The organism is Halopseudomonas sp. (assembly GCF_036960865.1).
Classification (GTDB): domain Bacteria; phylum Pseudomonadota; class Gammaproteobacteria; order Pseudomonadales; family Pseudomonadaceae; genus Halopseudomonas.
Genome location: NZ_JBALWE010000006.1, coordinates 227,778 through 309,463, shown reverse-complemented (window position 1 = coordinate 309,463; position 81,686 = coordinate 227,778). Strand labels below are relative to the sequence as shown.

Here is an 81,686-nt window from a genome sequence, read left to right as displayed (position 1 = left end):
CAAACGCTGGGCTGGAAATTCCCTGTCGAGGTGCTGGTTGAATACCTCCAGCTGCAGGCCACTAACCAGTTAAATTCAATTCACTGATGTTGCACTTGGAACTTGAGGCGGCCGACATCAATATTGCGCAAACCGTTCTGATGGAAGAGCGATTGCATCAGTCCAATCAGCTGCTTGAGCGGGCGCTCACGCTTGATGAGCAGCCAGTGGAGGCACTGACCGTGCTTGCGCAGAATCACTTTCTTCTGGGTACCCGTGTTGATGAAGGCTTTGAGTGGGCGCAACTGCTCAACGTATTCGACAGCAAAAATGTGGCGTCGTCTGAATCTCGGCCGCACTCACGCACCACTGGTTTGGCTAGCACCTATATTGAGCAGGCATTAGCGGTTTATCCGCGCTACTTGCCAGCACATCGGACCTGGGCCAATTTTCTGCAGCCTAGGTGGGGTGGGACGGAGGCTCTGGTGCTGAGCGCCATAGACCAGGCGCAGCGCGCAGGTATAGAAGAGCCGGATTTGCTCGATATGCGAGATGACTTCGTTATCTACCCTGCTACGTTTTCGACACCCGGTGCCACACAAGCCTACTGGGAAAAGGCAATCGCTCAACAGCCTACTCGCAAACGTCTGGAAGGGCTGCTGCATGACCAGGTTGGCCGGAAAAACTGGAAAGCCACAGTGCCCGCAGCCGAAGCGCTGATTGCTCGTTACCCGGATGACGGCGGCGCCTATTATTGGTTGGCGGAAGCCAAGAAAATGATGGGCCAGACCGATGAGGCGCGGGCCGCTCATCTCTATGCGGCTGCGTTGGGCAATGATGCCGCCGCCCAAGAGTTGATCATGGCCTTTATTCGCGGCGGCCTGGGCATCGACGAAAACTATGCCGGCCCGAGTCTTCCCCAGCTATGCCATTACAGCGCTGCTCTGGGCTCACCCATCGGTGCCAACTGCCTGGGCGCTGGGTACTTCGAGGGAGGCCAACCCGGTGTGCCCTTTGCGCGTGACCCCGCGCAGGGTTACGCCTGGCATTTACTGGCCTCCCGAGCGGGCCACTACAACTCACAGTTTGATCTTGGCTGGATGCTTTATAGCGGCAGGGTACAGGGTGTTGATAGTGAACAGGCTCAGGAGCTGGGGATATTCTGGTTGCGTCGTGCCGAGGAGAAGGGCCATACCTTTGCTGCCCGCAGGCTCGATGAACTGGGTGTTGACCGCTCCTCATCGCCTATCAGTCGCGATAACCTATTTGTGCTGACCAAGTCGTTCAAGACCGGTCTTGTCTGGGTACGTCAGCAGCTGCAAGGTTTATGGGCATAGGTAAACTCAGATTCGATGACCGGCGCTTATGCTGTTGCCTGGGCTGATACGTGCAGGCTGAATCGGCTTTCACCGCGGGATGTTTGGCTGGCACGGGAGCAATTGAATGTGCAAGGTGAGTTTGCTGCTGGGCTGCGTTCTGGCTGTCGCTGCCTGGCAGCCGTCGGCGATCGCCGGAGAGTCGCTGTCTGCGGCAGGGCAGACTGAAGATCATTGGTATCGCCCGGCTGTGGGGGTGACCTGGCAGTGGCAGTTGCTGGTCAATGACGAGCATCCGTTGAACACGGCTTACGAGGCGGAACTATATAACCTGGATCTGTTCACCACGCCTGCGACCACCATCAGCCGATTGCAGGCTGCTGGCCGCCGCGTGGTCTGCTACTTCTCGGCTGGCACCTATGAGAGCTACGTCGCAGACCGCAGTCAGTTTGCCGCCCGGGATCTGGGCCAGGCTCTCGCGGACTGGCCCGATGAGCGATGGCTGGATATTCGCTCACCCGCAGTACAGCGCATCATGATCGCGCGTCTGGATCTGGCGGCGGCAAAGGGCTGCGACGGGGTCGAACCCGATAACGTGCAGGGTTATCTGGAGGACACCGGCTTTGCCCTCAGCGCCGAAGATCAGCTTGCCTACAATCGCTTTATCGCCCTTGAGGCGCATCGACGAGGGCTGGCGGTTGGGCTGAAGAACGCGCTGGAACAGGTCGCGGAGCTGGTTGAATACTTTGATTTTTCGATTAACGAGCAATGCTTTCAGTACAACGAATGCGAGCCGTTGATGGCATTTATCAAGGCCGGCAAGCCTGTGCTGAATGTCGAGTATCCAGACCCGCAGTCTGCCCTGAATCCCCGTTGGCTAGCCAAGCTGTGCGAGGCCGCCAATGCACGCCAGTTCAGCACCTTGATACTGCCGGTGGCATTGGATGACAGCTTCCGCGTTGCCTGTCAGGGCGATGCATCCAGATAACCCTGCTGGTTTCGTTGCAAGGCCGTGCTACCCAATGTCAGTGGTTGAGCTGTGCTTTACCCGGCACCGTCATTAGCGATACCGTCGGTCAAGGCTCGCAGCGCCGTTGCTGCGGTTAAAGCTAACAGGGACGATATGAACAACCATCCTCGCGCCACTGCAGTTCAGGACTTTTCCAACGGCACGGATGTGCCGGTCGCCGTGCTGGTCGATTGCGACAATGTACCGCCCGAGATTCTGCCCTATGCTTTGCGCATGGCGGCGCAGTTTGGCCGCGTGGCGCTGCGCCGGGGTTACGGCAATCACGCTACCCTGGCCAATCGCTGGCAAGAGGCGCTGGTGCGGCTGGCCTTTACCCCGCACCTGCAATACCAGTACGCCTCAGGCAAAAATACGGCGGATATCGCGTTGGCGCTGGACGCGCTGGAGGCGATGTTTGACCACCGCGCAGAGACCTTCTGCCTGGTCACCAGCGACTCGGATTTTGCCTATCTGTGCCGCAAGTTGCGCGAGCGCGGCGCGCGGGTGTGCATTGTCGGTGAGAGCAAAACGCCGGAGGCGTTGCGCAACGCCAGTGACCAGTTCTTTGAGTGGTCCGCTGCTGAACCCGACCCGGAAGCCAACGGTGATTCGGCGGAAAAGGCGCCGGCAAAAAAGGAGCCGGCCAAGCGCAAGTCAGGCAAGGCAGACACCGGCAAGGAGCCTTTGAAAGAGGCCAACAAGGACGCCGCCAAAGAAAGCAGCAAAGCCTCGAAGCAGCGCCCGCGTTTTGTTGCCGAGGCCGTGTCGCTGTTGGCCAGCGAGTCCTCAGAGGGCAGGGTGGGCCTGGGCCCGCTCGGTCAGTATCTCAAACGTACGGATCCGGCATTCTCCCCCAAAACCTACGGCCACTCCGGCCTGCTGGATATGGTCAAGACCTACGATCTGCTGGAGCTGTATCAGGAGGCCGGCGGTAACTGGTCGGTGGGCCTGGCGGATGCCAGGGGCAGCTAGCGCTCGTCAGACAGCTCGGCAAAGGTGTGCTGTCGGCCACCGTTGCGCTTGGCGCGGTACATGGCGTCATCGGCCAGGTGGATCAGTTGCAGGTCGTTCTGTCCGTGCTCGGGGTACACGGCGATACCCACGCTGGGCGAGCTGTGCAGTAACTTGCCGTCGATAAGGTAGTTAGCACTCAGCGCGTCGACTATCTTGTTGGCCACCATGGCGGCATCGTCGGGCCGGCTGATGTTATCCAGCACTATCGCAAACTCGTCGCCACCCAATCGGCCGACTGTATCCGATTCGCGCACGCACTTGCGCAGGCGCTGCGCCACTTCGCGCAATAGCTGATCGCCGATGCCGTGGCCAAAGGTATCGTTGATCTGTTTGAAGTTGTCCATGTCCAGATAAAGTACCGCCAGGCGCAGGGCGTCGCGTTGCGCGCGATGCAGCGCTTGCTGTAGACGGTCGAGAAAGAGTGCACGGTTGGCCAGGAGCGTCAGTTGGTCGTGTCGGGCGAGAAACTCCAGGTGGGCGTGGGTGCGTCTGCGCTCAACGGCGGCGGCCAATTGTCCGGCTACAAACTGCAGCAGCTCTTGGTCCTGCTGCGTGTAGCGCGCCGTGCCGCTGTAGCTTTGCAGGACCAGCGCCCCAAGGGTTCCGTGCTCGGTGGTGAGCGGTACACCGAGCCAGTCGAGTGCAGGTTGGCCGCTGGCTGTCGCCGTTTGGGCAAGGCTGTGCTCGGCGAGGTCTTGCATGAGCAGTAGGGCTTCACCGTTGCGGATAACTCGGCTTAGCCGAGCGCAGGTCGCCAGGCGGGTAGGCGCCGGCACCGGTTCGCGCTGGTCTACATGGTAGGGAAAGCTGAGCTGGTCGGTGGCGGCGTCGTACAGCGCCACAAAAAAGTTGTCGGCGGGCAACAGTTGCCCGATCAACTCATGCACGCGCAAGTACAACGCCTGCAGATCACCTGCAGCATGGGCGGTTTCCGAGATGGCATACACCGCCGCCTGCATGGCCTCGGCACGTTTGCGTGCGGTGATGTCGCGGGCTACGCCCACACGCACCTGTTCCACCTCAAGCAGCTGGGCAGACCACATGATGTGCACGATGTGGCCTGCCTTGTGCACATAACGGTTCTCGTGATCGGAAGAGGCCTGACCGGCGTTGATTCGGGCTACCAGCGCCAGATTGCTTTCGCGGTCATCCGGGTGCATGAAGTCGAAGACCGAGCGGCCGATCATTTCTTCCGGGCGATAGCCAAACACCCGCTCGCTCGCGGCACTGACGGAAACAAACCGTCCCGTCATATCCACCACGCAGACAACGTCCAGCAGCAGATCAAGCAGCTTGCTCTGGGGCAGGTGGGGAGAAGGTGTCGTCGGGTGGGTCATAGGGTAGCGCCTGTAGCGGCCGTGCCGGCCCAATCGGATTATCTACCGCTGAGCCGATAAGGCATCGGCCGCGCGGCCTGAGGCGCAATGTTACCGCGCCATTATGCGTTTCACATGACCGGAAGGAAATAGCACAACTACCGTGCCGTCTCGGCTTGGGGTTAATTGAAGCGGCGTGCGCAGCCAACGGGGCCGAAACAAGCTATGCACTTTCCTCACAGGTCGATGTCGGTATAGAACCCGCCGGTTTTGTATTCTCGCCGAACCCGGCCCCTCACAGGAGAATTACATGGATCTTCGCTCCGGGCATTGTTTCTGGCCGATCAACTCAGGTTTGATTCAATCCTATCCCAGCCTGGCTGGCGATCTGGACTGCGATGTACTGGTTATAGGTGCGGGCATTACCGGCGCGTTGATCGCCGACTACCTGACACAAAAGAAGGTCAAGGTCGTGGTACTGGATCGCAGAGATGTCGCCAGCGGCAGCACCAGCGCCTCAACAGCCATGCTGCAATATGAAATCGACACCCATCTGCAAGACCTGATTATCCGTATCGGCAAGGAACCCGCCGAGCGTGCCTATCTGCTGTGTTCCGACGCCATCGACAAGCTGGCAGACATGACCAAGGACTTGCCGGACTGCGGCTTCAAGCGTTACAGCAGCTTTTACTTTGCCTCCAGCGAGGATGACGTGGCTGCCCTGGAAGCCGAATATCAGGCGCGCAAGGAGGCCGGCTTTGACCTGGAACTGTGGCGTCAGGAGGACATCAGTTCGCGTTTCAACTTCAGCGCTCCCTGCGGCCTTTATTCACGGCAGGGCGCGCAGGTAGACCCCTTTCGGCTTGCCCACGCCTTGCTTGGCCGGGCCAGCAAGGCGGGCGCGCAGATATTTGATCGCAGCGAGGTCAGCGAGATAGATCAGGCGCAGGACGGCGTGGTTGCTCGCACCGCCGAGGGCCACCAGGTGCGCGCACAGAAAGTGGTTTTTGCCTGCGGCTATGAAGCGCAAAGCTGGTTGCAGCAGAAGGTTGTTGATCTCAACAGCACCTTTGCCCTGATCACCGAGCCGGTCAGTGACTTCAGCGGTTGGCACGAGCAATGTCTGCTCTGGGAGTCGGCCCGCCCCTACACTTACATGCGCACGACAACCGACAACCGGATTCTGATTGGCGGGGAAGATGAGCCCTACAAGAACAGTAAATTGCGCGATAAAGCCTTGCCAAAAAAATGCGAGGCGCTGAGCAAGAAACTGGCTGAGCTGATGCCGGCCATTGAATTCCAGGTGGCGTATTCCTGGGCCGGCACCTTTGGCGAGACCAAGGATGGCCTGGCGTATATCGGGGAAACTCAGGAGTTTCCCAATGCCTACTTTGCGCTTGGCTATGGTGGGAATGGCATAACCTACAGCGTTACCGCAGCGCAGATCATTGCAGATTTGTATCTGGGCAAAACCAACGCCGATGCAGACCTCTTCCGCTTTGGCCGGTAGCGTTCAGGGCGCTACGATTTTTTCCATCTGATTGGGGAATCTGGCCACAAAGGAGGTGCCGGATTCCTCCGTGGAGGACACGCTCAGTGTGCCGTCGTGGCTCTTTGCAATCTGCGAGGCGATATACAAGCCTAGTCCCAAGCCTTCGCCACGCCCGCCGGCTTCAGACCGGGTGAAGGGATGAAAGAGCAGCGGCATCAACTCTTGTGCAATAGTGTTGCCCTGATTGGTAACCGACAGAATCACATGGTTGTCTTCAACGGTGGCGGCAATCTTGATGGGCGAGCCAGGTTCGCCGTGGCTCACTGCGTTCACCAGCAGATTCGACAGCAGTTGCCCCATTCGCCCCGCGTCACAAAAGCTCTGCTCCGGCAGCACCAGTTCGCGGTGCATGGTGCTGGCCTGGTGAGTAGACGCCACTTCGTCGATCACTGCGTTGAGCGCGTAAGCCAGTTGATCGGTCATGACGCGGCGTACGGGGATGCCGCCGCCGAGGCGGCCACGGGAAAAATCCAGGACATCCTCAATCAGCGAGCTCATGCGCCCCGAGCTTTGCTTTATCGAGGTGGCCAGCTCGCGATCACGGCCGACTGTCAGCTTGGTCTGTAGCAGTTCGGCGCTCATGCTGATGGCCGTCAGTGGCGAGCGCAGATCGTGGCCCAGCACCGCAATGAACTGCTCGCGCAGTCGGCCGGTTTCCGTCTCTCTGGCCAGAGCTGCCTCAATCTGAGCCTGCGCTTCCTGCATGTCCAGCTGGACTGCAATCAGCTGCGCAAACAGTTCGAGTGTCTTGCGCGTTGCATTTTCATCAAACTCGGCGGGTTGGCTGTCGATGGCGCAGAGGGTTCCGAAGAACTCGCCGTTGGCGCGCACAATCGGGATGGAAACGTAGCTTTCCAGCTGGTACATGCGCGGGGTGTGGTGAGTCGAGTAAACAGGATCATCTTTTACGTTGCGAAAAATCACCGGTTGGCGGTGGTCGCGGATTTCATTGCAGATGGTGGTATCAAGTACCAGTTCACCACCGGGTTGCAGACCAAAGTCGATGGAATCGTCTACCGCGCAGGCCACCCATTTCTCGGTGGTCACCCTGGCTATTGCAGCAAAGCGCATGCCGGTGCTTTGTTTCACCATACTGAGTATCAGTGGGACGGCATCAATCCTGGAGATGCGTTGGACGTCACCATCAAGGTTGGAGTAATCAGACATCGGGTGGCGCCAAATAAAGGAATTTTCAGGAGTTTATGCGTTATTGCCCGGTTTGCCTATGCAGCGCCTCGGCTGTTCCGGACATTGGGCGGGCGAGATAAAGGGGCTCGGCAACACATGACTTCCCGCGCAAAAGCAGGATAATGGCGGCCAATTCGTCCCGCTCGCAACTCTGGTGCCCCCCATGGAAATCAAGGTCAACTTTCTCGACAATCTGCGGCTTGAAGCCAAGTTCGATGACTTCACGGTGGTGTCGGATCAGCCCATTCGCTACAAAGGCGATGGTTCGGCGCCGGGGCCCTTCGATTACTTTCTGGCCTCGTCTGCGTTGTGTGCGGCTTACTTTGTGAAGCTCTACTGCAACACGCGCAACATCCCCACCGACAATATTCGCCTCTCGCAGAACAACATCGTTGACCCCGAGAATCGCTATAAGCAGACCTTTAAGATTCAGGTCGAATTGCCGGCCGACATCTCCGACAAGGATCGTCAGGGGATTCTGCGCTCCATCGACCGCTGCACCGTCAAGAAGGCGGTACAGACTGGCCCTGACTTTATCATTGAAGAAGTCGAGAATCTGGACGCCGACGCCCAAGCCCTGCTGATGCCCTTGAATGCTGCGGGTGAGGGCACTCGCATTCTGGGCAAGGATCTGCCGCTGGAGCAGACCATCGCCAATATGTCTGGCCTCCTCGCCGACCTGGGGATGAAGATCGAGATCGCCTCTTGGCGTAACATCGTACCCAACGTTTGGTCGCTGCATATCCGTGATGCGCAATCGCCGCTGTGCTTTACCAATGGCAAAGGCGCGACCAAAGAGGCGGCACTCGCCTCGTCACTGGGCGAGTTTATCGAGCGGCTGAACTGCAACTTCTTTTACAACGATCAGTTCTGGGGCGAAGACATTGCCAATGCCGACTTTGTGCATTACCCGAACGAGCGCTGGTTCAAACCCGGCCGCAAGGACGCGCTGCCAGATGGCTTGTTGGATGACTACTGTCTGGACATCTACAACCCCGAGGGCGAGCTGCGCGCCTCGCATCTGATCGACACCAACTCCGGCAATGTAGCGCGCGGTATCTGCGCGCTGCCCTACGTGCGCCAGTCCGATGGCGAGACCGTCTACTTTCCATCCAACCTGATCGAGAACCTGTTTCTCAGCAACGGCATGAGCGCGGGCAACACCCTGGCCGAAGCCCAGGTGCAGTGCCTGTCGGAAATCTTCGAGCGGGCGGTCAAACGCGAGATTCTGGAAGGTGAACTGGCGCTACCCGATGTACCGGAAGCCGTGATCGCCAAATACCCCGCGATTCTCGCTGGCATTCAGGGGCTGGAAGAGCAGGGCTTCCCGGTGCTGGTGAAGGACGCCTCGCTCGGTGGTGAGTTTCCGGTCATGTGCGTGACCCTGATGAATCCGCGCACCGGCGGCGTCTTTGCCTCCTTTGGCGCGCACCCCAGTTTTGAAGTGGCGCTGGAGCGCAGCCTGACCGAGCTGCTGCAGGGCCGCAGCTTTGAAGGCTTGAACGATCTGCCGCAGCCGACCTTTGAAAGCCAGGCAGTGACCGAGCCGAACAACTTTGTCGAGCACTTTATCGATTCCAGCGGCGTGGTCTCCTGGCGCTTTTTCAGCGCCAACGCCGACTATGACTTTGTCGAGTGGGACTTCTCGGGGCAGGGCGAAGACTCCAATGTGCAGGAGGCGCAAACCCTGTTCGGCATCCTCGAAGGCCTGGGCAAGGAAGCCTACATGGCGGTCTACGACGATCTGGGTGCCACTGCCTGCCGCATTCTGGTGCCGGGCTACTCCGAGGTGTACCCGGTGGATGACCTGATCTGGGACAACACCAACAAGGCGCTGTATTTCCGCGACGATATTCTCAACCTGCATAGCCTGGATGAGGCACAACTGCAGGACCTGGTGGAGCGTCTGGAAGAAAGCGAGCTGGATGATTACACCGATATCAAGACCCTGATCGGCATCGAGTTTGATGACAACACCGTTTGGGGGCAGCTGACGATTCTGGAGCTCAAGGCGCTGATCTATCTGGCGCTGCAGCAGTTTGAAGAGGCCAAGGAGCTGGTCGAGACTTTCCTGCAGTTCAACGACAACACGGTCGAGCGCGGGCTGTTCTATCAGGCGGTCAATGTGGTGCTGGAAGTCCTGCTGGACGACGAGCTGGAGTTGGCCGACTTTGCGCCCAACTTCCAGCGCATGTTTGGCGCGGAGCGTCTGGCCGCTGCGATCGGCTCGACCGATGGCAGCGTGCGTTTCTATGGCCTGACAGCCACCAACACGCAGCTGGAAGGCCTGGATCGTCATCTGCGCCTGATCGAGAGTTACAGAAAACTGCATGCAGCGCGGGCCAGGGCCGCTGGATTGTCGAGCTAAGCGCTCCGGCTGTTGTTGATGTTGGCATTGCGCTGATCAGCAGCAAGACACTCTGTTTGCAGATCAGCTATCGCGCCAGCGATCCCAAGGCGCAACGGGCGTGACAGCGTCGCTGAGGTAATCCACGAACGCCTTCACCTTGGGCGCGGTAATCTGCCGCTCGCGGGTGAGCAGGTAGAGTTCACGGCGGCCGGGCGTGACCTCACACCGCCAGCTTTCCAGCACGCTGACCAGCGTGCCGCTGGCAAGGGCTTCTGCCACCAGCCAGGTGGGAAACAGCACCAGACCCTGCCCCAGCAGCGCTGCCCGTAGCAGGCTGCCGGCATCGTTGCTGGCCAGGCTGCCATGCACCTCGAACGCCTTCTCCGGCGCCGTATCATTTTTCTGAAAATACCAGCGCTGGCGGCCCATTTCGCCCTGATAAACCAGGCAGTCGTGCTGGGCGAGGGCGTCCGGGGTGGTGGGCGTCCCGTGCCTTGCCAGGTAATCAGGCGCCGCGGCTACCACGTAGTTCATCGGTGCCAGGCGCCGTGCGACCAGCGAGGAATCAGCCAGATTGCCGACCCGGAAGGTAACGTCATGCCGTTCGCGCACGGGATCAACCACCCGATCATTCAGCAGCAGTTCGACCTTGATGGCCGGAAACTCCTGCTGGAAGCGGTGCAGCAACGGCACCAGCTGGTATTGGCCAAAGGCACTGGGTGCGTTGATCCGCAACACACCACCGGGTTTGGACTGGGATTCACGCAGGGCTTCATTGGCCGTGGCCAGGCGCTCGAGTATGTCGCGCACCTCTTCATAGTACTGCCGGCCGGCTTCGGTCAGGGTGACCGCGCGCGTGTGCCGGTAGAGCAGTGGCTGGCCCACTGCGTGCTCCAAGGCTTGAATCTGGCGCGATACCGACGACACGGCCCGATGGAAATGGCGTGCGGCGGCGGTAAAACTGCCGGTAGCCGCGACTCGCTCGAAGATGAGTAAAGCGTTAAGGTCCATGTGCTGGTTCAAGTTGCGCCCTGTGCAATAAAGATTTGCGATAACGCTGATTGTAGCAATGATCCGCTGCCACCAGACTCTGTTTATCTGCTCGGCGTAACGCCGCGCTTCCGAATTCTCAGCAGGAGATATGAACATGCGTAAAGGTACAGCGTTGGTGGTGGGCGCCACCGGTATTACCGGCGGTAATCTGGCGAGCTATCTGGTCGCCAGCGGTTGGTCGGTATATGGGCTGTCACGGGGTGCGACAGCGCAGGAGGGTGTGATCCCTGTCACGGTTGATCTGCTGGACGCGCAAGCGGCCCGTCAAGCACTCGCTGGCTTGCCCATTACCCATGTTTTCTACTGCACCTGGGTGCGCCGCGACAACGAGCAGGCCAATGTGCAAGCCAACAGCGCGATGATGCGCAATCTGTTTGCCGCGCTGGATAGCGAGCGCCTGCAGCACGCGTCTCTGGTCACCGGCACCAAGCAGTATCTGGGCTCCTTCGAGGCCTATGGCAGCGGACGTATCGAGACGCCATTCCGTGAGTCCGAGCCACGTGTGCCGGGTGACAACTTCTACTATGCGTTGGAAGACGTACTCTTCGAGGCCGCCGAGCGCGACGGTTTCAGCTGGAACGTGCATCGCCCGCACACGGTCATCGGTTACGCCCGCGGTAACGCGATGAACATGGGCACGACGCTGGCGGTTTATGCCTCGATCTGCAAGGCGACCGACCAGCCTTTTGTCTTTCCCGGCTCGCAAACCCAGTGGAATGCGCTGACCGACATGACCGATGCGCTGGTGCTGGCGCGGCAGATGGAGTGGGCTGCTACCACGCCGGGTGCGGCCAACCAGGCCTTCAATACGGTCAACGGCGACGTATTTCGCTGGCGCCGCATGTGGCGTGAGATTGGTGAGTACTTCGGCCTGGAGGTGGCGGATTGCCCCGAAACGCCGCAGCCGCTGGATAGCCGCATGGCCGATGCAAAACAAGTCTGGGCTGAACTGGTGCAGCAACATAACCTGGCTGAGCCGGATCTCGACCAGCTGGTGTCCTGGTGGCACACCGATGCGGATCTGGGACGCGAGCAGGAATGCGTGAACGATCTTACCAAGTCACGTGACTTCGGCTTTGATCATTTCCGCGAGACGCGCAGCGCCTTCTTTGACCTGTTTGATCGCCTGCGGGCAGAAAGGATTATTCCCTGAGGGCGCGATGCTGCAGAGCGGATCAAGGCGGTAGATTAGTGCAAGAGCCAGTGGCGGCGAGATGATCTGGACCGTTACTTGCGTTTGCTCAAGCGCTACCAGAAACTGCCGTGCCCAGCGCATGCGGAGGGCAGCAAGTTTGAACCGTTAGCGGGCACTCGCAGCGATGGGATTGCTATCGGATCTTTTATCCCCAGGAGGCAGTATGCCCATTGATACAACGCCTGCAGCAGGGCGCCGCGCGATGGTGATCGGTGCGTCCCGCGGCATCGGCCTTGGCCTGGTTCGTTCGTTGCTGGGGTGGGGCTGGCAGGTAACTGCAACGGTGCGCGATCTCGAACGGGTACCTGCTGCGCTGAGCGAACTGCAGTCACAGCATCCGCAGCAGCTTGGCATTGCGGCATTCGATATGGCACAGGCGGCACCGGCCAGTACCCTGGTTACGCCTGCGCGGCCGCTGCAACTACTGGTGGTGTCTGCCGGCGTTTTGGGGCCGGAGCACCAACGAGCTGACCAGGTAACCCGGGATGAGCTAGCCGACTTGTTCAATATCAACGCCATGGCACCCCTGCGTGTTGCAAGGGCGCTGCTGCCGGCCCTAAGCGCCGGTGGGGTAGTCGCGTTTATCAGTTCGCGTATGGGCAGTGTGGCCTTGAACGATGGCGAAGGCCTGGAGCTTTACCGGGCCAGCAAGGCGGCGCTCAATAGCCTCACCCGTGGTTTTGCCATCAAGGAGGCAATCCCGGCGGGGCTTGGCGTGCTCAACCTTCATCCCGGCTGGGTGCAGTCCGATATGGGCGGCAGTAATGCACCGGTTACGGTTGAGCAAAGTACCAGGGGCATGGTCACAGTGATGGAAGAGGCGTTGGGACAGAGTGAACACCGCTTTCTGGATTTTGAAGGTAATACGCTGGACTGGTAACACAGCGCGTCACCTGCCTAGCAATGGCCCAGACAGAACCGCCACTGGAACAGGAGTGTGAGTCATGCAAGAGCACCTAATCACCGAGGGGCCTGGCGTCTCGCCGGATCAGCTCATTGATGTGTATTGCGCCGGAGCGGTTGATACCACCCCGTGGCGCGTTATAACCGACGAGGTTATGGGCGGCGTTTCCACCGCAGCGCTGCAGCAGGGCGAACGCCTTGGTTCACCCTGCACTTGCCTGCGTGGCCGCACCCGGTTGGAGAACGACGGCGGCTTTGTACAGATGAAGCACCCGATAACGCCCGATGCGGCACTGGCCGATTACGCTGGGCTGTTCATTGAGCTATGCGGTCCCGCGCATGAGTATGAGATTCGGGTAAAGACCAGCCAGTTGGACAAGCCCTGGCAATCCTTCCGCCACACTCTGGCGGTAACGCCGAACTGGACGCGCTTTATCGTGCCTTATGCGCAGTTGCATGCGCACCGCACTGAGGTGACGTTGGAGCCGGAAAGTATCCTGAGCGTAGCGGTCATTGCCATAGGTACGGCCTTTGATGTGGAGGTGTGCGTACGCCGCTTCGGCTTCTATCGCTGAGTGCTGAGCGTGCTGCCTGTGCGCCCTCCGTTGTGCGTCGGCAGCACGACCACACCACCCCAAGCCAAGGCATCCGGCAATCAGGCTGACTGCAGCGCCTGCCCTGGCTGTAACTCTTGCTGCAGGTCTGCCACCAGCGAATCAATCTGCTGGTTTGCCTGAGCAATCGACCCTGCCAGCACCGCCCCGCCTACTTCCTGACCCTCGATCGCGATCTGGTGTACCCGGGTAATGCCGATAAACCCCAGCGCGGTAATCAGCGCCGGTTCCATGTGATTCATCGCGGCCATCTCTGCGCCGGGGCCGAAGCCGACACCGCCCCTGGCGGCCAGAATAACCGCGTGTCTTGGCCGATCGGCCAGCTTGGGCACATAGGGATCAAGCGGGTTACTGTCATCCATCTCAATGGTTCTACCGGGGCGTACGATCTGGTCTATCCAGGCTTTCAGCGCGGCGGGCATGCCGAAGTTATACAGCGGCGCGGCAATCACCAGCACATCGGCTGCAATCAGTTCGGCGACCAGTTGTTCGCTTTCTGCCAGGGTGTCCAGCATCCAGGGTTCACGCTTGTCATCCGGGGTGAACGAGGCGGCGATCCAGTCATGGCTGATGAAGGAGGGCGGCTGCTGGCCGATATCGCGGTAGCAGAGGGTGTCATGTTCGCGCCGCGCCAACCACTGACTGACGAAGCGCTGGCTGAGATAGCGGCTGTGCGAACCATGCACGTCTGTGCCGGCAAGGCCAGGGCGGGCGCTGGCGTCGAGCTGCAGAATATGCGTCATGGTGAGTCTCCTTTGTGCAATTAAATTCATCTGTTATTCGTCGAAGATTCAGCCTAGAGTTAGGCTGTTCAGGCGACAAACGATCAATTTTTTCTGATACGAATGAAAGGAGTTCATCTATGGGGCGGCGCTGGTTACCTTCGCTCTCAGCACTGCGCGGCTTTGAAGCGGCTGCGCGACATGAAAGCGCCAAGCGGGCGGCAGAGGAACTGTCGGTGACCGCGACCGCCATCAGCCATCAGATACGCGCACTGGAAGAATCGCTCGGCGTCAGCCTGTTTGTGCGCAAGCCACGTCAGTTGGAGCTGACGCCGCAAGGGCGTGAATTGCAGCAGGTGCTGGAAACCGCCTTCGATAACATCAGCAACACGCTCGAGCGCATCAGCGGCTCGCCGTGCCGGCAGGCGATTACCTTGAGCACCACGCCGGCGGTGGCGGTGCGTTGGCTGTTGTCGTGGGTGTGCATGCTGCGCGATGCGCATCCGAATATTGACCTGCGTATTCACGCCTCCCACGAGCCGGTCGCGCTGGATGGCGTGACCGCTGATATCGCCATTCGCTATGGCGACGGCCGCTGGCCGGGACTGGTGGCAGAAAAGCTGCTCGATAACACGTTCATCCCCGCGTGCAGCCCGCATCTGGCATTGAATGATCCTGCGCAGCTACCGCAACACTCCCTGATCCACTTTCGCAACCAGGCAGCGGCGTCAGCGCCGATTGACTGGGCGGCCTGGCAGAAGCAAGCCAAAGTACCCGGCCTGGACGTGAGCGCGGGGCTGGTATTCTCGGATGAGACCCACGCCGTCTCAGCTGCCGTGGGAGCGCAAGGTGTGGCCCTGATGAGCCGCCAGTTGATCGAGGACGAGCTGCGCGAGGGGCGATTGGTGCAGCCCTTTGGCCCCGAACTGGAAGGTAAGCCGTTCTTCCTGGTCTACCCGGAAAGCCGGAAAAACGACCCGACCATGCGGGCTGTTCGGGATTGGGTGATGGCGGTGCCGGGTGGGCTTTGCAGCTTGTAGGTTTGCTGGCTTGTTGCCGTCGTTTTGGCCTATGTCCTGGATATTCTGCGTACAGGGCTGGAGTCAGTCTGACGCGCAGTGACTGTTGTCTGGCGGCGACTCGTCCGACAAAGCATGCATGAGTGCGAGTGGTTTGGCATCCGACGCAGGCGCTGTTGCAATAGGGAGCGGGGAGAGCAGCAAGCCGCGCTCGAACAGTAGCCCGGTTTTCAATCCGGCGACTGTTCGTAGCGCCTGGCGCCGGCTGTAGGGCAGGGCGTTGGCTGCACAGAAGAGGTTGTCCCGCAAGAGGCCATAGCCGCGATCAGACTGAAACAGGGGTGTCAGCGCGCGGCTCGCCAGTTGGTAAAAGCGAAGGTGCGCCCGACGGTGTTTCGAGTAGTACGCGAACGCTTCTGATATCTCATTTCTTGCCAGCACTGCCGCGGCCAGTTCCCAACCATCAACCAGTGCAAGGTTGGCGCCTTGCCCCAGCTGCGGGCTCATGCCGTGCGCCGCATCTCCGATGACGACTACGCGGCCGTGGTTCCAGCGTTGCAGACGCACATCGGCATACACGGCCAGCTGCAACTGGTCATGCTGTTGCAGGGCGGCAACCAGCGGCTCCGTCTGCGGCCAGTGTGTGCATACCTGCTCTTTCCATGCCGCCAGCGGCTGCGCTTGCCACGCGGCGTGGTCTTTCACCTTGAGGCTCCAGAAGAAGCTTTGGCAGGGCTTTTCGGTGCCGGGCAGCAGGCCGCTCGGCATCAAACCAATCATTACCTTGGCGTTGTTGTAATGCTGCCGCAACGCGCTGCTAGCCAGTCCGGGCACACTACTGATGTGCCAGAGCGCGCCCCAGGGGTACGGCGTCATCGACTGCTTGATCGGCAGCTGGTTGCGTAAGTGTGAGTGGGTACCGTTGGCAATCACCAGCGCATCAAAGCCGGCGTGCCTGGTTCCGTCGGTCAGGGTGAGGCTCACCTGAGGGCCACAAGGGTCACTGAACTCGGAGATGTCCGAGTTGTGCATGATCTCGACACCTACCGACAGCGCTGTTTGATACAGCACGTGCAGCAGGTTGGCTCTGTGTACGCCGAGTGCGTGAGCGCCGGGTACCAGATCGTCGTAGCGGACATCCATTACCAGCCGGTCATGTTGGTTGCGGCCATCAAGGCGGTCCACGCGGGACGCCCGTGCGCTCACCTCATCGCGCAGGCCTAGCGCGTCAAGCACTTGCAGGCCGCTTGGCTGCAGGAGAATGCCGGCACCGACGGCGCGCGGCTCTTCAGCGCGTTCAAACAGACTGACGCGATGCCCCAATCTTGCGAGTGTGATGGCGGCGGTCAGCCCTGCGGTCCCGCAGCCGGCGATGGCAAAGCGCTGTGTGGGCATTCCGTATCGCTCTTTGTAGGATGCCCGGAGGATACTGAGGTTTACTGTGGCTTCCAACTGGCAGAGTCAATGGACATCGCGTATGTACCGCTGCACAACCTGCTCATAACTGCCATCATCGACCAGCGCGCGAAGGGCGTCGGCGTATTGCTGCACAAAGTCGGGCGTAGTGGTGCGCTTGCTCAACGCGACTTCGGCAGCACCGCTGGAAACAACGACGCTGGTAGGTTTGATCAGATCCTCTAGCCCCAGCTGCTGGATTTCATATTCGCCGGTATGCTCATCGGCGATGGCGCCGTCGATGCGCCCCATGGCTATCATGCTCCAGAGGTTGGACCTGGTAGCCACCATGGCTACATCGTTGGCGTAGGCTTCGTCACGCATCAATTGCTCATAGTCAGGGCCGTAGTGCACATCGATCTGGGCGCCGAGGCGAAAGGGTAGCTGCCGCAGTTCAAGCAGCCGGCTGACCGGCCAGCGGGCAAAGGAGTCGGTGTGCGCAAACAGCAGATTGCGTGAGGGCGGCAGGACCTCGCCCGAGAAATACGCATATTCCTCGCGCTCGGGGCGTCTGAATGCGCCAGGGAGTATATCCAGTCGGCCCAGCTGCAGCTCTTTTAATGCCCGTCCCCAAGGCAATTTGCGCAGCTTGACCTGGCAGCCCAGGCTTTCCAGCGCAGCACGGTTGATATCGACGTAGATACCGCCAATCGATCCATCAGGCAATTGCATACTGAGCGGCGGATCGTCATCCCAGCGCAGGGTTTTTTCACAGGCCGCCAGCGCGGTGGTGAGCAGGCAGGTGCAGAGCAAGGTCAAACACGCCAGACAGTGGCGCAATAAAAGCTGAACGCGGTATGAGGCTGCAGACAAGTTTGTCACTCATGCAAAGCGGTATTGGCGTAGTTTGAGTCTAGCAGCGGGTCGGCTTTGTGCGTAAACCCGTTTGCTCTGAAGAATGGCGCGCTCATCGACTTACAACCGACGGGCTGGCCCGCGACCGACGTGATGTGCTGTTTGCAGAGAAGGGCGCTGAAGCAGATTTTTGGGTGCAATTCAGCGCGCCGATATATGATGCGCCACCGCCACTTCTGCATCAGACCGTCATGCCCCACAACGCTCTCTATACAGACCTCTCCGGTTACTACGACCTGATGTGCGCGGACATTGATTACCCGGCGCAAAGCCAATGCGTGCAGCGCCTGCAGCAACTCTTTGGCAACGGTGGGCTGCGCCACCTCGATCTGGCATGCGGTACCGGCCCCCATGTACGGCATTTTCTTGATGCCGGCTTCCACAGTAGCGGGCTGGATATCAACCAGCCCATGCTGGATCAAGCGCTGCTGCGTTGTCCGGAGGCGCAATTTTCGCTGCAGGATATGTGCAACTTTACGGTCAGCCAATCGCTCGACCTCATTACCTGCTTCCTCTATTCCATTCACTACAGTGCCAGCATCGAGCGCCTGCAGGCCTGTATTGTCAGCGTGCACGCTGCCCTGGCAGACGGCGGCCTATTCTGTTTTAACGCGGTGGATAAACTGCAGATCGATAACGGCGCCTGGGTTTCCCATAATGCCGGGCACGCGGACGGCCTGCTCAGCTTCAGCTCGGGCTGGCATTACTCCGGACAGGGGCCGCAACAGCTGTTAAAGCTGCGCGTCGAGCGCAACGGCGCGGATGGCAGGCAGGTATGGAACGACGAGCACGCCATGGTGGCCGTGAGTTTCAGTGAATTGAGCGAACTGTTGGAGCCGTACTTCGAGGTGCAGATGCTGGAACATGATTACGACAAGATCCTGCCGTGGGACAGGGCCTCTGGTAATGCGCTCTTTGCCTGCGTAAAGCGCTGAGGCGCGCAACGCGAGAAGACCAGGGCAGAAAAAGGGGGCACGTGATAGGCGCGCCCCCAGAACATCACTTGCCCGTTGTCATGCGGCCACCACCGAGACCGGAATACCGTTGAGCACGGCATTGCCGGACAGCACATCAACGACCTTATCATCGGTTAGGTCGTTGATGTTGATGCCGGGGTTGCTCTGCGCCACGCGCAGGCTGACGCCTTCGCGATCATGGCCCCAGCCGTGCGGCAGACATACTACGCCGGGCATGATGTCGTCGCTGACGTCCACGGTGACCAACAGCTCGCCGGTACGCGACATGATGCGCGCCTGCTTGCCGCTGCTCAGTCCTAGACGCTCTGCATCGGTGGGGTGGACCAGCAGGGCGCAACGGTCCTTGCCTTTGACCAGGCGCTTGCTGTTGTGCATCCAGGAGTTGTTGGTGCGCAGATCGCGGCGGCTAATCAGCATCAGCTCGCCCTGATCGGCGCCCCGCAGCTCGGCCAGCGCACGGTCCAGGTCCGCGACCAGTTCGGCCGGGGTGAGATGCAGCTTCTTGTCGGCAGTAAACAGGTAGCCAGGGAAGGATTCGCGCATCGGCCCCAGGTCCAGACCGTGCGGGTAGCGCTTGAGCACCTCCAGGCTGAGCGGCTCGTCGTGCTTCACCGGTTCGCCGCTGTTGTACTCGTAGAAGCCCTCGGCGTAGGGGCCGGTTTGCAGGCCGTGGTCGAGAATCTGTTCCGGCGACGGTGCCTTGCGTGCCGGCGGCGCGTCAGGATTTTTCAGCGCCATGATGCGCGCGGTCAGCCCCTGCACGATGTCCCAGTCGCAACGGGTGCCTTCCGGTGCTTCGAACACCGGATCGCTGAAGCGCGCCAGATTGCGCACCGCCAGCATGTTGAACACGATGTCGTACTGCTCGTGCTCCAGCGGCCCTGTTGGCGGCAGGATGATGTCGGCGTGGCGTGAGGTTTCGTTCAGGTAAAAGTCGATCGAGACCATGAACTCCAGCTGCTCTAGCGCCTCGTCCATCTGCCGCCCGTTGGGCGTCGACAGCACCGGGTTGCCCGCCACGCAGACAAAGCCGTGTACCTGGCCTTCGCCGGGGGTGAGCATCTCTTCGGCGAGGGTGACCGCCGGGAAGTAGCTATCAAACTCCGGCAACCCGCGCGCACGGCTCTGATAGGTGTTGAAGCTGCCCATCGGTCGGCTCTGCGCCTTGTTGAACGCCGGTGTGGTGAACATCATGCCGCCGGGGCTATCCAGGTTGCCGGTGAGAATATTGAGCACCAGCATTAGCCAGTGGTTGAGCGCGCCGTAGCTCTGGGTAGAGACGCCCATGCGGCCGTAGCACACGGCGCATTCGGCGTTGGCAAAGTCTTCGGCGATCCGCTTGATATCAGCTACGGCAATACCGCAGCGCTCACTGACCTGGTCCAATGATATAGCGTTGAACAGCGGCTCCAGCGCAGCCCAGTCGTCTGCCAATTCACGCAAGCGGCCAGGTTTGGTCAGACCCTTGTCGAGTACGTGACGGATCAAACCGAGCAGGAAGAAGGCGTCAGTGGCCGGACGGATAAACAGGTGCTGGTCTACATAGCGCGCGGACTCGGTGCGGCGCGGATCAACCAGCACCACCTTGCCGCCACGCTCGCGAATACGCTCCAGGCGCTTGAGAATATCGCCGGCGGTCATCAGGCTGCCATTGGACGCTGCCGGGTTGGCACCCAGCATCAGCATGTACTGCGTGCGGTCGATGTCGGGAATGGTAAACAGCTGGCTGTGCCCGAACATCAGGTACGACACCAACTGGTGTGGCATCTGGTCGAGTGAGGCGGCGGAGGAAATGTTGCGGGTGGCAATGGCCTTGCGCAGCGTTCCCGATGCCATCATCAGGCCCAGGTTGTGCGATGAGGGGTTGCCCCAGTAACCGGCAATCGAGTCGTCACCGTGGCGGCGCTGGATATCAACGATCTTGGCCGCCACCTTGTCGAGCGCGCTGTCCCAGTCAATCGGCAGCCATTCGCCGTTGACCTTTTCCAGCGGGGTGCGCAGGCGGTCCGGGTCGTTGTGCAAGTCTTGCAGGGCGTAGCCTTTGGGGCAGATATGGCCTTCGCTGTGCGGGTCGTCCTTGTCGCCCTTGATCGACAGAATCTGCTCGCCTTGGGTTTCGATCACCACGCCGCACATGGCTTCACACAGGGTACAGGCGCGATGATGGGTTTTCACCGGCAGGCGGGTTTGTTCTTCCTCGCGGGCGCGGGCATCGCGGATAACGGCCAGCATCTCGGCAATGTTTACTACCTTGCTTCTGACGCGCCCCTCGATACGGCCACGAGCCTGCTCATGCTGATCGAGCAACAGCCAGTCGGCCATGCTCACGCTCTGCACCTTGCGCGCGGCCAGCAGCTCGGTGATATCGCCGCTGCGGCTTGGCAGGCTGCTACCCAGATCGTCGATCAGTCGCTGCACGCTTTCGGTCGCGCACTGGCGGTTGCTGCCAATCACGCCGCTGGCGCCACGCTTGATCCAGCCGGCAACGTAATCGCGGTGCTCGGCATCGCCCTGAATGCGGCCCTGCTCGTGCTGCATGACGCCACGACCGAGATCAAAGGGCAGCTCGTCAATCGCCGAGCCTTGATAACCAATAGCGTGTACCACCAGGCCTGCGGTAATCCGCGAGGTCTGTTCGGCAGGGCGCGCCACCAGCGCCCCCTGATCATCGCGTATCAGCTCATTGCGTTGTACCTGCACGGCGCTCACGCGGCCGTCGGCTGCGTCGAATTGCGCAGGGCTGGTATAGAACAGGAAGCGAATGCGCTTGCCTTCGCCCTGCGGACGCGCGGCAATCTCGCGCAACAGGGCGAGGTTCTGGCGTGCTTCGGCGTAGTCCGGTTGCGCCAGCTGGCGCGCGGTGGCGTCGTCCAGCTCCAGGTCAGCGGCATCAACCTGTAGCTGCAGGCCGGGTATCGCCATCAGCTGTTCCAGCTCCTTGGGCGTGAATGCTGCCTGAGCAGGGCCACGGCGGGCCAGCAGGCAGACTTCGTCAATGCCGCTGACGGCCAGCGCCTTGAGCGCATGGTCGGCAATATCGGTCTTGGCCAGCTGCTCAGTGGGCAGTACCAGCAGGCGGGCGATATCCAGTGCCACGTTGCCGATACCGATGATCACGGCGGTGTTGCCGGACAGGTCAGGGTTCAAGTCTGCCTGGTCCGGGTGGCCGTTGTACCAGCCGACAAAATTGGAGGAGCCGAAGATGTTGGCGCTGTCGGCGCCGGGCAGCGTGAGCGGGCGGCTTTGCGAGCCGCCGGTGGCGTAGATCACACCGTGGTAATGCTGGCGCAACTCGGCGCTGCTCAGGTCGCGGCCGATCTGCACATTACCGAAGAAACGGAAGCGCTCGCTCTCGGCAATGCGCTCAAAACTGCTGGTGACGGACTTGATGCGCGGGTGATCCGGTGCCACGCCGTAGCGCACCAGGCCGAAGGGCGTGGGCAAGCGCTCGAACATATCTACCTGGGCGCTCGGCATTTGCTTTATCAGCGCTTCGGCGGCGTAAAAGCCGCTCGGCCCGGAGCCGATAATGGCAAAGCGGCTGGGCAGGTTGGCGACCGGGCTGCTGGCCTGCTGGCCACTTTGCAGGCTCTCGCGGATCACCGGATGAGTCTTGGCGCCCTCGGCGTTGAGGGTAATGAAGCTCTGCTGGTCCTCCGGCACCATGCTGCGCGGGAAGATGGCGCCTTCGGGGCAGGCCGCTACGCAGGCGTTGCAATCAATGCACACGTCCGGATCAATAAACAGCATCTCCGGCGCTTCCCGGAAGGCTTCCACGGGACACACATCAACGCAGCTGGTGTGCTTGTTGCCGATACAGTTTTGGGTGACTACGTAGGCCATTCTCTACTCCGCACAGAGATTGCAAAACCCTTATGGTATGTCCGGGCTTGTGAGGGCGTATTGGCAGTAACTGCTGGATTGACATTTTGTGCCAGCCCCACGATAGTGCCTCCATGAGTAAAAGTGCTCCCATGAGCAAAACTGACTTCCTACCCTCCGGCTTTTTGCTCGCGTTGCAGGACTACGTGCGCGAATATTCGTCGCCGTCTGCTGCGCTGTTGGATGAGATAAGCCCTTGCCTGGCCGCGCCCAGCGTCTCGGCACAGCGTTTCTGCGAGTTACTGGATGCTGCATGGGAGCAAGCACCGACCAGTGCGCTGGGTATCCGACTGGGCTTGGCGACTCAGCCCGGTCACTTTGGCGTGGTGGGTTACATGGTGTCTTACTGCGGCACCCTGGGGCAGGCGCTGGCGCGTTACTACCGCTACCAGCGGCTACTGCAACAGAGCCTGGTTTCGCGTGCCGAGCTGAAAGACGGCGTGCTGCACATGCGCTGGAATCAGGCCGTGGCGAAAACGCCGCTGGCGACGGAGTTCAGCCTCGCGGCCTTTGTCAATTTGTGCCAAGCCCTGATTGGCCGCACGGTAACCCCGGTACGCGCCGGTTTGCCTTTTGCAAGGCCGCCGGATGCTGGTGTATATCAAGTGTTGCTCGGCTGCCCTGTGGAGTTCGACTGCGAGGCCATCGAGCTGGCCATCCCCGAGCACCTGCTGGCCCTGCCTATCTCCAGCAAAGACCCGTATCTATTGCGCCTGCTGGAGCAGCAGGCGCAGGGGTTACTGCAACAACTGCCAGAGGGGGAAGAAAATCGCGCAGGGTCTGCCTTTCAGCGTGTGCAGGAACAAATACTCGAGTCGATGAAAAACGGCGACGTGAGTGCCGTGGCCGTCGCCTCGGCGCTGGATTACTCGCTGCGCACCTTTTACCGCGAATTACGCGCCGCCGGCTACAGCTACCGCGGCCTGCTGGCGCACACCCGGCACACTCTCGCCAGGCAATACCTGGCCGACCCGGCGCTGGCGCAAACCGATGTCGCGCTGCTGCTAGGCTACTCCGAGCAAAGCTCCTTTATCCGTGCCTTTCGCAGCTGGACGGGCATGACGCCGGGGGAGTATCGGAGTCATTTGGAGTGGAAGGCGGGAGGTGGCGCGAGGTCATGATTGTTCCCAAGCTCTGCGTGGGAACGATCATGGTGCCGCAGTTACAAGGTGATTAGCTCCTTCTCAAGTGCCTGCCACACACTGGCATATGCTACACGGAGATAGGTACAGAGAATTTTGTCCTTCATCGCCACAAAATTACTGTCGTTGCGACGTTGAAGTCGCTTTTCTATTTCTGCTTCAAGCCAGTCGGGGTCGAACATCGTCCAAACCGGGGGCGCCGGCGTAGCAAGGTTTGGGTAGCAAACCGGTGCCACTTCATCAAAGAACATTTGCTTCAGAGTCTGTTGATCCTCGAAGCGAAGTTGCGTAGCGATTGCTTGGTAATCAACTGCGGTATCAACAAAGAGCTTTGACAGCGCGAACCGAATCTCTGCCGCGGATTGATTTGTTACAGGATCTCCCATCTGGAGAATTCCTCCAATTCTTCGTCAAAGCTGTTGGCCGCAGCGCTCCCCGCCAAGCCACCCGCAGCGCTCCCCGCCAGAACCAATGCTATCGCACATACTGGTGCGCCCGGCCCACATATCAGAGAAACTCCTAGGCCAGCCAGGAAACCACCTGCGACGCCTCCGCCAATGATCATCCCCTGCCGAGCTGTCTCCTTAACTTTGTTATCTGCATTGAGTATTTCGTAGGTGGCGAAGGCTGCTGTAATTAGAACTCCCACCTTTCCAATTATTTGAAGCCGCTGATTTCCGCGCGTGATCCTGGCGTTATCTCTTCCTGCAGCCTCAATCACCGTATAGTGAATCCGTCGTTTTTGTTCAGCAGTGAGGCTTTCGTACGATTTTCCAAATTGATCCTTCGCGTAGCGCTCAAAAAGCTGAGGAATGGTGGGTGGCGTTTTCTTCATTCGTTCAGCTTGAGCCAGACCTTGCACGCTTGTGAACTTTCGGTGTTCGGCCATGATTTTGTTGCGCATCTCATGGCAATATCGCGCCCCCTCAAGGGCGCTGATTCGGCCCGCAGCCACTTCCTGCCGGATTGCCACAGAGACTCTTCGGATATTAGCCGAGTAGCTAGAACGAACATTGGCATCGCTAATCGCATCGAGCGAGAAGCGTGCAGCAGCCCCCTCCAGTCCTGCTATGGCTTCGTCTAGGGGAGTTCTTTCGATTCTGTGCTCAATGTCGGTAGAAAAGGAGTTCTCAATCGCTAATGTGCTCACGTGAACTGTACTCCAGCGATTTGCGAGAGCAGTTGCTCGGTAACGGAAGTTGCTGGCACAGCTTCCGGCACCTCCAATTCCAAGCGCTCACACATAACTCCGCTGAGACCCGAAAACCTTACCCTGTTGTCGGCACCAAACCTGCCAGTAAGCACCTTTCCGTCGGCGAAGTATGCCTTGCAATCCAAACCTGAATAGCTTTCGAGGGCCTCAATCCTAAAACCAATCCAGCTGTGCTGATCGTGGGATTCAGATAGAGAGTTGGAGAGGCCGCTAACGTGATCACCAAAGATGACATCCCCTGAGCCACTTACTATCACATCCCCATGGCTACCCAAACCGCCAAGAATCATCGCCGGTTTGCCGTTTATCATGATGGTCGATGAGGCGTTGCCTATTAGTGCGCTCCCACAGCTTGTAGTATCGCCCAGCCGAGCAGCGGGCAAGCCGTTGATGAACACGTCTGGGGAGCCTGAAACGATAGTAGCGGGGCTATGCCCGCTCTGTGAGCATGCGGTCCTGTCGCCTAGCCTTGCTGCGGGCTTGCCTGCCATATCACTGTCCTTTTAGCTGCATCCGGATTTGATGGTTTGCATCATAGGAAAGGCCCATGAGTGACGCATTCTCCTTTTGCTCACCTTGGCGAGTAGTTCACGGTCGTGAGGGATTTGATCATTCCCACGCTCTGCGTGGGAATGCAGCCCCGGACGCTCCGCGTCCACTCACGCCCAGCGATCAATCTCAATCAGGCCCGCCTGCCCCGCATAGTTCCGCGCACTGGAATAGCGCCAATGTTCAGGCAAATCCACTTAACCACGCTTCACCGGGTTCAGATGGATGTACTCCAGCTTCTGCAGCATTACCTCCGTGCTGTACACCAGCTCTGCATGGCTGCCATCCTCCCAGAACTGGTATTCCCTGTCCTCCTTGTGTGCCCGCTTGGCGAAGCGCAATCGCTCCAGCGCAGAGTGGGCACCGCACCGCACTGCGCCAGATGGTCGAGCATCCGGCGCGCCGTGTAGGATTTGAAGGTGCTGACGCATCTGACCAGATCCGGCGCCTGAGCCACATAGTGCAGATGATTTTCCAGCACCACATAGCCATACAACTTGAGCCCCTGATTGGTCTGCTGGTAACGCCAGCAGTCGAGCAGAATCTCGACCAGGGCAGGGCGGGTGAAAAGCGGTAGCCACTCCACCACGGTGCAGGTGAGGAAATGCGGCTTGTCCGTTTCGGTGATGATGTAACGGCTGCGGCCCATGGGATTCATCCGTGAATCGGTTGGCGGTTCTTTGCGGCTGCTGGCATAGCCGGATTGTTGCGCTATGGATTGGAGTCTAGCCAGAGATGCTTGGTCTTGCCACGCTGTGGTGCGGAATGGACGCAGAGCGTCCAGGGCTGCATTCCCACGCGGAGCGTGGGAACGATCAATTGTTGAGCAGCCAGAGCCGGCCACTAACTCAGCCCCGGAACGGGGCCGGTGTCAGGTGAATACTTGATCTGTACATCTTATATGAGAACGCGTTTGATCAAAAAGGTATGTCGTCATCAAATGCGTCTGACGCTCCGAGTGGTGAGAGTTGAATCAAACTTTTGTCCCAAGTGTCAGGCGTGTATACCCGTAACTTAAGGTTTTCGTCAAATAACTCGTTACTTATCTTTAGTAGCATTTTGGGTGTTGCTTTTACCTTTAACCACTCTCTGATTTCTTGATTATCCCAGTCCTCCTCGTCAACGTCGTCGTACTGCCGAGCTTTCAGAAGCTCGTTTAGCTCATCAAGATTATTGAAGAAAACACGATAAGGTATCTTTAGAAGTTCCCGGATTTGATTAAATGCGGGATGGTTGGCTAGTAGGATTTCCTTGAAAGCTTGGTCACCATTTTTTCTCTCCTCAATTAGATAGCCAACCAGTTGGTTCAAGGTTTTTGCTGTGCTTTTTATTTCGTTTATTGCGATTAGTTCTTTTTGCTTTGAGTTTTCGGATAATAAGCGTTGAAATAGTCCAGCCCATTGCTCTTTTAGATACTCTGTGATTTCCGAACTCGTTTCAAAACTTGCTATGGTGTTGTTTATAGGTAAGGATTGGATGTCCTCTATAAAGCTGAATATTCTGGTATCATCGACGGAAGCATAGGTAATTCCATCGATATCCTTGTTTCGCTCGTAGGTTTTATACTCATTGTGGACTGCGTGATCAATGAATATGTACACTTGCTTTCCGTGCTCTAATGCGGATTTTAACTCAGCGTTGGAAATCGACTGATTTTCGGTTTTTGATTGGCTGCCGTAGCGGCCGCCAATGATGGAGATGAGTATGTCGCTGGTCTGTATCTCTTTGTAGCAGTACTCTTCGAGTTTTTCTTTGTTTCCATACGCTATATGACCACGTTCATTGAGTATAGGGTCATATCCTTGTGATTTTATGAAGCGCTCAAGGTCTGCTCTAATGTTCTTCAGGTCAAAATAGGTGGAACTAATAAAAACTCTCGGTTTTGCCACAATACACGCCTCTTATCACAGCCCCCTTGCGGAGGCTATTTTGATAAACACATCAATCCCAGCTCAACGCCCCGCCAGTCTGATACTCGATAACCCGCGTCTCAAAGAAGTTCTTCTCTTTCTTCAAGTCCATGATTTCACTCATCCACGGGAAGGGATTGCTGGTACCGGGGTACTCTTCCTTCAGGCCGATTTGGGTGAGGCGGCGGTTGGCGATGAACTTGAGGTAATCCTCCATCATCGAGGCGTTCATGCCCAGTACGCCGCGGGGCATGGTGTCGCGGGCGTATTCGATTTCCAGCTGGGTGCCTTGCAGGATCATCTGCGTGGCTTCGTCCTTCATGGCGGCATCCCACAGGTGCGGGTTTTCGATCTTGATCTGGTTGATCACGTCGATACCGAAGTTCAGGTGCATGGACTCGTCACGCAGGATGTACTGGAACTGCTCGGCCACGCCGGTCATTTTGTTGCGGCGGCCCATGGAGAGAATCTGGGTGAAGCCGCAGTAGAAGAACACACCTTCCAATACGCAGTAGTAGGCGATCAAGTTGCGCAGCAGCTCTTTGTCGGTCTCGACGGTGCCGGTGTTGAAGGTCGGGTCGGAGATGGAGCGGGTGTACTTGAGGCCCCAGGCGGCTTTTTTCGCGACGCTGGGGATCTCGTGGTACATGTTGAAGATCTCGCCTTCATCCATGCCCAGTGACTCGATGCAGTACTGGTAGGCGTGGGTGTGGATGGCTTCTTCAAACGCCTGGCGCAGAATGTACTGGCGGCACTCGGGGTTGGTGATCAGGCGGTAGACGGCCAGCACCAGGTTGTTGGCAACCAGGGAGTCGGCGGTGGAGAAGAAGCCGAGGTTGCGCTTGACGATGCGGCGCTCGTCTTCGGTGAGGCCGTCGTTGCTTTTCCACAGGGCGATGTCGGCGGTCATGTTGACCTCTTGCGGCATCCAGTGGTTGGAGCAGCCGTCGAGGTACTTCTGCCAAGCCCATTCGTACTTGAAAGGCACCAGCTGATTGAGGTCGGCGCGGCAGTTGATCATCTGCTTGGCGTCGACGTTGACGCGCGCGGCGGAGCCTTCCAGGTCTTCCAGACCTTCTTCAATATCCAGATTATCCAGCGCGGCCTTGGCGCGGGCGATGGCGGCAGAGTCGCTGCCGTCTACATTGCGGGCTTGCTCGGCCTTGGTGGCGGCCTGTTGATCGAGTGCGCTGTTGTCTTGCGCCGGTGCTGCGGGTTTGGCAGCGGCGGGTGCGATGGTGGTGTCTTCGCTATCGAATTCGTCCCAGCTGAGCATGGTTTGGCTCCCTTTGGTCGGCGGCTTTAAGCGGCAAGCTTAAAGCTGCAAGTTGTTTGGTGCGGCGGCCCAAGCGGTGTTGCTGCCAGCTCGGGGTCCCTATTGGTTCTGTTTGATTCCCGCCTGGCGGGAAGGTCTTGATGTCCTCTACGGCGCTAGCGCGGAGCTGAGCGAGTGAGCGCTAGGCGCCGGGCTGGCCGGACCCGGGAGCGTACTGATGTACGTGACCGGGCTCGGTCGGCTCGGCAACAACGCGGGCGCCGCTCAGATCCGTGCGCTTATTGACACGCCTCGCAGTCCGGGTCATCGATGGAACAAGCCTGCGGCACTGGCGCTGGTCCAGCCGGTGCGGCGGTAACGGCCGGCGCGCTGCCGCTGGAAACGGCGTTCAGCTTGCCGGTGTTGACCGTGGACTTCTCGGTGCTGGTGGCGGCCAGGGCGCGGAGGTAGTAGGTGGTTTTCAGGCCACGGAACCACGCCATGCGGTAGGTCACGTCCAGTTTTTTGCCGGAGGCGCCGGCGATGTACAGGTTCAGCGATTGCGCCTGATCGATCCACTTCTGGCGGCGGCTGGCGGCTTCGACGATCCACTTGGTTTCCACTTCAAAGGCGGTGGCGTACAGCGCCTTGAGGTCATCCGGGATGCGGTCGATCTGCTGTACCGAACCGTCGTAGTACTTGAGGTCATTGACCATGACCGAGTCCCACAGGCCGCGCGCTTTCAGGTCACGTACCAGGTAAGGGTTGATCACGGTGAACTCGCCCGACAGGTTCGATTTGACGTAGAGGTTCTGGTACGTCGGCTCAATCGACTGCGAGACGCCGGTGATGTTGGCGATGGTTGCAGTGGGCGCGATGGCCATGATGTTGGAGTTGCGGATGCCTTTCTTGGCACGCTCGCGTACCGGCTCCCAGTCCAGGGTGCTGCTGCGATCCACTTCGATGTACTTGGCGCCGCGCTGCTCGGTGAGAATATCCAGTGAGTCATAGGGCAGGATGCCCTTGGACCAGAGCGAGCCCTCGAAGCTGGAATAGCTACCGCGCTCTTCGGCCAGATCGCAGGAGGCCTGGATGGCGTAGTAGCTGATGGCTTCCATCGACTGATCGGCAAAGGCCACGGCCTCGTTGGAGCCGTAGGGGATGTGCTGCAGATAGAGCGCATCCTGGAAGCCCATCAGGCCCAGACCCACCGGGCGGTGCTTGAAGTTGGAGTTCTTCGCCTGCGGCACCGAGTAGTAGTTGATGTCGATCACGTTATCGAGCATGCGTACCGCGGTGCGCACGGTGTGCTCCAGCTTGGCGGTATCCAGCTTGCCATCGGTGATGTGGTGCACCATGTTGACCGAGCCCAGGTTACACACGGCGATTTCATCGGCGCTGGTGTTCAGCGTGATCTCGGTGCACAGGTTGGAGCTGTGAACCACGCCAGCGTGCTGCTGCGGGCTGCGCAGGTTGCAGGCGTCCTTGAAGGTCAGCCAGGGGTGACCGGTCTCGAACAGCATGCTGAGCATCTTGCGCCACAGGTCGGCAGCCTTGATGGTCTTGTGCAGTTTGAGTTTGCCGTACTCGGTGAGGGCTTCGTAGTACTCGTAGCGCTCCTCGAAGGCCTTGCCGGTCAGGTCGTGCAGATCGGGCACGTCGGACGGGGAGAACAGCGTCCACTGGCCGTCTTCGAATACGCGCTTCATGAACAGGTCTGGAATCCAGTTGGCGGTGTTCATGTCGTGGGTGCGGCGACGGTCGTCACCGGTGTTCTTACGCAGCTCCAGAAACTCTTCGATGTCGAGGTGCCAGGTTTCCAGGTAGCCGCAGACGGCGCCCTTGCGCTTGCCGCCCTGGTTGACCGCGACAGCGGTGTCGTTGACGACCTTGAGGAAGGGCACAACACCCTGGGACTGACCGTTGGTGCCTTTGATGTAGGCACCCATGGCGCGTACGGGCGTCCAGTCGTTACCCAGGCCACCGGCAAACTTGGACAGCATGGCATTGTCGTGGATTGCGTGATAAATGCCGGACAGGTTGTCGGGCACAGTGGTCAGGTAGCAGCTGGAGAGCTGCGGGCGCAGCGTGCCGGCGTTGAACAGCGTCGGCGTGGAGGCCATGTAGTCGAAGCTGGAGATCAGGTTGTAGAACTCGATGGCGCGGGCGTTTTTGTCCTGCTCTTCAATCGCCAGGCCCATGGCCACGCGCATGAAGAAAATCTGCGGCAGTTCGATGCGGGTGCCGTCGCGGTGCAGGAAGTAGCGGTCGTAGAGGGTCTGCAAACCCAGGTAGCCGAACAGCTGATCGCGGTCGTGGTTAATCGCTGCGCCCAGGGCCTCCAGGTCGAAGTCGGCCAGTTTGGCGTCGAGCAGTTCGTATTCGATACCGGCCTGGATGTAGACCGGCAGGGTCTTGGCGTACAGCTCGGCCATGTCGGTGTGGGTGGCGCTGGTGGCGACGCCCAGGTGGTCGAGGGCTTCAGCACGCAGGTTGTCGAGCAGCAGACGGGCGGTGACCTGGCTGTAGTTGGGCTCGCGCTCAACCAGGGTGCGGGCGGTCATCACCATAGCGGTGTTCACGTCCAGCTGGGTTACGCCGTCGTACAGGTTCTTCAGGGTTTCCTGCTCGATGTGCTTGGCATCGACTTCGGCCAGGCCGTCGCAGGCTTCCTGAATCACGGTGCGCAGGCGGCCCATGTCGAGCGGCTGGCGGCTGCCGTCGGCCAGGGTGACGCGGATGCTGGGGTGCGCATCGGCCGGTGCAGCGGCCTGGCGCTCCTTGCGCTGGCGCGCGTGCTCTTCACGGTAGAGTACGTAGCTGCGAGCGGTTTTTTGCTCGCCGGAGCGCATCAGCGCCAGCTCTACCTGGTCCTGAATTTCTTCAATGTGCAGGGTGCCGCCGGAGGGCAGGCGACGCTTGAAGATGGCGCTGATGGTGTCGGTCATTTCATCCACGATCTGGCGGATGCGCGAGGAAGCTGCGGCTTGGCCACCTTCAACGGCCAGGAAGGCCTTGGTCATGGCAACACGAATCTTGTCGTCGGTGTAGGGCACCAGGGTGCCGTTGCGCTTGATGACGCGCAACTGGCCGGGGGCGCTCATGTGCAGATCGTCGGTCTGCTGTTCCTGCTCGGCATGCACGTGGTTGGTGGGGTTACTGCTGGATGACGGGGTGACGTGCATGACAGGCTCCTTTGCTGGTTGCAAACACAATATGTAGTGTTGATCAAGACGCTGCTGCAGTGGTGACGGCAGCGTGATCTATCAATAAAATGGATGGTTTCAGTACTTGACGTCGACGGGCTGGCTGTGAACGTTAACCATATATGTGGTTGTCTGAAACGGCATTGGCACAAGATAGTGTGTGATCTGGTATGTGGCAAGCCGATTTTATTATTGTTTTTTCGCCCTAAGGGCTTGACCCATGACGCACGCAAGAGAGCACGCCACTTGCAAGGAATTCCTGGGTTCTACTAGATATAGTGATTCTGTGAGCTATGCCGCACGCTGGGGTGATACTCGACAAAATACTGTTGCAGTCCTGGCGCCTGTCTGGCGCCCCGACGCTGTCTCGCGGGTGTTACAATCGCCGACCAATTGCGGTGAGCAGTCTTGGCAAGGTGGTGGGGATGGAAACAGAAAAAGGTACTCTCAACGATACGCTGCAAGACCACGGCACTATTCTGATTGTCGAGGACGACGCCAAGCTGGCGGGTCTGATCAGCGATTTTTTGCAGCAGCAGGGTCTGACCGTGGCCTTGGAGGCGGACGGCGCTGCTGCGGTACAGCGCGTTCTGGATACGCAGCCGGCGCTGGTGGTGCTGGATCTGATGTTGCCCGGGGAAGATGGCCTGTCCATCTGTCAGCGGGTACGCGAGGCGGGCTTCGCCCGGCCCATTCTGATGCTGACCGCGCGCAGTGAAGACCAGGATCATATCCGCGGACTTGAGCTGGGCGCCGACGACTACGTGACCAAGCCGGTGCGCCCGCAGGTATTGCTGGCCCGTATTCGTGCCTTGCTGCGGCGCTTGGCAGAGCCAGAGGACAGCGGTGCTGCTACGCGTCTGACCTTTGGCAGCCTGATGATCGACAATGACCGCCGCGAAGCCTGGTTGAGCGGTGAACTGATCGAGCTGACCGGCGCCGAGTTTGATCTGCTCTGGCTGCTGGCCAGCAACGCCGGTCGCATTCTCAGCCGTGAAGAGATCTTTGTTTCGCTGCGTGGGATCGAGTACGACGGCCAGGATCGCTCCATTGACGTCCGCATTTCGCGCATTCGACCCAAGATTGGCGACGACCCCGACTTACCGCGCATTATCAAAACGGTGCGCAGCAAAGGCTATCTGTTCGTCGAGCCGGGCCCAGACCCGCAGTGAACTCCATCTTTATCCGCATCTACGGCGGCATGCTGTTGGTGCTGATTGCGGTGTCCTGCCTGGCGTTGATCAGTATTCGCCTGGTCAACGATGTGCGCGCGGAGGATTACCGCGAGCGCATGGCTACCGGTACTTTCCGGTTGATGGCCGATAACCTCGAACCCATGGACACCGCTGAGCGGCAGAAGGCGCTGGCGGTGTGGTCGCGTTTGATCGGGGTGCCGCTGGAGCTGAACTCGCTGGACGACCTTGGCATGGAGGCCAGCAACTGGTCGCGGCTGATTCGCGGGCGGGTGCTGGTGCGCGCGCGTGGCGCGGATGAGGTACGGGTTTTCAGTCTGGTCGATTTGTCGGATGAGGTGGTCCTGACCGCCGATATTCAGCGTATTTCCGAGCAGCTGGGCCGCGCGACGTTATTTTTGATTGCCGATGAATTGGTGCGTCACGCCGATACCGAGCTACCGCGCCGGCTGTCCGAGCTGCGTCGGGACAAGGGTTTTGGTTATCCATTGCGCCTCACTCGCCTGGCCGAAGCCGATCTGGATGCGGACCAGCGCCGCCGCCTGGACGAGTTCGATACCGTGCTCAGCCTGGGCCCTGAAGGCAATTCGGTGATGATGTACATGAAGATCCCCGACACCGAGTGGGTGCTGAGCATGGGGCCGGTGTATCAGATGCAGGACTATCCCACCGAGATGCTGCTGATTACCGGGCTGCTGGCGCTGTCGTTCAGCGGTTTGCTGATCTACCTGCTGGTGCGTCAACTTGAGCAGCGGCTGATGAATCTGGAGTCGGCTGCGTTGCACATTACCCGCGGCAATCTGGATGCGCGTGCCGAGGTCATCGGCAACGATTCAGTCGGTAGTCTGGCGCGGGCGTTCAATGATATGGCGCGCCATCTGCAGCGGCTGATGAACATCCAGCAGGAAATGATTGGTGCCATATCGCATGAGTTGCGTACTCCGGTCGCACGTCTGCGCTTTGGCCTGGAGATGGTCGAGACCGCCGGTAGCGAAGAGGCACTCAAGCGCTATCTGGACAGCATGGACGGTGATCTCACCGAGCTCGACAAGCTGGTGGACGAGATACTGACCTACGCCAGACTGGAGCAGGGTGCACCGGCGCTGGTGCTGGAACCGGTCGACGTATCTGCGGTGATCGAGCAGGTGATAGCCGAGCTGAGCCCGATCAATCCTCAGGTGCAGATTGAGTACAGCGACCGTTCACGTGGCCGGGCAGGTTGGGTGGACGCCGAGAAACGCTATCTGCACCGCGCCATCACCAACCTGGTCAGCAATGCGGCACGGCACGCCGGCAGTCGTGTGCAGGTCAGTACGCGGGTGATTGGCGGACGCTGCCGGGTGACCGTGGAAGATGATGGGCCGGGTATCCCCGAGCGGTACCGCGAACATATCTTCACCCCTTTCCTGCGCCTGGATGACAGTCGTACGCGGGCCAGCGGGGGGTATGGTCTGGGGCTCTCTATCGTGCGGCGGGTAGCCTACTGGCATCGTGGCCAGGTGGCGGTAGAGGGATCGGAGGGGCTGGGCGGAGCGGCCTTCATCATTGAATGGCCGCTGCGTCGACAGTAGCGCCGGAGCGCCGCGCAGAACTACGTCGCGCGGGCTTGGCTCAGAGCTGGTGGCCGTTTACCAGCAGGCGGAACGCGGTCGCGGCCGGGGCGGGGTCGGGTTTGCGCGCGCAGATAAGGTCACAGTAGATAGCGCCTTCGCCGATCTTGACGATATAGAGCGCCAGGCTTTCAGCGTCCATTTCGGGTTTGATCTTGCCGGCCTTGATCTGCTCGTCAAACATCTTGCGCCAGGTTTCCATCAGGCGTTCATGCAAGCCCGACACGCGTGAGGTCAGCAGCTGCAGGCCCCATTGCGGCTCGGCCTGCAGAAAGTCGTGCATGGGTTTGGCATTGATCAGGGCGATATTGATGTCGGTATAGATCTGCGTGAGGTAGTCGATGCCTTCCAGCCCCGGGGTCTGATCGGCGCGGGCAATTGCCTCATCGTAGATACGTTTGTACAGCGACCAGAGAATCTCGCCCATCAGCAGGTCTTTGTTACCTACCCAGCGCATCAGCGTCGCGCGGCCAATGCCCAACTCTTCAGCGAGGAGCGACAGGTTAAGCCGGCGCCCTTCAAGCCACCAACTGCGCGCCATGCGGAAAGCGCTGAGTGGAGTTGCACGTTCATCGGACTTGCGCTTGGACAGTGCCATCGCCAGTGGGGTCTGTTGGGTGCTCATTTTTATATGCCTAGCCATAGTCTCTCATTGTGTGGCGGCATAGTAACAAGCCTGATACCAAGATGGAAAGTGTCCCGGCAGTGGTGCATCGGTAATTTAGTCAGGAGAAATGAAATAAATTAGTATCGAGTCTTTGCTGAAACACGAGAACCTCCATGGATACAAGCGAGCACCGAGGGACGGGTTGCGACGTTGTCTACTGCGTGGGACGCAGAGGCTCATTACGCGTGGGCAGCGATGTAGCTAAAGGGATTACCGTGCGGCACCCGGTCGTTATCCTGTTGTCGGTCAACGATTCACCCTTTGGCCTGTATGACGGCACATCTACCCGCCTTCTCCGAGCCGCCATGCTGGGGCCGATGGTACCGCACCGGCTAATACCCAACGCAGCCCAACTGCTGGTTATAAACGTGTTGCCAGATGACCCTGCCTTCCCTCATCTGGCTGTCTGGTTGTCTTCCAAAGCCATTCACCCGCTGGACCCGCTGATTTTTTGCGATAGGCGCGATGACCTGGCGGCCTTGTTTACCAGCAATTGTTCGTTGCAAACGGCTGCCGTGCTGTATGAGCAAAGCCTGCAGACCATTCTCGGTGAGCTGCCACCGATGCCTGATCTGGATCCGCGCGTGGCTGCCCTGATGAAAACCATTGCGGCCGATCCCTTTGCTCCACTGGCGGCGTTGGCCAGCACCTGCGGCATGTCGGTGGCGGGCATGTCGCATTTATTCTCGCGCTCTGTGGGTATTTCCATGCGCAGCTATCGCCTGTGGCAGAAGTCGGCGATTGCCTGGTGCGGCATGCTGCAGGGAAAGGAGCTCACGGCCGTGGCCCATAGCGCCGGCTTTACCGACGCAGCGCACTTTTCGCGAGAGTGGCGGCGCTGGTACGGCAAGACCCCCAGTGAGTCGCGCAATCCTGCGCGCGTACAGGTGGTATTCAGGTGATGTGTGCAACTGATCAGGTGTTATCCAAGGGATCAATGAGGCAGGAGAGGGCGCTGTTGGACAAGTAAGTTCAATTGCCGCGGCGGCTTAGTTGTTAGCGTTCAGGTGCCGGATATCTTTCAGGCCCATTCAATAACAACAAAAGGACCTTGTATACGCCGCCCAGGGTGGCGACTGCGGGTCAGGAGTCTATCGTGAAGCTAACCAGATTATCGTCCTCTATCAGGGGCGCCTTATTGTTATCCGCCGGGCTTGGGCTCAGCGGCTGCTTGTCGGGTAGTGGTGATTCCTCTACGCCACCACAGAGCGCTGTCTGCAACAGTGCCGAGAATGCGGTGCAGGTCAACGAGATGTGCATACAGACCGTGACCGTGGCCAGCCCCGCGAAGGCCGCCCAGACCCCGGGAACGCCAGGTGTTTTGGTCACCAATCCCAAACTGACAACCCACCTGGGGGCTGATGCGGATCTGAATCAGGCGCGCTATACCCGCTACGCCCTGGCTGATCAGACATCGCTGCAGCCGGATGCGATTCTGGTGGCGGTGCCGGGCACTCTGGGCGGTGCGCACAACTATTTTCGGCTGGCCGAGAACCTGATGGCCGATGCGCAGGCCGCCGGCATGGTGCTGGAGGTCTGGGCCTTCGAGCGGCGTTCAGTGCTGCTGCAGGACACCGTGGGCCTGAACATCGCAGAAGAAGAGAAAGACCCGCTGATTGCGGTTAACTTCCTGTTTGGTGACGAGCTGGATCTGCCGTTGAGCGCCGAACTGGACCGCCGCGCGGTGTTCTACGATCAGGCCGATGTGCCGTTCATGGCCAACTGGACGCCACAGGTTTTCTCGCAGGACATCGATGTGGTGGTTGAGCTCGCGCGTGATGCCGCGCGCAATGGCAACGTGTTCCTGGGCGGGCACTCTGCCGGCACTGGCTTCGTTGCACGCTACGCCGCCACCGACTTCAACCTCAGCGGCACCGGTGCGCCCGAGCCTGGTTACGCCAAACTGCGTGGCCTGGTGCTGTTTGAAGGGCAGGGCGGGTCGCTGCGTGCCACGGCGCCGACTCCGGCCGAACTGGATGCAGTCGAGGCGGCGGCCGATGGCGGATTGTATGCCGCTGTTCAATCCGGCGCGGTGAGCGCGTATATCAATGCCCCCGGACTGGGCCCGCGTCAGCTGGTGTCCAGTGAGGTGCTGGGTATGCAGATGGCCTTTGAAGAAACCATCAACGGCGAGCAAGCCGTGTTGCAGCAGACCTTCGGGCCAGACCGCAACGGCAAAGGCAACAGCGTCTACCAGCAGGTGGCCGGGTATAACGATCGCCCGTTCCCGGTAACGGCCGGGGCGGCGCTGGCGACCTTCCAGGACGATGACAATCAGGCCACACCGCAGTTCTATCACCTCTCCATGGGCGCGCTGGGTGCGCTGAATGCCGACGGTCTGGTCGAGTGGCTGGACAATGATCAGCCCATGCCGGCTTCCGCATTGACCGATAACGGCCCTGCACCGACCTCGCTACTGTCGCCGCAGCTGTTCTGGGGGGTAGAAGCTGAACCGGTGAACATGGCGCGGCTCACGCCATCGCTCTTCGTCGGTGACACCAATTACAGCGATTGGTATTACCCGAGTACAGGTCTGTTGATTGGTAACAACGCGACTGTGGGTGGCGCCAGCTTGGGCCTCGACACCAGTGCCTTGTCGTTGCCGGTGGCATTGGGTGGCCGCGGTCGCTCTGATATCGTCAATCAGACCCAGGCGCAGCAGATTGATGTGCCGGTCATCGGGTTTGGCGGCACCAATGGTCTGACGCCGGTGCCGGGTATCTGGCGCGGTTTTGCCAACGCCATAGCGCCCTGTGCGGCGCTGAGTTGCGACGGCACGGCGCGGATGCTGACGGGAGCCGCCGATCTCAGTGCGTTCCCGACCTTTGGCGGCGCGGCCGGTGGCTTCGAGGTGTATATGAGTGAGGGCTACTCACACAACGACGTGCTGGCTGCCGATGACGATGCAACCAATAATGTGATCGATCCCTTGCTGGCGTTTATCGAGCGCAACGCGGAATAAGTCCTGGCGTCAACGACAAGAAGACCGCGTCTGTCGCAATGGCAGGCGCGGTCTTTTGCTTTTACTGGCAGCCTTTACCCACACACATCCGCTACCCCCGCCCGATAAAGGGCATTTTGGTTGCCATGATGGTCATGAACTGGATATTGCTTTCCAGCGGCAGCTCGGCCATCTGCAGCACCGCCTGGGCTACATGGTCCACATCCATTACCGCTTCGGCTGCGATCTCGCCATTGGCCTGGGGCACGCCGCGCTGCATGGGAATGGCCATGTCGGTAGCCGCGTTGCCGATGTCGATCTGCCCGCAGGCGATATTGTACTTGCGGCCATCCAGCGAAGTGGATTTGGTCAGGCCGGTCATGGCGTGCTTGGACGCAGTGTAGGGCGCAGAGTTGGGCCGTGGGGCGTGGGCGGAGATAGAGCCGTTGTTGATGATGCGTCCACCCATAGGCGACTGGGCCTTCATCAACTTGAACGCCTGCTGGGTGCAAAGAAAGGCGCCGGTGAGGTTGGTGTCGATGGTCGCGCACCAATGCTCGAACTGAATGTCCTCAAGCGGCACTGGCGGAGCGCCGGTACCCGCGTTGTTGAACAGCACATCGAGGCGGCCGTAGGCACCTGCGATCTGGGCAAATAGATCAGCAACCGCCTGTGGATCGCGTACGTCGCAGGCAATGATCATGGCCCTGTCGATCAACTCTGGCGCGTCTGCCAGGGTGGCGCGCAGCTTGTTCTCGTTACGTCCAGTCAGCACTACCAGGTAATCGGCGCGCAGCAGCGCCAACGCGGTGGCGCGGCCGATTCCGCTTCCGGCGCCGGTAATCAGGGCCACTTTGCGTTCCGGGTGTGTCATTGCTGTTCTCCTGTTGGTGTTTTTGCACAAGCATACAACAGGAGAATCCGGGGTATCTGTCGCGTGCAAGACAGCCGCACAGACGGAGAACAAAACAACGGCGGGCTGCCCGAGCAGCCCGCCGTTGTTCAGGTTGGCGACGCGAGGTCGCCGTGCATTGAACCTGCTTGCTTAGTTGATGCCTTTACGGCGGACTGTCCAGCTGAAGCTGGAGCACAAGCCGCAATTGCTACCGTAGAACGTGCTCTCCGCGCTGTCGTCATCCATCAACTGATAACGGAACCAGGCCGTCGCAGGGCCACGGAAGTCGCCGGCATTGCCAATGGGTTCAAAGTGACTGGCGCCGCGTAGCTCACCCCAGAAAACCGGTACGTTGGCGCGGGTGAACACCGGCAACGAATTGAGTGTGGGGGAGGCGATGACATCGGCACCGCCGGACATCAGGAACATCGGGCCATTCTGGTTGCCTTGTGACGAGCTGCGATGGCCCAAGCCGATAGTGTAGGGCTGGAAGGGCGCCGTGGCTTTGATGCGGTAGTTTTGCCCCGCCATGATGGTCCCACCACCGCCTTGGGAGTGACCGGCTGCACCGATCCGGTTGAGGTCCAGCTTGCCGGCATAGGTGCCACTGCTGCGGTTGTTCTGATCGGCTAGGTAGTCCACGCAGTCCAGCATGGCCTGGCCGGTGCCGGCGTTCGAGGTGTTGGCCGCAACCACCACAAAACCGTGGCTGGCCCAATGATTGAGCAACGAGCCGTAGGTGCTGGGAGAGGCGCCAGTGCCGTTGCCCCAGACAATGATGGGGTGCTTGCGGCCATTGGCGCCGAGGGTGCTCGGGCGATAAACCGTGCAGCTAAAGCCGGCACTGCCACTAGTGGTAGAGAAGGATCCACTGGCACTGAAGCTGGACACGCCTGGGAAACCGGTGCCGGTGGGAGTCCCACCGCCGCCACCGCCGCCGCCCGGATTGACTGCCAGAGCGGCAGAAGAAACGGCAAGGCCAAGGGTTAGCGCTGCGAATTTGAGTGCAGGTGCTTTCATTGGTAATTCCTTTCGTCGGTTCATTGTTTTTGTCCGAAGCGGAACAAACAAACCTGAGTTTGTACTCATCCGCTGAAAGGGCACCATAGTTATTTAACTAGCGGAGTGAACTCGCCTATTCGGGTGGCGTGAAAGTTATCTGGGTATTGATCGTTAATGTATTTTCGGCAAACGGATATTAACATTATGATCTTGCTTGTTTTGCGGAAATTGATTGTTGTTCGCGCGCAGGTTGCGCTACTCGTTATATCACCTGCATGGGGGATAATAAAAAAGGTGCGAGCGAACAAGTTCGCTCGCACCTTCCTTTGGCGTATAACTTAATTGATGCCTTTACGACGCACTTCCCAATCTCTGTCGCCGCACAGGTCACAATTGCTACCGTAGAACAGGTCGTCGGCGCTCTGGTCATCCATCAAGTGGAAGCGGAACCAGGCGGTGGACGGGCCACGGTAATCGCCGGCATCACCTACGGGCTCAAAGTGGCTTGCGCCGTCGAGCTCACCCCAGAACACCGGCACATTGGCGCGGTTGTATACCGGCAGGGCGTTCAGGGTAGGGGACGCGATGGTGTCGGAGCTGCCGGTCATCAGGAACATGGGGCCGCTCTGATTGCTCTGCGAAGAGCTGTTGTGGCCCAGGCCGATGGTATAAGGCTGGAAGGGGGCGGTTGCAGTAATACGCGAATCCTGACCGGCCATGATGGTGCCGCCACCGCCTTGGGAGTGGCCTGCAGTACCGACTCGATTCAAGTCGAGCTTATTGGCGTAAGTGCCTGTGCTGCGGTTGTTTTGTGTGGTCAGGTAATCCAGGCAGCTGAGCATTGCCTGACCTGTGCCGGCGTTGGAGGTATTGGCGGCAGCAACCACAAAGCCCTGGCTGGCCCAGTGGTTGAGCAGGCCCGAGTAGGTGCTGGGTGACGCGCCAGTGCCGTTACCCCAGAGGATGATCGGGTGTTTCAGACCATTGGCGCCCAGGGTGCTGGGGCGGTACACGGTACAGCTGCTGCCGGCGCTGCCGCTGGTGGTGGAAAACGAACCGCTGGCAGCAAAGTCGCTGACTCCCGGAAAGCCGGTACCGGTAGGATCGGTGGTGCCGCCACCGCCACCCGGGTTGGTGGCCAGTGCAGAGCAGGACAGCGCCATGCCGAGGGCGAGGGCGGATAACTTGAGTGCAGGTGCTTTCATGATGGTTCCTTTGTTGTTGATGTTGTTTATTCCACAACTTGAGCGGACCGGTGATAAATAGGTCTTCACTCTTGCAAGGAACGCTAAACTTCGTTGCGCACTTTTAAACTAACCTGAATGGGTGAGATGGAGGTGTTTCGTGACGTGGGTCCGGTATTGACATTGCTTTTGTGCGATATCGAGCAGTTATGCGGCGCGAGTAATGGCTGAAAGATATCAACTTTCTGTTTCAGCTGAATAAAGTGTGTGTGCTTTGGCAATTGTCTTTGTCTTTGTTTTGTTTCTTTTATGAGACTAAAGACAGTGAGGTTAATGACGTACAGACAGGGTTGACTATTAACCGTATGAGTTGCGTGGTATCGCGAGCCGGTTTTATCCTCGAGCTCAGGTGAGCGGCATGCTCATGATTGCGATGGCGCTAGACCTGCGCCATCGCAAGCAAGTCATGGCGGTAGGACTGAGGTCTGTCCCTGTGCCAGGGCGGCCAATCCGCCAGCGATGGTTGGCTGGCGCACCGGGATGGGCTACAAAGGGAGCTTTCTGTTTATGATCTAGCCGGGAAACCAAGATGTCTGACGATCAGTACTACTACGAGCCTGCGCAGGGGCACGGCCTGCCGCATGACCCTTTCAACGCCATTATCGGCCCGCGTCCTATCGGCTGGATCTCCTCTCAGGATGCCCAGGGGCGGCTGAACCTGGCGCCTTACAGCTTCTTCAATGCCTTCAATTACACGCCGCCCATCATTGGTTTTGCCAGCGTGGGTCGCAAGGACAGTCTCAACAACATTGAGAACACCGGCGAGTTCGCCTGGAACCTGGTGACTCGGCCGCTGGCCGACGCGATGAACCAGAGCTGCGCGGCGGTGGCACCCGAGGTGGACGAGTTTGAGCTGAGCAACCTGACGCCCGTGGCGTCGCGTCGCATTGCCGTGCCACGGGTGGCACAGAGCCCGGTGAGCTTTGAATGCAAGGTGACCCAGATTGTGCAGCTGCAGGGGGTCGATCAGGTGAAGGTGCCCACCTGGCTGGTGTTGGGCGAAGTGGTGGCGGTGCACATTGCCAATGCGCTGCTCAAGGACGGTATTTATGATACCGCTGCCGCTGAACCCGTGCTGCGCGGCGGTGGCCCGGCCGATTACTTTCAGCCGGGGCCGGAGTCGCTGTTTCGTATGTGGCGTCCTTCGATGAACTAGGCAGCAAGGCGCCTGGGCGGCTCCGGCGGGAATACCCCCCACAAGGGGGGTGATGATCCAGCACGGCGCTGGATAGCATCTGAAGTCATGTTTTCAATAATAAAGAGACTGCACATGACTCTGATGATCAAGGGCTTTGGCCCGTTGCTGCGCCTGGCTGGCCTGAGCCTGGCCAGCCTTGGTTGGGTGACTGGCGCGCTCGCCGGTCAGGTAGATGGTGCCGCGATGCAGGCGCTGGAAACCGATGGTAGCGAATGGCTGAGTTACGACCGCACCTGGGCTCAGCAGCGTTTCAGCCCGCTCGACCAGATCAACACCGAGTCCGTGAGCAAACTGGGACTGGCATGGTCGATTGATCTGGACAACAAACGCGGGCTTGAAGCCACGCCGCTGTACCACGACGGCGTGCTTTATACCTCGCTGTCCTGGAGCCGGGTGATGGCAGTCGATGCCGGCACAGGCGAGATTCTCTGGAGCTTTGATCCCGAGGTCAACAAAGCCAAGGGCCGCGATGCCTGCTGCGATGCCGTCAACCGTGGCGTAGCGCTGTGGCAGGGCAAAGTCTACGTGGGCACGCTGGACGGCCGTCTGATCGCCCTGGATGCTAAAACCGGCAAGCCGCTCTGGACCCAACAAACCACTGATAACAGCCAGCCTTACACCATTACCGGCGCACCTCGAGTGCTCAAGGACATGGTGCTGATCGGCAATGGCGGCGCCGAATTTGGCGTGCGCGGCTTTTTCTCGGCCTATGACGCCAATACTGGCGAACTGCGCTGGCGCTTCTACACGGTGCCGCGCGACCCCGCGCAACCGCAGGAACACCCGGAGCTGACCGAAGCGCTGAAAACCTGGAGCGAAGACACCGATTGGTCGCTGGGCGGTGGCGGCACCGCCTGGGACAGCATGGCCTACGACCCGGACCTGGACCTGCTGTATGTGGGCACCGGCAACGGCTCGCCCTGGAACCGTGAGGTACGCAGCCCGGGCGGCGGTGACAACCTGTATCTGTCCTCGATTCTGGCGCTCAAGCCTGAGACCGGCAAGCTGGTCTGGCACTACCAGGTTACGCCTGGCGACACCTGGGACTTTACCGCCACGCAGCAACTGACCCTGGCCGAGCTGGAGATCGCGGGCAAGCAGCGCCAGGTCATCATGCAGGCGCCCAAGAACGGCTTTTTCTACGTGCTCGATCGGGCGACCGGCGAGCTGCTCTCGGCGGAGAAGTTTGGCAAGGTGACCTGGGCCGAGCGTATCGACATGGCGACAGGCAGGCCGGTCGAAACCGCCGAGGCGCGCTATCAGAAAGAAACCCTGGTGATGTGGCCCAGCCCCTTGGGCGCGCACAACTGGCACTCGATGTCGTTCAGCCCGCTCACCAACCTGGTGTACATCCCGTATCAGGAAATCCCCGGCACTTACAGCAACGAGGCTGGCAGCTTCGTACGCAAGCGCGCCTTCAATACGGCGGCAGGCTCCTCGGAAATTACCGAGCTGCCACGTGAGTACACCTCGGGCGCGCTGCTCGCCTGGGACCCCGTCAAGCAGCAAGCGGCCTGGCGGGTAGAACGACCCAACCATTGGAATGGCGGCACCCTGGTAACCGCAGGCAACCTGGTCTTTCAGGGCACCTCTGCCGGACAGTTGGAGGCGTACAGTGCCGACAAGGGGCAACCGCTCTGGAGCTTCGAGGCGCAAACCGGGGTGATCGCTGCGCCCATGACCTATCTGCACAAGGGCGAACAGTACGTGGCGCTGATGGCGGGTTGGGGTGGCTCTGGAGCCCTGATTGGCGGCGATGCGGCTGTGGCGACGGGCGTGCGCAATGTCAGTCGTATGCTGGTCTTCAAGTTGGGTGGTGACAAACAACTGCCTGCCTTGGCACCGGTGGCGGGTAGCGGCCGCACACCTGAGCCGGTCGTGGCGGCCGCTAGCGATTTGGCCGCCGGGGAGAAAATCTATTCTCAGTATTGCGCCGTCTGCCACGGGGTGGGGGTTGTGGGTGGCGGCGTCATTCCCGATCTGCGCCACAGCAGCGACGCGGTGCGCAGCGCCTGGGAAGCGATTGTGCTGCACGGTGCCTATCAGGCCAACGGCATGGCGGCGTTCGCAGACAGCCTGAACAGCGAAGAAGCCCAACAGATTCGACTGTATATCCTGCAGCGCGAGTACGATAGCTGGGTGCAGGCGGCGAAGAAGTAGCACAAGTCCGCCAAGGCTCCGGGTCAGAGCGTGACCCGGAGTGCAGCTAGAGTCTTTACTCTAATATCACCAAATCTTATGATGGGCGCGTCAGCCTGGTTGCGGCGTGTCTCGCGTCTTCTGCCTGCTATGCTGACCTCAAGGCCAATGGACTGTGGCCAGACAACAATAACAATAGGTCGCACATTCGGTTGCTGCTGTCGACGCTTGCCGTGACCGCATCGTCCCAGGCGACCCGCGCTCAGCATGGGTAGTTCATGAACATCAGAATGGGTGTGCAGCAGTACGCCACCGCTCCCGATACGGGGCAAGGCAGCGACGTTCCGCTTCTGTTGAAAACCAAGATCACGGCACCGCGCCGGGGCCGTGGAATACTGCCAAGGCCTCGTCTGGAACAGCACGCGAGCTTGCTCAATGAGCGGCGCCTGGCGATCCTCATGGCCCCTCCCGGCTTTGGCAAAACGACTCTGGCCAGCATCTGGGCCGATGCCCTGCAGGCCCAGTCACATGCGGTGGCCTGGCTTTCGCTGGACGCAGAGGATGACTCTGCGCAACGCCTGTTGTTCTATATCGCTGCCGCGTTGAGCCAGGCCGATCCGACGCTGGGGCAAGCCTGCCTTAGCCTGCGCGCCGAACTGACCTTCTTTTCCACCGAGACGCTGGCCAGCTTGCTGATAAACGAACTTAGTCGCCGCGAGCAGCCAATCACCCTGTTTATTGACGACCTGCACTGTATTGACGATGCAGTGCTGGTGGACGCGCTGCGGTTTCTGCTGCAGCGCGCGCCGTCGCATTTTCACCTGGTGTTCATCACTCGCAATGAGTTGCCCCCGGCTTTACTTGAACATCTGTACGCCGACGACCTGCTGGAAATTGACGGCGCTCAGTTGCGCTTTGAACTGGAAGAAACCCGCGATCTGCTGCGCAAGGCTGGCTATGAACCGCAGGAGCCCAGCGATATCAACCGCATTCAGGAATCGGTCGAAGGCTGGATTGCGGCACTGCGTGCTTTCCTGCTGACGCCGGGTCACAGCATCGTGCGCATCGCGCCGCGCACTATCTGTAACCTGTTTGAGGAGGTGGTGCGTCACCTGGACGAGCCCTTGCGGCAAAATCTCTATCCGTTGGGTTTGCTGGAAAAATTCAGCGAAGGCTTGCTCGCTGCCCTGCTGGGTAGGTCTGCCGCAAGGCAGCTGCTTGAGCAGTTGCAGCAACGTCAGCTGTTTGTCACCGCACTCGACCCCGAGGAGACTTGGTTCAGTCTGCATCCGTTGTTTCGTGAACACCTGAAAAAGGTCTATCTGCGTCAACATGAAAGCGAGGCGCGCGAGGTCTTGGTGCAGGCCGCAAACTGGTTTGCCGAACGCAAGCTGTGGCTTGATGCGATCCGGCTGGGACTCGACAGCGGCGAGGTCTGGCAGGTCAAGGCCTGGATCGAGCACTGCGCTACCACGCTGATCGAGCAGGGCGATTTCACCACACTGGTCATATTGGAAAAGCGTTGGAAGCTGCAGTCGGCCGATTGCCCGTTGCCATTGAAGATGGCGCGTGCCTGGGCCATGGGCCTGTCGCTGGAAATCGGCCCGGCGCACAAACTGGCCAAACAGATAGAGGCCGAGCTCTGGGCTGAGTCCGACAAAGGCAAAAGCACCTCGATCTACTGGGAGGTACAGGCATTGCAGGCCATGCTGCTGGGCTTGGCCGATCACAACATGCGTTCCGGTCCCTGGGCCCGGCGCTGTTACGACTCCGGTGCGACCCGTCCCTGGGTGACCAATGTGCTGCTCAACCTGATGAGCGGCAGCTTGCTGCGCGATGCCAACTGGGAGGCACTCTACCAGTTGCCGCCGACCGTGGACGCACAGGACGGTAATCGCGGGTATTTTCTGCATGAGTGTTATCGCCAGTCGTTAACCGCACTGGCTGAAGGTGCGCAGGGCCGTATCAGCTATGCGATCGAGGGGCTGCAGGCGCTGGTGGAGCAGATTGACCAGAATTTTTCCGACGGCCTGACATCACCCAATCCGGTGCTGCTGGCGTTACCCAACGCCCTGCTGGCGCATTATTCCTACCTGCGAGGTGAGACCAGCCAGGCTGCGTACTATCTGCAGGGCTGTCTCGATTACATCAACATGGGCGGCTTTCTCGACTGTATCGCCCTGGCCTTTATTACCTCCGCGCGGCTACAGGCTCAGCAGGGGCAGGGGCTGCGTGCGCGGCAAACACTTGAACAAATGAGTGTGCTTGCGCAGCAACGAGCATGGCCACGATTGCAGTCCTGGGCGATGCTGGAACGGGTTCGGCTTTGCCTGCAGGAGCGCCGTGTGCGTGAGGCTGCAGGCTGCCTGCGGGAATTGCAGCAGTTACAGGTAGTGACGCTGGATGATGGCGGTGTCGATCGATGCCAATTCGCCCTGATGGCCGAGCTGTGGCTCGGTTTGGCCGGCCAGCCGGTGCGTGCCGAGCTGGTGGCAGAGGCACAACGCCTGCTGGCCGAGCTGCGCCAACGCCAGTTCTGCCTGATGACCGCTGAGCTGGGATTGGCGCTCGGTTTTTACCTCTCTTTGCTAGGTGATCAACAGGGTGAGCCGCTGTTGAGCGAGGCTCTGGGGCTGATCCGCGACAGCGGTGCCGTGGCCCTGTTGCGTGATATTGGCGTTGCCGAAGCCTGCACTACGCTGGCGCCCTATGTCCCGGCGAACTGGCACGCGGAGGTGATCATGCTGCTGGGCCGCAGCGCAAGCGTGGAGGAAGAGGTCAGTAGTTGCGCCGCCTTGCTGGCGCTGACTGTGAAGGAACGTCAGGTGATGCAATTGGTTGCCGAGGGCAAGTCGAACAAGCAGATTGCCAAGGACTTGGGTGTGACACCGGAAACCATCAAGTCGCATATGAAGAGCATCTTCAGCAAGCTCAAGGTCGATAGTCGTGCGCAAGCGGCGGTAATGCTGCAGCAGGGGTAGGTGCAGCTGTTGGCTGCGCTAGCGGCAGCTACCAGCAACGGTAAGAGCAGCGCTGGGTTTGAGGTTAACTTGCAGCGTTAATCTTGCCGTTCAGCAGAGGGGGTGCCCTGTCGCCCGGAGCAGCGGAAACGACAGGGGCTTGGTAGTGCTAGGTACTACCGGATACCGGCAGCGCGCAAGGCGTTGGGAGTGAAGTCCGCCGAGGAGGCTTCAAAGTCGAAGTCGTAGTTCTTGCGTTCTTCGTTGGTCATGCCTAAGGCCATGTAGCGACCGTTCTGCAGGTCGTACAGGGTTTCGATGGCATAGCCGGGCACCTGTTGGTCGAAGCGCTGCAGGGCAACGGCTTCAGCCACGCGCCACAACCCGCCGCGGCCGTCATAGTGGTCGATCTCACCTGCTTGCCAGTTGTCCTCATCAATGAAGAAGTGCCGTTTGGCATAGACGTGGCGCTGGCCTTCACGCAGGGTGGCTTCCACTTCCCAGACGCGATGCACCTCGTAGCGCACCATATCCTGGTTGATATGGCCTTTCTGGATGATGTCGTCGTATTTCACCTCTCGTGAGGCGATGCCGAAGTTGTTGTAAGGGATCAGCAGCTCGCGCTTGCCCACCAGTTTCCACTCATAACGGTCGGGTGAGCCGTTGTAGAGGTCGTAGTTGTCCGATACGCGGGTGCCGTCGGCGCTCAGTGCCGGACCGTCGTAAGCCACCTGCGGGGCACGGCGCACGCGGCGTTGCCCGGCGTTGTATAGCCAGGCGGCGCGTGGCTCTTTCACCTGGTTGATGTACTCGTGCACCAGCAGTACGTCACCGGCCAGCCGCGAGGGCGAGATTACCCGCTGGGTGAAGTAGAACATCAGGTTGTCAGAGATCTTCGGGCCGTAGTCGGTCAGAGCGGTAGCAAAGCTGAAGGCATCCTGCAGCACCACGTAGGTGTTGGAGCCATTGGCCTGCGGTGTGGCCTGAGCCATGGTGCGGGTAAAGCTGCCACCGCGATAACGCGTGATGTGGTTCCAGATCACCTCTACACCGTTCTGCGGGATGGGGAAGGGGTAGGCGGTATCGAAGTTTTCCAACCCATTGCCACCGGCAGCCAGCTTGGTGTTCACCGCGTTGCGTGCGGCCGCGTCAAACACCTCCTGCGGCACCGTAGCAGTGCGTTTGGTCTGAAACACGCGCAGCTTGTAGGTATCAGGATAGCGCTGCAGCATGGCTTTCTGGCCATCGGTCAGCAGGTCCTGATACTGGTCCATGTTGGCGGCAGTAACCACGTACTGCGGTTGCTCGCCAGCAAAGGGGTCGCCATAGAAGCCGTCGCTGTCTACCGCAGCAGCGTTGGTGGCCATGCCGCCGGTCCACTCCGGGATAGTGCCGCTGGCGTTGCCTGCACGCTCGGCGCCCAGCGGTGTCAGCGTGGTTTGCAGGGTGGCAGCTTGCTCCGGCGTGACTGCGGCCGAGACCGACAACGCCAGACTGCTCAAGGCCAGTACGCCGATCGTCTGGAGTTTCAGTTTTTGTATTGAGGTCATATTGTTCTCCGTATGATCAGAAGTTCACGCCAAGGCTGACTGCAACAAAATCCCGGTCGGTATTGGCGTTGTAGTCGCCACCGAAGAAGTTGGTGTAGTTGATGCTGGCGTTGTATTTGTTGTTGTAGACCGCTGTGAGTCCGAGGTTGGCAGCCATGGCCCCTTCGTTGAAGTTGGGGCCGTAGCCGTCAACGTCGTGCGAGAAGGCCAGGGCGGGCTTGAGCGCGATACCGGCAAAGCCGTTGTAATCCAGCGCGGCAACCAGACGGTAACCCCAGGAGTTGTCGGTGTAGAAACCGTCGTCATTGCACTCGGAGGGATCAACAGCACCAGCCTCGCAGACGCCTGGCGTGGTCAGCTCGCCGGAGCCGTAGAGCGAGTCACGGCCGTAGCGCAGCTCACCGGCGCCATTGTCGATACCGCTGATGTAGTTGTAACCGGCCTCACCGATCAGCGTCAGGCGTTCAGCACCCAGGACGTTGTCGATGAAGTTCAATACCGTCACCTGCGCCTGGGTTACCGGCAGGCGCTTGTAGCCGTGCAGGTCGCCGTCGGAGCCAATTTCTGCCACCGCCGGGTTCGGCACGCCGAGCACCGCGCCGGTCAGATCGTTACTGTTGATCTGCAACGGCTGGTTGGGGCGATAGCTGACCTCCCCGGATACCGCAGTGGTGCCGATGTTGGTCTGGAAGCTCACGCCATACAGGCGAATATCTTCCGGGTATTCGATGAAGTACGAGGAGCCAGCCACCACCCCAGGCACCTGCGCGACCGGCACTCCATGGAAGCCAGCGGGTGCGCCAACGGCATTCAGGCTGGTGCTGTAGACCGGGTTGCGGCTGTGGTAATTCATGGCGTACACGCCGAACTCGGTCTGGTTCAGGTTTTCGGCGTAGTAACGGAAAGATACGCCAAATTGGCCATCGTCACGCGCATCGCGGTCAGCGCCGCGCGGCACGTAGGCGAATACGCCTGCGCTGTTGGCGTTGTTCTGGGTGCCCTGCACACCTACGTAATTACAGCCATCGGCAACGGTGTCGGTGAACGAGAAGAAGGTGCCGCAGTTGTCCAGCACGGTTTGGTCCCACTCGAGCTGGTAGAACATCTCCATGCCGAGGTTGTCGGTCAGGCTTTGCGACAGAAACAGCATGTTGACCGGGATCAGGCCTTCCTTTACTTCGGCGCCGGGCCGCCGGAAGGCTGCCACGTCGATCGGATTGATGGCGTTGATGCCGTTCTGAATAAAGGTGCTTTCGCCCCAGCTCACGACCTGCCGGCCAACCCGCACCGAGCCGGGTTTATCGCCAATGCTGTAGTTGTGATAGAGGAAGGCATCCAGCAACTGCACACCGGAGGCCTGGGCCGCGGTCTTGCGGTTCTCGTCGCTGATGTCATACAGGTTGCGGTGCTCGTCCTTCAGCTCAAAGTCATACCAGTACTTGCCGCGCAGAAAGACCCCGGTGTCGCCGTATTGCAGCGACAGATCGTGGATACCCTTGAAGATCTTGGAGAAGGTTTCACCCTTGTCGAAGTTGAGGCGGTTGTCGTCCGAGTTACCGGCGTTGGCGTTGCCACCGTTGCCGGCCCAGACAAAGTCGTCTTCAATGTCGCTGGTGCCCCAGCTGGCGCCGATGGACATCTGCGAGTCGAACTGGCCTTGCACCTCGCCAATATCAAACCGCACTGCATGGGCTGGCAGGGCGGAGGCCATGGCAATGGCCACCACCATGGGCTTTAACCCTGTCTTCAAGGCATTTCTTGTTGTGTATCTCATGAGCTTCCTCGCGCCGGGCGCTTGTTGTTATTAATAATCCCTGGCAAGTGAGGCTGTGCGGCGTGGTGCCACCTGGCCTTCACATGCATCGACTCTATGTGGGTGGGGATAACGGCTATACCCCCCTAATGGGGGGGAGGAAGGGGTAACTGCCTTGCAAGCCGGGCGTGGCGGTCCATAATGCGTGGGCGCAATTCTGGGCGTACTTTTCGTTGATCAACCTTGAGCGGCCGCTATGCAGCGGGGCTCGCAGCATGCAGGGAGACATGGCTGATGCCGGATTCACAGGTGGCGCCACTACTTATCGGCGGCAATGACAACGCCTGCGTGGCGATTGAGCCGCGCATGGCCAACCGCCACGGGCTGATCGCCGGCGCCACTGGCACCGGCAAGACCATTACCTTGCAGGTATTGGCGCAAAGTTTCTCGCAGCTCGGTGTGCCGGTGCTGGTGCCGGATATCAAGGGCGACTTCTCCGGGATTGCCAAAGCCGGCAGTGCCAGCGAAAAGCTGCAACAACGGGCGGACAAGGTTGGCCTGGGCAGCATGACGCTGCGCGGCGCACCGACCGTATTTTGGGATGTGTTTGGCAAGCAGGGGCATCCGTTACGGCTGACCCTCGCCGAGCTGGGTCCCATGCTGCTGTCGCGGCTGCTTAACCTCAACGAGACGCAAAGCGGCATCATCGACATTCTGTTCCGCGTGGCCGACGACAACGGCTGGCTATTGCTGGATCTGAAAGACCTGCGCTCGATGCTCAGCTATCTGCACGAGCAGCGCGCGGAGATCGGCAAGCGCTATGGCAATGTCTCTGCCGCCAGCCTCGGTGCCATCCAGCGCGCCTTGCTGCGGCTGGACGGCGAAGGGGCCGAGCAGTTGTTCGGCGAGCCGGCCATTAGTCTGGATGATTTTCTGCAGACCGATGAGAACGGGCAGGGCGTAGTCAATGTGCTGCACGCAGCGCAGTTGTATCAGACCAGCCCGCTGGCCTATTCCTGCATTCTTCTGTGGCTGCTGTCGGAGCTGTTCGAGCAGTTGCCGGAAGTGGGCGACGCCGACAAGCCGCGCTTTGTGCTGTTTTTTGATGAGGCGCACCTGTTGTTCAGCGACACACCCAAGGCCCTGGTAGAGCGGATTGAGCAGGTGGTGCGGCTGATTCGGTCCAAGGGGGTGGGCGTCTATTTTGTTACCCAGAGCCCGCTGGATGTGCCGGAGAGCATCCTGGGGCAGCTGGGTAACCGGGTGCAGCACGCGCTGCGCGCCTTTACTCCGCGGGACCAGAAAGCGGTGCGCGCCGCCGCGCAGACTTTCCGCGCCAATCCTGAACTCGATACCGAGAGCGCCATCATGGCGCTGGGCGTGGGCGAGGCGCTGGTCTCGGTGCTGGATGCCAAGGGCACGCCAGGCATAGTGCAACAGCTACTGATCCGGCCGCCAGATAGCCAGATGGGACCGATTGACGAGGCCGAGCGCGCGGCGCTGATCAAGGCATCGCCGCTGGCCGGTGCCTATGACGCTCTGGAGGATCGCGAGTCGGCCTATGAAATTCTGCAGGCACGGGCAGATCAGGCGTTGTCCGAGGAAAAGACCGAGGTAAAGACCCAGTCTCAGGCGCGCAAGAAACGCGCCGCGGCAGCCGAAAAGTCGATCAGTCAGGAGTTGGCCGACATGTTCAGCGCCTTCGGCCGCAGCGCCATGCGTTCGGTGGGTACCCAGGCGGGGCGGGCGATAGTGCGGGGTATTCTCGGCTCGTTGCGCAGCAAGTAGATCGCGGCTGCCTCACCCGTGCTGGCGGGTGAGGCAGTTGCGTACATCACTCCTCAATCAGGCAATCCACCCGCCAATTCACCTGCCCATCAAACTGCTCCATGCGCAGACCATGGATGTCGTTGGCAAAGCCGGGGAACTGCTCCTCCAGCTCGATGGCCGCGTTCAGGTAGTCGGTGATCGCGCTGTTGTCCTGCGGGAAGCGCTCCCCAGGCATGATAACCGGAATACCCGGCGGATAGGGCACCAGCATCACGGCGCTCAAGCGCCCGGCCAGCGCGCTGACGGGCACGGATTCAACCTGACCTCTGACCATCTGCTGGTAAGCGTCTGCCGGGCGCAGGCTGATCTGCGGCAGGGTGGTGTACATCTGCCGCATCAACTTGATCAGGCTGTGTTTCTTGTAGCACTGGTGCAGGCGTTCACCGAGCGCGCGCAGTCCCAGGCCCTGATAGCGCGGATGCTGGGCCAGGCTGGGCAAGGTGACCTCCAGTGGCGCGTCCTGATCGTACAGGCGCTTGAATTCGCGCAGCTCGGACAGCAGTGTGCTCCATTTGCCCTTGGTAATGCCCAGGGAGAACAGAATCAAGAAGGAATACAGCCCCGTCTTTTCTACCACCAGGCCGCGCTCAGCCAGAAAGCGCGTTACCAGTGCGGCCGGTATGCCGCTCTTGGCCAAGCGGCCCTTTTCTTCAACGCCGGGCGTGAGCAGGCTGACCTTGATCGGGTCGAGCATGGCGAAGTCATCGCTCATCTGGCCAAAGCCGTGCCACTCGGCCTGATCATCCAGGGTCCAGTCGTTGGCCCGCAGCTCTTTTTCGGCCAGCGCCGACTCCGGCTCCCAGACATCAAACCACCATTGCTCCTCCGGCATCTGTTCAGCGGTCTGCGCCATGGCGCGGCGAAACGACAGGGCTTCATCAAGGGTTTCCTGGACCAGTGATCTGCCGGCCGGGCCGGCCATCATGCCGGTGGCTACATCGATGGAGGCGATCATGCCGTAGTGCGGCGAGGTGGAGGTGTGCATCATGTAGGCTTCGTTAAAGCGCTCATGGTCGAGCTGCTGCTCGGCGCTGTCCTTGGCGAGAATGATCGAGGCCTGCGACAGGGCGGCCAGCACCTTGTGCGGTGACTGGGTGGCAAACACCAGCGGGTGCTGGGTGCGCGGCGCGCCGGCCCGCTCGCTCATGCCGTGACGCCCGTGATAGAAGGGGTGAAAGGCGGCGTAACCATACCAGGCCTCGTCGAAGTGCAGCACGTCGACGCTGTCCTGCAACTGCTCCTTGATCATCTCGGTGTTGTAGCACAGGCCGTCGTAGGTGGAATTGGTGAGCACGGCCAGCTTGATCTTGCGTTGGCTGCCATCAAGCAAAGGGTGCTGTTCAATCAGCCGCTGCAGCGCAGCAGGGCTGAAGGCCTCGCGGCCAATCGGGCCGATGATGCCGTAATCGTTGCGTGAACCGCTGAGGTAGATTGGGATGGCACCGGTCATGATGATCGCGTGCAGAATCGACTTGTGGCAGTTGCGGTCAACCAGTACCAGATCATCGCGGGTGACGTAGGCATGCCAGATGATCTTGTTCGATGTAGAGGTGCCGTTGACCACGTAAAAGCTGTGATCGGCGCCAAAGGTTCGCGCCGTGTTGGCCTCGGCTTCGGCTACCGGCCCGGTGTGATCCAGCAGCGACCCCAGACCGGGTACCGATACCGATAGATCCGAGCGCAGGGTGTTTTCACCAAAGAAGTCGTGAAAGGCGCGCCCCACCGGGCTCTTGCGAAACGCGACCCCGCCGCCGTGGCCGGGCGAATGCCAGGAGTAACTGGAGCGCGCGGTGTAATCCAGCAGGGCCTTGAAGAACGGCGGCAGCAGCTGGCTCAGGTAGCTGCGCGCGGTTCGCGCAATCTGGCCAGCGATAAAGGGCAGGGTGTCTTCAAATAGGTAGATGATGCCGCGAATCTGGTGCAGCTCTCGCAGCTCGGCGAGCAGTTCCGGCGCGATGCTCTGGCGTGTGCTCAGCGCCATGATCGGCAACTCCGGCGAGCGGCTGTGGGCGGCGCTGAACAGGGCCTCTACCTCGTCCAACGCGACGTCGCTGTCGGGGGTGAACAGTATGCAGGACAGCCCGCGGTGCGCTTCGGCAATCAGCCGGCCCTCATCCAGTGACTCGGCGCCCAATACCTCAAAACCTTCGCCGTCGAGCGCCTGGAACAGGGCGTCGAGTTGTGTGCCGGCCACATTGGACAGGCCGATAGCGGGATTGATGACCAGAATGGGAAAATTCAGGTGCTTGAACATGACTGCCCTGTGTTGCTGTGGATGTGTCTCCAGCCTAAGCCAGATTGCCCTGTTTTGCCTATGCCAAGGCCGTTATCGGGTGTCTTTGTAGTACCATCGGGCATCCAACCAAGGCGGCCATTACTGGGTCGCCCTTGCCAAGGAGATGCGCTTTTGAATTGGGATCTGCACAACCCGCATACGCTGGATATTCTGGTGCGCGCCGAGGATATCGACGAGCTGGGCCATGCCAACAATACGGTCTACGTGCGTTGGCTGGAGCGTTGCGCCTGGGAGCATTCGATGTCACTCGGGCTGGGGCTGGTTCAGTACCGTGAGCTGGACCGCGCGATGGCGGTGCTGCGCCATGAAATCGATTATCTGGCGGCTGCGTACGAGGGTGATGAGCTGGTCATGGCGACCTGGATCATTCACTGGGACAAAAAGCTGCGCATGACGCGGCACTTTCAACTCTGCCGCAAAAGCGATGGCGTGACGCTACTGCGGGCGCGTACTACCTTTGTGTGTATCGAACTCAGTACCGGGCGGCCCAAGCGCATGCCCGAGGTATTTATCGAGCAGTACGGCAAGGGGCTGACCGAAGCCAGCCCCGATTGACCTGATGCGGCTTTTGGCTAGCTGTTAGCGGTATTCGCACAGGTAGGCAGTGTCGCGTTCTACCTTGAGGTTGAAGCGGCTGTTGGCGGCAACGGTGAACTGCTCGCCGGCAGCGTAGGTAGTCCAGCTGTCGGCATCAGGCAGCTTGACGGTCAGTTCGCCGTTGATGACGTGCATGATTTCCAGTTGGCTGGTACCGAACTCGTACTCACCCGGTGCCATGACGCCAACGGTGGCGCTGCCTTCGGGCTGTTGAAAGGCGATGGACGCAACCTTGCCGTCAAAATACTGATTTACCTGAAACACGGGGCATACTCCTGGAGAGAAAGGGCGCTCATTATGCCGAGCGGCCGGGCCTTCAGGCAATTGCCGCCAAGCTTAAAAATCGTCTGTTTTTACCCGCGCAAAGCGGTATGGAGTTGCTGGCATGGCAAATATCGGTTTTATCGGTCTGGGGGTAATGGGTTACCCGATGGCGGGGCATCTGCAGCGCGCCGGACACCAGGTTACTGTCTACAACCGCACAGCGAGTAAGGCGCGCCAGTGGGTCGCGGAACACGCCGGCAGCGCGGCGGATACCCCCGCACTGGCTGCGGTTGATCAGGACTACGTAATGCTCTGTGTAGGCAATGATGATGACCTGCGCGCGGTCATCGCTGGCAACGATGGCGTGCTCTCGGGAGCGCGCAGTGGTCTGGTGCTGGTGGACCACACTACGGCCTCGGCAGATGTCGCGCGTGAACTGGCGGCACTGGCGGCGAAACAGGGCGTAGGCTTTTTGGATGCGCCCGTCTCTGGCGGGCAATCCGGTGCGGAAAAGGGCCAACTGACCATTATGGTCGGCGGTGACGAGGCGGTGTTTGATCTGGTGCGCCCGATCATGAAAACCTACGCCCGCATGTTGCAGCTGATGGGCCCGGTTGGCAGCGGCCAGCTCACAAAAATGGTCAACCAGATCTGTATTGCCGGCCTGGTTCAAGGGCTTTCCGAGGCGCTGAATTTTGCTCAGAGCGCCGGGCTGGACGGTGAGGCCGTGGTCGAGGTCATCAGCAAAGGCGCGGCACAGTCATGGCAGATGGAAAATCGTCACAAGACCATGCTCGCGGGGGAGTTCGACTATGGCTTTGCGGTTGACTGGATGCGCAAGGATCTGGCCATTGTGCTGGCCGAGGCGCAGCGCAATGGCGCGCAATTGCCGGTGACGGCGCTGGTTGATCAGTTCTATGCCGATGTGCAGGCCATGGGCGGCGGCCGTTGGGATACCTCCAGCCTGATTGCGCGCCTCAAGCGCTGACACTAGAATGCGCGCCCGGGCTTCTTCAGTGGTTATCTTCAAAGGGTGTTAAATGCAGTGTCGAGACGGCTGTGGTGCCTGTTGCATCGCACCATCCATAAGTTCGCCCCTGCCGGGGATGCCCAACGGCAAGCCGGCGGGCGTACGCTGCCTGCACTTGCAGGCGGATAGACGCTGTGCCATTTTCCATTCGCCTGAGCGGCCAGCGGTCTGCGCCGGTTTTGCGGCCGAGCCCGCTATCTGTGGTGAAAGTCTGGACGAGGCCATGCGCATCATCGCCTGGCTGGAAGGGGAAACCGCCTGAACGGCGGCATTAGCCACGTTGATTCAGCGGCATCGAGCGGGGCCGCCGACCGGCAAACACGTTGACTGTCAGACCACCCATCACCAGTAGTGTGCCCCACACTTGCAACTCACTCAGTTGTTCGCCCAACAGCAACGCCGCAGAGCTGAGACCGATCACCGGTACCAGCATCGAGAAGGGCGCCACCTGCGCAGCCGGGTAGCGCGACAGCAGGCGACTCCAGAGACCGTAGCCTAGCAGGGTTGCACCAAAGGCTAGGTAGATCAGCGCCAGTACCGATTGCAGGCTGAGGTGGCTCAAAGCCTCTCCGATCTGCTGTGGCCCTTCCAGCCATAGCGACATCGCAAGAAAGGGTAGTGGTGGTACCAGACTGCCCCAAACTACCAGACTGACCAGGTCGACCTGACCAACGCGCTTGGTGATGATATTGCCCATCCCCCACATGGCAGCGGCGCAAATGGTCAGAATAAAGCCGGCCAGGGTCATGCCGATGCCGCTATTGATACCAATCAGCAAGAGACCGGTGGCAGCGATCAGCAGGCCGATCAGATTATGCGCGCGAATTCGTTCACCCAGCACCAGGGCGGCGAACAAGAGGGTGAAAAAGGCCTGAGACTGCAATACCAGCGAGGCCAGGCCGGCGGGCATACCAGCCGACATGGCTGAGAACAGAAACGCAAACTGGCCAAAGGAAATGGTCAAACCGTAGGCCAGCAGCCAGCGCAGCGGGATCTGCGGGCGGCGAATGAAAAACACAGCCGGAATAGCCGCCAAGGTAAAACGCAGCGCGCCCAGCAGCATAGGCGGCAACTCGTCCAGCCCTAGCTTGATGACGACGAAATTGAGCCCCCATACCAGAATAACCAGCAGGGCGAATCCTAGATCTCTGGGCGTCATGAGGCGGCGGGCTCCATTGTTACAGGGGTATAGAGCTGCCTATAAAATCATGCCCGGCGCGTTGTGCTGCGGTACAGTGATGCCCGCAATGAGCTGTACAGTAGAGCGCAACTGGCCGGGCGCTGACGCATTCTCGGTTCACAACAGTTCGAAACTGTGAGTGACGAAGCTTTGCAACGCATCTACTAGCGGGCCGCTCTGAATGCTGCGCTCAAGCAAAATCTGATAACTGCCGAGCGGCGGTAGCCCCGCCGCGTCGTCCACTATCTTGAGTGGTTTGCTGACCAGTCCGCGCGGGAAGGGAGCAATCGCCAGATCAGCTACCATTGCCGCTTGCTGACCGGTGCAATGTTCGCTGACATAGGCAATTCGATAGGCAATATTGGCGCGATCAAGAGCAGCAAGAGCGGCCTCTCGCCACACACAGCCAGCACTGGCTAACGATAGCGGCACGGGTCTGCGCGTGGCTGCCTGGCCGCCGGCACATTCAGTCCAGACCAATTGCTCGGTATAAACCACCCGGCCGCTCGTGGCGTGATTGCCGGAAGTGACCAGCGCCAGGTCAAGCTCGCAGCGGGCTAACTGTTCGAGCATATCAATACTGCGTCCCACGACCACATCAACCTGTACGCCTGGGTAGCTGCGCGCGAAGCTGCTCAATACTGCCGGCAGTATGCGTGTGCCTACGTCATCCGAGGTGCCAAGGCGAACGCTGCCTGTAATCTCCGGATGATAGAACTGACGTAGGGCTTCCTGGTTGAGACTGAGCATGCGCCGGGCAAAGCCCAGCAGCGCCTCGCCCTCGGTTGTGACGCGCGCGCGCTTCGGCGTGCGCAGTAGCAGCTGGTAGCCGAGCAGTTCTTCCAGGCGTTTAATCTGCATGCTGACGGCGGAAGGGGTGCGGTGTACCTGCGCGGCGGCGCGGCTAAAGCTGCCGGTCTCGGCGATGGCGATGAAGCTGCGCAGTACATCCAGCTCCAGCAGTGGCAGTGGGGCGCCCTGTGCTGTGTCGACCATTGGGTTTCCGTTCAATTAAATTGAAGATTGATGTTATTTAAATTCGCTGGATTGAACAAGCTGGCCGCGCGAAGGTGATGCTTCATTGCGAAAGGAGATCTTCACCATGAGTGCCGACGAGAAGCGCCAGTGCCAGAAAAGAGAGGTTCCGCTGTCACGACCTGAACACGAATTCTATATGCCGGCGATGCCGCCATTTTGGTTGGGTCGAGCGATAGTACGAGTAGTGCGCAAGTTGTACCGCTACTTGAAGTAGCACCTATGGCGCCGGGACGGGAGCGCCGCTCATTCCGTTTTTTGGTGGCTCGCGCCAATGGCGTAGCCTCCGGAAAAAAGGCGGGCTGCGGTCGTACCGTAACGGTTGCGGTTGGAGTTTGCGCAATAAAAAACCCGCCGAAGCGGGTTTTTTATTGCTCTCTGGCGACTTACTTGGATGGGTAGTCGCGCTGCGGGGAGCCGGTATACAGCTGACGCGGACGGCCGATCTTGTAAGGGCCGCTGATCATCTCGTTCCAGTGGGCAATCCAGCCCGGCGTGCGGCCGGTGGCGAAGATAACCGTAAACATCTCGGTCGGAATACCAATCGCCTTGAGGATGATGCCGGAGTAGAAGTCGACGTTCGGGTACAGGTTGCGCTCTTTGAAGTAGGGATCGTTGCGCGCAATCTCTTCCAGTTTCATGGCCAGTTCCAGCTGCGGATCGTTGATACCCAGCTCGGCCAGTACTTCGTCGCAGGTCTGCTTCATGACCTTGGCACGCGGATCGAAGTTCTTGTAAACACGGTGACCAAAGCCCATCAGTTTGAACGGGTCATCCTTGTCCTTGGCCTTGGCAACAAACTTCTCGATATTCGATACATCGCCGATTTCGTCCAGCATGCGCAGCACCGCTTCGTTCGCGCCACCGTGCGCCGGTCCCCACAGAGCGGCGATGCCGGCTGCGATACAGGCGAAGGGGTTGGCGCCGGAAGAGCCGGCCAGGCGTACAGTGGAGGTAGACGCGTTCTGCTCGTGGTCAGCATGCAGGACAAAGATGCGGTCCATGGCCTTGGCCAGTACCGGGCTGATCGGCTTCTCGTCACAAGGTGTGTTGAACATCATGTGCAGGAAGTTTTCCGAGTAGCTCAGGTCGTTGCGCGGGTACATCATGGGCTGGCCCATGGAATATTTGTACACCATGGCGGCCAGGGTCGGCATTTTGGCGATCAGGCGGATAGCCGAGATCTCGCGGTGGTGGGCATCGTTGATGTCCAGCGAGTCGTGGTAGAAGGCGGAGAGGGCGCCGACAACGCCACACATGATAGCCATCGGGTGGGCGTCACGACGGAAGCCATTGAAGAAGGTTTTCAGTTGCTCGTGCACCATGGTGTGGTTCTTGATGGTGCTGTCGAACTTGGATTTTTCTTCGTCGGTGGGGAGTTCGCCCTTGAGCAGCAGGAAGCAGGTTTCTAGAAAATCCGCTTTTTCTGCAAGCTGATCAATGGGATAGCCGCGGTGCAGAAGCACGCCTTTATCACCATCAATATAAGTAATCTTGGATTCACAGGATGAGGTGGCCATGAAGCCGGGGTCGAACGTGAAAACGCCTTCTGCAGTGAGGCCGCGAACATCCACTACATCGGGACCCATGGTCCCGGAATAGACCGGTAGGTCAATGGGGGCAGCGCCCTCGATGATCAATTGCGCTTTTTTGTCAGCCATTGATGGCCTCCTGTTTTGCTGTATCGAAAAGGTGACCCCCCACGCAGGGCCCGCATCACTATAAGGTGATAAATCGGTTTGTCAATTGTACTGATAGTGAAAGGAAATGAGCGCAATTAAAAGCTTTTAATAGACTTGCAAATGTGTTTTGGCTGATACCGGTCATACGCGATTCAGAGCGCTTTGCAACAAGCTGTTGCATTGTAATCAATGGTCCAAGTCTCTATACTCCTTGACCGGCAAAGTGACTCACAGGGCCTCTTGCAGGGGCTGCAGTACAGGGTTACGCACCTTCCTATAATCCAGCCCTGCCCACAGGGCCATGAGTGTGAATATAGCCGTGAATAGCAAAAGACCCGTCAACCTAGACCTCAGGACAATCAAACTTCCTGTCACAGCCTATACGTCAATTCTCCATCGCATCTCTGGCGTGATTCTGTTCGTTTCCATCGCAATTCTGCTGTGGATGCTGGACACATCACTGAGTTCGGAAAGCGGTTTCGAGCAAGTTCAAGATTGCCTTCAGCACCCGCTGGCCAAACTGGTCGTGTGGGGCATTCTCGCTGCGCTGCTTTATCACCTGGTCGCCGGTGTGCGCCACCTGGTAATGGATGCTGGCGTGGGTGAAGGCCTTGAAAGCGGCAAGCGTGGCTCGCAGGCAGTGATCGTTATCTCTGTCATTCTGATTGTTCTTCTGGGGGTTTGGATATGGTAACTAACGTCACCAACCTGTCTCGCAGCGGCCTTTATGACTGGATGGCGCAACGCGTTTCCGCTGTTCTGCTGGCTGCTTATGTGCTGTTTTTACTCGGTTATCTGATCGCTCATCCGGGTCTGACCTTTGCTGAATGGCAGGGTTTGTTCAGCCAGAACTGGATGCGCATCTTCAGCCTGCTCACGCTGGTTGCCCTGAGTGTGCATGCCTGGGTTGGCATGTGGACCATTTCAACCGATTACCTGACTCCCATGGCGCTGGGCAAATCTGCCACTGTCGTCCGCTTCCTGTTCCAGGCGGTCTGCGGTCTTGCCATGTTTGTGTTTTTTGTCTGGGGCGTGCAGATCCTGTGGGGTATTCGATAAATGTCTAACATGCGTACTTTGACTTTTGATGCCATCATCATCGGTGGTGGTGGTGCCGGCATGCGCGCTGCGCTGCAGCTGGCTCAGGGCGGTCACAAGACGGCCGTTATCACCAAGGTGTTTCCGACTCGTTCGCACACTGTATCTGCCCAGGGCGGCATTACTTGCGCGATCGCCTCGGCTGATCCGAATGACGATTGGCGCTGGCACATGTACGACACCGTCAAGGGCTCCGATTATATCGGTGACCAGGACGCTATCGAATACATGTGTTCCGTAGGTCCTGAGGCGGTGTTCGAGCTTGAGCACATGGGGCTGCCGTTCTCACGTACCGAGCAGGGCCGCATCTATCAGCGTCCGTTCGGTGGCCAGTCAAAAGGGCCGGACAACCCGACTCAGGCTGCACGTACTTGCGCCGCAGCTGACCGTACTGGTCACGCGCTGCTGCATACGCTGTATCAGAACAACGTCAAGCACGACACGACTTTCCTCAACGAGTGGTATGCGGTTGATCTGGTGAAGAACCAGGACGGCGCCATCGTGGGCGTGATCGCAATCTGCATTGAAACCGGTGAAACCGCTTACATTCGCTCCAAGGCCACAGTACTGGCTACCGGCGGCGCGGGTCGTATCTATGCATCCACCACCAACGCGCTGATCAACACCGGTGACGGTGTGGGCATGGCGCTGCGCGCGGGCGTGCCGGTGCAGGATATCGAAATGTGGCAATTCCACCCGACCGGTATCGCTGGCGCGGGCACCCTGGTGACCGAAGGTTGTCGTGGTGAAGGTGGTTACCTGATCAACAAGGACGGCGAACGCTTCATGGAGCGTTATGCGCCCAACGCCAAGGACCTTGCCGGTCGCGACGTTGTTGCCCGTTCCATGGTCAAGGAAATCCTGGCTGGCAACGGTTGCGGCCCTGATGGCGACCACGTAATGCTGAAACTGGATCACCTGGGTGAAGAAGTACTGCATAGCCGTCTGCCGGGCATCTGTGAGCTGTCCAAGACCTTCGCGCATGTTGATCCCGTTGTTGCGCCTATTCCTGTGGTCCCCACCTGTCACTACATGATGGGTGGTATTGCTACCAACATTCATGGTCAGGCAATTACTCGCGACTCGGCTGGCAACGACAAGATCGTCGAAGGTCTGTTTGCGGTCGGTGAAGTGGCGTGCGTATCCGTGCACGGCGCCAACCGCCTGGGCGGCAACTCGCTGCTAGACTTGGTGGTATTCGGTCGCGCTGCTGGTCTGCACCTCGAAAGCGCGCTGAAGGAAGGCGTTGATTACCGTGATGCCTCGCAATCCGATATCGATGCTTCGCTGGCTCGCCTGTCTGGCTTGAACGAGCGTACCAAGGGTGAAGATGTCGCGCCGCTGCGCAAAGAGTTGCAGAACTGCATGCAGAACTACTTCGGTGTATTCCGTACCGGTGAGTTCATGCAGAAGGGCATCACTCAGCTGGCTGATCTGCGGGAGCGTATCGCGACCGCGAAGATCGACGACAAGAGCCAGGCGTTCAACACTGCGCGTATCGAAGCGCTGGAACTGCAAAACCTGCTGGAAGTGGCGGAAGCCACCGCGATCGCAGCCGAAGCCCGCACCGAAAGCCGCGGCGCTCACGCGCGTGAAGATTTTGAGGATCGCGATGACGTGAACTGGCTGTGCCACAGTCTGTACATGCCTGAAACCAAGCAGCTGGAGAAGCGGGGCGTTAACTTCTCGCCGAAGACAGTGCCTGCCTTTGAACCTAAAGTGCGTACCTACTAAGGGTGACCGATATGTTGCAAGTAAGTGTTTATCGTTATAACCCCGAAACCGACAACGCGCCGTTCATGCAGGATTTCCAGGTCGACACCGGCGGCAAGGACATCATGGTTCTTGACGTACTGGCGCTGATCAAGGAACAAGACGTGGGCATGGCCTACCGTCGCTCCTGCCGCGAGGGCGTGTGCGGTTCCGATGGCATGAACATCAACGGCAAGAACGGCCTGGCGTGCATCACACCGCTGTCCGATGTTGTGAAAAACAACAAGCTGGTACTGCGTCCTTTGCCTGGTTTGCCGGTAATTCGTGACTTGGTTGTAGATATGAGCATCTTCTACAAGCAGTACGAAAAGGTTCAGCCGTATCTGCAAAATGACACGCCGGCGCCCGCTATCGAGCGCCTGCAGTCTCCCGAAGAGCGGGAAAAGCTGGATGGCCTGTACGAGTGTATTCTCTGTGCGTGCTGCTCTACTTCCTGTCCTTCGTTCTGGTGGAACCCCGACAAGTTCATCGGTCCCGCTGGTCTGTTGCAGGCATACCGCTTTCTGGCGGACAGCCGCGACGAGAAGACCGAAGAACGTCTGGCTTCACTGGATGACCCGTTCAGCGTGTTTCGCTGCCGTGGCATCATGAACTGCGTCAATGTGTGCCCCAAAGGTCTTAACCCGACCCGGGCAATCGGACACATTCGCAACATGTTGCTGCAAAGCGGTACCTGATCGGCTGTAATTGCATTAAGTTGGCCTGAGCCGGCCCCTGCTACAAGGGGTCGGACAGTTTTAAGACGAACCGCTAGCTCAAAAAGCCGCGGTTTGTATGTACCTAAACCAACAGGGGCAATCGGGTAACACCCGAACTATCTGTCGGGGCCGGCAATTTTCCGTTATGACGGGATATGTGGCAGCAAGGTAGGAAGCAGCGACACTGCTTCGATACCACCAAACATATTCTGCGCGGATGGCAGAGTTGTATTTGCCAATTAATGGTCTTTGCGCCAGATGGTGTCCCCATAACAGGGTGACCAAGCATGCCAGACAGCGAAATGCAGCAGCTGTGGAGCACGTCTCACATATCCGGTGGGAATGCATCCTATGTTGAAGAGCTTTATGAGCTCTACCTGCAAGATCCGAACAGCGTTGCCGAAGAATGGCGCAGCTATTTCCAGAAGCTGCCTCAAGTTAACGGCCATGCCGGATCAGATGTCCCTCATTCCGCCATTCGCGACCACTTTCTCCTGCTTTCCAAGGGCAATCGACGTCCTCAGGCCTCCGCTGGCCAGGTCAGCAGTGAACACGAGAAAAAGCAGGTCGACGTTCTCCGCCTGATTCACTCCTACCGCATGCGCGGCCACCAGGCAGCCAAGCTCGACCCGCTCGGGTTGTGGAAGCGCGAAGAGATTGCGGACCTCACGCTGTCTGACTACGACCTGACCGAAGCTGATCTAGACACCGTGTTCCGTACCGGTGAACTGCAGTTCGGAACCGGTGAGGCAACGCTGCGCGAAACACTGGAAGGGCTGAAGACCACCTACTGCTCGACCTTTGGCGCCGAATACATGCACATTGTCGACTCTGCTCAGCGCCGCTGGTTTCAGCAGCGGATGGAGAGTGTTCGCGGGCGTCCGCAGTTGGGCGTCGATACCAAGCGTCATTTGCTGGAGCGCCTCACCGCTGCAGAGGGCCTGGAAAAATATCTGGGTACCAAATACCCCGGCACCAAGCGCTTTGGCGTGGAAGGCGGCGAAAGCCTGATTCCCATGCTGGACGAGATTATCCAGCGCTCCGGCTCTTACGGCACCCAGGAAGTAGTGCTGGGGATGGCGCACCGCGGTCGCTTGAACGTGCTGGTCAACACGCTTGGCAAGAATCCTCGCGACCTGTTCGACGAGTTTGAAGGCAAGAAGAAAGTGGACATGGGGTCCGGTGACGTCAAGTATCACCAGGGTTTCTCGTCCAACGTCATGACCTCAGGTGGCGAGGTTCACTTGGCCCTGGCGTTCAACCCCTCCCACCTGGAGATCGTTTCTCCGGTGGTCGAAGGCTCTGTGCGCGCGCGTCAGGATCGTCGTCTGGATACCACCGGCGACAAGGTACTGCCGATCAGCATCCATGGCGACGCGGCCTTTGCCGGCCAGGGTGTGGTCATGGAAACCTTCCAGATGTCGCAGACCCGGGCCTACAAGACCGGTGGGACCATTCACATCGTAGTCAACAACCAGGTCGGCTTTACTACCAGCCGCCAGGACGATGCGCGCTCTACCGAATACTGCACCGACGTGGCCAAGATGATTCAGGCGCCGATCTTCCATGTGAATGGTGATGATCCGGAAGCCGTACTCTTCGTTACCCAACTGGCGGTTGATTACCGCATGCAGTTCAAGCGTGACGTGGTCATCGATCTGGTGTGCTACCGCCGCCGTGGTCACAACGAAGCGGATGAGCCCTCCGGCACCCAGCCGCTGATGTACGACATCATCACCAAGCATGCCACTACCCGTGAAATCTACGCCGACCGTCTGGTGGGCGAAGGTGTGCTGACCAAGGATGAGGTCCAAGAGTATTTCGAGGAATACCGCAATGCGCTGGACAACGGCGACCACGTGGTAAAGAGCCTGGTCAAGGAGCCGGATAGCAGCTCTTTCGTCGACTGGGCCCCTTACCTGAATCACAAGTGGACCGCGCGTCATGACACCAGCTTCGACCTGAAAACCCTCCAGGAGTTGGCCAACAAGCTGACTGATCTGCCCGACGGGCTGGTACTGCAGCGTCAGGTCAGCAAGATCGTCGAGGACCGTCGCAAGATGGCTGCCGGCGCGCTGGCGCTGAACTGGGGTTTTGCTGAAACCATGGCATACGCAACGCTGCTGCATGAGGGGCACCCCATTCGTATCACCGGACAGGACGTGGGTCGCGGTACTTTCTCGCACCGCCATGCCGTTTTGCACAGCCAGAATGATGGCCGCGCCTACGTGCCGCTACGCAAACTGAGCGACAACCAGCCACGTTTCGATATCTACGACTCGCTGCTGTCCGAAGAAGCGGTGCTGGCCTTTGAATACGGTTACGCGACGACCACGCCCAACGCCCTGGTTATCTGGGAAGCGCAGTTCGGTGACTTCTTCAATGGCGCGCAGGTGGTGGTGGATCAGTTCATCACTAGCGGTGAGCACAAGTGGGGTCGCCTCTGTGGTTTGACCATGCTGTTGCCGCACGGTTATGAAGGGCAGGGGCCGGAGCACTCTTCCGCTCGTCTGGAGCGCTTCCTTCAGCTGTCTGCGGAGCACAATATTCAGGTTTGTGTGCCGTCCACGCCGGCGCAGGTGTATCACATGCTGCGTCGTCAGGTGATTCGTCCATTGCGTAAGCCTTTGATTGCCCTCACACCCAAGTCGCTGCTGCGCCACAAGCTGGCTACCTCGACCCTTGAGGAGCTGTCCGACGGTTCTTTCCAGACGGTGATTCCCGAGGTGGATGCGCTTGATCCGAAGAAAGTCGATCGCGTCGTCATGTGTAGTGGCAAGGTCTACTACGACCTGCTTGAGAAGCGTCGCAAGGAAGAACTCGACAACATCGCAATCATCCGCATTGAGCAGCTCTATCCCTTCCCCGAAGATGACCTCGGCGAGGTGCTGGCACCCTACAAGCACCTCAAGAAGGTCGTCTGGTGTCAGGAAGAGCCCATGAACCAAGGCGCCTGGTATTGCAGTCAGCATCACATGCGTCGGGTTCTTGCCGACCACAAAACCAAAAATCTGTATCTGGACTACGCTGGACGAGAGGCTTCTGCCGCGCCGGCCTGCGGCCATCCTTCCATGCATGCGGAACAGCAGGAAAAGCTCCTGCAAGACGCTTTTACTGCCTGAGCAACGGCGACAACAGAGAATTTATAAGGATCGACAATGGCTATTGAAATCAAGGCCCCTACTTTTCCGGAATCGGTTGCTGACGGCACAGTCGCTACCTGGCACAAGCAACCGGGCGATGCAGTAAAGCGTGACGACCTGCTCGTCGACATCGAAACCGACAAGGTGGTGCTGGAAGTATTGGCCGAAGCTGACGGCGTTATGGGCGATATCGCCAAAGCCGAAGGCGACACTGTTTTGAGCGGTGAAGTACTGGGCAGTCTGAAAGACGGTGAAGCTGCATCAGCACCTGCTGCCAAGCCGGCCGAGGCCAAGGCCGAAGCCGCTCCGGCTGCTGCCGAGTCGACTGACGAGCCCATGCTGTCTCCGGCGGCACGCAAGCTGGCGGAAGAGAATGGTCTGGCTGCAGCCGACATCACCGGTACTGGCAAAGGCGGTCGCGTCACCAAAGAAGACGTGCTGAACGCAGTCGAAGCCAAGAAGAACGCGCCAGCGGCAGCGCCGGCTGCGAAGCCTGCTGCTGCACCTGCTGCGGTCGCGGTGGGTGAGGGTGATCGGGTCGAGAAACGTGTGCCCATGACGCGTTTGCGCGCACGTATTGCCGAGCGTCTGGTTGATGCCCAGTCCAGCATGGCCATGTTGACGACCTATAACGAAGTCAACATGAAGCCGATCATGGATCTGCGCAAGAAGTACAAGGACCTGTTCGAGAAGAAGCACGACGGCGTGCGTCTGGGCTTCATGTCCTTCTTCGTCAAGGCGGCTACCGAGGCGCTGAAGCGTTATCCGGCGGTGAATGCTTCGATCGACGGCAATGACATCGTTTATCACGGTTACCAGGACATCGGCGTCGCGGTTTCCAGTGATCGTGGTCTGGTCGTTCCGATTCTGCGCAATACCGAGCACATGGGGCTGGCGCAGATCGAAGGCACCATCGCTGATTACGGCCGCAAGGCCCGTGACGGCAAGCTGACCATGGAAGAAATGACCGGGGGCACCTTCACCATTTCCAATGGCGGCGTATTCGGCTCGCTGCTGTCGTCACCCATCGTCAATCCGCCGCAGGCCGCTATTCTGGGCATGCACAAGATTCAGGAACGCCCCATGGCCGACAATGGTCAGGTGGTCATTCTGCCGATGATGTATTTGGCTCTGTCCTATGATCACCGCCTGATCGACGGCAAGGAAGCGGTGAGCTTCCTGGTCGCCATCAAGGATTTGCTGGAAGACCCGGCACGTCTGATTCTGGAAGTCTGACAGGGCGGTACGCTTTCAGCGGCAACATTAGGCGCTGCTCAGCACACAGGGTGCTGAGCAGCCTTCGAATTATTGCTGCCAACAGAGGATTTGGTTATGAGTCAGAAATACGATGTGGTAGTCATTGGTGCGGGCCCCGGCGGTTACGTCGCGGCTATTCGCGCTGCACAGCTGGGTTTGAAAACCGCCTGTATCGAAAAGTATGTGGGTAAGGATGGCAAGCAGGCGCTCGGCGGCACTTGCCTGAACGTGGGCTGCATCCCTTCCAAGGCACTGCTCGACAGCACCTGGAAGTACCATGAAGCGAAAGAGGGCTTCAAGATTCACGGCATCGACATCAAGGGCATCAATATGGATGTTCCTGCGATGGTCGAGCGCAAGGACAAGATCGTCAAACAATTCACTGGCGGTGTTGCCACCCTGTTCAAGGCAAACGGTGTGACCAGCATCGAAGGTCACGGCAAGTTGCTGGCAGGCAAGAAGGTTGAGGTTACTGCACCGGACGGCACCACCAGCATCATCGATGCTGAAAACGTGATCCTGGCCTCCGGCTCGGTGCCGATCAACATTCCCCCGGCACCGCTGACGGACGACATCATCGTTGACTCTACCGGCGCGCTGGAATTTACCACCGTACCCAAGAAGTTGGGCGTGATCGGCGCCGGCGTTATTGGTCTGGAACTGGGCTCGGTATGGCGTCGTCTTGGCGCTGAGGTGGTTGTTTTTGAAGCCCTTGATACCTTCCTCGGCCTGGCCGACGAGCAGGTTGCCAAGGAAGCGCTCAAGACTTTCACCAAGCAGGGTCTTCAGGTGCGCCTGGGCGCCCGCGTTACCGGTACCGAGATCAAGCGCAAGCAAGTTGTGGTTTCCTTCTCTGACTCCGAAGGCGAACAGCAACTGACCTTTGACAAGCTGATTGTTGCGGTTGGTCGTCGTCCTTACACCGAAAACCTGCTGGCCTCCGATTGCGGTGTGGATCTGGATGAGCGTGGCATGGTGTTTGTCGATGATTACTGTGCTACCAGCGTGCCCGGCGTTTACGCTGTGGGCGACATGGTGCGCGGCCCGATGCTGGCGCACAAGTCCTCGGAAGAGGGCGTCATGGTTGCTGAGCGCATCGCTGGCCACAAGGCGGCCATGAACTACGATCTGATCCCCTCGGTTATTTACACTCACCCAGAAATCGCGTGGGTCGGCAAGAACGAGAAGCAACTCAAAGCCGAAGGCGTTGAGTATAACGTCGGCGTATTCCCCTTCGCGGCCAGCGGTCGTGCAGTGGCAGCCAACGATACCGGCGGCATGGTCAAGATGATTGCCGATGCCAAGACCGACCGCGTGCTGGGCGTTCACGTTATTGGGCCAAGCGCGGCCGAATTGGTGCAGCAGGGCGCCATTGCCATGGAATTTGGCACCAGTGCCGAAGACCTCGGCATGATGGTGTTTTCGCACCCGACCCTGTCTGAAGCACTGCACGAAGCTGCTTTGGCGGTCAATGGTCACGCGATTCACATCGCCAACCGCAAGAAGCGTTAATATAGCGATCCAGAGACCGAGCGGTTACTCAGTGACCGTCCGGTTTTCGCGAAGAATAACTTTGACCGAGTGATCGGTCAGGCCACAACGAGGTGGTCAGTCAGCTGGCTGGAAACGTTTTTCCCGACGCATTAGCTGCGCCAGCGGTTACAAAATGTAACCCTGGGATGGTATGTAGTGTTTACCATGTTCGGGCTGACAGGCTTCCGGCAGGCGGCATTGGTGGCGGCAACTCGCAGAGTGGCGGCTAGAAAGTAATTCCTACACGATCAAAACGGTAGATAAGCATGAATCTTCACGAATATCAGGGGAAGCAGCTGTTCGCTGAATACGGTCTTCCAGTATCCAAGGGCTTCGCTGTTGACACTCCGGAAGACGCGGCAGACGCGTGTGACAAAATTGGCGGCGATATGTGGGTCGTCAAGGCTCAGGTTCACGCTGGTGGTCGCGGTAAGGCTGGTGGTGTAAAGCTGGTCAAGAGCAAAGAAGAAGCCAAAGCCTTCGCCGAAAAGTGGCTGGGTCAGCGTCTGGTAACCTACCAGACTGACGCCAGCGGTCAGCCCGTCAGCAAGATTCTGGTCGAGTCCTGCACTGATATCGCTCAAGAGCTTTATCTGGGCGCCGTAGTCGATCGCTCCACTCGCCGCATCGTTTTCATGGCTTCCACCGAAGGTGGTGTTGAAATCGAGAAAGTGGCTGAAGAAACTCCCGAGAAGATCCTCAAAGCTACCATCGATCCGCTGGTTGGCCCGCAGCCATACCAAGGCCGCGATCTGGCTTTCCAGCTCGGTTTGAAAGGCGATCAGATCAAGCAGTTCACCAACATCTTCGTAGGTCTGGGCAAGCTGTTTGCCGACTACGATCTGGCTCTGCTGGAAATCAACCCGCTGGTGATCAAGGAAGACGGCAACCTGCACTGCCTGGACGCCAAGATCAACATCGACGGCAACGCCATGTACCGCCAGCCCAAGCTGCGCGCCATGCACGACCCATCTCAGGATGACCCGCGTGAAGCCCACGCTGCCAAGTTCGAACTGAACTACGTTGCCCTCGAAGGTAACATCGGCTGTATGGTCAACGGTGCCGGTCTGGCCATGGGTACCATGGACATCGTCAACCTGAACGGCGGCAAACCAGCCAACTTCCTGGATGTGGGCGGCGGCGCAACCAAAGAGCGCGTGACCGAAGCCTTCAAGATCATCTTGTCCGACTCCAACGTCGCGGCGGTTCTGGTCAACATCTTCGGCGGTATCGTTCGCTGCGACATGATTGCCGAAGGCATCATCGGCGCCGTGAAGGAAGTGGGCGTTAAAGTCCCTGTGGTCGTTCGCCTTGAAGGCAACAACGCCGATCTCGGCGCCAAGGTACTGGCCGAAAGTGGCCTGAACATCATCGCTGCAACCAGTCTGACCGACGCTGCCCAGCAAGTCGTCAAGGCCGCGGAGGGTAAATAATGAGCATCCTGATCAACAAAGACACCAAGGTAATCTGCCAGGGCTTCACCGGCTCGCAGGGCACCATGCACTCCGAACAGGCTATCGCCTACGGCACCAAGATGGTTGGTGGCGTTACCCCGGGCAAGGGCGGTACTACGCACCTGGGCCTGCCGGTGTTCAACACCGTACGTGAAGCAGTAGAAGCCACCGGCGCTGACGCCAGCGTGATCTACGTACCGGCGCCGTTCTGCAAGGACTCCATCCTGGAAGCAGCCAACGGTGGCATCAAGCTGATCGTGTGCATCACCGAAGGCATTCCTACCCTGGACATGCTGGATGCCAAGGTTCGTTGCGACGAACTGGGCGTACGCCTGATCGGCCCTAACTGCCCGGGCGTCATCACCCCCGGTGAGTGCAAGATCGGCATCATGCCCGGCCATATTCACCTGCCAGGCAAGGTCGGTATCGTATCCCGTTCCGGCACCTTGACCTACGAAGCGGTCAAGCAGACCACTGACGCCGGCTTCGGTCAGTCCTCCTGTGTTGGTATTGGTGGTGACCCGATCCCGGGTTCCAACTTCATCGACATTCTGGAAATGTTCGAGAAGGATCCGGCGACTGAAGCCATCGTCATGATCGGCGAGATCGGCGGAAGCGCAGAAGAAGAGGCGGCTGCTTACATCAAGGCCAACGTCAGCAAACCCGTTGTGTCCTACATCGCAGGTGTTACTGCCCCGGCAGGCAAGCGTATGGGTCACGCTGGCGCGATCATCTCCGGCGGCAAGGGTACTGCCGACGAGAAGTTCGCTGCGCTGGAAGACGCCGGTGTGAAAACCGTGCGTTCGCTGGCTGATATCGGCAAGGCGCTGTCCGAGCTGACCGGCTGGGCAATGAAGTAAACATCTGAGCACATCAGATGATGAGCAAAACCCCGCCAAGGCGGGGTTTTGTTTTTACAAATACCCTATTTCGGTGGCAGGGCAACCTGATGCCAATTGAGCTATAACCAGCAGACACCCGCTGTTTTACGGCCAAGCAACACATAAGGATTCAATGATGCCGGGGTTTGACCGCGTCAACAGCCTGCATTTGATGGTAGGTGGTTTTCAGGCCGTGCTGGCCTATGGTTTGTACGAAGCTGCCGAGCAGACCGTATGGCCCGCTACCCACGCCGCTGCCTTCATTCCGCTGTTCATGATCATGCTGTTTTTCCCCTTTGCGTTCTATTGCGCCAGCCGCGCGCTCACGGTGAGGCGCTGGCTGATCAGCTTTGCAATTGCCTTGCTGGCAGCGGCGGTGGGTTTGTATCAGGGGCTGACCGTCAGCGGCTTGACCAGTAACGGCGCGGTGTTGGAGCCAGACTGGTCGCCTGAGAGCGTCGGAGATTATCTGGTGCCAGGGTTGATTCTCGGTTTGGCTTTGTTTCTGCTGGTGCCGGCCATGGCGCTATACCAGCGCGGGCTGCGCATTGAGCACAAGCAATGGATGCAGTCGCTGCAGCAGAATGCCCAGTTGCTGATGCAGGCGGCGCTGGTGTTGGGGCTATTCTGGGCGGTGTTGATGTCTGCCGCGGCCTTGTTCGATTTGATCGGGCTGGCGTTCTTGCAAGATCTGATCCGACGCAGTTGGTTCTCCATTCCGCTGAGTGTGCTGGTTTTCTCGCATGGTGTATCGCTGGCGGTGCGCCATCATGGTGTTTCAGACTACCTCTCGGATCGGGCTGGGCGTTTGTGTGGCTGGCTCTTTCCAGTGACGGTGCTGCTGAGTGTGGGTTTTGTGCTCAGCTGGTTGGTACAGGGTATCGATACATTGCTGGCGACCGGGCATGCGGCCAACCTCTTGCTGTGGTTCGTCACACTGAATCTGTTGTTGCTGGTTCTGAGCGTGCAGATGGGGGCAGAGCGGAGATCGCCGCCGCGCTGGCTCGGCTGGGTAATGCTGGCCGGTGCACTGGCGCTACTGCCCATGGTCGCTGTCGCGGGTTACGCGCTGGGTTTGCGGGTGGAGCAGTACAGTCTTACTCCAGCGCGCGTCTGGGCGATGTTCGTCAACCTTGTGCTCATGGTCATGGTGTTGGGCTATCTGCTGTACGCGCTACAGACGGTCAGGTCAGGTACCTCGCCCTGGCTGCGCAGAACCAGCGGCTGCGCAGCCGCGCTGGTGGTGCTTGGCATTCTGTTGATGCTCGGCGGCCCGCTTGACCCGCGACGCGTCAGCGTTGCCAGTCAGATGGCGCGTTTGGCCGAGCCTGAACTGGATAACGCCGCACTGGTGCGCTTTCTGGCACGCGAAGGCGGTCGTTTCGGAACCAATGCGCTGTTGCAGTTGGCCAAGCAGGCGGGCGAGCCGGGTAGTGCGGTGGCGGTGCGCGCAGCGCTCGCGCGTGATGCGCTGGAGCGTGTAGACGGCTCACCGGGCGATGCTCTGATGAGCATCATCCGTGACTTGCCGGTTTTTCCTGCTGGAGTAGAAGTGCCGCCAGGGCTACAGGAGGAGCTGGCTGATTACCCGGCGCTGGCCGGCTGTGCTGGGGATCTGGCTGCGCACAATGCTTGTCTGATCTGGCAGCTGCAGCTAGGCGATAGCGGGCCAGTGCAGTATCTGCTGCTAAGGCGCAATACGGCCGCTTATCCGCATGAGGTGCTATGGCGATTGTCTGCCAGTGGCGACTGGGGGCAGGGTGGTCATATCGATTTGCAAAGCGATTGCGGAAGGCCGCTGGCGCCCAGTGCGCTGTTTGATGCCGTGGTTGCCGGTCAGGTGGAGCAGGTGCCAAAACCGAGCAGAGATCTGTTGGTAAACGGCAAACGAATCAACGCTGCGCTCTGGGAGCAGTCCGACTGTGACCAAGCCAGTAACAAGTAATGCGTTCGAGGCGCAGGGATGTGGTACTCGTGCAGCGAACAGGTAACTGAAAACTGATGAAAACATTGAAAGCATTTGACGTTCTGGCGCTGGGTTTCATGACCTTTGCCTTATTCCTCGGGGCGGGTAACGTCATCTTTCCGCCGAGCGCCGGGCTCGCAGCGGGTGAGCACATGTTGCCGACGGCGCTAGGCTTCATGCTGACGGCCGTGGGCCTTCCGCTGTTGACACTGATTGCGCTGGCCCGTGTTGGCGGTGGTCTGGCCGAACTGACCACGCCATTGGGGCATTGGCCAGGGCTGTTGCTGAGTGTGGCGGTATACCTGGCCATTGGTCCCTTGTTTGCCACGCCGCGCACCACTGTCGTTTCTTACGAGTTGGGCGTTGTGCCCTTTGTGCAGGATAGTTGGCAAACCCTGTTGTGCTACAGCGTGCTGTACTTCTCTGCGGTTATTTTCCTGGCGTTAAAACCGGGTCAACTGGTACAGCGCGTTGGTATGTTCATAACACCTGTACTATTGCTCGGGCTGACGCTGCTGGGGGCGGCTGCGGTGCTGTTTCCGGCCGGTGAGATGGCGGCGGTTGGGGCAACCTACCGCGACGGAGCGATGCTCAAAGGCTTCGTGCAGGGCTACCTGACCATGGATACGCTGGGCGCACTGGTGTTCGGTATTGTGATTACCACGGCCATTCGTGACCGCGGCATCAGCGCCGAGCGTCTGATCACCAGATATACGGTGCTGGCTGCATTGATAGCGGCGCTGGGCTTATCGCTGGTTTACCTGGCGCTGTTTTACCTCGGCTCCACCAGCAGCGAACTGGTGGGCGCTGACGCAAATGGCGGCGATATTCTCGCAGCTTATGTGCAATTTCGCTTTGGTACGGCGGGTAGTCTTTTGCTGGCGGTGGTCATCATTCTCGCCTGCATGACTACTGCGGTCGGTTTGCTGACGGCCTGTGGCGAGTTTTTCAGCAAGCTTTTACCGGCCAGCTATCGGCAGGTGGTCTGGGTGTTGGGTGTGTTCAGCATGCTGGTGGCGAATCAGGGGCTTGATGCTCTGATTCAGGTGTCGATCCCGGTACTGGTGGGCTTGTATCCGCTGGCGATTGTGCTGGTGTGTCTGAGCTTGGTGGGTCAGGGTTGGGCCCGGCCGCAGAATATTTTGCGCCCGATTATGCTGGTCACCTTGGTGTTTGGTGTTATCGACGGCCTCAAGGCGGCCGGCTTCATGGCAGCAGAAGGTGGCTGGTCCGATGCCTTGCCGCTGGCGGATCAAAGTCTTGGCTGGTTGTTGCCGGTTCTGCTGACGCTGATGCTGGCTATACTGGTGGAGGTTTTTCGCCATGGCAGTTTGCGGCGCAGCGTGGACTGATATAGCTGGCGTTACCAAGGCCGTTTTTTCAAAGAGCGCAGGGAGTGTAAATGCAGTCGTTACCGGATGCGGGAAGTCTTTGGGTCAATCTGTTGGCCATCAGTTGGTTTCTGTTTTGCTGGGTAGGTTACACCTACTACGCACAGCACAAGGGGCGTGATACCGCCTGCCTTGCCAGCGTTCTGCACTTGTATCGACGTGACTGGATGAACCGCCTGTTGTTGCGTGAGCAGCGTATGTCGGACGCCAGCGTGATCGGTAACCTGGAACGCAACACGTCCTTCTTCGCATCCAGCACGCTGCTGATTCTGGCCGGCTTGATTACCGTGCTGGGCGCGACTGACCGTGCGCAGAACCTGCTGCACGAGCTGCCCTTTGTGGCGCAGGTAAGTCGCGAGATATCCGAACTCAAATTGCTGGTGCTGATGGCAATCTTTGTCTATGCGTTCTTCACCTTCTCCTGGGGGATGCGCCAATACAATTTTGCTTCAGTGCTCTTGGGGTCGGCGCCGCTACTGGGCGAAAAGAACGTGACCGAGGCAGAGAAAAACGCGTACGCCGAGCGCATGGCACGGGTGCTGTCGATGGCCGGTAACGAGTTCAACCTGGGGCTGCGGGCCTACTATTTTGCCTTGGGCACGCTGACTTGGTTCATCAATCCGGTTTTGTTCATCGTTACTACGGCGGGCGTGGTCTTCGTGCTGTATCGTCGTGAGTTCCATTCAGATGTGCTGGATATCATGATGTTCAGCCCGGCCCCTGTGGCCTCAACCGTGAATCAGGAGAAGGTCGAATGAGTTTTATCCTATGGTGTTTGTTCTTTGCTGCCTTGTTATTGGTACTTACCAAGGCACCGGTTGCCGTAGCCATGGCGCGCAGCGATGACAAGGGGTATGACAACAGCCACCCGCGTGCGCAGCAGGCAGCACTGACCGGTTGGGGAGCGCGGGCGATGGCAGCGCATGCCAATATGTTTGAGGCCTTTCCGTTGTTTGCCGCGGCGGTGCTGGTGGTGCACTCCACCGGCAGCGTGGGCAGTCTGGCCAACCTGCTGGCGGGGTTGTTTATTGTGGCTCGCGTGCTTTACACGCTGCTGTACTTGGCAGATCGCTCGACCTTGCGCAGTCTGGTCTGGGGCGTGGGATTCATCAGCTGCCTGATCATGCTGGTGTTGCCAGCAATGCGTTGAGCTTAAGCAGAAGCAGTCGTTGCCGAGAGGCGGCAGAAAGAGAGGATGTGGCGTTGCTGGAGCAGATTTAAGTCGATCAGGGGGCCTTCATTTGAAGAGCAGCGGGCATGCCATGCGGCATGCCCGCAACCTGTTACTCTTCTTCGATGGCGCGTTCCATGGATTCCTTGGATTCGACGGCAGCGTCCTTCACCGCGTCACCCTTGTCTTCCACGTAATCAGCAGAGGCATCGTAGGCTTCTTCAATATTCTCGCCTGCGGCATCCATCTTGTCTTCAATGACCTCGCCAGTGGTCTTCTCGTTGCCAGTCACTTCACGGGCTTTCTGCTCAACGGCAGCGCCGGTTTCTTCGGCGGCATCACCCATGCTTTCTACGGCTTCGGAAACGTTTTCCTTGGCGCGGTCCATCTTGTCTTCTGGTTCATCCTGACAACCTGCTACCAGGCCGACGGCACTGACCAGCATCGCAGCTGCAAACAGTTTTTTCATCGTGATCTCCTTGATGATGAAAACAGGCTCATCGTTACGTACTTGTTATTGATCTTACTGCGCTTCCTGGGCTTTCTGCTCGATAGCATCGCCGGTTTCTTCGGCGGCGTCACCCATGTTTTCCATGGCGTCAGAAACGGAATCTGCTGCGTTTTCCATCTTGTCTTCGGGCTCATCCTGGCAACCTGCCAACAGACCCATGCCCGCCATCAAGATAGCTGCTACGGCTAATTTTTTCATCGTAATTCTCCATACTGATGATATTGAATGTCAGGGATATAGGCCGTAAGCGCGGCACGAAGTTCCGTTGGTTGCACTTTCTGGAGTCAAAACTGTGATCTGGGTACTATGCTCACCCTTATGGTGCAGTGATGTGTTCGCTGCATCTGAATGCCAATGGCACAGCGAGCAGCAGGATGAGCAATGAGTAGTATTCAAGAGCGGGCGCAGAACTTTCTGTCTGTGCTGCGGCACTGTCAGCATCTGGGCTTGACCGTTGAGCAGGCCGATGAGAACGGCCTTATCATCAAGCTGCCCTATAGCGACAAAATCGTGGGTAACCCGGTAACGGGCCTGATTCACGGCGGCGCCATCACCACCTTGATGGATACTTGCTGTGGCATTTCGACTGTCTGCTATCTGTCCAGCTTCGAAATCTGTCCGACCCTGGACCTGCGAATCGACTACATGCGCCCGGCCGAGCCAGGCAAGCCGATCTTTGGTTTTGCCGAGTGCTACCGCGTGACACCAACGGTGATCTTTACTCGCGGCGTGGCTTATCAGGGGGATCGCGAACAACCCATCGCTCACGTCGTGGGCACCTTTATGCGTATGGGCAAGACGGGGGAGCAGGGCGCGTTGAACGGCAAGGTTGATGGGGGCGCAACATGAGTCTGAACGAACTGGAGGTGCAACAGGTGGTTGCCAGTTCGCACCAGAGCGGTGATTACAGCCCACTGGTAAAGCTGATTCCGTACGCCAGTATGATCGGCATGGAAGTAACCCGGCTGGGCGATGAGGCGGTGTTTCGCTTGCCCAAGTCGGAAGACAATATCGGCAACCCGGTACTGCCCGCGTTGCACGGCGGCGTGATCGCGGGCTTTATGGAACAGTCTGCCATGCTGCACCTGATGATCTTCATGAACAGTGCGGTATTTCCCAAAATCATCGACTTCTCGGTAGATTACCTGCGGGCCGGGTTATACCGTGATACGTTTGCAACCTGTCAGGTGTGGCGGCAGGGAAGGCGCGTTGGCAATGTGGCAATCACCGCATGGCAAACACGTTCAAAAGAGCCGATCGCAACGGCCAGGGCACATTTCAAGCTCGACTAGCATGGGTAGGGGAGAAGCGCAGAGACATGGAAGCCTTGTTGATTCTGGGTGGTGCAGTCGTCTTTCTTGTCGCTTGGGTATGGTTGGCGCTGGTTAGCCGCGCCTTACCGGTGGGACTGTTTGTGGTCGCCCTGGTGGTACCGGCCGTAACCCTACTCCTGCGGGGCAAAGGCTACGCCACTGCGCCCCGGGTACTGTTGCTGCTGGGTATTCTAGTCAGCCTGGGCGGATTGGCCTTGCTCTACCGGGAACAGCCGGTGCAGTTTGATCGATTGGTCTCGGGCCAGTGGGCGCAACAACCCGCCGACAGCGCACTCAGCGGGACCCTGATGGAACAGCCTTTTATTCCCAATGAAGTTCGCTGGCAGGACAAGCACCTGATTTTTGCAGAGAAAGTGGGCGAGCGTACCCGCCGCTCGCTGGTGGTCAAGTTTGACCGTGCTGAATCTTTGCTGCAGGGTACGGCCATCGACCTGCTCCCAGGCGACGTCGGGCCCTGGCCGGAAATGGTCTTGCAGTGGTATACCGGCGCCCTCGAGCAACCGGGTCTGCGCCGTCTGGAAGGTGCCTACAGTATGAGTCTTGCATTCTCAGCGCAGGGCTCGGCCAATACGCAGATGATCGTTCACCTGCACTTGCCCAGCGAGTTCGGCACGCGCCTGAGTGGCAGTGTCGTGCTGGATGGTCAGCCCAGCTGGTTGGGCAAGTCGGCCGTTGTAGCACCTGTCGAGGCGCCTGTTGAAGAGCCGGCGCCGGAGCCCATGCCCGAATGGCAGGAAATCAGCCTACTGGCGCTGCTGGATGAGCCACGGTTGTTCATTGGCCAGCCGGTGCGCTTGACTACTACCGCAGGCAAGGAATTTTCTGGCGTGTTGAAGGCGGTCACCGCTGACAAGCGCGTAGTGCTAGCACTGCCCCAAGGCGCCAATCAGGTGGATTTCCAATTCCATCCGGTCGATATCGAGCGTCTGCGCGCGCGCAGACGCTGATTGATTTTGCGCCTGCCGCAATGGCAGGCCTTGAAAAACTGCAGCCAGCCCCCATTTCCTCTCCATTGCCGGCCCTCTCTGTTTACGAGAGGGGGCCACGTTTCAACTGAACGCTATGGAGACATTTCGACATGACCGTGGAAAGCCAAAAGGAAACGCTCGGGTTCCAGACTGAGGTGAAGCAGTTGCTGCATCTCATGATTCATTCGATGTATTCGAACAAGGAAATCTTCCTCCGCGAGCTGGTTTCCAATGCGTCCGACGCTTCCGACAAGCTGCGCTTTGAAGCCATCGCCAACCCCGAGTTGCTGGAAGACCAGCCCGATCTGCGCATTCGCATCAGCGCTGACGAGAAAGCCAACACCTTGACCATCGAAGACAACGGCATCGGCATGTCGCGTCAGGAAGTGATCGACCACCTGGGTACCATCGCCAAATCCGGCACCGCGGCGTTCATGCAACAACTGACTGGCGACCAGAAAAAGGACGCTAGCCTGATCGGTCAATTTGGCGTTGGCTTCTACAGCGCTTTCATTGTGGCGGACAAGGTTGAGGTGTTCACTCGCCGAGCCGGCCTGAGTGCCGCTGAAGGGGTGCACTGGGAGTCGGCAGGCGAGGGCGAGTTCAGCATCGCCACTGTCGAAAAGCCCGAGCGCGGCACCCGCATCGTACTGCACCTCAAGCAAGCCGAATCCGAGTTTGCCGACGGCTTCCGCCTACGCAACGTTGTGACCAAGTACTCCGACCACATTTCTCTGCCTATTGAACTGCCCAAGCAACACCACGGCGAAGAGGCTGACAAGCCAGCCGAGATCGAGTGGGAAAGTGTCAACCGCGCCAGCGCACTCTGGACTCGCCCACGTACCGAGGTGAAGGACGAGGAGTACCAGGAGTTCTACAAGCACGTTGCCCACGACTTCGAGAACCCGCTGAGCTGGAGCCATAACAAGGTCGAAGGCAAGTTGGAGTACACCAGCCTGCTGTACGTGCCGGGCCGTGCTCCTTTCGATCTTTATCAGCGTGAGGCGCCGCGTGGTCTCAAGCTCTACGTCCAGCGCGTGTTCATCATGGACGACGCTGAACAGTTCCTGCCGCTGTACCTGCGTTTCATCAAGGGTGTGGTGGACTCCAACGACCTGTCGTTGAACGTCTCGCGTGAGATCCTGCAGAAAGATCCGGCCATCGACAGCATGAAGTCGGCGCTGACCAAGCGCACGCTCGACATGCTGGCGAAACTGGCCAAGAACGAGCCGGAGCAGTATGCCACCTTCTGGAAAGCCTTCGGCAGCGTATTGAAAGAAGGCCCGGCGGAAGACTTTGCCAACCGTGAGAAGATTGCCAGCCTGCTGCGCTTTGCCTCTACCCAGCAGAACGATGACAGCGAAGTAGTCAGCCTGGACGCCTACCTTGAGCGTATGGTCGAGGGACAAGACAAGATCTACTACCTCACTGGCGAGCGCTACAACCAGGTGAAGAACAGCCCGCACCTCGAGATCTTCCGCAAGAAGGGCATCGAAGTGCTGCTGCTGACCGACCGTATCGACGAGTGGCTGATGAGCCATCTCACCGAGTACAACGGCAAGCAGTTTGTCGACATTGCGCGCGGCGATCTGGATCTCGGCAAGCTTGAAGGCGACGAGGACAAGCAGGAGCAGGAAAAGCAGGCCGAAGCCAAGGCTGACCTGGTCAAGCGCATTCAGGAGATTCTCAAGGACGAGCTGCAGGAAGTACGCGTATCCCACCGTCTGACCGACTCGCCAGCGGTATTGGTGATCAACGAGGACGACAT

General features: G+C 59.2%; 65 protein-coding genes and 2 pseudogenes (1 of these 67 only partly in view). 39 read left to right on the top strand and 28 right to left on the bottom strand.

Translation table 11 applies throughout. The features are described 5' to 3' along the window. Positions 1-86 precede the first annotated feature (86 nt). The 3 genes from V7747_RS10960 (at position 87) to V7747_RS10950 (ending at position 3,276) form a co-directional block, all read left to right on the top strand. On the top strand, positions 87-1,316 hold the full coding sequence (locus tag V7747_RS10960; protein ID WP_335616070.1) for a tetratricopeptide repeat protein: 1,230 nt from the start codon (positions 87-89) through the stop codon (positions 1,314-1,316). Positions 1,317-1,422: 106 nt separating this feature from the next. Next, the gene (locus tag V7747_RS10955; RefSeq protein ID WP_335616069.1) at positions 1,423-2,283 is read left to right on the top strand and encodes an endo alpha-1,4 polygalactosaminidase; all 861 of its coding nucleotides are present in this window, start codon (positions 1,423-1,425) and stop codon (positions 2,281-2,283) included. Between the two features lie 135 nt (positions 2,284-2,418). Continuing rightward, a complete protein-coding gene (locus V7747_RS10950) occupies positions 2,419-3,276 on the top strand; it encodes an NYN domain-containing protein (protein WP_335616068.1) in 858 nt (285 codons plus the stop codon). Here V7747_RS10950 and V7747_RS10945 read toward each other — a convergent pair. Further along, positions 3,273-4,655, bottom strand: a complete 1,383-nt coding sequence (locus V7747_RS10945; protein ID WP_335616067.1) for a sensor domain-containing protein — start codon at positions 4,653-4,655, stop codon at positions 3,273-3,275. The genes V7747_RS10950 and V7747_RS10945 overlap by 4 nt on opposite strands. Before the next feature lie 289 nt (positions 4,656-4,944). On the opposite strand from V7747_RS10945, the gene V7747_RS10940 reads away from it, so the two are divergent. Next, positions 4,945-6,144 (top strand): NAD(P)/FAD-dependent oxidoreductase, encoded by a 1,200-nt coding sequence (locus V7747_RS10940; protein ID WP_335616066.1) that lies wholly within the window; start codon positions 4,945-4,947, stop codon positions 6,142-6,144. A 3-nt stretch (positions 6,145-6,147) separates the two neighbouring features. Here V7747_RS10940 and V7747_RS10935 read toward each other — a convergent pair whose 3' ends face one another. Further along, positions 6,148-7,353, bottom strand: a complete 1,206-nt coding sequence (locus V7747_RS10935; RefSeq protein WP_335616065.1) for a GAF domain-containing sensor histidine kinase — start codon at positions 7,351-7,353, stop codon at positions 6,148-6,150. Between the two features lie 184 nt (positions 7,354-7,537). On the opposite strand from V7747_RS10935, the gene V7747_RS10930 reads away from it, so the two are divergent. Further along, entirely contained in the window at positions 7,538-9,742 is a 2,205-nt protein-coding gene (locus V7747_RS10930) for an OsmC domain/YcaO domain-containing protein (RefSeq protein ID WP_335616064.1), read from the top strand. Between the two features lie 63 nt (positions 9,743-9,805). Here the strand turns inward: V7747_RS10930 and V7747_RS10925 are convergent, their stop codons facing one another. Further along, entirely contained in the window at positions 9,806-10,735 is a 930-nt protein-coding gene (locus tag V7747_RS10925) for a LysR family transcriptional regulator (protein ID WP_335616063.1), read from the bottom strand. A 136-nt stretch (positions 10,736-10,871) separates the two neighbouring features. On the opposite strand from V7747_RS10925, the gene V7747_RS10920 reads away from it, so the two are divergent. From V7747_RS10920 to V7747_RS10910, 3 genes are all read left to right on the top strand, one after another. Next, positions 10,872-11,930 (top strand): SDR family oxidoreductase, encoded by a 1,059-nt coding sequence (locus V7747_RS10920; protein WP_335616062.1) that lies wholly within the window; start codon positions 10,872-10,874, stop codon positions 11,928-11,930. Between the two features lie 205 nt (positions 11,931-12,135). Then, the gene (locus V7747_RS10915; protein ID WP_335616061.1) at positions 12,136-12,852 is read left to right on the top strand and encodes an SDR family NAD(P)-dependent oxidoreductase; all 717 of its coding nucleotides are present in this window, start codon (positions 12,136-12,138) and stop codon (positions 12,850-12,852) included. A 64-nt stretch (positions 12,853-12,916) separates the two neighbouring features. Continuing rightward, a complete protein-coding gene (locus tag V7747_RS10910; protein WP_335616060.1) occupies positions 12,917-13,450 on the top strand; it encodes a CIA30 family protein in 534 nt (177 codons plus the stop codon). Between the two features lie 80 nt (positions 13,451-13,530). On the opposite strand, the gene V7747_RS10905 is transcribed toward V7747_RS10910, so the two are convergent. Beyond that, on the bottom strand, positions 13,531-14,232 hold the full coding sequence (locus tag V7747_RS10905) for an FMN-dependent NADH-azoreductase (protein WP_335616059.1): 702 nt from the start codon (positions 14,230-14,232) through the stop codon (positions 13,531-13,533). 119 nt (positions 14,233-14,351) lie between these two features. Here V7747_RS10905 and V7747_RS10900 point away from each other — a divergent pair, with 119 nt between their 5' ends. Further along, entirely contained in the window at positions 14,352-15,251 is a 900-nt protein-coding gene (locus tag V7747_RS10900) for a LysR substrate-binding domain-containing protein (protein ID WP_335616058.1), read from the top strand. A gap of 63 nt (positions 15,252-15,314) precedes the next feature. On the opposite strand, the gene V7747_RS10895 is transcribed toward V7747_RS10900, so the two are convergent. Together V7747_RS10895 and V7747_RS10890 are read right to left on the bottom strand one after the other, a co-directional pair. Beyond that, positions 15,315-16,625 (bottom strand): FAD-dependent oxidoreductase, encoded by a 1,311-nt coding sequence (locus V7747_RS10895; RefSeq protein WP_335616057.1) that lies wholly within the window; start codon positions 16,623-16,625, stop codon positions 15,315-15,317. A gap of 66 nt (positions 16,626-16,691) precedes the next feature. Beyond that, positions 16,692-17,498, bottom strand: coding sequence for a substrate-binding periplasmic protein (locus V7747_RS10890; protein ID WP_335616056.1), 807 nt, complete (start codon positions 17,496-17,498; stop codon positions 16,692-16,694). Positions 17,499-17,731: 233 nt separating this feature from the next. On the opposite strand from V7747_RS10890, the gene V7747_RS10885 reads away from it, so the two are divergent. Next, positions 17,732-18,475, top strand: coding sequence for a class I SAM-dependent DNA methyltransferase (locus V7747_RS10885; RefSeq protein WP_335616055.1), 744 nt, complete (start codon positions 17,732-17,734; stop codon positions 18,473-18,475). Between the two features lie 78 nt (positions 18,476-18,553). Here the strand turns inward: V7747_RS10885 and V7747_RS10880 are convergent, their stop codons facing one another. Both V7747_RS10880 and V7747_RS10875 read right to left on the bottom strand, forming a co-directional pair. Beyond that, on the bottom strand, positions 18,554-20,698 hold the full coding sequence (locus V7747_RS10880) for a molybdopterin oxidoreductase family protein (protein WP_335616078.1): 2,145 nt from the start codon (positions 20,696-20,698) through the stop codon (positions 18,554-18,556). A gap of 900 nt (positions 20,699-21,598) precedes the next feature. Then, a pseudogene (locus V7747_RS10875) lies at positions 21,599-22,267 on the bottom strand (4Fe-4S binding protein); the annotation flags it as partial. 224 nt (positions 22,268-22,491) lie between these two features. On the opposite strand from V7747_RS10875, the gene V7747_RS10870 reads away from it, so the two are divergent. Continuing rightward, the gene (locus V7747_RS10870) at positions 22,492-23,520 is read left to right on the top strand and encodes an AraC family transcriptional regulator (protein ID WP_335616054.1); all 1,029 of its coding nucleotides are present in this window, start codon (positions 22,492-22,494) and stop codon (positions 23,518-23,520) included. 41 nt (positions 23,521-23,561) lie between these two features. On the opposite strand, the gene V7747_RS10865 is transcribed toward V7747_RS10870, so the two are convergent. The 7 genes and pseudogenes from V7747_RS10865 to V7747_RS10835 all read right to left on the bottom strand — a co-directional run bounded on the left by V7747_RS10865 (position 23,562) and on the right by V7747_RS10835 (position 31,653). Continuing rightward, a complete protein-coding gene (locus V7747_RS10865) occupies positions 23,562-23,927 on the bottom strand; it encodes a DUF7079 family protein (RefSeq protein WP_335616053.1) in 366 nt (121 codons plus the stop codon). Beyond that, entirely contained in the window at positions 23,912-24,691 is a 780-nt protein-coding gene (locus V7747_RS10860) for a hypothetical protein (protein ID WP_335616052.1), read from the bottom strand. The genes V7747_RS10865 and V7747_RS10860 overlap by 16 nt, the downstream gene beginning before the upstream one ends. Then, complete coding sequence (locus tag V7747_RS10855) at positions 24,688-25,245, bottom strand: PAAR domain-containing protein (protein ID WP_335616051.1); 558 nt, start codon at positions 25,243-25,245, stop codon at positions 24,688-24,690. The genes V7747_RS10860 and V7747_RS10855 overlap by 4 nt, the downstream gene beginning before the upstream one ends. Positions 25,246-25,413: 168 nt before the next feature. Continuing rightward, positions 25,414-25,952, bottom strand: a pseudogene (locus V7747_RS10850) (REP-associated tyrosine transposase). A 268-nt stretch (positions 25,953-26,220) separates the two neighbouring features. Continuing rightward, entirely contained in the window at positions 26,221-27,192 is a 972-nt protein-coding gene (locus V7747_RS10845; RefSeq protein WP_335616050.1) for a DUF4062 domain-containing protein, read from the bottom strand. Positions 27,193-27,244: 52 nt separating this feature from the next. Next, positions 27,245-28,489 carry a ribonucleotide-diphosphate reductase subunit beta gene (locus tag V7747_RS10840; RefSeq protein WP_335616049.1) on the bottom strand — a complete coding sequence of 415 codons (1,245 nt, stop codon included), beginning with the start codon at positions 28,487-28,489 and terminating at the stop codon, positions 27,245-27,247. Between the two features lie 278 nt (positions 28,490-28,767). Continuing rightward, complete coding sequence (locus tag V7747_RS10835; protein ID WP_335616048.1) at positions 28,768-31,653, bottom strand: ribonucleoside-diphosphate reductase subunit alpha; 2,886 nt, start codon at positions 31,651-31,653, stop codon at positions 28,768-28,770. A gap of 446 nt (positions 31,654-32,099) precedes the next feature. Here V7747_RS10835 and V7747_RS10830 point away from each other — a divergent pair, with 446 nt between their 5' ends. Both V7747_RS10830 and V7747_RS10825 read left to right on the top strand, forming a co-directional pair. Further along, positions 32,100-32,846, top strand: coding sequence for a response regulator transcription factor (locus tag V7747_RS10830; RefSeq protein ID WP_335616047.1), 747 nt, complete (start codon positions 32,100-32,102; stop codon positions 32,844-32,846). After that, positions 32,843-34,438, top strand: coding sequence for an ATP-binding protein (locus tag V7747_RS10825; RefSeq protein ID WP_335616046.1), 1,596 nt, complete (start codon positions 32,843-32,845; stop codon positions 34,436-34,438). The genes V7747_RS10830 and V7747_RS10825 overlap by 4 nt, the downstream gene beginning before the upstream one ends. 40 nt (positions 34,439-34,478) lie before the next feature. Here V7747_RS10825 and V7747_RS10820 read toward each other — a convergent pair whose 3' ends face one another. After that, the gene (locus V7747_RS10820) at positions 34,479-35,102 is read right to left on the bottom strand and encodes a QsdR family transcriptional regulator (protein WP_335616045.1); all 624 of its coding nucleotides are present in this window, start codon (positions 35,100-35,102) and stop codon (positions 34,479-34,481) included. A gap of 227 nt (positions 35,103-35,329) precedes the next feature. Between V7747_RS10820 and V7747_RS10815 the strand changes: the two genes are divergently transcribed. Both V7747_RS10815 and V7747_RS10810 read left to right on the top strand, forming a co-directional pair. After that, positions 35,330-36,046 (top strand): helix-turn-helix domain-containing protein, encoded by a 717-nt coding sequence (locus tag V7747_RS10815; RefSeq protein WP_335616044.1) that lies wholly within the window; start codon positions 35,330-35,332, stop codon positions 36,044-36,046. Positions 36,047-36,240: 194 nt separating this feature from the next. Further along, entirely contained in the window at positions 36,241-38,106 is a 1,866-nt protein-coding gene (locus tag V7747_RS10810; protein WP_335616043.1) for a hypothetical protein, read from the top strand. Positions 38,107-38,197: 91 nt separating this feature from the next. Here the strand turns inward: V7747_RS10810 and V7747_RS10805 are convergent, their stop codons facing one another. The 3 genes from V7747_RS10805 to V7747_RS10795 form a co-directional block, all read right to left on the bottom strand. Further along, a complete protein-coding gene (locus V7747_RS10805; protein ID WP_335616042.1) occupies positions 38,198-38,959 on the bottom strand; it encodes an SDR family oxidoreductase in 762 nt (253 codons plus the stop codon). A 171-nt stretch (positions 38,960-39,130) separates the two neighbouring features. Further along, the gene (locus V7747_RS10800) at positions 39,131-40,000 is read right to left on the bottom strand and encodes an alpha/beta hydrolase family protein (protein WP_335616041.1); all 870 of its coding nucleotides are present in this window, start codon (positions 39,998-40,000) and stop codon (positions 39,131-39,133) included. 320 nt (positions 40,001-40,320) lie between these two features. Then, positions 40,321-41,187 (bottom strand): alpha/beta hydrolase family protein, encoded by an 867-nt coding sequence (locus V7747_RS10795; protein WP_335616040.1) that lies wholly within the window; start codon positions 41,185-41,187, stop codon positions 40,321-40,323. Positions 41,188-41,755: 568 nt separating this feature from the next. On the opposite strand from V7747_RS10795, the gene V7747_RS10790 reads away from it, so the two are divergent. The 3 genes from V7747_RS10790 to V7747_RS10780 all read left to right on the top strand — a co-directional run bounded on the left by V7747_RS10790 (position 41,756) and on the right by V7747_RS10780 (position 47,544). Further along, a complete protein-coding gene (locus tag V7747_RS10790) occupies positions 41,756-42,382 on the top strand; it encodes a flavin reductase family protein (RefSeq protein ID WP_335616039.1) in 627 nt (208 codons plus the stop codon). A 114-nt stretch (positions 42,383-42,496) separates the two neighbouring features. After that, entirely contained in the window at positions 42,497-44,584 is a 2,088-nt protein-coding gene (locus V7747_RS10785; protein WP_335616038.1) for a PQQ-dependent dehydrogenase, methanol/ethanol family, read from the top strand. Between the two features lie 257 nt (positions 44,585-44,841). Beyond that, positions 44,842-47,544, top strand: a complete 2,703-nt coding sequence (locus tag V7747_RS10780) for a LuxR C-terminal-related transcriptional regulator (protein ID WP_335616037.1) — start codon at positions 44,842-44,844, stop codon at positions 47,542-47,544. 155 nt (positions 47,545-47,699) lie between these two features. On the opposite strand, the gene V7747_RS10775 is transcribed toward V7747_RS10780, so the two are convergent. Together V7747_RS10775 and V7747_RS10770 are read right to left on the bottom strand one after the other, a co-directional pair. Next, positions 47,700-49,073, bottom strand: a complete 1,374-nt coding sequence (locus V7747_RS10775; RefSeq protein WP_335616036.1) for a DUF1329 domain-containing protein — start codon at positions 49,071-49,073, stop codon at positions 47,700-47,702. Between the two features lie 16 nt (positions 49,074-49,089). After that, positions 49,090-50,847 (bottom strand): DUF1302 domain-containing protein, encoded by a 1,758-nt coding sequence (locus V7747_RS10770; protein WP_442909233.1) that lies wholly within the window; start codon positions 50,845-50,847, stop codon positions 49,090-49,092. A gap of 273 nt (positions 50,848-51,120) precedes the next feature. On the opposite strand from V7747_RS10770, the gene V7747_RS10765 reads away from it, so the two are divergent. Beyond that, complete coding sequence (locus V7747_RS10765; RefSeq protein ID WP_335616035.1) at positions 51,121-52,614, top strand: helicase HerA-like domain-containing protein; 1,494 nt, start codon at positions 51,121-51,123, stop codon at positions 52,612-52,614. A 46-nt stretch (positions 52,615-52,660) separates the two neighbouring features. On the opposite strand, the gene V7747_RS10760 is transcribed toward V7747_RS10765, so the two are convergent. Then, entirely contained in the window at positions 52,661-54,910 is a 2,250-nt protein-coding gene (locus V7747_RS10760; protein ID WP_335616034.1) for an Orn/Lys/Arg decarboxylase N-terminal domain-containing protein, read from the bottom strand. Positions 54,911-55,063: 153 nt separating this feature from the next. On the opposite strand from V7747_RS10760, the gene V7747_RS10755 reads away from it, so the two are divergent. Then, positions 55,064-55,507 (top strand): acyl-CoA thioesterase, encoded by a 444-nt coding sequence (locus V7747_RS10755; RefSeq protein ID WP_335616033.1) that lies wholly within the window; start codon positions 55,064-55,066, stop codon positions 55,505-55,507. A 24-nt stretch (positions 55,508-55,531) separates the two neighbouring features. On the opposite strand, the gene ppnP is transcribed toward V7747_RS10755, so the two are convergent. Beyond that, positions 55,532-55,813: a pyrimidine/purine nucleoside phosphorylase gene (ppnP, locus tag V7747_RS10750; RefSeq protein WP_335616032.1), complete on the bottom strand. Its 282-nt coding sequence runs from the start codon at positions 55,811-55,813 to the stop codon at positions 55,532-55,534. 121 nt (positions 55,814-55,934) lie between these two features. Between ppnP and V7747_RS10745 the strand changes: the two genes are divergently transcribed. Continuing rightward, positions 55,935-56,801: an NAD(P)-dependent oxidoreductase gene (locus V7747_RS10745; protein WP_335616031.1), complete on the top strand. Its 867-nt coding sequence runs from the start codon at positions 55,935-55,937 to the stop codon at positions 56,799-56,801. A gap of 52 nt (positions 56,802-56,853) precedes the next feature. After that, positions 56,854-57,105 (top strand): YkgJ family cysteine cluster protein, encoded by a 252-nt coding sequence (locus V7747_RS10740; protein ID WP_335616030.1) that lies wholly within the window; start codon positions 56,854-56,856, stop codon positions 57,103-57,105. A gap of 9 nt (positions 57,106-57,114) precedes the next feature. On the opposite strand, the gene V7747_RS10735 is transcribed toward V7747_RS10740, so the two are convergent. From V7747_RS10735 to gltA, 3 genes are all read right to left on the bottom strand, one after another. Then, entirely contained in the window at positions 57,115-58,002 is an 888-nt protein-coding gene (locus V7747_RS10735) for an EamA family transporter (RefSeq protein WP_335616029.1), read from the bottom strand. Positions 58,003-58,140: 138 nt separating this feature from the next. Next, a complete protein-coding gene (locus V7747_RS10730; RefSeq protein WP_335616028.1) occupies positions 58,141-59,019 on the bottom strand; it encodes a LysR family transcriptional regulator in 879 nt (292 codons plus the stop codon). A 425-nt stretch (positions 59,020-59,444) separates the two neighbouring features. Next, complete coding sequence (gltA, locus tag V7747_RS10725) at positions 59,445-60,719, bottom strand: citrate synthase (RefSeq protein ID WP_335616027.1); 1,275 nt, start codon at positions 60,717-60,719, stop codon at positions 59,445-59,447. Positions 60,720-61,047: 328 nt separating this feature from the next. Between gltA and sdhC the strand changes: the two genes are divergently transcribed. The 13 genes from sdhC to V7747_RS10660 all read left to right on the top strand — a co-directional run bounded on the left by sdhC (position 61,048) and on the right by V7747_RS10660 (position 77,084). After that, positions 61,048-61,434 carry a succinate dehydrogenase, cytochrome b556 subunit gene (sdhC, locus tag V7747_RS10720; protein ID WP_335616026.1) on the top strand — a complete coding sequence of 129 codons (387 nt, stop codon included), beginning with the start codon at positions 61,048-61,050 and terminating at the stop codon, positions 61,432-61,434. Next, positions 61,428-61,799, top strand: coding sequence for a succinate dehydrogenase, hydrophobic membrane anchor protein (sdhD, locus tag V7747_RS10715; protein WP_092283126.1), 372 nt, complete (start codon positions 61,428-61,430; stop codon positions 61,797-61,799). Before sdhC ends, sdhD begins: the two co-directional genes overlap by 7 nt. After that, positions 61,800-63,572, top strand: coding sequence for a succinate dehydrogenase flavoprotein subunit (sdhA, locus tag V7747_RS10710; protein WP_335616025.1), 1,773 nt, complete (start codon positions 61,800-61,802; stop codon positions 63,570-63,572). Between the two features lie 11 nt (positions 63,573-63,583). Next, a complete protein-coding gene (locus V7747_RS10705) occupies positions 63,584-64,288 on the top strand; it encodes a succinate dehydrogenase iron-sulfur subunit (RefSeq protein ID WP_335616024.1) in 705 nt (234 codons plus the stop codon). A 308-nt stretch (positions 64,289-64,596) separates the two neighbouring features. Further along, positions 64,597-67,431, top strand: a complete 2,835-nt coding sequence (locus tag V7747_RS10700) for a 2-oxoglutarate dehydrogenase E1 component (RefSeq protein ID WP_335616023.1) — start codon at positions 64,597-64,599, stop codon at positions 67,429-67,431. A gap of 36 nt (positions 67,432-67,467) precedes the next feature. Next, positions 67,468-68,688 carry a 2-oxoglutarate dehydrogenase complex dihydrolipoyllysine-residue succinyltransferase gene (odhB, locus tag V7747_RS10695; RefSeq protein WP_335616022.1) on the top strand — a complete coding sequence of 407 codons (1,221 nt, stop codon included), beginning with the start codon at positions 67,468-67,470 and terminating at the stop codon, positions 68,686-68,688. 96 nt (positions 68,689-68,784) lie between these two features. Further along, entirely contained in the window at positions 68,785-70,221 is a 1,437-nt protein-coding gene (lpdA, locus tag V7747_RS10690) for a dihydrolipoyl dehydrogenase (protein ID WP_335616021.1), read from the top strand. A gap of 287 nt (positions 70,222-70,508) precedes the next feature. Further along, positions 70,509-71,675 (top strand): ADP-forming succinate--CoA ligase subunit beta, encoded by a 1,167-nt coding sequence (gene sucC / locus V7747_RS10685; protein WP_335616020.1) that lies wholly within the window; start codon positions 70,509-70,511, stop codon positions 71,673-71,675. Continuing rightward, positions 71,675-72,556, top strand: coding sequence for a succinate--CoA ligase subunit alpha (sucD, locus tag V7747_RS10680; RefSeq protein ID WP_092283133.1), 882 nt, complete (start codon positions 71,675-71,677; stop codon positions 72,554-72,556). Before sucC ends, sucD begins: the two co-directional genes overlap by 1 nt. 157 nt (positions 72,557-72,713) lie before the next feature. Next, positions 72,714-74,522, top strand: a complete 1,809-nt coding sequence (locus tag V7747_RS10675) for a DUF4153 domain-containing protein (RefSeq protein ID WP_335616019.1) — start codon at positions 72,714-72,716, stop codon at positions 74,520-74,522. Positions 74,523-74,578: 56 nt separating this feature from the next. Next, complete coding sequence (gene brnQ / locus V7747_RS10670) at positions 74,579-75,895, top strand: branched-chain amino acid transport system II carrier protein (RefSeq protein ID WP_335616018.1); 1,317 nt, start codon at positions 74,579-74,581, stop codon at positions 75,893-75,895. Between the two features lie 50 nt (positions 75,896-75,945). Next, positions 75,946-76,692 carry a DUF599 domain-containing protein gene (locus V7747_RS10665; protein WP_335616017.1) on the top strand — a complete coding sequence of 249 codons (747 nt, stop codon included), beginning with the start codon at positions 75,946-75,948 and terminating at the stop codon, positions 76,690-76,692. Next, the gene (locus V7747_RS10660; protein ID WP_335616016.1) at positions 76,689-77,084 is read left to right on the top strand and encodes an MAPEG family protein; all 396 of its coding nucleotides are present in this window, start codon (positions 76,689-76,691) and stop codon (positions 77,082-77,084) included. The genes V7747_RS10665 and V7747_RS10660 overlap by 4 nt, the downstream gene beginning before the upstream one ends. Positions 77,085-77,217: 133 nt before the next feature. Here V7747_RS10660 and V7747_RS10655 read toward each other — a convergent pair whose 3' ends face one another. Continuing rightward, on the bottom strand, positions 77,218-77,574 hold the full coding sequence (locus V7747_RS10655) for a hypothetical protein (RefSeq protein WP_335616015.1): 357 nt from the start codon (positions 77,572-77,574) through the stop codon (positions 77,218-77,220). A gap of 54 nt (positions 77,575-77,628) precedes the next feature. Continuing rightward, the gene (locus V7747_RS10650) at positions 77,629-77,814 is read right to left on the bottom strand and encodes a hypothetical protein (protein ID WP_335616014.1); all 186 of its coding nucleotides are present in this window, start codon (positions 77,812-77,814) and stop codon (positions 77,629-77,631) included. Positions 77,815-77,997: 183 nt separating this feature from the next. Between V7747_RS10650 and V7747_RS10645 the strand changes: the two genes are divergently transcribed. The 4 genes from V7747_RS10645 to htpG form a co-directional block, all read left to right on the top strand. Then, positions 77,998-78,465 (top strand): PaaI family thioesterase, encoded by a 468-nt coding sequence (locus V7747_RS10645; RefSeq protein WP_335616013.1) that lies wholly within the window; start codon positions 77,998-78,000, stop codon positions 78,463-78,465. Continuing rightward, positions 78,462-78,908, top strand: a complete 447-nt coding sequence (locus tag V7747_RS10640) for a PaaI family thioesterase (RefSeq protein ID WP_442909232.1) — start codon at positions 78,462-78,464, stop codon at positions 78,906-78,908. Before V7747_RS10645 ends, V7747_RS10640 begins: the two co-directional genes overlap by 4 nt. A gap of 26 nt (positions 78,909-78,934) precedes the next feature. Beyond that, entirely contained in the window at positions 78,935-79,897 is a 963-nt protein-coding gene (locus tag V7747_RS10635; RefSeq protein ID WP_335616012.1) for a hypothetical protein, read from the top strand. A gap of 131 nt (positions 79,898-80,028) precedes the next feature. Continuing rightward, a protein-coding gene (htpG, locus tag V7747_RS10630; protein WP_335616011.1) for a molecular chaperone HtpG crosses the window boundary here: on the top strand, positions 80,029-81,686 show its 5' portion. Its footprint extends 247 nt past the window's final position; only the first 1,658 of its 1,905 coding nucleotides appear in the window; it begins with the start codon at positions 80,029-80,031; its stop codon lies beyond the right edge, outside the window.

Bases quoted from the DNA above. Each gene is read 5' to 3' on its own strand.
- V7747_RS10960 (WP_335616070.1), top strand. From the start codon at position 87: ATGTTGCACTTGGAACTTGAGGCGGCCGACATCAATATTGCGCAAACC.
- V7747_RS10955 (WP_335616069.1), top strand. From the start codon at position 1,423: ATGTGCAAGGTGAGTTTGCTGCTGGGCTGCGTTCTGGCTGTCGCTGCC.
- V7747_RS10950 (WP_335616068.1), top strand. From the start codon at position 2,419: ATGAACAACCATCCTCGCGCCACTGCAGTTCAGGACTTTTCCAACGGC.
- V7747_RS10945 (WP_335616067.1), bottom strand. From the start codon at position 4,655: ATGACCCACCCGACGACACCTTCTCCCCACCTGCCCCAGAGCAAGCTG.
- V7747_RS10940 (WP_335616066.1), top strand. From the start codon at position 4,945: ATGGATCTTCGCTCCGGGCATTGTTTCTGGCCGATCAACTCAGGTTTG.
- V7747_RS10935 (WP_335616065.1), bottom strand. From the start codon at position 7,353: ATGTCTGATTACTCCAACCTTGATGGTGACGTCCAACGCATCTCCAGG.
- V7747_RS10930 (WP_335616064.1), top strand. From the start codon at position 7,538: ATGGAAATCAAGGTCAACTTTCTCGACAATCTGCGGCTTGAAGCCAAG.
- V7747_RS10925 (WP_335616063.1), bottom strand. From the start codon at position 10,735: ATGGACCTTAACGCTTTACTCATCTTCGAGCGAGTCGCGGCTACCGGC.
- V7747_RS10920 (WP_335616062.1), top strand. From the start codon at position 10,872: ATGCGTAAAGGTACAGCGTTGGTGGTGGGCGCCACCGGTATTACCGGC.
- V7747_RS10915 (WP_335616061.1), top strand. From the start codon at position 12,136: ATGCCCATTGATACAACGCCTGCAGCAGGGCGCCGCGCGATGGTGATC.
- V7747_RS10910 (WP_335616060.1), top strand. From the start codon at position 12,917: ATGCAAGAGCACCTAATCACCGAGGGGCCTGGCGTCTCGCCGGATCAG.
- V7747_RS10905 (WP_335616059.1), bottom strand. From the start codon at position 14,232: ATGACGCATATTCTGCAGCTCGACGCCAGCGCCCGCCCTGGCCTTGCC.
- V7747_RS10900 (WP_335616058.1), top strand. From the start codon at position 14,352: ATGGGGCGGCGCTGGTTACCTTCGCTCTCAGCACTGCGCGGCTTTGAA.
- V7747_RS10895 (WP_335616057.1), bottom strand. From the start codon at position 16,625: ATGCCCACACAGCGCTTTGCCATCGCCGGCTGCGGGACCGCAGGGCTG.
- V7747_RS10885 (WP_335616055.1), top strand. From the start codon at position 17,732: ATGCCCCACAACGCTCTCTATACAGACCTCTCCGGTTACTACGACCTG.
- V7747_RS10870 (WP_335616054.1), top strand. From the start codon at position 22,492: ATGAGCAAAACTGACTTCCTACCCTCCGGCTTTTTGCTCGCGTTGCAG.
- V7747_RS10865 (WP_335616053.1), bottom strand. From the start codon at position 23,927: ATGGGAGATCCTGTAACAAATCAATCCGCGGCAGAGATTCGGTTCGCG.
- V7747_RS10855 (WP_335616051.1), bottom strand. From the start codon at position 25,245: ATGGCAGGCAAGCCCGCAGCAAGGCTAGGCGACAGGACCGCATGCTCA.
- V7747_RS10840 (WP_335616049.1), bottom strand. From the start codon at position 28,489: ATGCTCAGCTGGGACGAATTCGATAGCGAAGACACCACCATCGCACCC.
- V7747_RS10835 (WP_335616048.1), bottom strand. From the start codon at position 31,653: ATGCACGTCACCCCGTCATCCAGCAGTAACCCCACCAACCACGTGCAT.
- V7747_RS10830 (WP_335616047.1), top strand. From the start codon at position 32,100: ATGGAAACAGAAAAAGGTACTCTCAACGATACGCTGCAAGACCACGGC.
- V7747_RS10820 (WP_335616045.1), bottom strand. From the start codon at position 35,102: ATGAGCACCCAACAGACCCCACTGGCGATGGCACTGTCCAAGCGCAAG.
- V7747_RS10805 (WP_335616042.1), bottom strand. From the start codon at position 38,959: ATGACACACCCGGAACGCAAAGTGGCCCTGATTACCGGCGCCGGAAGC.
- V7747_RS10800 (WP_335616041.1), bottom strand. From the start codon at position 40,000: ATGAAAGCACCTGCACTCAAATTCGCAGCGCTAACCCTTGGCCTTGCC.
- V7747_RS10795 (WP_335616040.1), bottom strand. From the start codon at position 41,187: ATGAAAGCACCTGCACTCAAGTTATCCGCCCTCGCCCTCGGCATGGCG.
- V7747_RS10790 (WP_335616039.1), top strand. From the start codon at position 41,756: ATGTCTGACGATCAGTACTACTACGAGCCTGCGCAGGGGCACGGCCTG.
- V7747_RS10785 (WP_335616038.1), top strand. From the start codon at position 42,497: ATGACTCTGATGATCAAGGGCTTTGGCCCGTTGCTGCGCCTGGCTGGC.
- V7747_RS10780 (WP_335616037.1), top strand. From the start codon at position 44,842: ATGAACATCAGAATGGGTGTGCAGCAGTACGCCACCGCTCCCGATACG.
- V7747_RS10775 (WP_335616036.1), bottom strand. From the start codon at position 49,073: ATGACCTCAATACAAAAACTGAAACTCCAGACGATCGGCGTACTGGCC.
- V7747_RS10770 (WP_442909233.1), bottom strand. From the start codon at position 50,847: ATGAGATACACAACAAGAAATGCCTTGAAGACAGGGTTAAAGCCCATG.
- V7747_RS10765 (WP_335616035.1), top strand. From the start codon at position 51,121: ATGCCGGATTCACAGGTGGCGCCACTACTTATCGGCGGCAATGACAAC.
- V7747_RS10760 (WP_335616034.1), bottom strand. From the start codon at position 54,910: ATGTTCAAGCACCTGAATTTTCCCATTCTGGTCATCAATCCCGCTATC.
- V7747_RS10745 (WP_335616031.1), top strand. From the start codon at position 55,935: ATGGCAAATATCGGTTTTATCGGTCTGGGGGTAATGGGTTACCCGATG.
- V7747_RS10740 (WP_335616030.1), top strand. From the start codon at position 56,854: ATGCAGTGTCGAGACGGCTGTGGTGCCTGTTGCATCGCACCATCCATA.
- V7747_RS10735 (WP_335616029.1), bottom strand. From the start codon at position 58,002: ATGACGCCCAGAGATCTAGGATTCGCCCTGCTGGTTATTCTGGTATGG.
- V7747_RS10730 (WP_335616028.1), bottom strand. From the start codon at position 59,019: ATGGTCGACACAGCACAGGGCGCCCCACTGCCACTGCTGGAGCTGGAT.
- gltA (WP_335616027.1), bottom strand. From the start codon at position 60,719: ATGGCTGACAAAAAAGCGCAATTGATCATCGAGGGCGCTGCCCCCATT.
- sdhD (WP_092283126.1), top strand. From the start codon at position 61,428: ATGGTAACTAACGTCACCAACCTGTCTCGCAGCGGCCTTTATGACTGG.
- sdhA (WP_335616025.1), top strand. From the start codon at position 61,800: ATGTCTAACATGCGTACTTTGACTTTTGATGCCATCATCATCGGTGGT.
- V7747_RS10705 (WP_335616024.1), top strand. From the start codon at position 63,584: ATGTTGCAAGTAAGTGTTTATCGTTATAACCCCGAAACCGACAACGCG.
- V7747_RS10700 (WP_335616023.1), top strand. From the start codon at position 64,597: ATGCCAGACAGCGAAATGCAGCAGCTGTGGAGCACGTCTCACATATCC.
- odhB (WP_335616022.1), top strand. From the start codon at position 67,468: ATGGCTATTGAAATCAAGGCCCCTACTTTTCCGGAATCGGTTGCTGAC.
- lpdA (WP_335616021.1), top strand. From the start codon at position 68,785: ATGAGTCAGAAATACGATGTGGTAGTCATTGGTGCGGGCCCCGGCGGT.
- sucC (WP_335616020.1), top strand. From the start codon at position 70,509: ATGAATCTTCACGAATATCAGGGGAAGCAGCTGTTCGCTGAATACGGT.
- sucD (WP_092283133.1), top strand. From the start codon at position 71,675: ATGAGCATCCTGATCAACAAAGACACCAAGGTAATCTGCCAGGGCTTC.
- V7747_RS10675 (WP_335616019.1), top strand. From the start codon at position 72,714: ATGCCGGGGTTTGACCGCGTCAACAGCCTGCATTTGATGGTAGGTGGT.
- brnQ (WP_335616018.1), top strand. From the start codon at position 74,579: ATGAAAACATTGAAAGCATTTGACGTTCTGGCGCTGGGTTTCATGACC.
- V7747_RS10665 (WP_335616017.1), top strand. From the start codon at position 75,946: ATGCAGTCGTTACCGGATGCGGGAAGTCTTTGGGTCAATCTGTTGGCC.
- V7747_RS10660 (WP_335616016.1), top strand. From the start codon at position 76,689: ATGAGTTTTATCCTATGGTGTTTGTTCTTTGCTGCCTTGTTATTGGTA.
- V7747_RS10655 (WP_335616015.1), bottom strand. From the start codon at position 77,574: ATGAAAAAACTGTTTGCAGCTGCGATGCTGGTCAGTGCCGTCGGCCTG.
- V7747_RS10650 (WP_335616014.1), bottom strand. From the start codon at position 77,814: ATGAAAAAATTAGCCGTAGCAGCTATCTTGATGGCGGGCATGGGTCTG.
- V7747_RS10645 (WP_335616013.1), top strand. From the start codon at position 77,998: ATGAGTAGTATTCAAGAGCGGGCGCAGAACTTTCTGTCTGTGCTGCGG.
- V7747_RS10640 (WP_442909232.1), top strand. From the start codon at position 78,462: ATGAGTCTGAACGAACTGGAGGTGCAACAGGTGGTTGCCAGTTCGCAC.
- V7747_RS10635 (WP_335616012.1), top strand. From the start codon at position 78,935: ATGGAAGCCTTGTTGATTCTGGGTGGTGCAGTCGTCTTTCTTGTCGCT.